This is a genomic window from Azovibrio restrictus DSM 23866 (assembly GCF_000429665.1).
Lineage (GTDB): Bacteria > Pseudomonadota > Gammaproteobacteria > Burkholderiales > Rhodocyclaceae > Azovibrio > Azovibrio restrictus.
The window spans coordinates 1-113482 of the sequence record NZ_AUCH01000004.1 but is presented as its reverse complement, the minus strand read 5'-3'; the positions used below and the strand labels follow the sequence as shown (position 1 = coordinate 113482).

The 113482-nt window shown below is 66.8% G+C and carries 108 protein-coding genes and 4 tRNA genes (1 of these 112 cut by a window edge); 53 read left to right on the top strand and 59 right to left on the bottom strand.

The window, feature by feature from the left end; genetic code table 11:
* The 26 genes from G474_RS0105580 to G474_RS0105455 all read right to left on the bottom strand — a co-directional run.
* Nucleotides 1–1345, bottom strand: partial view of a SpoIIE family protein phosphatase gene (locus G474_RS0105580; protein ID WP_169729495.1) — the 5' portion only. It extends 1073 nt beyond the left edge of the window; the window shows 1345 of its 2418 coding nt (coding positions 1–1345); it begins with the start codon at nt 1343–1345; its stop codon lies beyond the left edge, outside the window.
* The gene (locus G474_RS0105575) at nt 1338–2240 is read right to left on the bottom strand and encodes a cation diffusion facilitator family transporter (RefSeq protein WP_026686112.1); all 903 of its coding nucleotides are present in this window, start codon (nt 2238–2240) and stop codon (nt 1338–1340) included. Before G474_RS0105575 ends, G474_RS0105580 begins: the two co-directional genes overlap by 8 nt.
* The gene (cuyB, locus tag G474_RS0105570; RefSeq protein ID WP_026686111.1) at nt 2233–2943 is read right to left on the bottom strand and encodes a cysteate racemase; all 711 of its coding nucleotides are present in this window, start codon (nt 2941–2943) and stop codon (nt 2233–2235) included. The genes G474_RS0105575 and cuyB overlap by 8 nt, the downstream gene beginning before the upstream one ends.
* Nucleotides 2937–4250 (bottom strand): dicarboxylate/amino acid:cation symporter, encoded by a 1314-nt coding sequence (locus G474_RS19700; RefSeq protein ID WP_051281922.1) that lies wholly within the window; start codon nt 4248–4250, stop codon nt 2937–2939. The genes cuyB and G474_RS19700 overlap by 7 nt, the downstream gene beginning before the upstream one ends.
* Nucleotides 4247–5080: a substrate-binding periplasmic protein gene (locus tag G474_RS19695; protein ID WP_051281921.1), complete on the bottom strand. Its 834-nt coding sequence runs from the start codon at nt 5078–5080 to the stop codon at nt 4247–4249. Before G474_RS19695 ends, G474_RS19700 begins: the two co-directional genes overlap by 4 nt.
* Nucleotides 5070–6299: an ABC transporter substrate-binding protein gene (locus tag G474_RS19690; RefSeq protein WP_043463346.1), complete on the bottom strand. Its 1230-nt coding sequence runs from the start codon at nt 6297–6299 to the stop codon at nt 5070–5072. The genes G474_RS19695 and G474_RS19690 overlap by 11 nt, the downstream gene beginning before the upstream one ends.
* Nucleotides 6300–6308: 9 nt before the next feature.
* Nucleotides 6309–9209, bottom strand: coding sequence for an NHLP bacteriocin export ABC transporter permease/ATPase subunit (locus G474_RS19685; RefSeq protein WP_051281919.1), 2901 nt, complete (start codon nt 9207–9209; stop codon nt 6309–6311).
* Between the two features lie 10 nt (nt 9210–9219).
* Complete coding sequence (locus tag G474_RS0105545) at nt 9220–11394, bottom strand: NHLP family bacteriocin export ABC transporter peptidase/permease/ATPase subunit (RefSeq protein ID WP_051281917.1); 2175 nt, start codon at nt 11392–11394, stop codon at nt 9220–9222.
* Nucleotides 11395–11397: 3 nt separating this feature from the next.
* A complete protein-coding gene (locus G474_RS0105540; protein WP_026686109.1) occupies nt 11398–12663 on the bottom strand; it encodes an NHLP bacteriocin system secretion protein in 1266 nt (421 codons plus the stop codon).
* 8 nt (nt 12664–12671) lie between these two features.
* The gene (locus G474_RS0105535; protein WP_026686108.1) at nt 12672–14279 is read right to left on the bottom strand and encodes a TolC family protein; all 1608 of its coding nucleotides are present in this window, start codon (nt 14277–14279) and stop codon (nt 12672–12674) included.
* Nucleotides 14280–14627 carry a hypothetical protein gene (locus G474_RS19680; RefSeq protein ID WP_156919157.1) on the bottom strand — a complete coding sequence of 116 codons (348 nt, stop codon included), beginning with the start codon at nt 14625–14627 and terminating at the stop codon, nt 14280–14282.
* Nucleotides 14628–14767: 140 nt separating this feature from the next.
* A complete protein-coding gene (locus G474_RS0105525) occupies nt 14768–15100 on the bottom strand; it encodes a hypothetical protein (RefSeq protein ID WP_026686107.1) in 333 nt (110 codons plus the stop codon).
* Nucleotides 15097–15363 carry a hypothetical protein gene (locus G474_RS0105520; RefSeq protein ID WP_026686106.1) on the bottom strand — a complete coding sequence of 89 codons (267 nt, stop codon included), beginning with the start codon at nt 15361–15363 and terminating at the stop codon, nt 15097–15099. The genes G474_RS0105525 and G474_RS0105520 overlap by 4 nt, the downstream gene beginning before the upstream one ends.
* Nucleotides 15364–15392: 29 nt before the next feature.
* Complete coding sequence (locus G474_RS0105515) at nt 15393–15671, bottom strand: hypothetical protein (protein ID WP_026686105.1); 279 nt, start codon at nt 15669–15671, stop codon at nt 15393–15395.
* A gap of 17 nt (nt 15672–15688) precedes the next feature.
* Complete coding sequence (locus G474_RS19675; protein WP_211228060.1) at nt 15689–15991, bottom strand: NHLP leader peptide family RiPP precursor; 303 nt, start codon at nt 15989–15991, stop codon at nt 15689–15691.
* 95 nt (nt 15992–16086) lie between these two features.
* Nucleotides 16087–16293 (bottom strand): DUF2589 domain-containing protein, encoded by a 207-nt coding sequence (locus G474_RS23875; protein ID WP_026686104.1) that lies wholly within the window; start codon nt 16291–16293, stop codon nt 16087–16089.
* A gap of 9 nt (nt 16294–16302) precedes the next feature.
* Nucleotides 16303–16593, bottom strand: a complete 291-nt coding sequence (locus G474_RS19670; RefSeq protein WP_051281911.1) for a hypothetical protein — start codon at nt 16591–16593, stop codon at nt 16303–16305.
* Nucleotides 16594–16657: 64 nt separating this feature from the next.
* The gene (locus G474_RS0105495) at nt 16658–17614 is read right to left on the bottom strand and encodes a GNAT family N-acetyltransferase (protein ID WP_043463341.1); all 957 of its coding nucleotides are present in this window, start codon (nt 17612–17614) and stop codon (nt 16658–16660) included.
* 42 nt (nt 17615–17656) lie between these two features.
* A complete protein-coding gene (locus G474_RS19665) occupies nt 17657–17947 on the bottom strand; it encodes a hypothetical protein (RefSeq protein WP_043463339.1) in 291 nt (96 codons plus the stop codon).
* Between the two features lie 17 nt (nt 17948–17964).
* A complete protein-coding gene (locus tag G474_RS0105485) occupies nt 17965–18351 on the bottom strand; it encodes a hypothetical protein (protein ID WP_156919156.1) in 387 nt (128 codons plus the stop codon).
* A 33-nt stretch (nt 18352–18384) separates the two neighbouring features.
* Nucleotides 18385–18699, bottom strand: a complete 315-nt coding sequence (locus G474_RS0105480) for a hypothetical protein (RefSeq protein WP_026686101.1) — start codon at nt 18697–18699, stop codon at nt 18385–18387.
* 79 nt (nt 18700–18778) lie between these two features.
* On the bottom strand, nt 18779–22018 hold the full coding sequence (locus tag G474_RS0105475; RefSeq protein ID WP_026686100.1) for a type 2 lanthipeptide synthetase LanM family protein: 3240 nt from the start codon (nt 22016–22018) through the stop codon (nt 18779–18781).
* 8 nt (nt 22019–22026) lie between these two features.
* On the bottom strand, nt 22027–22419 hold the full coding sequence (locus G474_RS24070; RefSeq protein ID WP_043463335.1) for a RebB family R body protein: 393 nt from the start codon (nt 22417–22419) through the stop codon (nt 22027–22029).
* Between the two features lie 84 nt (nt 22420–22503).
* Nucleotides 22504–22851 (bottom strand): hypothetical protein, encoded by a 348-nt coding sequence (locus G474_RS0105465; protein ID WP_026686099.1) that lies wholly within the window; start codon nt 22849–22851, stop codon nt 22504–22506.
* 92 nt (nt 22852–22943) lie between these two features.
* Nucleotides 22944–23153, bottom strand: coding sequence for a hypothetical protein (locus tag G474_RS0105460; protein ID WP_156919155.1), 210 nt, complete (start codon nt 23151–23153; stop codon nt 22944–22946).
* Between the two features lie 73 nt (nt 23154–23226).
* The gene (locus G474_RS0105455) at nt 23227–23793 is read right to left on the bottom strand and encodes an RNA polymerase sigma factor (RefSeq protein WP_026686097.1); all 567 of its coding nucleotides are present in this window, start codon (nt 23791–23793) and stop codon (nt 23227–23229) included.
* Between the two features lie 178 nt (nt 23794–23971).
* Here G474_RS0105455 and G474_RS0105450 point away from each other — a divergent pair, with 178 nt between their 5' ends.
* Nucleotides 23972–27703, top strand: a complete 3732-nt coding sequence (locus G474_RS0105450; protein WP_026686096.1) for an ATP-binding protein — start codon at nt 23972–23974, stop codon at nt 27701–27703.
* Nucleotides 27704–27730: 27 nt separating this feature from the next.
* On the opposite strand, the gene G474_RS0105445 is transcribed toward G474_RS0105450, so the two are convergent.
* The 6 genes from G474_RS0105445 to G474_RS21890 form a co-directional block, all read right to left on the bottom strand.
* Nucleotides 27731–28738 carry an NAD-dependent epimerase gene (locus tag G474_RS0105445; protein ID WP_026686095.1) on the bottom strand — a complete coding sequence of 336 codons (1008 nt, stop codon included), beginning with the start codon at nt 28736–28738 and terminating at the stop codon, nt 27731–27733.
* 10 nt (nt 28739–28748) lie between these two features.
* Nucleotides 28749–30587: a glutamine--fructose-6-phosphate transaminase (isomerizing) gene (glmS, locus tag G474_RS0105440; protein WP_026686094.1), complete on the bottom strand. Its 1839-nt coding sequence runs from the start codon at nt 30585–30587 to the stop codon at nt 28749–28751.
* 262 nt (nt 30588–30849) lie between these two features.
* On the bottom strand, nt 30850–31782 hold the full coding sequence (locus G474_RS0105435; RefSeq protein WP_026686093.1) for a hypothetical protein: 933 nt from the start codon (nt 31780–31782) through the stop codon (nt 30850–30852).
* Nucleotides 31783–31910: 128 nt separating this feature from the next.
* The gene (locus tag G474_RS0105430; protein WP_043463333.1) at nt 31911–33233 is read right to left on the bottom strand and encodes an ATP-binding protein; all 1323 of its coding nucleotides are present in this window, start codon (nt 33231–33233) and stop codon (nt 31911–31913) included.
* Nucleotides 33230–33895: a response regulator gene (locus G474_RS0105425; RefSeq protein ID WP_026686091.1), complete on the bottom strand. Its 666-nt coding sequence runs from the start codon at nt 33893–33895 to the stop codon at nt 33230–33232. Before G474_RS0105425 ends, G474_RS0105430 begins: the two co-directional genes overlap by 4 nt.
* A 14-nt stretch (nt 33896–33909) precedes the next feature.
* The gene (locus G474_RS21890; protein WP_051281908.1) at nt 33910–35532 is read right to left on the bottom strand and encodes a methyl-accepting chemotaxis protein; all 1623 of its coding nucleotides are present in this window, start codon (nt 35530–35532) and stop codon (nt 33910–33912) included.
* 273 nt (nt 35533–35805) lie between these two features.
* On the opposite strand from G474_RS21890, the gene parE reads away from it, so the two are divergent.
* The gene (gene parE / locus G474_RS0105415) at nt 35806–37767 is read left to right on the top strand and encodes a DNA topoisomerase IV subunit B (RefSeq protein ID WP_026686090.1); all 1962 of its coding nucleotides are present in this window, start codon (nt 35806–35808) and stop codon (nt 37765–37767) included.
* Between the two features lie 3 nt (nt 37768–37770).
* Complete coding sequence (gene parC / locus G474_RS0105410) at nt 37771–40239, top strand: DNA topoisomerase IV subunit A (protein ID WP_026686089.1); 2469 nt, start codon at nt 37771–37773, stop codon at nt 40237–40239.
* Between the two features lie 86 nt (nt 40240–40325).
* Here the strand turns inward: parC and G474_RS0105405 are convergent, their stop codons facing one another.
* Nucleotides 40326–41153 carry a HEPN domain-containing protein gene (locus G474_RS0105405; RefSeq protein ID WP_169729494.1) on the bottom strand — a complete coding sequence of 276 codons (828 nt, stop codon included), beginning with the start codon at nt 41151–41153 and terminating at the stop codon, nt 40326–40328.
* Nucleotides 41154–41243: 90 nt separating this feature from the next.
* Between G474_RS0105405 and G474_RS23145 the strand changes: the two genes are divergently transcribed.
* On the top strand, nt 41244–41582 hold the full coding sequence (locus G474_RS23145) for a hypothetical protein (protein WP_026686087.1): 339 nt from the start codon (nt 41244–41246) through the stop codon (nt 41580–41582).
* A gap of 13 nt (nt 41583–41595) precedes the next feature.
* Here the strand turns inward: G474_RS23145 and G474_RS19645 are convergent, their stop codons facing one another.
* Nucleotides 41596–42156 carry a Rieske (2Fe-2S) protein gene (locus G474_RS19645; protein ID WP_156919153.1) on the bottom strand — a complete coding sequence of 187 codons (561 nt, stop codon included), beginning with the start codon at nt 42154–42156 and terminating at the stop codon, nt 41596–41598.
* Nucleotides 42157–42248: 92 nt separating this feature from the next.
* Nucleotides 42249–42470, bottom strand: coding sequence for a hypothetical protein (locus G474_RS0105390; RefSeq protein ID WP_026686086.1), 222 nt, complete (start codon nt 42468–42470; stop codon nt 42249–42251).
* A 314-nt stretch (nt 42471–42784) separates the two neighbouring features.
* Here G474_RS0105390 and dinB point away from each other — a divergent pair, with 314 nt between their 5' ends.
* Entirely contained in the window at nt 42785–43933 is a 1149-nt protein-coding gene (gene dinB / locus G474_RS0105385; RefSeq protein WP_026686085.1) for a DNA polymerase IV, read from the top strand.
* Between the two features lie 92 nt (nt 43934–44025).
* On the opposite strand, the gene G474_RS0105380 is transcribed toward dinB, so the two are convergent.
* Nucleotides 44026–44304, bottom strand: a complete 279-nt coding sequence (locus tag G474_RS0105380; RefSeq protein ID WP_026686084.1) for an HU family DNA-binding protein — start codon at nt 44302–44304, stop codon at nt 44026–44028.
* Nucleotides 44305–44452: 148 nt separating this feature from the next.
* Between G474_RS0105380 and G474_RS0105375 the strand changes: the two genes are divergently transcribed.
* From G474_RS0105375 to G474_RS0105365, 3 genes are read left to right on the top strand one after another with little or no spacing between them, the layout of a single operon-like run.
* The gene (locus tag G474_RS0105375; protein ID WP_026686083.1) at nt 44453–44665 is read left to right on the top strand and encodes a hypothetical protein; all 213 of its coding nucleotides are present in this window, start codon (nt 44453–44455) and stop codon (nt 44663–44665) included.
* A gap of 3 nt (nt 44666–44668) precedes the next feature.
* The gene (locus G474_RS0105370; protein ID WP_043463331.1) at nt 44669–45304 is read left to right on the top strand and encodes an arylesterase; all 636 of its coding nucleotides are present in this window, start codon (nt 44669–44671) and stop codon (nt 45302–45304) included.
* Between the two features lie 15 nt (nt 45305–45319).
* The gene (locus G474_RS0105365; RefSeq protein ID WP_026686081.1) at nt 45320–45790 is read left to right on the top strand and encodes a CreA family protein; all 471 of its coding nucleotides are present in this window, start codon (nt 45320–45322) and stop codon (nt 45788–45790) included.
* Nucleotides 45791–45800: 10 nt separating this feature from the next.
* Here G474_RS0105365 and G474_RS19640 read toward each other — a convergent pair whose 3' ends face one another.
* Both G474_RS19640 and G474_RS0105355 read right to left on the bottom strand, forming a co-directional pair.
* Nucleotides 45801–46286, bottom strand: a complete 486-nt coding sequence (locus G474_RS19640; RefSeq protein ID WP_051281903.1) for a hypothetical protein — start codon at nt 46284–46286, stop codon at nt 45801–45803.
* A gap of 136 nt (nt 46287–46422) precedes the next feature.
* Nucleotides 46423–47172 carry a TSUP family transporter gene (locus G474_RS0105355; protein ID WP_026686080.1) on the bottom strand — a complete coding sequence of 250 codons (750 nt, stop codon included), beginning with the start codon at nt 47170–47172 and terminating at the stop codon, nt 46423–46425.
* A gap of 93 nt (nt 47173–47265) precedes the next feature.
* Between G474_RS0105355 and G474_RS19635 the strand changes: the two genes are divergently transcribed.
* A complete protein-coding gene (locus tag G474_RS19635) occupies nt 47266–48219 on the top strand; it encodes a LysR family transcriptional regulator (RefSeq protein WP_084513574.1) in 954 nt (317 codons plus the stop codon).
* A gap of 154 nt (nt 48220–48373) precedes the next feature.
* On the opposite strand, the gene G474_RS0105345 is transcribed toward G474_RS19635, so the two are convergent.
* The 11 genes from G474_RS0105345 to G474_RS0105295 form a co-directional block, all read right to left on the bottom strand.
* A tRNA-Arg gene (locus G474_RS0105345) sits at nt 48374–48450 on the bottom strand.
* A gap of 83 nt (nt 48451–48533) precedes the next feature.
* Nucleotides 48534–48610: transfer RNA gene (locus tag G474_RS0105340), tRNA-Arg, on the bottom strand.
* An 85-nt stretch (nt 48611–48695) separates the two neighbouring features.
* Nucleotides 48696–49088 (bottom strand): MerR family transcriptional regulator, encoded by a 393-nt coding sequence (locus tag G474_RS0105335; protein WP_026686079.1) that lies wholly within the window; start codon nt 49086–49088, stop codon nt 48696–48698.
* Nucleotides 49072–49374 carry an integration host factor subunit alpha gene (locus G474_RS0105330; RefSeq protein WP_026686078.1) on the bottom strand — a complete coding sequence of 101 codons (303 nt, stop codon included), beginning with the start codon at nt 49372–49374 and terminating at the stop codon, nt 49072–49074. Before G474_RS0105330 ends, G474_RS0105335 begins: the two co-directional genes overlap by 17 nt.
* A 17-nt stretch (nt 49375–49391) precedes the next feature.
* Nucleotides 49392–51767 (bottom strand): phenylalanine--tRNA ligase subunit beta, encoded by a 2376-nt coding sequence (gene pheT / locus G474_RS0105325; RefSeq protein WP_026686077.1) that lies wholly within the window; start codon nt 51765–51767, stop codon nt 49392–49394.
* A gap of 52 nt (nt 51768–51819) precedes the next feature.
* On the bottom strand, nt 51820–52866 hold the full coding sequence (gene pheS / locus G474_RS0105320) for a phenylalanine--tRNA ligase subunit alpha (protein WP_026686076.1): 1047 nt from the start codon (nt 52864–52866) through the stop codon (nt 51820–51822).
* A 60-nt stretch (nt 52867–52926) separates the two neighbouring features.
* The gene (gene rplT / locus G474_RS0105315) at nt 52927–53286 is read right to left on the bottom strand and encodes a 50S ribosomal protein L20 (protein ID WP_026686075.1); all 360 of its coding nucleotides are present in this window, start codon (nt 53284–53286) and stop codon (nt 52927–52929) included.
* A gap of 11 nt (nt 53287–53297) precedes the next feature.
* Nucleotides 53298–53495: a 50S ribosomal protein L35 gene (rpmI, locus tag G474_RS0105310; protein WP_026686074.1), complete on the bottom strand. Its 198-nt coding sequence runs from the start codon at nt 53493–53495 to the stop codon at nt 53298–53300.
* A 105-nt stretch (nt 53496–53600) separates the two neighbouring features.
* Entirely contained in the window at nt 53601–54194 is a 594-nt protein-coding gene (infC, locus tag G474_RS19630; RefSeq protein WP_281171705.1) for a translation initiation factor IF-3, read from the bottom strand.
* Between the two features lie 3 nt (nt 54195–54197).
* Nucleotides 54198–56117, bottom strand: coding sequence for a threonine--tRNA ligase (gene thrS, locus G474_RS0105300; RefSeq protein ID WP_026686073.1), 1920 nt, complete (start codon nt 56115–56117; stop codon nt 54198–54200).
* Between the two features lie 168 nt (nt 56118–56285).
* Nucleotides 56286–56362: transfer RNA gene (locus G474_RS0105295), tRNA-Val, on the bottom strand.
* A gap of 164 nt (nt 56363–56526) precedes the next feature.
* Here G474_RS0105295 and G474_RS0105290 point away from each other — a divergent pair.
* The 3 genes from G474_RS0105290 to G474_RS0105280 all read left to right on the top strand — a co-directional run bounded on the left by G474_RS0105290 (nt 56527) and on the right by G474_RS0105280 (nt 60496).
* Nucleotides 56527–58320 (top strand): N-acetylglutaminylglutamine amidotransferase, encoded by a 1794-nt coding sequence (locus G474_RS0105290; RefSeq protein WP_026686072.1) that lies wholly within the window; start codon nt 56527–56529, stop codon nt 58318–58320.
* A 25-nt stretch (nt 58321–58345) separates the two neighbouring features.
* Nucleotides 58346–59083: a hypothetical protein gene (locus G474_RS19625; RefSeq protein ID WP_051281901.1), complete on the top strand. Its 738-nt coding sequence runs from the start codon at nt 58346–58348 to the stop codon at nt 59081–59083.
* Nucleotides 59084–59155: 72 nt separating this feature from the next.
* The gene (locus tag G474_RS0105280; RefSeq protein WP_026686071.1) at nt 59156–60496 is read left to right on the top strand and encodes an HD-GYP domain-containing protein; all 1341 of its coding nucleotides are present in this window, start codon (nt 59156–59158) and stop codon (nt 60494–60496) included.
* On the opposite strand, the gene G474_RS0105275 is transcribed toward G474_RS0105280, so the two are convergent.
* Nucleotides 60490–60693 carry a SlyX family protein gene (locus G474_RS0105275; protein ID WP_026686070.1) on the bottom strand — a complete coding sequence of 68 codons (204 nt, stop codon included), beginning with the start codon at nt 60691–60693 and terminating at the stop codon, nt 60490–60492. The genes G474_RS0105280 and G474_RS0105275 overlap by 7 nt on opposite strands.
* A gap of 123 nt (nt 60694–60816) precedes the next feature.
* Here G474_RS0105275 and G474_RS23140 point away from each other — a divergent pair, with 123 nt between their 5' ends.
* The 3 genes from G474_RS23140 to G474_RS0105260 all read left to right on the top strand — a co-directional run bounded on the left by G474_RS23140 (nt 60817) and on the right by G474_RS0105260 (nt 63272).
* Entirely contained in the window at nt 60817–60993 is a 177-nt protein-coding gene (locus tag G474_RS23140) for a hypothetical protein (protein ID WP_156919152.1), read from the top strand.
* A 127-nt stretch (nt 60994–61120) separates the two neighbouring features.
* A complete protein-coding gene (locus G474_RS0105265) occupies nt 61121–63031 on the top strand; it encodes a peptidase U32 family protein (protein WP_026686069.1) in 1911 nt (636 codons plus the stop codon).
* Between the two features lie 150 nt (nt 63032–63181).
* A tRNA-Ser gene (locus G474_RS0105260) sits at nt 63182–63272 on the top strand.
* Nucleotides 63273–63441: 169 nt separating this feature from the next.
* On the opposite strand, the gene G474_RS0105255 is transcribed toward G474_RS0105260, so the two are convergent.
* Nucleotides 63442–64368: a helix-turn-helix transcriptional regulator gene (locus tag G474_RS0105255; RefSeq protein WP_051281899.1), complete on the bottom strand. Its 927-nt coding sequence runs from the start codon at nt 64366–64368 to the stop codon at nt 63442–63444.
* Between the two features lie 149 nt (nt 64369–64517).
* On the opposite strand from G474_RS0105255, the gene G474_RS0105250 reads away from it, so the two are divergent.
* The 14 genes from G474_RS0105250 to G474_RS0105185 all read left to right on the top strand — a co-directional run bounded on the left by G474_RS0105250 (nt 64518) and on the right by G474_RS0105185 (nt 84865).
* Nucleotides 64518–65342 carry a class I SAM-dependent methyltransferase gene (locus G474_RS0105250; RefSeq protein WP_211228059.1) on the top strand — a complete coding sequence of 275 codons (825 nt, stop codon included), beginning with the start codon at nt 64518–64520 and terminating at the stop codon, nt 65340–65342.
* Between the two features lie 27 nt (nt 65343–65369).
* Nucleotides 65370–67499, top strand: coding sequence for a TonB-dependent receptor (locus G474_RS0105245; RefSeq protein WP_051281897.1), 2130 nt, complete (start codon nt 65370–65372; stop codon nt 67497–67499).
* 83 nt (nt 67500–67582) lie between these two features.
* Nucleotides 67583–68470 (top strand): ABC transporter ATP-binding protein, encoded by an 888-nt coding sequence (locus G474_RS0105240; protein ID WP_026686065.1) that lies wholly within the window; start codon nt 67583–67585, stop codon nt 68468–68470.
* Complete coding sequence (locus G474_RS0105235; RefSeq protein ID WP_026686064.1) at nt 68471–71827, top strand: ABC transporter permease; 3357 nt, start codon at nt 68471–68473, stop codon at nt 71825–71827.
* Nucleotides 71814–73625 carry an ABC transporter ATP-binding protein gene (locus G474_RS0105230; protein ID WP_026686063.1) on the top strand — a complete coding sequence of 604 codons (1812 nt, stop codon included), beginning with the start codon at nt 71814–71816 and terminating at the stop codon, nt 73623–73625. Before G474_RS0105235 ends, G474_RS0105230 begins: the two co-directional genes overlap by 14 nt.
* Nucleotides 73622–75400: an ABC transporter ATP-binding protein gene (locus G474_RS0105225; protein WP_026686062.1), complete on the top strand. Its 1779-nt coding sequence runs from the start codon at nt 73622–73624 to the stop codon at nt 75398–75400. Before G474_RS0105230 ends, G474_RS0105225 begins: the two co-directional genes overlap by 4 nt.
* 119 nt (nt 75401–75519) lie before the next feature.
* The gene (locus G474_RS0105220; RefSeq protein ID WP_026686061.1) at nt 75520–76047 is read left to right on the top strand and encodes a sigma-70 family RNA polymerase sigma factor; all 528 of its coding nucleotides are present in this window, start codon (nt 75520–75522) and stop codon (nt 76045–76047) included.
* 3 nt (nt 76048–76050) lie between these two features.
* The gene (locus G474_RS0105215; RefSeq protein WP_026686060.1) at nt 76051–77010 is read left to right on the top strand and encodes a FecR domain-containing protein; all 960 of its coding nucleotides are present in this window, start codon (nt 76051–76053) and stop codon (nt 77008–77010) included.
* Between the two features lie 23 nt (nt 77011–77033).
* A complete protein-coding gene (locus G474_RS0105210; RefSeq protein WP_026686059.1) occupies nt 77034–77447 on the top strand; it encodes a DUF423 domain-containing protein in 414 nt (137 codons plus the stop codon).
* An 83-nt stretch (nt 77448–77530) separates the two neighbouring features.
* Nucleotides 77531–79945 carry a TonB-dependent siderophore receptor gene (locus tag G474_RS0105205; protein WP_026686058.1) on the top strand — a complete coding sequence of 805 codons (2415 nt, stop codon included), beginning with the start codon at nt 77531–77533 and terminating at the stop codon, nt 79943–79945.
* Nucleotides 79946–80121: 176 nt separating this feature from the next.
* Nucleotides 80122–80637: a sigma-70 family RNA polymerase sigma factor gene (locus G474_RS0105200; RefSeq protein WP_051281895.1), complete on the top strand. Its 516-nt coding sequence runs from the start codon at nt 80122–80124 to the stop codon at nt 80635–80637.
* Between the two features lies 1 nt (nt 80638).
* On the top strand, nt 80639–81649 hold the full coding sequence (locus G474_RS0105195) for a FecR domain-containing protein (RefSeq protein WP_026686056.1): 1011 nt from the start codon (nt 80639–80641) through the stop codon (nt 81647–81649).
* Between the two features lie 371 nt (nt 81650–82020).
* Nucleotides 82021–84453, top strand: a complete 2433-nt coding sequence (locus G474_RS19620; RefSeq protein WP_211228058.1) for a TonB-dependent siderophore receptor — start codon at nt 82021–82023, stop codon at nt 84451–84453.
* A gap of 76 nt (nt 84454–84529) precedes the next feature.
* On the top strand, nt 84530–84865 hold the full coding sequence (locus tag G474_RS0105185) for a hypothetical protein (RefSeq protein WP_211228057.1): 336 nt from the start codon (nt 84530–84532) through the stop codon (nt 84863–84865).
* A 10-nt stretch (nt 84866–84875) separates the two neighbouring features.
* On the opposite strand, the gene G474_RS0105180 is transcribed toward G474_RS0105185, so the two are convergent.
* Both G474_RS0105180 and G474_RS19615 read right to left on the bottom strand, forming a co-directional pair.
* Nucleotides 84876–85118, bottom strand: coding sequence for a hypothetical protein (locus tag G474_RS0105180; protein ID WP_026686054.1), 243 nt, complete (start codon nt 85116–85118; stop codon nt 84876–84878).
* A gap of 1 nt (nt 85119) precedes the next feature.
* Nucleotides 85120–85563: a putative toxin-antitoxin system toxin component, PIN family gene (locus G474_RS19615; RefSeq protein WP_043463327.1), complete on the bottom strand. Its 444-nt coding sequence runs from the start codon at nt 85561–85563 to the stop codon at nt 85120–85122.
* Nucleotides 85564–85622: 59 nt separating this feature from the next.
* Between G474_RS19615 and G474_RS0105170 the strand changes: the two genes are divergently transcribed.
* Nucleotides 85623–87305 (top strand): PepSY-associated TM helix domain-containing protein, encoded by a 1683-nt coding sequence (locus G474_RS0105170; protein ID WP_026686052.1) that lies wholly within the window; start codon nt 85623–85625, stop codon nt 87303–87305.
* Nucleotides 87298–87618: a DUF3325 domain-containing protein gene (locus tag G474_RS0105165; RefSeq protein WP_026686051.1), complete on the top strand. Its 321-nt coding sequence runs from the start codon at nt 87298–87300 to the stop codon at nt 87616–87618. The genes G474_RS0105170 and G474_RS0105165 overlap by 8 nt, the downstream gene beginning before the upstream one ends.
* Nucleotides 87619–87642: 24 nt before the next feature.
* Here the strand turns inward: G474_RS0105165 and G474_RS0105160 are convergent, their stop codons facing one another.
* Together G474_RS0105160 and G474_RS19610 are read right to left on the bottom strand one after the other, a co-directional pair.
* Nucleotides 87643–87882, bottom strand: coding sequence for a hypothetical protein (locus G474_RS0105160; RefSeq protein WP_026686050.1), 240 nt, complete (start codon nt 87880–87882; stop codon nt 87643–87645).
* Between the two features lie 12 nt (nt 87883–87894).
* Complete coding sequence (locus G474_RS19610; RefSeq protein ID WP_043463325.1) at nt 87895–88632, bottom strand: sulfite exporter TauE/SafE family protein; 738 nt, start codon at nt 88630–88632, stop codon at nt 87895–87897.
* A gap of 102 nt (nt 88633–88734) precedes the next feature.
* Between G474_RS19610 and G474_RS0105150 the strand changes: the two genes are divergently transcribed.
* The 7 genes from G474_RS0105150 to G474_RS0105120 all read left to right on the top strand — a co-directional run bounded on the left by G474_RS0105150 (nt 88735) and on the right by G474_RS0105120 (nt 98116).
* Nucleotides 88735–89628, top strand: coding sequence for a LysR family transcriptional regulator (locus G474_RS0105150; protein WP_026686049.1), 894 nt, complete (start codon nt 88735–88737; stop codon nt 89626–89628).
* Nucleotides 89629–89820: 192 nt separating this feature from the next.
* Entirely contained in the window at nt 89821–90333 is a 513-nt protein-coding gene (locus tag G474_RS0105145; RefSeq protein WP_051281893.1) for a sigma-70 family RNA polymerase sigma factor, read from the top strand.
* On the top strand, nt 90330–91307 hold the full coding sequence (locus G474_RS0105140; protein ID WP_026686047.1) for a FecR domain-containing protein: 978 nt from the start codon (nt 90330–90332) through the stop codon (nt 91305–91307). The genes G474_RS0105145 and G474_RS0105140 overlap by 4 nt, the downstream gene beginning before the upstream one ends.
* An 80-nt stretch (nt 91308–91387) precedes the next feature.
* Nucleotides 91388–93889 (top strand): TonB-dependent siderophore receptor, encoded by a 2502-nt coding sequence (locus tag G474_RS0105135; protein ID WP_084513571.1) that lies wholly within the window; start codon nt 91388–91390, stop codon nt 93887–93889.
* Nucleotides 93890–94087: 198 nt separating this feature from the next.
* Nucleotides 94088–94594 (top strand): sigma-70 family RNA polymerase sigma factor, encoded by a 507-nt coding sequence (locus tag G474_RS0105130; protein ID WP_245589308.1) that lies wholly within the window; start codon nt 94088–94090, stop codon nt 94592–94594.
* A 13-nt stretch (nt 94595–94607) separates the two neighbouring features.
* The gene (locus G474_RS0105125; protein ID WP_245589307.1) at nt 94608–95600 is read left to right on the top strand and encodes a FecR domain-containing protein; all 993 of its coding nucleotides are present in this window, start codon (nt 94608–94610) and stop codon (nt 95598–95600) included.
* Nucleotides 95601–95698: 98 nt separating this feature from the next.
* Nucleotides 95699–98116: a TonB-dependent siderophore receptor gene (locus G474_RS0105120; protein ID WP_026686043.1), complete on the top strand. Its 2418-nt coding sequence runs from the start codon at nt 95699–95701 to the stop codon at nt 98114–98116.
* Between the two features lie 258 nt (nt 98117–98374).
* Here the strand turns inward: G474_RS0105120 and G474_RS0105110 are convergent, their stop codons facing one another.
* The 4 genes from G474_RS0105110 to G474_RS0105095 all read right to left on the bottom strand — a co-directional run bounded on the left by G474_RS0105110 (nt 98375) and on the right by G474_RS0105095 (nt 102563).
* Nucleotides 98375–98629 carry a GlsB/YeaQ/YmgE family stress response membrane protein gene (locus tag G474_RS0105110; RefSeq protein WP_026686042.1) on the bottom strand — a complete coding sequence of 85 codons (255 nt, stop codon included), beginning with the start codon at nt 98627–98629 and terminating at the stop codon, nt 98375–98377.
* Nucleotides 98630–98881: 252 nt separating this feature from the next.
* The gene (locus tag G474_RS0105105) at nt 98882–99547 is read right to left on the bottom strand and encodes an alpha/beta hydrolase (protein ID WP_026686041.1); all 666 of its coding nucleotides are present in this window, start codon (nt 99545–99547) and stop codon (nt 98882–98884) included.
* A gap of 2 nt (nt 99548–99549) precedes the next feature.
* Nucleotides 99550–101184 (bottom strand): methyl-accepting chemotaxis protein, encoded by a 1635-nt coding sequence (locus tag G474_RS0105100; RefSeq protein ID WP_026686040.1) that lies wholly within the window; start codon nt 101182–101184, stop codon nt 99550–99552.
* Nucleotides 101185–101339: 155 nt separating this feature from the next.
* Entirely contained in the window at nt 101340–102563 is a 1224-nt protein-coding gene (locus G474_RS0105095; protein ID WP_026686039.1) for an MFS transporter, read from the bottom strand.
* 71 nt (nt 102564–102634) lie between these two features.
* Between G474_RS0105095 and G474_RS0105090 the strand changes: the two genes are divergently transcribed.
* From G474_RS0105090 to G474_RS23860, 15 genes are all read left to right on the top strand, one after another.
* Nucleotides 102635–103450: an AraC family transcriptional regulator gene (locus tag G474_RS0105090; protein WP_211228056.1), complete on the top strand. Its 816-nt coding sequence runs from the start codon at nt 102635–102637 to the stop codon at nt 103448–103450.
* Nucleotides 103451–103537: 87 nt separating this feature from the next.
* A complete protein-coding gene (locus G474_RS0105085) occupies nt 103538–104401 on the top strand; it encodes an SPFH domain-containing protein (RefSeq protein WP_026686037.1) in 864 nt (287 codons plus the stop codon).
* A 214-nt stretch (nt 104402–104615) separates the two neighbouring features.
* Nucleotides 104616–105008, top strand: coding sequence for a hypothetical protein (locus G474_RS0105080; protein WP_084513569.1), 393 nt, complete (start codon nt 104616–104618; stop codon nt 105006–105008).
* Nucleotides 104995–105705 (top strand): ferritin-like domain-containing protein, encoded by a 711-nt coding sequence (locus G474_RS0105075; RefSeq protein WP_026686035.1) that lies wholly within the window; start codon nt 104995–104997, stop codon nt 105703–105705. Before G474_RS0105080 ends, G474_RS0105075 begins: the two co-directional genes overlap by 14 nt.
* Nucleotides 105706–105707: 2 nt before the next feature.
* Complete coding sequence (locus G474_RS19605; protein ID WP_051281889.1) at nt 105708–106250, top strand: hypothetical protein; 543 nt, start codon at nt 105708–105710, stop codon at nt 106248–106250.
* On the top strand, nt 106247–106579 hold the full coding sequence (locus tag G474_RS19600; RefSeq protein WP_043463319.1) for a hypothetical protein: 333 nt from the start codon (nt 106247–106249) through the stop codon (nt 106577–106579). The genes G474_RS19605 and G474_RS19600 overlap by 4 nt, the downstream gene beginning before the upstream one ends.
* Entirely contained in the window at nt 106560–106967 is a 408-nt protein-coding gene (locus tag G474_RS24065; protein ID WP_043463317.1) for a YtxH domain-containing protein, read from the top strand. The genes G474_RS19600 and G474_RS24065 overlap by 20 nt, the downstream gene beginning before the upstream one ends.
* 2 nt (nt 106968–106969) lie before the next feature.
* Nucleotides 106970–109036, top strand: coding sequence for a heavy metal translocating P-type ATPase (locus G474_RS0105055; RefSeq protein ID WP_342663573.1), 2067 nt, complete (start codon nt 106970–106972; stop codon nt 109034–109036).
* Nucleotides 109037–109040: 4 nt separating this feature from the next.
* Entirely contained in the window at nt 109041–109469 is a 429-nt protein-coding gene (locus tag G474_RS0105050; protein WP_026686032.1) for an HMA2 domain-containing protein, read from the top strand.
* Nucleotides 109469–110104: a DJ-1/PfpI family protein gene (locus G474_RS0105045; RefSeq protein WP_026686031.1), complete on the top strand. Its 636-nt coding sequence runs from the start codon at nt 109469–109471 to the stop codon at nt 110102–110104. The genes G474_RS0105050 and G474_RS0105045 overlap by 1 nt, the downstream gene beginning before the upstream one ends.
* 504 nt (nt 110105–110608) lie before the next feature.
* Nucleotides 110609–111040 (top strand): hypothetical protein, encoded by a 432-nt coding sequence (locus G474_RS22410; protein ID WP_084513568.1) that lies wholly within the window; start codon nt 110609–110611, stop codon nt 111038–111040.
* Nucleotides 111041–111133: 93 nt separating this feature from the next.
* Nucleotides 111134–111517: a DUF4288 domain-containing protein gene (locus G474_RS0105040; protein ID WP_026686030.1), complete on the top strand. Its 384-nt coding sequence runs from the start codon at nt 111134–111136 to the stop codon at nt 111515–111517.
* Between the two features lie 242 nt (nt 111518–111759).
* Nucleotides 111760–112629 (top strand): SIR2 family protein, encoded by an 870-nt coding sequence (locus G474_RS0105035; RefSeq protein WP_026686029.1) that lies wholly within the window; start codon nt 111760–111762, stop codon nt 112627–112629.
* 97 nt (nt 112630–112726) lie between these two features.
* Nucleotides 112727–113128, top strand: coding sequence for a hypothetical protein (locus tag G474_RS23865; RefSeq protein ID WP_026686028.1), 402 nt, complete (start codon nt 112727–112729; stop codon nt 113126–113128).
* A gap of 142 nt (nt 113129–113270) precedes the next feature.
* Nucleotides 113271–113482: hypothetical protein (locus G474_RS23860; protein WP_211228055.1), on the top strand; the 212-nt coding region annotated here is incomplete at its 3' end.

Sequence of the window (113482 nt, the reverse complement as noted above, 5' to 3'; positions counted from 1 at the left end):
GGATCATCGCCCCGTGGCAGGCCCAGCCGGGGCCCCGGGGGAAATCCTGGGGCAGGATGGCCTGCTGCATCTCCCGGGCCAGGCAGAGCTCCCCGGCCACCCGGGCATGGGCCTGCTCCAGCTCCGCGGTTCGGACCCGGACCTGCTGGTCCAGATGGAATTCGCGCCGGTAGACCTCTTCCCCCATGTGGCGCAGCACCCGGGCCAGGGTGCCCAGCTCGTCCCGGCGGCCGTCCAGGGCCAGCAGTGCCGGCGCTTCCAGGGCGGCGGCGTAATCGCCCCGCTGCAGGCGGGCGGCGCTTTCGGTCATGGCCAGCAGGGGGCGGCTCAGGGCCCGGCCCCAGGCCACCGCCAGCAGCAGCAGGCCCAGCCCGGCCAGGGCCAGGAAGCCCAGGCTGCGCTGGAACAGGGAATCCAGGGGAGCCCGGAACAGCCGTTCCGGCTCCGCCAGCAACAGGGTCCAAGTCTGCCGCTGCAAGGGGGTGGCGGCCGCCAGCCAGGCTTCCCCGTCACTGCCCCGATAGGGGAAGAAGCCGCCCTGCCCGGTCCCGCCGCGCAGGTTTTCCAGGCCCGCCAGCCCCAGGGGCGTCAGGGTGCCGTCGGGAAAATAACCGCTGGCGCGGATGGCGGCGGCCCGGGCCGGGTCCAGCTGCCCCAGGCTGCGGTAGCGCCAGGCCGCTTCCGGATGGCTGATGACCAACCCGTCCTGATCCACCAGAAAGGCCTGATGGCCGGAAGTCGCCCGGGCCAGGATGGCCTCGATGGCGGCCCCCTGCAGTTCCACCGCTGCCACCCCCAGCAGCGCTCCGTCGGCCCCCCGCACCGGGGCGGAAAAATACACCCCCGGCTCCGGGGTGCGGATGCCCATGAGCAGGTTGGAGACATACATCTCCCCCGCCGCCGCCCGCTGGAAATATTCCCGGAACTGGCGCCGCTCTCCCAGGAGCTCCGGGTCGGTGACGGCCACGAACACCCCCTGAGGGTCGAGCAGATAGAGGTTGGCGAACTCCGGATTGCCCCGCATCAGGAGCTGCAGATGCCCCTGGACCGCTGCCGCCAGGGACTGGCGCCCCCCGGGCGGGGCTGCCAGGAAATCCTGGACCAGGCGGTGCTCGGCCAGCATCAGCACCGTCTGGCGCTTGTGTTCGAGCAGCTGATCCACCTGCCGGGCCAGGCTCTGGCCCTCCAGGAGCAGACTTTTTTCCTCCGCCGACTGCACCGCTTCCAGGCTGCCCCGCAGCTGCAGCTGACTCACCAGCAGCATGGGCAGCAGCGCCGCCAGGAGCAGCAGGGCCACTACCTTCAGGGTCAGGGAGACCCGGGGCCGCAACCGTTCTTCAGCCATGACCGGCCCCATCCACGCTCACGGGAATCACCGTCACCCGCGCCCCCTCGATGGCGGCCTCCAGTTCGGCCCGCATCCGCTCCGTGGTCGCGCACACCCGGGCCAGGGGCAGGTCCCCGGCAAACCCCAGGGTCAGCTCAATCTGGGGCTGGTTACCGGAACGCCGGGTGCGCACCCCCAGCAGTTCCTCGTAGCTCATGAAATGGCGGCTCAGGCAGCGGTTGATTTCCTGCTGCAGGGGTTCGGCCAGGGCCTTGTCGAGCAGGTCCGGCATGGCCTCCCGGATCATCCCGTAGGCGGTGCCGGCCATCATCGCCGCGACGCAGAGGGAGCCGGCCAGATCGGCCCAGGCCGCCACCCGGGCCCCTGCCAGGACAGCCCCCAGGATCACCGAGCCCAGCACCACCGTGGAGCCCAGGGTCTTGGCCAGACGGGCCCGGTACTGGGTATTGACGATGATGGAGGCGCTGCGTCCCTCGGCCCGCCACAGGGCCAGCAGGGAGACCAGATTCACCAGCCAGTTGATGCCGGCAAAGAGGATGCCCAGCAGGGCCCCGCCCCCCTGGGCCGGCACCACCGGCTGGAAGGCCCGCCACAGGACGAAGCAGCCCCCGGCCATGAGGAGCAGGCTCACCAGGGCGGAAACGCCCCGCTCCAGCTTGCCCACCCCGTAATCGAAATCCGCCAGGCTGCCCCGGTGCACCCGGCGCAGCATGACGAAGGAGACCACGGTGATGACGAACATCAGGTTCACCCGGATCGCCTCGGCCAGCAGCACATTGCTGCCCTGCCACAGGGAAACCGCCGTGTACGGCAAGAGCAGCAGGGCATCCAGGACCAGGCCCACGGCCAGGGCCCGCTCCCGCTGCAGGGCTTCGGGGGCCAGGCTAGCCATGGGCCGCCGCCCCGGCCGGAGACAGCCAGCCCTGCAGCAGGCCATGGGCGACACTGGCCCGGGCCAGCTCCAGATTGCTGTCCACCAGCCGGAATGGCGGGGCCGGCACCCTAGTGGCAGCCAGGGGAATCTCGGTGCAGCCCATGATGACGCTGCCCACCTGGCCCGCCATGCCCTGCCACCACTCGTCCAGGAGCCGAGCCGCCGCCGGGGCGTCGCCGCCTTTCACCAGGGCGATCACCTGGTCCACCCGGGCCTGGCCCTCGGCATCGGGAATCCGCCAGGCCAGGCCCCGGGCCTCCAGATGGCGCTGGTAGAAGCCGGACTGCAGGCAGCCCCGGGTAGCCAGCACCAGCACCGGCCCATCCGTATCAGCGAGTGCCGTCAGCGTGGCTTGCGCGATGTGCAGGATGGGCACCGGACACTCGGCCTGCAGGGCCTCATGCCAGTGATGGCTGGAATTGCAGGGAATGGCCACGGCCTGGGCCCCGCCCCGGAGCAGCAGTTCCAGGTTGTGGCGCAGGGCCGGTAGGGGCGAAGGACCCTGGCCCAGGATGGCGGCGCTGCGGTCCGGCACCTGGGGCAGGAGCCCGGCCAGCACCGGCAGATGCTCCTGGTCCCGCCGGGCCGGGGTCAGGGCCACCAGCTTGGCGAGGAAATCCACCGTGGCCGCCGGCCCCATGCCCCCCAGCACCCCTAACATGGCCGGGCCTCCGGCAGGCCGGGCTGGGCCACCGCCACCGGGCGGCCGCAGATCAGGGCCGCCACGGCGCTGTTGCCCGCCACCAGCACCAGGGTGCGCAACACGTCGCAGACCGGCTCCACGGCCACGAACAGCACCAGCGCCGCCTCGAACGGCAGGGCCAGGAAACCGCATACCAGGCCGATCAGGGACAGCACCAGGAGACTGCTCATGCCCGTGGACGCCAGGCCCGCCAGGATGGAGCCAATGAAGACGATGGTGTATTCGGTGAGGCTCAGGTCCCGCTCATAGAGCTGGGCGATGAACAGGGTGGCCACGGCGTAATAGAGGGCCGGGCCGATGCGCAGGATGGACACCCCCAGGGGCACCAGCAGCTCGATCCGGTAATGGGGAAAGCCCAGGCGCTCCACCAGGGCTTCCATCATGGCCGGCATGCAGGCGTGGCTGCTGCGGGTGGCCACCGCCATGGTCAGGGGCTCCCGCTGGCTGGCCAGCACCTCCCGCCAGCCGCAGCCGCTCACCCGCACCAGAATCCAGAAGGACAGGAGCACCAGCACCAGGGAACTGCCGCTCATGGCCAGGATGAAGCCCAGCATGGCTTTCAGGGGTTCCATGCCGGTCCTGGCGATCTGGCTGGAGACCATGGCGAACAGCACCGGCGGCAGGAAGTAGTTGAACCAGCGGGTCAGGGTCTGGCAGGTATGGAACACGCTCTCCAGGGTGCTGCTCAGGGAATCGGCCACCTCCCGGGAGACCTGGGACAGGGCGCAGCCGAACAGCAGGGCGAAGATGAAGGCCTTCAGGGTTTCTCCCTGGGCCAGGGCGGCGAAGATGTTGCCCGGAATGATCTGGCGCAGCATGTCGGCAAACCCCAGGGCCTGGGGAGTCACCAGCTCGCCGCCCAGTGCCACCTCGTCGCTCACCCCGCCATTCCCGGCCCCCACCAGGCGGCCCAGCTGCAGCATGGTTTCCGGCGCCAGGTCCCGGCCCGGCCCGCCCAGGGCCGCCACCAGGAGCCCGAGCAGGGCGGCCAGCACCATGGCCAGGCAGAAGTAGCCGACGATGCTGGCCAGGATGTGGCTGGCCTGGGGGTCCTGGAACAGGCGGTAGAGGCTGAAGATGATGGCCGACACCATGAAGGGCAGCACCACCATCTTCAGGAGGCCCAGGTACACCTCGCTCAACAGGCCCAGGGCCTGGGCCTCGGCCGGATACCAGAGGCCAAAGCAGACCCCGGCGGCCAGGCTGGCGATCACCACGCTGGGCCGGGAGGCCAGGCGGCGCCAATCCACGTCATGCAGCTTCATGAGCCGAGCTCCCCGTAATGCAGCACCTGCTCGATGCTGAAGCGCAGCCGCTGCTGCTGCAGATAGAGATTCACCAGGGCCAGGAACTGCTCCGCATCGGGAGGCAGCACCAGGGCCTGGGCATCTTCGGTATCCGTGAGGGCCACCAGGCGCAGGCTCAGGGACAGGCTGGGGTCGCGCTGGAACAGGCGGCGCATTTCCAGCTCGTCCCGGTAGGCGGCCACCACCTCGCCCCGCTCCAGGGCCGCCAGCACCGCCTCCCAGCTGTCGTAGTGCACCAGCCTGGCCCGGGGAAAGTTCTGGGCGGCCAGATCGGCAAAGGCCGAGTCCCGGATCACCCCCAGGCTGCCGTCGAACTGGCGCACCACCTGGGCCAGCTCCCGGCCCCGGGCCTGGCGGGCGAACACCACCCGGTTCAGCAGCAGGGCATGACGGCTGATGAAATAGGGATCGGAAAAACGCACCTGGCGGGCCCGGGCCAGGGTGCGCGACATCTTGCAGGCCGCCAGATCCACCTCCCGGCGCGCCACCTGCTCCACCACCCCGTTGAAGCTGGCAGCCTGGCGCACGAAACGGACCGGCACCTGGAGCACCCGGGCCAGCCCCGCGGCGATATCCACATCCAGGCCCTTGAGACTGCCCTGGTCCTGGTAGAAGAAAGGCGGCGAATCGAAGCTGGGCATGGCCACCCGCAGCTCGCCCCGGGCCACGATCTGGCGCAGCTCCGGCGCCAGCAGCGGGGTGGCCGCCCAAAGACCGCGGCCCGGCAGCAGCGCCAGGCCGGAGATGAGGCCCAGCTGCCCCAGGACCCTGCGTCGTTCATTTTTCATGGGTTTCCTCCCCGGCTGCCGGGAACGGCAGGCTGACAAAACGCCCCTGGCGCACCACCTTCTGCCCCAGCCCCTTGTCCGGCACGTCCCCGAATGCGTCGAAACTCAGCTCCCCGGTCACCCCGGGCCAGTCCCGGGTGGCCCGGAGGGCCTCGGCTACCTGAGCCGGCACCGTGCTGCCGGCCCGCTCCATGGCCTGGACCACCACCTGCAGGGCGTCGTAGCCCTGGGCCGCGAAGGAATCCGGCGGATGGCCGTATTTCTTCTCGAACAGGGCTTCGAAATGCCGGGCCTGGGGCCGCTCGCTGCCCGGAGCGTAGATTTCCGGCGCCACCACGCCTTCGGCCACGGGCCCCAGTTCCAGCAGCTTGGGGGTGTCCATGCCGTCGCCGCCCATGACCGGGGTCGTCATGCCCAGGCGGCGCAGGGTGCTGATGAAGCGCCCCCCTTCGGGCATGTTGCCGGCCAGGTAGATGGCATCGAACTGGTACAGGTCCTGCCAGGTGTGGGCCAGCTGGGAGAAATCCTCGGCCCCCACGGTGTAAGAGCGGCGGTCCACGATGGTCAGGCCCAGTTCCCGGGCCCGCTGCTCGAAATAATTGGCCATGCCCTGGCTGGTCTGGTCCTTCACGTAGGCGATGGCCACCCGGCGGTAGCCCAGGGCCGCCATGTATTCGGCCATGTGGGTGCCCAGGCTGCGGTTGCTGGGGGAGGAGCGGAACACCAGGTTCTGGCCCTGGAGGTTGATCTGGTAGTTGGAAGCCCCGGGGGTCAGATAGAGCATGCCCCCCGCCTGGTACATGGCCGAGGCCGGCAGGGCGATGTAGGAATTCAGGTGGCCGATGACCGCCACCATGTCCAGGTTTTCCACGAACTGCTGGGCGATGCGCCGCCCCTTGGCCAGGGAGGCCTCGTCGTTTTCCTTGACGATGCGGAGCGGCCGGCCCAGGACCCCGCCCTTGGCGTTGATTTCCTCCGCCGCCAGCTCGATGCCCTGCCACAGGGTGCCCTTGTGGCCGTCCCAGGGCCAGACGGCGCCGATCACCACCTCCCCTTCCCCGGCGGCGGCCCGCTTGGCCCGGGCCACGGCCGGATCGTCCCAGCGCGCGCAGCCCCCCAGACTGGCCATGCCCAGCAGCAGCAAGAAGCAGGAGAACAGCCCCAGGCCCCAGACGGGGCCACGGGGCCGCAGACGATGGAAGAAAACCGGTAGGTCCATGGGGGTTCCTCAGATGATCTGCCGCCGGGCCAGGTCGGCAAACAGGCCGTCCGCCTCGATCAGCTCGCTATAGGTGCCGGACTCGACGATTTCCCCGGCCGCCATGACCAGGATCCGGTCGGCGTGGATGACCGTGCTCAGCCGGTGGGCGATCACCATCCGGGTGGCGCGCAACTGCTCCAGGCTGGCGCTGACCATGGCCTGGGCCTGGTTGTCCAGGGCGCTGGTGGCCTCGTCGAAAAACAGGATGCGCGGCCGATGCACGATGGCCCGGGCGATCATCAGCCGCTGGCGCTGGCCCCCGGACAGGGTGCCGCCGCCATCGCTGACCACCGTATGCATGCCCATGGGCATGGCGCGGATGTCAGCGGCGATGCCCGCCTGGGTGGCGGCCGCCCAGGCGTCTTCCTGGGTCAGGGGCGAGGAACCGACGATGTTGGTGAAGATGTCCCCAGACATCAGCTGGCCGTTCTGCAGCACCACCCCCAGCTGTCGGCGCAGGGCCCCCAGGTCCAGGCCGGCCAGGTCCTGGTGGTCGTAGTGGATGGCGCCCTGGGTGGGCTGCTCGAAGCCCAGCAGGAGGCGCAGCAGGGTGGACTTGCCGGAGCCGGAAGCCCCGACCACGGCCACGAACTCCCCGGGCCGGATGTGCAGGTTCACATCCTTGAGGATCATGGGCCCCTCGGGGCTGTAGCTGAAGGACAGGTGGCTGATCTCGATGTCGCCGCTCAGGGTGCCCGGGTGGGCGCCCCCGGCGCTGATTTCCGGCGGCGTCTGCAGGATGGGCCGGGCCCGCTCGTAGACCGGCACCACGTTGAGAATGGCCATCACGGTGCCGGTGGCGGCCAGCATGGCGCCGAGGAAGCCGCCGAAAGCAGCGTTGAAAGCCAGGAACTGGCCGGTGCTGAAATCCCGCTCCCCGGCCAGCCAGAAGGCGATGACGGCGAAGATGAGCATGTTGGCGAGCACCGGGAACAGACTGTTGAACACCTCCAGGGCGTTACCCACCATGCGGGCCCGGAACATGTGTTCCTGCTGACGGCCGTAATTGGCGGCCCAGTTGAAGAAGGCCCGGGTCTCGGCACCGGTGGTGCGCAGCTTGGCGATGCCGCCCAGGAACTGGAACACCTGGCCGGAAATCGTCCCCGCCACCTGGGCCAGGTGCCGCTCGTGGCGCAGGCGCAGCCAGCCCGCGACGGCGGTGACCAGCATCGCCAGGGCCACCAGCCCCAGGGCCACCAGGGCCAAGCGGCCGCTGTAATGGAACAGCAGCACCAGGTTGAAGGAGGAAAACACCGCCGCCAGCAGGGTCTGCAGCACGTGGCCCGAGAGGGCCTGGCGGATCTGGTTGATGCCGTTGGCCCGCACCGCCAGGTCCCCGGCCGAATAATCCCGGAAGAAGGGCGTGGGCAGACGCAGCAGCCGGTCCCAGACGGCGGACTGGATGGCGCCGTCCATGCGCCCCTCGGCCCGCAGCATGGCAAAGCCCCGGGTCATCTCGAACATGCTGGCCGCCAGGGTACCGGCCAGGAGGGCCAGGGTGAGCTGCAGCAGCTGGTTCTTGTCGGCCCCGGGGATCACCGTGTCGAACAGCATGCCGGTGGCCAGGGGCGTGACCATTCCCAAAAGGCCGATGGCCACCCCCATCAGCAGCACCATCAGGTAATCCCGCAGGCAGCCCCGGCTGCCGAAACGCAGCATCTCCACCACCCCCAGCAGGCGGTCGCCGAAGCTGCGGTAGAAAGCCCAGGCGAAATCTTCCAGCTGCGCCGCCATCTCCCCGTCCAGGGGCCGGGGGGGGCTGCCATCCGGGTCCGCCAGGCGGTAACCCCGGGGCCCGGGCAGCAGGGCCTGGGGCCGGCCGTCTTCGCGCCGGAAGGCCAGCAGGGGCAGGCCGTCCCCCTGCCACCAGGCGCCCCGCAGGGCCACCCGGCGGCGGCGCACCCGGCTGGCCTCGACGATTTCCGCCAGCGGGTCCCGGGGCCCCGCCGGTCCGCCGGCCGCCGGCGCCAGGAACTGGATCTCGGCCGCCTCCCCCAGGCGCCGGCAGGCGGCCAGCAGGGGCGAAGCGCTGCCGGCGCTGCGGCTGGTCTGGCCGGGCCCGGCACCGCCGTCGAGAATGGCGGCCAGCCGCCCCAGGGCCTCGCCCAGATGGCCGGCCTCCCGTACCTCTTTCTGCTGCAGGCGGGCGTCCTCCGCCGCCAGCCCCTGTTCCAGCTGACGCACCAGGGCAGACCACAACCCGGCCGCCAGAACCTGGCAGCCGCTTTCCAGCCGGGCGGCCTGCGGCAGCCCGGAACAAACCTGCAGGCGTGCGGGAACGCTGCCCTCCCCGGCCCGGAGCCAGGCCTGGCGCGGCAGGGGCACGGGTCCCGGCGGCAGGGACAAGTCCGGGTCCCCCAGGTAGTGCCAGGCCCCCTGTTCCAGGTCCACCCAGAGCTGTTCCCGGCCCAGCAGGATGGCGCCGGCCTCCACCGCATCGGGCGCCGCTTCCCCCAGGGGCACTCCGGCTTCGGGGGGCAGGCCGGCCAGGGGCTGCAGCAGGAATGCCAGCCAGTCCTCCAGCTCCCGGGCCCGGGCTGCCGCCGGCCAGGCTTCGGCCTGAAGGGCGGGGTCCAGGGCCAGGAGCCGGCAACCGCTATTGCCCAGGGCCACCAGGCCCCAGTCCCGGGCGGGCCGCTGGCCGGGCAGGCCCCACAGGGAGCACCCCGCTTCCCGACGCCCCAGGGGATGCAGGGCGCCCACGGGCTCGCCCGCTTCCAGGCGGCTGAGAAACAGATCCACGGCCCCGGCGGCAACCCACCAGGCCTGGCCGGCACCTTCCAGCAGCAGGGGCTGGCCGGCCCGGGCCGTGACGGCCTGGCCCCGCTCGGCGAACAGGGTAGGCAGGGAGGACGATGAGTCGTGCATGGGATAGTCCTCAGGCCGCCTGCATCAGGGCTGCATAGGGCCCCGGCGCCAGGCGCATTTCTTCATGGGTGCCGCGCTGGACTACCCGGCCCTGGTCCAGGACGATGATCTCGTCACAGTCCCGGATGGTGCTCAGGCGGTGGGCGACGATCAGGCAGGTGCAGCCCCGGCGGCGCAGGTTGTCGTCCAGCAGGCGTTCGGTAAGGGGGTCCAGGGCGCTGGTGGCCTCGTCCAGCACCAGGACCCGGGGATTGACGGCCAGGGCCCGGGCGATTTCCAGGCGCTGGCGCTGGCCGCCGCTGAAGTTGGCGCCGCCTTCCTGGACCGGGGCGTCGTAGCCCCCGGGCCGGGTCACCAGGGCATCGTGGATGCAGGCATCCTGGGCCGCCCGCACCAGCTGCTCCTCGGGAATGGAATCGTCCCAGAGGCAGAGGTTGTCCCGGATGCTGCCCTCGAACAGGGCGATTTCCTGGCTCACCATGGCCAGGGAATTGACCAGGGTGGCCCGGGGCCATTCCTTGCGGGGCTTGCCATCAAACAGGATTGCCCCGCTCCAGGGCTCGTACAGCCCCATCACCAGCCGGGACAGGGTGGACTTGCCGCAGCCCGAAGCCCCCACCAGGGCCACCCGGGTGCCGGGCCGCAGCACCAGGTTGAAGTCCTGCACCAGGGGCGCCTCCAGGGGGCTATAGCCGAAGCTCACCTGGCGCAGCTCCACCAGTCCCTCGAGCCGGGCCGGGGCCTCGGCCACCGGGGCCTGGCTCGGGTCGGCCTGGGGATCGGGGGCGTATTCGAGCACGTCGTCCAGGCGCTTCATGTCCCCTTCCATCTCCTGGATGCCGGCGCCCAGGGCCACCAGCTGGTTTACCGGCTGGAGGAAGCTGGCCATGAGGCTCTGGAAGGCCACCAGGGTCCCCATGGTGAGGGCCCCGTCCATGACCCGGAGGCCCCCCAGGGAGAGGATCAGCACCCCGTTCAGGGCGGTCAGCAGGGGCGGCACCGCCATCAACAGCACGCCCTGGCTGCCCATCTGCTGCAGGCCATTGACCACCTTGGCATGGTGCCCGGCCCACTTGGCGAAGAAATCCGACTCCATCCCCGAGGCCTTCAGGGTCTCGATCATCTGCAGGCCGTTCATGGAGGTGCCCAGGAGCTTGCCCCCGTCGGCCGCCAGCTTCATGTTCACGTCCTTGCGCTGGCGCGCCACCTGGCGCAAGAACACCACGTTCAACACGGCCACGGCCATGCCCACCAGGGTCAGCACCAGGTCGTAGGAGAACATCAGGGCGGCATAGAAGAGCAACACCAGCACGTTCAGGAGCGTGGTCGCCAGTTCCCCGGTGAGGAGTTCCGCCACCCGGTTGTTGATGGCTACCCGGGAACTGATGTCGCCGGCGGAACGCTGGGCGTAGAACATCACTGGCAGACGCAGCACGTGCCAGAAGAACTGGCTCGAAGTGGCCATGGCCAGTTTGGCGTGGAAGCGGGTCAGGTAGTAGCGCTGCAGCCAGATCAGCAACCCCTGGAGGATGGCCGTCACCCCCATGCCCAGGAGCAGGGGCTTGATCCAGCTGTCCAGGTGGCCGATCAGGTAGTCGTCGATGAAGATCTTCGAGAACACCGGCAGCACCAGGCCCGGCAGCACCAGGAACAGGCCGGCCAGAACCAGGAACAGCAGCGCCGGCTCGCCCAGGGGCAGGCGCCGGCGCAGGCCGGTGAAGATGCTGCTGGCCTCGCCGCCGGGCTGAAAATCCGGCCCCGGGGCGATCACCAGGGTGACCCCGGTGAAGCCTTCGTCGAATTCTTCCTGACTCACGGTGCGGGGGCCGCTGGCCGGGTCGTTGAGATGTACCCCGGCCTTGCTCACCCCCTCCAGCACCAGAAAGTGATTGAAGTTCCAGAACACGATCACCGGCTGCTGCAGGGCCAGCACTTCCGCCGGCTCGTAGCGGAAGCCCCGGGCCTCGAAGCCATAGCTGCGCGCCGCCTTGACCACGTTGCTGGCCTTGCTGCCGTCCCGGGAAACGCCGCAGGCCTGGCGCAGCACTTCTAGGGGCACGAACTTGCCGTAATGGCCCATCAGGATGCCCAGGGCCGCGGCGCCGCACTCCACCGCCTCCATCTGCAGCACGGTGGGGGTGCGTTTGCGCCAGTAGGCGGCGGGAGTCTTGTTCGGCTGCTCCATGGCTTACAGCCCCAGGCTCTCGCGCAGAATGGGAATCACCAGGCTGATGGGCCGGCGATTGCTGACGGTGATGGTGGCGGTGCACAGGGTGCCGCTCTCGATGCGGGTCGCCGGCCCCTGGGGCGAGGTCCACTTGTAGCCGCTCACCGTGTCGCTGCTCGGGGTCAGGTCCGCCTGCACGGCAATGGGGGCGGCCCCGGCCGCCAGCTGCTGCACCAGCTGGCTGTTCTTCAGGACCCGCTGCATGCCCTCGGCCGAAGAGGGGAAATCCGCCACGTTCTTCACCTTGCCCAGCATCAGGCCGAACTCCTCCTGCTTCACGGTGGAGGGAGCGATCTGCACGTCCATGTTGGTCTTCACCTTCTTGCCGTCCAGGGGGGCGATGTACACCACCGCCTCCAGGTCGCTCACGGCGGGCCCGGTCTGCTCCATGGTCAGGATCGGCGTGCCGGCGCTCACCGGGCTGCCCTCGGACAGCTTGATTTCCAGCACCCGGCCGCTGAAGGGGCTGAACACCAGGGAGGCCTGGTCGGTGCTGCGCATCAGGGTGGCCAGGTTGCGCTCGGCCTCGTTGATCTGGATGGCCAGGTTGCTCAGCTCGCTGTCGCTCTGCTTGCGGCTCTCCAGGCGGCGCACCCCCAGCTGGCGGATTTCGTTCTTGCTGGCGTCCACGGCCTGGCGCACGTTGGCCAGCTCCATGCGGGTGGCCAGCAGGGCCTGACGGGTGATCAGCCCCTGTTCCAGGAGCTGCTCCTGGTTCTGGATCTTGTGCTCCAGGGTGCGGGCCTGTTCCTCGGCGGCGCTGATCTTGGTGCGCAGGCTGCGCTCCATGTCGCTCAGGTAGGCCCCCTGCTCCGCTTCGCTCCGGGCATTGATGGCCTGGAGCTTGTCCTGCTGGGCCCGGAGTTCGTGCAGCTTGGCCTCGGCGCTCTTGATCTGTTCCATGCTGTCGCCCCGCTCCACCCGGGCGATCATCTGGCCGTGCCGGACCTGCTCCCCGGCCACCACGGAAATGTCGCTGACCCAGCCGTTGCCCGGGGCCACGATTTCATCCACCCCTCCGGGACGGATCAGGATGCAGGAGCCCATGACCTTGCTGGGAATGCTGCCGAAAATGCCCCACAGCAGGGCGGCCAGAAGCAGGGCGCCGATGGCGGCCAGGGCCACCCAGGCCCGGGGCGAAGTGACCTGGACCAGCTGGTCCAGCTGTTCCGGGGAAGCCAGGCGGTCCAGGGAAGCCTGGCGGAAGATGCCCTTGGGTTTCTGCATGATCGTTCCTACTCGGGAGCCCCGTTGAGGGGCGGCATGCTGACGAAGCGCCCCAGGTCCACCTGCTGGGCCGACGACTCGTCCCGCACCAGGGCGCCGGTCTCGTAACCCAGGTTGGCCAGGGCCATCAGGTAGTTCAGCTGGTAATTGACGTGGGCCAAGCGGGCGTTGCGCAGGCTCTCGTCCACCGACAGCACGTCCAGGATGGTGGAGGAGCCCAGGCGGTTCTTGATGCGCTCGTTCTCCAGGCTGACCCGGTAGATGGCCACGGATTCCTCCGAAGCCAGCAGTTGCCGGGCGCTGCGCACCAGGCCGGCCAGGGTGGCCTCCACCGCCAGGCTGATGCTGCGCGCCAGGTTGTAATGATTGAGGCTGGCCTGGTCATGGAGGGCGTTGCGCTGGGCCAGCCCCCCTTCGGCGCTGTTGTTGCCCAGGGCCCAGCGGTAACTGAGGGTGACGCCGCCGCTGGCGCCCGTGGTGTGTTCCCCGAAGGCATCGTAGTAATGCCGGCCGCTGCCGCCTTCGGCAAGGCCCGCGTAACCCACGCCCAGGTTCAGGTCGAGCTGGGGCCGCAGATTGCTGCGCGCCGCGTCGGCCAGCACCAGGGCCGCTTCCTGCCGCAGCCGCGCCGCCTCCAGGTCGGGGCGGCGGGCCAGGGCCCCTTCCACCAGGGGCCGGGCATCGGGAAGCTGCTCCGGCAGTTGCCGGGGCGGCGGCGGGAAATCCCCCTGCACGTCCAGGCCGGCGATGGCCTCCCCGTAGGGCAGGCCCATGGCCAGCCCCAGGGTCTGGCGGGCCTGCAGCAGGCTCTGCTCGGCGGCAATGCGGGCCGAACGCCGGTCGGCCAGGCGGGCCTGGATCAGGTTGATTTCCGCCGCCGGCAGCTCATCGGCAGCAATCAGCTTGCGCGTATCGTCCAGCAGCCGCTCCATGCCGAGCTCCCCTTCCCGGGCGATCTCCAGGCTCTTGCCGGCCGCCAGCAGCTTCCAGTAGGCCCCCACCCCGCTGACCAGGCTCTGGGCCAGGGTCTGGCGCAGCTCCTGGCGGCTGGCCTGCCACTCCAGCTCACTGGCCCGCTCCCCGGCGACAGCGGCCTGGCCGCTGCCCTTCAGGAGGGGAATGTTGATGCTGAAGCCCACCTTGCCCAGGTTCTGGGGTTCCCAACCCTGGAAATCGTTGCGGGTCCCCTCGCTGCGGGTGACCGAAAGGCTGGTGGACAGCACCATGCCGTTACGCAGAGGCTTGTCCAGCCCCAGGCTGAGGCCCGAAGTGTCGGACTGGATCGCATCCACCCCGCCCTGCTCCCCGTAACTGGCCCGGTACAGCTTGCGGTAATAGGCATTCAGGGGTTCCTGTTCGCGGCTGCGCCGGGCCGTCAGCTGCAGCACCGGGTCGAACTGGCCGGCGCTCTGCTGCATGCCGCCCCGGGCCGCCTCCACCTGGCGTTCCTGAAGCAGGATGGCCGGATTCCTGGCCAGGGTCTGGCGCACCACTGTTTCCAGATCCAGGGCCGCCCCCGGACCGGGCCCGGCCGCCAGGGCAGGCAGCCCCGGAGCGCAGCCCAGGAGCGCCAGCCCCAGAAGGCGCCCCCAGACGGGGAGCTGGCCGCCTCGCACTTATTCCTCCTCCACCACCCGGATCTTGCCGCCGCAGGCTTTGAAGCACTCCCGGTAGTTGTCCTCGCAATCGTCCCGGTCCTGGTAGCAGTAGGTGGGCGGGATGCAGGACTTGTCCTTCTTGTCCCGCTTCTTGCACTGGTTGTAGAGCTGCTGGGAGATGTTGTAGTTCTGCCGGCACTGGTTGTAGGCCATGCTGGACATGGTCTCGCACTGCTGCTTGCTGTTCAGGCACTGGGCCGTACAGATGCGCCCCTCGGAACTGCGGGGCTGGTGGTACTCGTAGCGGGTGGTGACGCAGGCGGCAAGCTGGGTCAGGAACAGCAGGGCAAGCAACAGTCTTTTCATGGGGCAGGAACCAGAGTCGGTGGCACACACCGGCACCCCAGGGGCGCCGCTACCGCCCCGAAAACAGGAACGGTCAGCTCTGGGTAACAGCCCCCCGAAAAAGGTTCACGGCCCGGGGGATCTTTTGCTCCCCCCCTGCCTCACCCGGCCCCCAGGGTGTCCAACTCCGCCCGCAGGCGCTGCTGCAGCTCTGCCAGCCCCTCTGCCTTGGCCAGGAGCCCCCCCTCCAGACGGGAATACTGGACTGTCCGGCTGGCCAGAACCAGATTGGCCAGCCTATCGAAATATCCGGCCCCCGATGGGGAGACACCCCCAACCACCGCCTGCAACACTCCATCGGGCAACCCCGCGCCGGCCGGCACCAGGGCTGAACACAGGCTTTGCGGGTCATGGCTCAGACGCTGCAGCAGGGAGTCATCGGCCAGCAGCTGCTCCAGCAACTGCCGGTAAGCAGCCAATTCAGGATCCCTCATTTCCCAGTTGTCCCGAGCAGCGTCGAATAAACGCTGTAATCCACCGTCCAGTCGAATTGGGTGGATGGGGTCCATGTCGGCTTGGATAACCAGGCCACACTGGCAGGGGCAAGGGTTTGGCCTTTATAGGTCTGGAACACTGCCACCGACGGGAGCTGGGCGGAGCTGTTGGTGAATGTCAGGGTGTACGAGGCTCCGCCTGCGGCCTGGTCCAGGGCCTCGTCATCCAGGGGCTGGCCTTGCTGGGGATCATGGGTTTGCATGGTGCTTCCTTTCCTGTAACGAGATGAGCCTAGATCCCCAGATGGGCATCTTTCCAGGCTTGGGACTTGCCGCCTGCCACCAGTTCCAGATCCTGGTCCGCCAGTTCCCCGGACAGGGCCAGCCCTTTCAGGACGAACAGGGGCTGGCCGCCTTCCAGGCGCTGCAACTGCAGCCAGGGGGGAAAAGCCACGCCCTCCCGGGCCAGGGTGGCGGCGGTGTCTTGCAGCAGCGCCGCCAGAAAGGCGGGCTCCGCCGCGGCCCGGCGCAACAGCGCGGCCACTTGTTCGGTGATTTGCATCGCTTCCATGGGATGACTCCTTAGACTCAAAAAAATGGAGACAGGGCGCCGGGACGAGGGGCGGCCAGATGGCAGGCTATGCTGCCAAAGCTGTCGGGCAGGCCGCCGGCCACCTGCTCCAGGACCCCATCGGCGAGCGCCCCGGGGCGGGCGGGCAGGAGGAAATGGACCAGCTCCCGGGTGTCCTCCACGACGCGCACCTGAACGCCGTCGGGCACAGTGATTCCGGCGGCGCGCAGCACGGCCACGGGATCATCCAGCAACTGCTGTTTGAAGGCCGGGTCCGCCCAGGCCCGCTCAAGGACCTGGCGTTCTTTTTCCTGCTGCATGTCCTGCTCCATGAATCTTCCTTTCGCCTGGAAAAACACCGGGGGCGGCGCCCCTTACCTGAACTGGGTAACGCCCCGGCGACAAAGGTTCCGTCTCAGGAACGGGGCTTGATGGCGCCCTGGATGATGTCCAGCACCCGGGCCAGGCCCTCGGGCATGCTGGCGTCGCTGTGCACCTCCACGTGGTACTTGCTCTGCTGCCCCTGGCCGGCACCGTCCACCCGGGCCAGGTCGGCTTCGTTCAGGGGTTCCGCCCCGGCTGTTTCCGGGTTTTCCCGGGTGAGCTTTTGCTGTTTGTCCATGGGACCTCCTCAAACCGGTTTGCGGTAGGTTTCCACCCACTCGCCGTTCTGGTCGAAATAGCCCCCGGCCGCCCATTCCAGGTCCCCGTCCGACAGTTCCCCGGCCAGGGGCGGCAGGACCACGTGCAGCTCCCCGGGAGCATTTTCGTGCAGATGCAGGGTCAGGCCCGGGGGCAGCACCACCCCTTCGGCCGCCAGGGTTTCCCGGGTGGAGGCCAGCAGCCGCTGGCGGAACGCCCTGTCCCGGGCGACCCGTTCCCCCAACTGTGTCCATGCGGCCTGCAGCGCTTCCTGTTGCATATCCAGTCTCCTGGGCCTGATGAAATCCCCACCGTCCAGGCCCACGGCCCGGCAGGGTTGCCGGTCAGACCGGCGTCAGTTCCTTGCGGGCCAGGCGGCTTTCGTGCTGTTCAAAGCAGTAGGGCAGCAGGCGCCGTTCGAAGAAGTTGAGCATTTTCCGGCCCTCGGAGCGGGAGATGCCGAACACTCCCAGGGGCCGCTCCCGGGCCAGAGGGCCGCCCAGATGGCGGCGGATGGCTTCTGCCAGGGCCAGGGGCCCCAGGCGTCGGCCCATGCGCAGGCCGGGCCGGACGAACAGGCTGCGGTAGCAGAGGGCATCGGGCATCAGGGGCGAACGGAGCACCGTCATCCAGGCCACCACCCTGCCCTGGGCGCGGATGCCGACGCTGACCTCCGGCTCCAGGTCCCGGGCTTCGGCAAAGGGAGACAGGCCCCGGGGAATGTCCCCCCGTTCCAGCTCCGCTTCCAGACTGCTGGCTTCCGCCCCGGTCAGCCCGGACCAGGGGAAGAACTCGAATCCCTCCGGCAGGGGCAGGCCCGGCGTCACCCAGGGCGCCGCCAGCACGCCCCCATGGGCCCGGGCCAGCAGCAGGCCGGGCTGGGTCTGAGGCCAGCCGGCCCGCTCCAGACAGGCTTCGAAGCCGCGCCAGCCCGGCATCCGGGTGGTGTAGCTGGCCTCCAGGCAGTAGCGCCCGGGCCGGGGCAAGGCGGCTTCCAGGGCCGCCAGCAGGGCCAGCCCCTGGCCCTGGCGGCGCCAGGCGGGCTGTACGGCCAGGGAATGCAGCAGCACCCGGCGGCAGCCATCGGTTTCCGGGACCAGGGAGTACAGCAGCAGGCCGGTCAGGCTTCCCTGGCAGCGAGCCCCCAGGACGCCGGTCTGCCAGCCGGGAGCCGGCGCCCGCTGTTCCAGGGCGGCCTCCAGGCGGGGCCGGTAGGCGGGAAAGGTCAGGGCCCGGGCGGCCTCCAGTTCTGCCGCCACCAGGGGCGCGACCTCCAGCACGGCCGGGGATGGCCCGTTCATGCCGGACACCTCAAGCTGCCCGCCGGACACGGCAGACCTGGCTCACTTCTTTTCCTTGCCGTACTGGTCCCACTCCAAGCTGATGCCACCGCCCCCCGCCACGGCTTCCAGGTCCGCGTCATCCAGTTCCCCGCCCAAGGCCGGGGGCAGGACCAGGGCAAACACCGGTTCCCCATGCTCCAGGCCCATCAGGCGCAACCAGGGCGGAAAGGCCAGGCCTTCCGCCTTCAGGGTGCCCACGGTGTCCCGCTGCAGGGCCGCCAGGAACTGCTGGTCCTCCCGGGCCCGCTGCAGCAAGCGGCTCACCATTTCCATTGCTTCGCCTTCTTTCATGTCTCGCTCCCCGGCGCTCAGTTGGCGCAGAAACCAAAAGAGAAATCGATGTGGTCATCGCCGCCCATGGCGGCCTCTTCCTTGGCCTTGTTGGCGCTCATGACGAAACAGGCCACTCCCAGGGAAAACACCGACATGGCGTTCCACTCGTGGATATTCATGCCCCCGGCCACCCGGTCCAGCATGTCGTCGCTCAGGGCACCACCGGGCTGCATGGGCTGCACCTGGGCCAGGGCGGCACGCACCTCCCCGACTTCCAGCGGCAGGCCCCGGGCGGCAGCGCCCTGGACCAGACAGTCCACCACCAGCTCCGGATCTCCCAGGGTCTGGGCCTTGCGGCGCAGGGCCTCGTCCTCGAGGAGCAGCTGGCTCAGGGTTTTCAATGTCTGTTGCGATGCTTCCATGATCTTTCCTTTCTCTAGGGGTGAGGTTCCGGCTCAGGGCCGGCCCGGTATCTGCCAGGCACTGCCGAAGGTGTTGAGTACAGTGAGCAGCGAAGTCAGGTTGTCGGACACGCCGGTCCCAGCCGCCACCTGCTCCAGGGCCCCGTCTTCCAGGGCGCTGCCCGCCTTCCCCTGCACGGCTTCGGCCAGCTCCGTCCAGCCCAGGGCGATGCCCAGGCGGGCTCCGGTGGCCTGCATCAGTTTCAGGGCCTCTTCCAGGTTGCCGGCCGCCTGGCACTGCTGCGCCAGGGCGGGTTCCTGCTCCAGCAGGCGGGTCAGCCGCTTCCATACGCTTGATTCCTGGGCCATGACTACGCTCCTTGTGATGGGGTTCATGCAGCGTGAGTAACGGCCGGACGGCCCAGGTTCCCGATCTGCCTGGATTTTTTCAGTCACCCTGCCAGGGCAGGAGGATGCAGGGCACCCGCTCCGGCGCCGCCAGCCGGGCCTGGAGGTACACCTGGCCGGCGCTGCCCTTGAACAGGGAGAGATCGGTACCCGCCAGCTCCTTGCCGGTGAACCAGTAACGCCAGCGCCCGGGATCGGCGCGCCGGCCGGCTTCCCGGTGCCCCAGCGTCATGAGTTCCGGGCGCTCCAGCAGGCGGCCGCATTCGAGCAGGATGTCGGCGCCCCCGGCCCGGCCGCAGCACAGGTCGTCCAGGGGCGGCCCCGCGTCCTTGGCCAGCACCCGGCAGGTGGTGGCCAGGGCCACCTCCAGCTCCTGCTCCAGGGCGCCCCGCTCCCCCGGCGCTAGGTCCCCGTCCAGGAGCCGCAGCAGGGCGGCCCGGGCCAGGGCGATGCCGGGGGCCCCGTGGCACCAGGAGCAGCCCTGCTGCCGGCACTGACCCGGATCGTCTCCCTGAAAGTGGCGCAGATCGCGCCAGTTGCCCCACTCGGGCACGAACAGCGCTGCCTCGTGGGCCAGGGCCGCGAAGGCCGCAGCGCGCCAATGCCCTGCCCCGCTGGCCCGGTACAGGGCCGCCAGGGCCAGGGCGTAGCCGCTGCCGCCGTGGGAAAGACCGCTCAGGCCATGCCTCCCCTGGGGCCAGGCCAGCCCCAGGGGCGTGCGCCGGGCCCGGGCCAGCAGCTGTTCGCCCGCCTGGGTGGCCGCCGCCAGGAAGGCGGCTTCCCCGGGCCAGCGCCGCTGGCAGTGCAGCCAGGCCAGCAGCAGCCCCGCCTGACCATTGAGCAGATCGGTAGGCTGATTCCCGGGCTGCCGCCCTCCCTGAAGCAGAATTTCCGCCCAGCGCCGCGCCAGGGCCCCCAGGCGGGCGGCCAGGACTTCATCCCCGCCCAGTTCCGCGACATGGAGCCCGGCCACCAGCAGGCCGGCCATGCCCCGGTCGTAGCCGGGCCCCGGAGGGCCCGCCAGCTCGAACAGGGTGAGCAGGTCCGCCAGCAGCCCGCCCGCCGCCGCCCGCGTGGCAGCGCAGTCCTGGACCCGCCCGGCGGCGGCCAGGGCCAGGGCCAGGCCGGCGCTGCCGTCGTAGAGCCCCGGGCCCAGGGGGCGGACGCATATCCCGTCCCCGTGGTTGCCCAGGCCCAGCCAGAGCTGACGCCCGCTGGGCAGGATCAGACGCTGCGCCAGCAGCTGGGCGCTCAGGGTGGCCAGCTCCCCGTCGGCGGGAGGCTGGTAAGGGGTCAGCACCCGCTCCAGGCAGGCGGCTTCCACGGCCACCTGTTCGGGGATCAGGGCCTGGAGCCGGGCCGCCATGGACTGGAAGGGTGTCCGGGCATGCACCTCCCCCAGGGCCTGGCCCTGGGCATCCAGCAGTTGCCGGCTGCCGGCCCGGAAGCCGAAGCGGGGCACGTCCAGGTGGCGCAGGTCCTGCCGCTCGGCGGGAGCCATGGCCCGGTAGCCCGGCGCCAGCAGGGGCATGTTGCGGTACAGGGCCTCGAAGCTCAGGTCGAACATGATCCCGTCTTCCAGGGCCTCGGGGGCCAGGGCCGCTTCCATCAAGGTGCCATAGCTCCAGGTGCTGCGGGCCAGGTGCCGGCCCCGGGCGGCCGAGAGCCCCTGCCAGGGGCTGGCGGCATCACTGAGCAGCCAGTCGCGCCGGGACAGCAGCCAGGCCAGGGTTGCTCCGTAGGCGGCGGCGAGCACGGGAGCCTGGGCCAGGGCATCGACCCAGCCCTCCTGACGCCGGGGCTGATGGTGGGTGCTGCGCACCTGGGGCGCCCGGTCCGGAACCATCCAGTCGCTGTTGCTCTGGCGGAACACCGGCACCTCCACCCCCCGGGGGTCCGCCTGCCGGGCGATGCCGCCGAAATCCACCAGCCGCCCGTCCCGGGCCCCGGCGCTGTGGAAGGGCAGGATGCCCAGGCTGAAGAGCTCCCGGGGCAGCTCCGCATCCAGGCTGGCTGCCGGGTTGTCCATTTCCAGAAACGGCAGGGTCGAAGGATGGAGCAGGCACTCCACGTCCACGAACACCGGGTAGCTGCCGGCCGCCACCAGGTTCTCCAGGTGCATGTCCACGCCCTGCATGGCCCGAAACAGGGCCAGCAGCCCGCCCAGGCGGCGATGGAACAGGGTTTCCTCCCCCGGCGCCAGGGGACTGGCTTCCACCCACTCCATCCAGCCGTAATCTTCCCGGGGCAGCAGCCGGGTCAGGCGTTGCCGGGGCAGCACCGCTCCGGCTTCCTGGTTCATCCAGGCCAGGCTGCGGTTGAACACGACCTCCATGTCCAGGGGCCGGGGCTTGTAGATCAGGCGCGCCCCGGAGGCGAACACCAGGCCCAGCACCCGGCGCCCGCCCGCGTGGGGGTCCGAGGCGGTGGCCTCCAGGGCAGCCAGGGGTCCGGGGGCTGGCGTCCCGTCAAAGAAGCTTGCCCGGATCGCCCCATAATCCCGCTCCAGCCGGGTCAGGAATTCGTCGCACACCGCCGCCCAGGCCTGCACCTCCCCGGCCAGCAGGCGCAGGCAGACGGGCCAGCGTTCCCCCAGCTCCCGGTAGCCCCCTGCCAGCTGGGCCCGGACAAAGGCGGCATAGCTTTCCCGGGGTGCCCCGGGCAGCTCCCGATACAGGGCCAGCAGTTGGGGGGAGATGCCCCGTTGGGCATCGAACAGGGTGTACAGGCAGGAAGCGGCGATTTCCCCGAGCCGCTCCAGCAGGGCCAGCTCCAGCCCCTGTAGGGCATCGGGCCCCAGGCATTCCGGGTCGGGACAGGTGCGCAGCTCCCGGGCCAGAAGCAGGCCGGGCAGCAGCACCAGGGCAAAGGGCAAGGCCGCCGCACCGGGCGGCAGCAGTGCTTCCCCCAAGTCGGGCCGGGCTGCCAGGACCCGGGCATGGTGCAGCAGCCGGGGCAGGAGCCGGGCCCAGGCGGGCCATTGCGCCGGAGCGGCACTCAGGCGGTCCGCCTGATACAGAGCCCCGGGACGCAGGCCCTCGGCCTTCATGCGGCGCTTCAGCAGGCCCCAGTCGCGGCCGCCGCCGAAGCGCAGCCAGCGCTGCCAGCGTCGGCGCACCGCCGCTTCTTCGCGCCGCTCGCCCCGCCCGGGCGGGCTGGCGCTCAGGCCCTGGTTGCGCCGCACCAGCTCCCGAATGAAGGCCTGTTCGTCCGTTTCATGGTCCGCCGACGCGGCCCTACCACTGCCCCGCATGAACGGCCCCGGAACGCTGCTGTTCAACGCAGGCCTTACCTGCCCGAGATTAAATTGGAAACCGTGGGTGCCGTGCTCTTCATGAGATCGAACAATTGCTGATAGAGAGGCCCCATGGCCATGGCCGGCGCCCCGCCGATCACTTTCACGTTGGCCTGGGTTACGGAATCGGTGATCTGGGCATTGACCCCCACACCGGCCGCCACGCTGGCGAGCCGCTCATCGTCCAGGGCTTCGGCCTGGAAACGCTGGGCAAACCAGCTCTGGAGCTCGGCCGGACTGACCGGAAAACCCCGCGCTTCGAGGGTGCCCGCCAGGGCAGATAACAGTTCCTCGCTGCTCCTGGCTGCACCCAGAAGGCCCAGCAGCCCGCTTTCATCCTCCAGGCCGGCGATGGCCTGTCTCAATTCCTCATCCCGTTGCGACATGCTTGCGCTCCTCGATGCAGTGACGTCCCCGGAGGAAACGCCGGTTGTTGAAGGCTGCGGGTGAAAGGGCTGATCAAGGCCGGTTCAGCCCAGGGTGATGGTGGCCCAGGGGTCGATCTCCCCGGGGCTGTCCCCGTCGCGAATCACCGGCTGGGCCCCGGCGAAGGGGTCGGGGCGCTGGGTGTATTGCCCCGCTGCCGCCACCTTGCCCAGCACCTCGTCATCCAGGGCCCAGGCCCCGTCCCGAGCCCGGGGCTCCAGGGCGGCCGCCAGGCCCTCCCGGTCTAGGCCGATGCCATGCCGCTCCGCCGCGGCGCTCAAGGTGTGCAGACAGGTGGGCAGGTGACGCTCCGAGGCCAGCACGGCCAGCAACTGGGGCTCCAGCTGCACCAGCCGCTGCAGGGGTTGCAGGAATTGTTCAGGCAACTGCATGGGGTGTTCTCCTTCTGCAAAAGGTCCGGGTAGTCCGGATCGGGTTGGTCACTGCCCCGAACCCACCCCTCCCGCAGGAGGCGCCCCCGGGTTCAGGGCTTGTCGTCCGGCTCCACCGGCGGGAAAGGGGTGCCCGCCGCCGCCAGCCAGTCCAGTTCGTTATCCGCCAATTCCCGGCGCCCTTCCTGCTGCAGCCGCGCCAGAAGGCGCGGCAGGGCATCGGCAGAAGGCTGGCGGGCACTGTAGTAACGGGCCAGCAGATCCAGGCAGGTGTCCAGCTCCGTCGTTTCCATACTGCTCATCTAGCCCCCCAGAGGATTGGAGATATCGTCATCGTCACAACTGAGTAACAGGATTTCAACAAAGGTTCTCGCCTCAGGAAAAATGGGCGTGCATGTCCTCGACGAGGCGGCTGCGGGCCCGGGACAGACGGCTCTTGACGGTTCCCAGGGGAATCTCGAGCAGGCCGGCGGCCTCTTCCAGGGAGAGCCCTTCCAGGCGCACCAGGGTGATCACCTCGCGCAGTTCCTGAGGCAGCTGGGCCATGGCCTCCTGCAGGGCTTCGAGCTTGTGTTTCTGGCGCACCAGCTCGTAGGGGTCCAGCCCTTCGGCCAGCAGGGATTCCAGCTGTTCGGCTTCAGGCAGTTCCACTTCCCGCCGGGAGGGGGAACGGTTGCAGTGGTTGCGCGCCAGATTCAGGGCAATGCCCAGGAGCCAGGTGGAAAACCTGGAATCCCCCCGGTAGCTGCCCAGGCTGCGCCAGGCGGCCAGAAAGGTTTCCTGGGCCAGCTCCTCCGCATCCTGGGGGTTGTGTACCGATTTGAGAATGAATCGCCAGACGCGCAGGTGGTGCATGCTCACCAGTTCGGCGAAGGCCGTCTGCCGCCCGGCCCGGGCCTGCTCGACCAGAAGCTTGACTCGGTGCAGTTCGATGTCATTCATGGTGTTATCGCTATGTCTGTCCAATACCCGCCTTGCCTGAACCCCTAGACAGGACGCCGGACCCGTGCGGAGGGCGGCAGGAGCCGCCTGGGTATTCCGCGCAGGCATCGCCCCATGCTATAAACCGAGCGTTCGTAGAACGTTCGCTACGCCAAAGCGCCGATAACAAAAGACATAGATGCCCACCCCAACTCCCTGCCTTGCGCTCCATTTCCTGGGCGGCTTCAAGGTTTTTCTGGACGGAACCCAGCTGCGCGACTTCGGCTATGACAAGGTCAGGGCCCTGCTCGCCTATGTGGCCTGTGAAGCGGAACAGGTTCATCCCCGGGAACGCCTGGCCGACCTGCTCTGGCCCGGCAACCGGCCGGAGACGGCACGCAGCAACCTGCGCCGCACCCTGCACGACCTGCGGGCCGCCCTGGGTCACGAGGAACTGGCGCAAACCTGCCTGCTGGCGGGCCGGAACAGCCTGGAGTTCAACCGCAAGGGACCGCACTGGCTGGACGTGGACGCCTTCCTCCAGGACCCGCCCGCGGCCCGGGCCGGCGACACGGCCGCCCTGGAACAGCAGCTGGCCCTGTACCGGGGGCCCTTCCTGGATGGACTCAGCCTGCCGGACGCCCCGGATTTCGAGACCTGGCTGGAACAGCGGCGGGAACAGCTCCAGGGCCGGGCCCTGACCCTGCTGCGCCAGCTGGCCCAGAGCCATGAGCGGGAAGGCAACCTGGAGCAGGCCATCGTCACCCGCCGCCGGGAGCTGGCCCTGGACCCCTGGTCCGAGGAAAGCCACCGGCAGCTGATGCGGCTGCTGGCCCTCTCCGGCCAGACCAGCGCCGCCCTGGCCCAGTTCGAAACCTGCCGGGCCGTCCTGGATCAGGAGCTGGGTGTGGCGCCGGAGGCGGAAACCCAGGAGCTGCTGCGCCGCATCCGCCAGGGGGAGCTGGCGGCCCAGCCCCCGGGCCAGGGGGAACGGGTGGCCCAGGAACGCCGCCTGGTGTGCCTGCTGGCCTGCGAGATCGCCCCGCCCCCGGAAGAAGACCCGGAGCTGCAGAGCGGCGCCCTGGGGGCCGCCCACGGCATGGCCATGGAGATCCTCAACCAGCACGGGGGCTATTGCGTCCCGGTGCACATGGGCCGGATCCTCGCCTACTTCGGCTACCCCAACGCCCATGAGGACTGCCCCCGGCGCACGGTCAGCGCCGCCCTGAACCTGGCCCGGCGGCGTCAGGAATTTGCCGGCCTGCACTTTCGCGCCGCCGCCCACAGCGGCTGGGTGGTGAATGACCGCCGCTACAACCTGCCCGACACCACCGGCCACCTCTCCCGCCAAGTGGCGCGGCTGGCCGAGCACACCGGCTGGGAGGAAATTTCCGTCACCCCGGAAATGGCCCGCCTGGTGGAAGGCTATTTCCTGCTCACCCCGGTGCTGCAGTTGGGCGAGCTAAGCCTGCAGCGCATCGTCGGCCCCAGCGGCGCCACCCATCGGCTCGAAGCCCGAGCCCGGCAGCTCACCCCCCTGGTGGGCCGGCGCCGGGAACTGCGGCTGCTCCAGGTGCTCTGGGAACGCACCCGGCGGGGCCAGCGCCAGACCCTGCTGCTCCAGGGGGAAGCCGGCATCGGCAAATCCCGGCTGGTCAACAGCCTGATCGACGCCCTCCAGGACGACGGCGCCTGGCGCAAGCTGCGCTGCAACCCGGAATCCCAGCACACCCCCTATCACCCGATCACCGACCTGCTGCAGCAGTCCCTGGACCAGCAGCTGGCCGGCCAGGAGGACAGCCCCGCCAGCCGCCGCCAGCAGCTAGAACGCTGGCTGGCCCCCCCGGGCAGCCCCCTGCGGCCGCACCTGCCGGCCCTGCTGGAACTCCTGGGCCTGGGCGACCCCGCCAGGCTGGAGCAGCAGACCCCGGCCCAGCGCAAACAGGCCAGCGAAGCCGCCATCATCGCCCTGCTCGAAAGCCTGGCCAGCCGCCACCCGGTACTGCTGGTGATAGAGGACATCCACTGGGCCGACCCCTCCACCCTGGAACTGCTGCGCCAGTACCTGGCGGACGGCCAGCTGCCCACCTTCATCCTGCTCACCTCCCGCCCGGAATTCCCGCCCCTGCCCGGGGTCCGCAGCCTGCAGCTGGGCGCCCTGGCCAGCCGCCAGGCGGAACGTCTGGCCCGCCTGAGCATGGGTGGCCGGCAGCTCGATGAGCAGACCCTGGCGGGCCTGCTGCAGAAAACCGACGGGGTGCCCCTGTACATCGAGGAAATGGCCCGGGCCTGCAGCGAACACCCGGGAGAACAGGTGCCGGGCACCCTCTGGAGCCTGCTCGCCAGCCGCCTGGAAAGCGCCGGCAGCGAAGCCCGGCGCCTGGCCCAGCAGGCCGCCGCCATCGGCCGCGATTTCCAGCTCGACCTGCTCCGGGCCCTGTGGCAGGACAGCCCGCAGAAATTCGCCCTGGGCCTGGAACGGCTGCAGGCCGCCGACCTGATCCACCCCGGCGATGAAACCCGGAGCCGCTTCAAGCACGCCCTGATCCGGGACGCTGCCTACCAGACCCTGCCCCTGGCCGAGCGCAAGACCCTGCACGGCCGGCTGGCCGAACTGCTGCAGGGCCCCTTCGCCGCCCTGGTAGCCGAGGTCCCCGAGCGCCTGGCCCAGCATCTGGCCGCCGCCGGCCAGCCCCTGGCCGCCGCTGCTGCCTGGCTGCGGGCCGGGCAGCTGGCCGCCAGCCGCTCCGCCAACCAGGAAGCCCTGTTCCACTTCGAAAGCGGCCTGCAACAGCTGGCCGGCCAGGAGCAGGACAAAACCGCCGCCCTGGAACTCCCGCTCCAGGCCGCCCTGGGCAACCTGCTCATCGCCATGCGCGGCTACGGCGCCGAAGCCGCCAAGGCCTGCTTCTCCCGAGCCCTGGAACTGAGCCGTGTGGTCCAGGAAGACGCGGAACTGTTCCCGGTGACCTGGGGCCTGTGGCTGGGCGGGCGCTCCTGCACCCCGGAAGCCTACCCCCTGGAATTCGCCCAGCAGCTGGAACGGATCGCCCGCATCTCGGGCCAGCCGGACCAGACCATGCAGGTGCACTACGCCTACGGCAACAACCTGTTCTGGCTCGCCCGTTACGAAGAAGCCCGGCGTCACCTGGAAAGCGCCATCGCCCTGGGCGAAACCCTCTCCTCCACCCAGCTGATCAACACCTACGGGGAAGACACGGGGATCTCCTCCATGGCCTTCCTGTCCTGGATTCAGCTCATCAGCGGCCAAGCCGAAGCGGCCCAGGCCACCAGTGAACGCTCGATCCAGGCCGCCCGCCAGCTGGGACACGCCCACACCCTGGGCTTTGCCCTCACCTTCGCCACCATGCTGCAGCGGCTGATGCACCGGCCGGTCCAGGCCGGCGCCCTGGCCGACGAACTGCTGGCCCTGGCCAGCCGCCACGACCTGGGCCTGTGGCTGGCCTCAGGCAGCGCCCTCAAGGGCTGGAGCATGGCCGTGCAGGGCGACGCCCGGGGCCTGGAAGCCATCCGCCCCGCCGTGGCGGCGGCCCGGGTGGCCATGGTGGTGGTGGAAGGCACTTTCGTGGCCATGGAAACCGATGCCTGCCTGCACCTGGGCCGCTACGAAGAATGCGCCGCCGGCATTGAGGAAATCATCGCCGTGTGCCGCAAGCGGGAAGACCTCTACTACCTCCCCGAATTCTTCCGCATGCGCGGCGAAGCCCTGCTCCACTGCGGCCCGGAGCGGCACCAGGAAGCCCTGGACTGCCTGCGCGAAGCCCACGCCCTGGCCTGCAGTCAGCAGGCCCCCCTGTTCCAGTGGCGCGCCCTGGAAGCCCTGGAACGCCACCTGGATGACCCCCAGGAAAAAACCGCAGCCGCCCAGGCCCTGATCCGCCTGAGCGCCAGCTGCGGCCATCTGGGCTGAGGGGGCGACCAGGAACCCGAAGCCTTCTTACTTGCCGTAGTACTCCCGATACCAGGCCACGAAGCGGCGCACGCCCTCTTCCACCGGCGTGGCGGGGGCGAAGCCTACCCAGGCGTTGAGGGCGTCCACGTCGGCGTAGGTGGCGGGCACGTCCCCGTCCTGCAGGGGCAGGAAGTTCTTCTGGGCCTCCATGCCCAGGGCCTTTTCGATGGCGGCGATGAAATCCATCAGGGGCACCGGGTCGTGGTTGCCGATGTTGAACACCCGGTAGGGGGCGTGGCTGGTGCCCGGGTCCGGCTGCAGGGGATCGAAGGCCGGGTTGGGGGTGGCGGTCTTGTCCAGCACCCGGATCACCCCTTCGACGATGTCGTCGATGTAGGTGAAGTCCCGCTGCATGTTGCCGTGGTTGAATACGTCGATGGGCCGCCCTTCCAGGATGGCCTTGGTAAACAGGAACAGGGCCATGTCGGGCCGGCCCCAGGGGCCATAGACGGTGAAGAAGCGCAGCCCCGTGGTGGGCAGGCCGTAGAGGTGGCTGTAGGTGTGGGCCATCAGCTCGTTGGCCTTCTTGGTGGCAGCGTAGAGGCTGACCGGATGGTCCACGGCGTCGTGTTCCGAGAAGGGCATCTTGGTGTTGCCCCCATAGACGCTGGAACTGCTGGCGTAGGCCAGGTGCGCCACCTGGTTGTGGCGGCAGCCTTCGAGGATGTTGGTGAAACCCACCAGGTTGCTGTCGATGTAGGCGTGGGGATTCTTCAGGGAGTAGCGCACCCCGGCCTGGGCCGCCAGGTGCACCACCTTGTCGAACTTTTCTGCGGCAAAGAGCTGTTCCATGCCCGGCCGGTCGGCCACGTCCAGCTTCACGAAGCTAAAGCCGGCCTGGGGTTCCAGGCGCTGCAGGCGGTCCCGCTTCAGCTGGGGGTCGTAGTAGTCGTTCAGGTTGTCGAGGCCGACCACCTGGTCGCCCCGTTCCAGGAGGCGGCGGGAAACGTTGCTGCCGATGAAGCCGGCGGCGCCGGTGACGAGTACTTTCATGGGATTCCTTTTATTCCACCGTGACCGACTTGGCCAGGTTGCGGGGCTTGTCCACGTCGGTGCCCTTGATCAGGGCCGCGTGGTAGGAGAGGAGCTGCAGGGGCACCACGTGCAGGATGGGGGAAAGGGGGCCGTAGTGTTCGGGCAGGGCCAGCACATGGACCCCGTCCGCGTCGTCGGCGGGGAGCTGGCAGCCCTGGTCGGCGAACACGAACAGCTCGCCGCCCCGGGCCCGCACTTCCTGCAGGTTGGACTTGAGCTTTTCCAGCAGGTGGTCGTTGGGCGCCACGGCGATGACCGGCATCTCCCGGTCCACCAGGGCCAGGGGGCCGTGCTTCAACTCCCCGGCCGGGTAGGCTTCGGCGTGGATGTAGGAGATTTCCTTCAGTTTCAGGGCCCCTTCCAGGGCGATCGGATAATGCCGCCCCCGGCCCAGGAACAGGGCGTGCTGCTTGTTGGCGAAACGCCGGGCCCAGGCGGCGATTTCCGGCTCCAGGGCCAGCACCTTCTGCACGGCGACCGGCAGGTGGCGCATGGCCTGCAGATGGGCGGCCTCGTCGGCCTCGGAGAGCCGTCCCCGGAGCTTGGCGAGCACCAGGGTGAGCAGGAACAGGGCCGCCAGCTGGGTGGTGAAGGCCTTGGTGGAGGCCACGCCGATCTCGGGACCGGCCCGGGTGATGAAGCGCAGGGCCGATTCCCGCACGATGGCCGATTCCGCCACATTGCAGATGGCCAGGGTCAGGGGCTGGCCCTGGTCCCGGGCGTGGCGCAGGGCCGCCTGGGTGTCGGCGGTTTCCCCGGACTGGGAGATGGCCACCACCAGCTGCCGGGGATTGGGCACCGATTCCCGGTAGCGGTATTCGCTGGCGATTTCCACGGTCACCGGCAGGCCGGCGATGCTCTCGATCCAGTAGCGGGCCACCATGCCCGCATGGCTGCTGGTACCGCAGGCCAGGATCAGCACCGAGTCGGCCTGGTCCAGGAGGCGGGCGGCCTCGGCCCCGAACAGGCCGGGCTGCACGCTCTTGGCGCCGCCCACCATTTCCAGGGTGTTGGCCAGGGCTTCGGGTTGCTCGAAGATTTCCTTCTGCATGTAGTGCCGGTACTGGCCCAGCTCCACCGCGTCGGCGGAAAGCTGGGAGAGCACCACCGGGCGGCTCACGGCCTCCCCGGCTTCGCCCTGGATGCGGCGGATCACCAGGCTGTCGGGCCGCAGGTCGGCCAGGTCGCCGTTTTCCAGGTAGATCACCTGGCGGGTCACCTGGAGCAGGGCCGAGGTGTCGGAGGCGGCGTAATAGCCCCGCTCGCCCACCCCCAGGAGCAGGGGCGAACCTTCCCGGGCCACCACCACCCGGCCCGGCTGGGCCTCGGCCACCACGGCGATGGCGTAGGCGCCCTTGAGACGCTGGCAGGTGAGGCGCACCGCCTCGGCCAGATCGGGCTGGATCTTGAGGCTGGCGGCGATCAGGTGGGCGATGGTTTCGGTATCGGTCTCGGAGCTGAACTGGTAGCCCTGGGCCAGCAGCTCCGCCTTCAGGGCCTCGTAGTTCTCGATGATGCCGTTATGGACCACCGCCAGGCCGGCGGAAATGTGCGGGTGGGCGTTATGCTCGGCCGGCGCCCCGTGGGTGGCCCAGCGGGTGTGGGCGATGCCGGTGCTGGCCGCCAGGCCTTCGCAACGGGCGCACAGCTCGGCCACCCGGCCCAGGGCCCGGCGCCGCTCCAGGCCCTCGGCCCCCAGCACGGCCAGGCCGGCGGAGTCATAACCCCGGTATTCCAGCTTTTTCAGGCCCTCGATCAGGACCGGGACCACGTTGTCTGTCGCTGCCGCCGCCACAATGCCGCACATTGGGTTTGCTCCGGGTTAAAGGAGCGGCATTTTACCGGTTACCAGGGAAAACCGTCATTCCGTCCAGTCTCAAGTCCGGGTGAAGCCGCTCAATGCTGCGCGCCTGTCATGCCATACCGCCCCAGGAACCATAGCGCTGCACGGGTCTGCCATCCCGGGCCCTCTTGTGCAAAAGGCCACCCGATGTATCGCATCAGGTGGCCCATGGGACTTCCGGGGGAGTGACAGGCAGCCATCACCGCCCCGGGGGTATCACGTTTACTCAGGCGATCAGCGCATCGGCCAGCTGCAGAAGACCCGCATCCGCCATACCCACCAGATTCACCTGGCCGTCCTGGGTCATGAAAGTGCCCCGCGTCTCACCTTCGACAATCTTGGTCCATAGGCCATCGTTGTCGTCGTCCCGGAACACGCTGAAGTCGATTTCGCCGCTCTTCTGGGTCGAGGTCTTGAGGAGCAGGTTGTCGGAGCCGATTTCCACCACCTGGAAAGTTTCGTTGGCGTCGATATGGTCCGCCTTCCAACCGCGCTTTCCCAACTCCATCGCACCGCTAATGGCATCCCCTGCAACGACGACATCCCCCGTCGCTTTCGTACCATCGGCCAAGGTGAACTTGTAGGTCTCCAGTGAGAGCGGGTTCGTGCCGGTCAATACCTCCAGCCCGAAACTTTTCTGGAAGACGCCATCCTGGTTGGCATCGGAGTAGAGACAGGCTTCCACTTGGCCGAGCTTGGTTTCGATCTTGATCACATCCTGGCCGCTGGATAGCCAGGTTTCGTTCGGCCCCATGGTATCGGCCTCGAGGTAGCCGTATTTGACCTCGGAGACGGCCGTCACCACGCCGTTGGCATCGAGGGCGAATTGCAGGCCCTCTTCGCTGTAAGCCGACGTGTTGGGGATGAGGGAGCTGCCCCCCGAATGGCTCAGATCATCATCGCCATCCGATTTCAAACCCGTACCGGAGTAAGTCTTGCCGGTCTTGAAAAACAGACCATCGCCGTCGACATCCGCGTACGTCGTCGTTTCCAGACGGCCGTCGCTCATCTCGGTTTTCACGACGTTGCTACCGTCGAACGTCCAGGTCTCGTCGCTGTCCATGTGCTCCAGCTTCACGCGACCGCCCTCCACCTTGTAGACAGCTGTTACGGCATTGCCGCTGATGGTGAATTGATAAGCTTTGGATGAGCTGCTCATTGGTGTGTCTCCTGTGTAAGGGGTTCAAACCAGAACCCATGAGTTGCACTATACGGACCCACCCTTAATAGAACCTGAAACGGCAGGCCCTAGCGCTTTTCCTGTACCCGGCAAAAATTCGACACGTTTCAAGCCCCATCCAGACGTAACGCCAGACTGGCCGAAACCCCTCGGGCATGGCCATGGCAGGGTGACTGCAACTGCAGGCTGCCTTCACTCTGCCTGGCAATGGCCTCAACGATGGAAAGCCCCAGCCCTGACCCCTGTTTTTCCTGGGTGCCCCGGAAAAACCGCTGACGCAGCTTTTGCATTTTCTCGGGGGGGATCGGCTCGCAATCATTGCTGACCACCACCCTCCCCTCCGGCTCCAGCCGGATTTCAATGGGCGTACCCGCAGCACCATAACGGTCGGCATTCTCCAGCAGATTCTGCAGGGCGATTCCCACGGCATCGATATCCCCCAGTACCCAGACCGGATGCCCCGGGGGCTGGTACAAAAGCTCACGCTTCGTCGTCAGGGCAAAATCCCGGCACAGCATCCCCAGCAACATGCCCAGATCGAAACGCTCGTTGCAGAGGGCCACACCGGACTCGGCACGGGCCAGTTGCAGGAGCTTGACGCCCATGCGCTGCAGCCGATCCAGCATCTCCGAAGCCTTCGTCACCCGCTCCCGGGCAAGCGGGTCCGACAACTCATGTTGCAGCACCTGCAACTGGGCCATGGCCGTGGCCACGGGGGTACGCAGTTCGTGGGCGCTGTTGGCGGTAAAGCTCCGTTCCGCTTCAAGTGCCAGGCGCAAGCGTTCCAGCAGCAGATTCACGGATTTACCGACGCCGCACAGCTCCACCGGCAGGTCATCGAGCGGCAGCGGCCGCAGATCATTGACATTGCGGCTGGCTATATCCAGGTCGAATTTACGGATCGGGCGCTGGGCGCTCCGTACCGACCAGTAAATGGCCAATCCCGCCAGGGGCAACAGGCCCAATAGCGGCAACAGCAGATAGGTCAGGATGTTGTAGAAGGTGTCCTGCCGGTGCCCCAGGGACTCGGCCACCTGGATGATGAATTCTCCGTCCCGGGTGACGTCCACATAAACCCGTTGCTGCTCCACGTTGTAAAAGCCGTTGGCCAGCGCAGGGTGCAGGGGACGCGCCGGAGCCTTGTGGGAATGCAACAGGACTTCGCCACTCCGGTTCAGTAGCTGATACACAAGGTGTTCATCATGGGCGATGTGATCCAGGGTCTGCAGCGGCGCCCCCTGAGCCACCAGCGTAATGTCATGTACCGCCAGGGGCAGCAGCCGCTGGGCGGTTTCCTGGAGGGCGCTGTCGAACACCTCGCTGGTCTCGTGCTCCACCACCCAGGCCACCGAAGCCACCACCGTCAGCCACAACACGGCCAAGGTGCTGCCCAGGCTGAAATACAGGCGCTTGCCAATACCGGGCTTCATCCACACACCCCGGTGAAACGATAGCCCAGCCCCCGTACCGTCTCGATGCAGGCCTTGCCCAGCTTGCTGCGGATACGGCTTACATAGACTTCGACGATATTGCTGCCAATTTCATCGTCGAAACAGTACAGGGATTGCTCCAGCTGCTCCTTCGACACGATGGCCGAAGGCTTGGAAACCAGTTTTTCCACCAGCGCCCACTCCTTGGCGGTCAGCCGCACCTCGCCCCCCTGCAGCAAGACCCGGTGCCCGGTTTTGTCGATCTGGCAATCGCCCACTTGCAGCAGGGGATTGGGATTGCCCTCATAACGCCGGGTTACGGCATAAACCCTGGCCACCATTTCATCCAGGTCAAAGGGCTTGACCAGATAATCATCGGCTCCCGCCTCCAGGCCCTTGATCCGGTCCCGGATCTGGTCCCGGGCCGTCATGATGATCACCGGCACCGGCCTTTCCTCACGCCGCAAGCGCATCAGAAAGTCCAGGCCATCCCCATCCGGCAGGGACAAATCCAGCAGGATGGCGCCGAACTCCTCGGCCATCACGGCAGCCTGGGCCCCCTTCAGATCCAGCACGGCATCCACGGCAATCCCCTGCGCCTTCAGGTGACTCCCTATCGCTTCCGATAAAACCGGCTGATCTTCCACCAATAACAAACGCATGATTCCCCTTCCAATCACAGTTGAAAGCTGCTGACCGATGCCCTCAGTTGCTCGCTGAGCCGTTCCACATCCCCTGCGGATTCCAGGGTTCGCTGCGCCAGGGCCCTGCTGCTACCGGACAATACGCCCAACTCCCCCATGCGCTGGCTGGCTTTTGCACAGGCGTCTTCCTGGGTGCAGGCAGCACGGTCAATCTCCGCCACCCCCAGACAGATGGTGGAGAGGCGCTCGCGCAAGGCAACGACAGCCTGGGCGGCCCGGGACGCCATCTCCACCCCCACCCGGGCCTGGGAACTGCCTTTTTCCATATTGCTCACAGCCGCCACGGTTTCCTGGCGAATGCTTTCGATGGTTTTTTGAATCTGCAGGGTGGCGTTGTTGGTGCGCTCCGCCAGCTTGCGCACCTCGTCGGCCACCACCGCAAAACCCCGCCCGGACTCCCCTGCCCGGGCTGCCTCAATGGCCGCATTCAGGGCCAGCAAATTGGTCTGCTCGGCAATCTCCCGAATCACGGAAACCATCTGGTTGATCTCGCTGGATTGCAGTTCCAGCTTGGCGATCTCACCGGCAGAAAGCTGAATGTAGTCAGCGATGCGGGTCATCTCCTGGGCCGCCTCGCTCACCATCCGGGCGCCCTGCTCGCCGCTGGCCTCCCCCTCCCGGGCCAGTCGGGCCGCATCCCCCGTCTGCCGGGTAATATCATGGACCTGGGCCACGATTTCAGCCAGCGCACACTCGGTACTCGCAATGGCTTCATGTTGATGACTGGCAGCCAGCTCGGCCTCCCGGGCGTGGATGCCCAGTTCCTGCCCCGTGATCCGGGCTTGTTCCGCTTGCCGGCTTGATTCCGCCATCAGCCCCTGCAAACCGGCAAGCACCCGATTCAGGCCTTGGCCGATGGCGGCCAGTTCGTTGCTTCCGGAAACTTCCACGCGAACCCGCAGATCCTTGTTTGCTTCCACCTGCTGCAAGACCTGCAACAGCCCGCCCACCTGCCGGCCGATGGTCCTGATCAATGCCGCACTTCCCCCCAGGGAGAGCAGAAGGCCGCTGACCAACAGGGCAATCGCCCCGTACAGGGTGAATTGATAGGTTTGAGTTGCCGCTTGCAAGTGGCCTTCCTTGCGCTCCGCCAGGGCCCGGGCGACATTTTCCCGGGACTGCTTGATGGGCTGGTAATACCGATCGGCTTTTTCCGTGACCAGTCTTTCCAGCGCCGCCTCATCCGCTGCCAGCAGGGCGCTGGCCGCCTGCGCCAGATAGGCATCCGTAAATTCCTTACTGACCTGGCCCATAGAAACCAGGGCGGCGGCGCTCCCCTCATCCACCTCGAAAGCTTCCAGGGCCGCCAGCGAAGCACGGATCAAGGTGATGTTCTCGGCGATCACCCTGCCCTCCTGCACCAGCTTTTCCGGAGAAGCGCGAATCATGGATTGGGCAATGTGCAGACGGGAATCAAAGATCCGGCTGTTCAGCCGCGCCAGCTCATCGGTAATCCGGCCATCCTGCATGGAAAGCTGGAACATGCGGTGATTGACCCAGGTGCCATAGATGCCCCCACCGCCAACCACCAGCAAAATGAAGCAAAGACCGGCCACCAGCGTGGCCAGTTGGGCGCGTACCTGGAGATGTTTCATAAAAGCAACCTGTTCATGGAAACGCAGGGCACATGGGAGCGGCAGCCGCCGCCCTGCTCATCCATGATTTTAGGAGCCATGAACTTAACGCTCCCTGAACACCCTTCAGCCAGCGCCCAGGCCCGGAAAGCAGGACGGTAGCAAAAGCCATCCGTTCTGATATTTAATGGCTCCGTTTTGCTGAACCCCCCATTGGGCCTAAACTCGCGCCTTTGCAAAATCCAGCAACCCCATCCGGGCCTCCGTCCAGGGGGCCTGCTGCCGGAGAACACCTTGAGCTACACCGCAGAATCCATTGCCGTCCTGAAAGGCCTGGAACCCGTGCGCCATCGCCCGGGCATGTACACCCGCACGGACTGTCCCCTGCACATCATCCAGGAAGTCATCGACAACGCCGCCGACGAAGCCCTGGCGGGCCACTGCAAGCGCATCCAGGTCACCCTGCACCGGGACCAGTCGGTCTCGGTCCAGGACGACGGCCGGGGCATTCCGGTGGAAGTCCACCCGGTGGAAGGAGTGCCCACCGTGGAGGTGGTGTTCACCCGCCTGCACGCCGGGGGCAAGTTCAACAAGAACGACGGGGATTCGGCCTACCGCTTCTCCGGCGGCCTGCACGGGGTGGGCGTTTCGGTCACCAACGCCCTGTCCACCCGCCTGGAGGTGGAAGTCACCCGGGGCGGCGGCCGGCACCTGATGGCCTTCTCCGGCGGCGACGTGATCGAGCCCCTGCGCCAGGTGGGCGAAGCCCCCAAGAAGGCCAGCGGCACCCGGGTGCGGGCCTGGCCCGACGGCAGCTTCTTCGACAGCCCCCACATTCCCCTGGGCGAGCTGGAACGGCTGCTGCGCAGCAAGGCCGTGCTGCTGCCCGGCCTGGAAGTGAGCCTCACCATCGAACAGGCGGACGGCAGCGCCAGCACCCAGAACTGGTGTTTCCAGCAGGGCATGCAGCAGTACCTGGCCGAACAGATCCAGGACGAGCTGGCAGCCCCCATCTTTGCCGCCGAGAAATACGCCCCCAAGGATGACGAGAATTTCCCCCCCGGCTCCGGCGCCGCCTGGGCCATCTGCTGGACCCTGGAAGGGGGGCTGGCGCGGGAATCCTATGTAAACCTGATCCCCACCCCCGCCGGCGGCACCCACGAATCCGGCCTGCGCCAGGCCGCTTTCGACGCCCTGAAGAGCTTCGCCGAGCACCACGCCCTGCTGCCCAAGGGGGTGAAGCTGGCCGCCGAGGACGTGTTCACCCGGGCCAGCTTCGTCCTCGCCGCCCGGCTGCTGGACCCCTCCTTCCAGGGCCAGACCAAGGAGCGGCTCAACTCCCGGGACGCGGTGGCCCTGGTGGCGCGCATGGTGCGCGACCCCCTGGAGCTGTGGCTGAACGAGCACCCGGAAGCCGCCAAGAAGATCGCCGAGCTGGCCATCAAGGCGGCCCAGGCCCGCACCCGGGCCGGCCAGAAGGTGGAAAAGAGGAAGCAGTCCGGCGTCGCCATCCTGCCCGGCAAGCTTTCCGACTGCCAGTCCGAGGACATCTCCCGCAACGAGATCTTCCTGGTGGAAGGGGATTCCGCCGGCGGCTCCGCCAAGTCCGGCCGGGACAAGGAAACCCAGGCCATCCTGCCCCTGCGCGGCAAGGTGCTGAACACCTGGGAAGTGGAAGCCGGCAGCCTGTTCGCCAACCGGGAAGTGCACGACATCGCCGTGGCCCTGGGCATCGACCCCCACGGCCCCGAGGCGGGCGACGCCGTGCTGGCCAACCTGCGCTACGGCAAGGTGGTGATCATGACCGACGCGGACGTGGACGGCTCCCACATCCGGGTGCTGCTGTGCACCCTGTTCTACCGCCACTTCCCCAAGCTCATCGAACACGGTCACCTGTACTTCGCCCAGCCGCCCCTGTACCGGCTGGACGTGCCCGGCCAGGGCAAGAACCGCCCGCCCCGGAAGATTTACGCCCTGGACAATGCCGAGCGGGAAGCCGCCCTGGACAAGCTCAAGCTGGAAAAGATCAAGCCCGAGAGTGTTTCCATTTCCCGCTTCAAAGGCCTGGGCGAAATGAACTCAGAACAACTGTGGGAAACCACCATGTGCCCCGACACCCGCCGCCTGATGCGGGTGCGCCTGCCGCGCCGGGACGAAGCCGGCCCGGTGCTGAACATGCTCATGGGCAAGAACGAAGCCTCCGGCCGCCGGGCCTGGATGGAAGCCAACGGCGCCCTGGTGGGCGCGGAGATGTAAGTGATGGACGACCAGACCCCCGATCTTTTCGCGGATCAACCGCAAGCCCCCGAAACCGCCGCCGCGCCCCCGGCCGCCCCGGACCTGCCCGCCGCCGCCCCGACAGCCCCTGAATCTCCGGCTGCAGCAGCCGCCCAGCCGCCCCGGGACGATGGCGGCGCCCCGCCCGAACCCCCGGGCCTGAGCGTGCACATCCAGGACGAGGACGACGGGGAAAGCATCCTGCTGCATGAATCCGCCTCCCGGGACTACCTGGAATACGCGGTGGCCGTGGTCAAGGGCCGCGCCCTGCCGGACGTGAAGGACGGCATGAAGCCGGTGCAGCGCCGGGTCCTGTTCGCCATGCGCGAGCTGGGCCTCAACGCCACCGCCAAGCCGGTGAAATCCGCCCGGGTGGTGGGCGACGTGATCGGTAAATACCACCCCCACGGGGACTCCTCCGCCTACGACGCCATGGTGCGCGTCGCCCAGCCCTTCTCCCTGCGCTATCCCCTGGTGGATGGTCAGGGCAATTTCGGCTCCCGGGACGGGGACGGGGCCGCCGCCATGCGCTACACGGAAGCCCGGCTCACCCCCATCTCCGAACTGCTGCTGGCCGAACTGGGCGAAGGCACCGTGGATTTCCAGCCCAACTACGACGGCTCCTTCGACGAACCCGCCTTCCTCCCGGCCCGGCTGCCCTTCTCGCTCCTGAACGGCGCCTCCGGCATCGCCGTGGGCATGGCCACGGAAATTCCCTCCCACAACCTGAAGGAAGTGGCCAGCGCCGCCGTGCATCTGCTGCAGCACCCGGAAGCCGGGGTCGATGAACTGATGACCCTGCTGCCCGGCCCCGACTACCCGGGCGGCGGCCAGATCATCTCCAGTAGCGCCGACATCGCCAGCGCCTACAAGACCGGCCGGGGCAGCCTGCGGGTGCGGGCCCGCTACGAAATCGAGGAAATGGCCCGGGGCGCCTGGCAGGTGGTGTTCAAGGAACTGCCGCCCGGCGTCTCCAGCGCCAAAGTGCTCTCGGAAATCGGCAACCTGCTCAACCCCCAGCCCAAGGCCGGCAAGAAGGCCATCGAGCAATCCGCCGCCCAATTGAAAGCCCTGTTTGCCTCCCAGCTGGACAAGGCCCGGGACGAATCCGGCAAGGACGACGACGTGCGCCTGGTGTTCGAGCCCGCCAGCTCCCGCCAGGACCGGGACGAATTCGTGGCCCTGCTGCTGGCCCACACCAGCCTGGAAACCACCGCCCCCATCAACCTGGTGGCCGTGGGCCTGGACGGCCGCCCCTGCCAGAAATCCCTCACCGACCTGATCGGCGAATGGTGCCGCTTCCGGGTCCAGACCGTGGAACGCCGCACCCGCTACCGGCTGGAAAAGACCGATGACCGCATCCACATCCTGGAAGGCCGGCACATCGTCTTTTTGAACATCGACGAGGTGATCCGCATCATCCGCGAATCCGACGAGCCCAAGCCCGCCCTGATCGAACGCTTCAAGCTCTCCGACCGGCAGGCCGAGGACATCCTGGAAATCCGCCTCAGGCAGCTGGCCCGCCTGGAAGGCATCAAGATCGAACAGGAACTGGCCAAGCTGCGCGAAGAAAAGGCCGGCCTGGAACGGCTGCTCGGCAGCGACACCCTGCTCAGAAAGCAGGTGATCAAGGAAATCCAGGCCGACGCGGAAAAATACGGGGATGCCCGCCGCACGGTGATCCAGCCCGCCGCCATGGCCTCCCGTTCCGAAGTGGCCGCCGTGGCCGACGAACCCGTCACCGTCATCGTCTCCGAAAAAGGCTGGGCCCGGGTGCGCCAGGGCCACGGCCTGGACCTCTCCGGCGTCGCCTTCAAGGACGGGGACCGGCTCGGCTCCGCCCACGAATGCCGCAGCGTCGATTCGCTGGCCATTCTCGCCAGCGACGGCCGGGCCTACACGGTGGCCGTGGCGGCCCTCCCCGACGGCCGGGGCATGGGCGCCCCCCTCTCCTCCTTCGTGGAACTGGGCGCCAGCCGCATCGCCCACGTCATCGCCGGCAAACCCGAAGAAGAACTGCTGGTGGCCAAGACCTCCGGCTACGGCTTCCTCTGCACCCTGGCCGACCTGTTCTCACGCCAGAAAGCGGGCAAATCCTTCCTTACCCTGGAAGACGGAGCCGCCATCCTCAGCCCGGTGAAGGTCCCCGCCCAACCGCCCCAGACCCACCTGGCCGCCCTCTCCAGCGACGGCCGCCTGCTGGTCCTCGAGCGGGAACAGATGAAGCGCCTCTCCGGCGGCAAGGGGGTGCAGATCATCAACCTGAAGGACAAGGAAACCCTAACCCAGGTCATCACCAGCCCCGGCCCGGTGGTAAAGATCGTCGGCGTCTTCCGGGGCAAGGAAAAGGAACTGCTCTCGGAAATCCAGCACCTGGGCCAACGCGCCCGCAGAGGCGCCGGCGTCGGGCTGATCAAGGACCCGGTACTGGCCAAGTTGGAAGAGGAATAGCACCGACAAACACACCAAGAGCCGCTGATGCGGCTCTTGGTTTATGGGGCGGGACTGGACACGTAAGGAATTGCTTGGCCTACCTTTTAGCCTATCTTGTCCGACTGATTGGTTACGCGTTTCGCACTATTCTCTGCGTCCTGCTCAACCTTCGCTTTCTCCGCAGCTCGTTGCTTTGCGAACTGACGTACACCTTCTGCAATGTCCTTAGGGATATACACATATTTGATCACCTCATCGATGATCTCTGGGTATATGAAGAAAGGCGAATTGCCTGCTTCCCAATCTGCTCGCATCTTCACGCCCTTGCGTCGTGATGGGCCAAAGAACAAGTTTTTCCAGATCAGAGGTTCACGCGCTGGGTGGTTCTTGTTGCTGATGATTTTCTCTAGGATGCCGCCACGGATGCACGTCCCCTTTTCGTGCTTAGCTTTCGCCTGGTGGATACGATCAAGCTCGTTAGTCAGCAAGTTCACCGTCTTGCCATTCACGTCCACGATGTCATAGTCCAACGGCTGACAATACCTTCTAATCTCCCAAACAGCACGATCGAATCGGATGATCTCGAATGGCTGGATATCGTATGAAACCTCGTAGTACCGATACTCTGCCCCATAGTCTTCAAGGTTCTTGATGAACTCCACAGTACCGGCGCTGAGGTCGAGTTCAAACTTGCCATGCAGCTTCATTCCCTCTATGCCAGGAAGCACACTGTGGCCCTTATGGGCCTTCACTCGATTAAGTACGAGAATACCTTTGACGTACTTCTCCAAGCAGTGCAGGGCAGACCACAGGAACGGCTGGATAAGTTGTGCCCGGTAAGCCATCCTTGCAGCAATGTAGTCCTTGTCTGCGGTCTCACGAAAGCTTCTGATTGCGAAATCGTTAACCAGGATATGCATTGGGTAAGACATGTTTGTCCTCAGAAGCAATCGACAGCTGGTAGTGCTGCACGCAGGTGGGCTGCGGACGATTGTATGGGGTGCGCGCCCGAAGTCAATCGAATGGCATGGGGCGGGCCGGCCTCCCTGGCTGGCAGACAGTTGCAGGTGGGCGGCCCCCTCCCGCATGCAAGCACAGCCACGGGAAAGCTGCCGGCTGCCCGGGCAGCCCCGGATGCGGCCCCCTTTTCAGCACTTCGTCAGGCGTTCAGCAGCTACCTGGATGATTACTGCCGTATCTTCAACCAGCATGCGGAAGCGAACGGTTTCGAGTACCCCAGCACCTACCACGTGGAGGACAGCTGGAAGAACTATGAACGGGTCAGGCCGGTGCTGGAGCAACGCTTTGCCGAATGGCAGGAGTGGCGACAGCTGGAGGCCAATCGACGCCTGGAACCGTAGCAAAAAGGGACGGTTACGGACGCCCAAACGGATAGATGGCCAAGGAGTTCACCGTCAGGAACTCATACTCGGGAACATACAGATTCTCTTGGAGCGGATGGCCTGATGAAAACACCCGTCCGGCCTTATCAAACATGGCGCCGTCGTAGGGGTCATAGAATCCTCCAGACCACCCCTCAGGGCCAGGAAACGGCAGCAACTCATAACGCACAGGAAGCCCCCTTAGGTTCCCCCCGTTGGCAACAAACCATTCAGGTTTGATGGAGCGGTGGATATTTCTAGCATATGGGGGCTGGTGACTCGCCCGGGACAAGGGATCGCGTACTTGGCTGGATAACCGTTCCAACTCCAGCAAATCTGCTGGCGCCCGATGAACGATGAAAACAGGTCCTTTGGCACTATCCACCCTTTTTGCCGTTCCCACTGGTATCTGGTCCAGATCAACCAGCAGGACATGCCTCCTGATGTTTACATCCGTGGGTTCCATAGACCTGAAAAGCACCAGAAAAGTCCCCAGGAACAACAGCATCAGCATTGCCAAAACACCAGCTTTCAGCAGATTACGTAGCGACATGTTGCCTCAGGATGAAATAGCGAACGGATAAGGCAGCATGCCATATGAGAGCACAGAATGTCTGCTGCCAGCTCCCATCAAAACGCACAGGCTCAGGTATCAAAAATCCCGCTGGCCACAACCCGCCCCTGTTCATCCACCAGCACGAACAGCACCGTGTCGATGCCAAGCTGCCAGATATGGACGCGCCGCCCTTCCCGGGGCGGGCAGGCTTCCGGAAGCGGGTATGCAGAATAGCGGGAGCAGAAGGCTTCGGCCCCATGACTTGCGCTCGGCGCCTTCCCCACGATCTGGATGACCTGCTCCATGTCCATGGCGGGCTGTATCCTTGCGGCAACCCAGGCGGGCCGCAGGGCCAGGAACAGGAGACGGCCAACAGGGCCAGCAGCACCAGCCCCCCCAGATGATCCAGCCCCCACGCCAGATGCCGTGCCCCCTTCATGGCTCCGAACCTGCAAGCCCATGGGCCGTCGGCAGCCGACCCTCCAAGGGAGCGGAGGTTTCTCCGAGGGATAGGGGGAGCTGGCCGGATCGGTGCTGCGGTTTCCACATGGCGGCGGGCGTTTGTCCTGGGTAGGGCCCATTGTAGCGGCTCGATTCACCCCGCCAAGCCCGATATACTGTACGAATGAACAGTAATCGCCGCATCGCCCACCTGGACATGGACGCCTTCTTCGCTTCGGTGGAGCTGCGTTTCTACCCCGAGCTGCAGGGTCAGGCGGTGGTGGTGGGCGGGGCCCGGGTGCATGCGCCGGAGACCCTGGCCGACGGCAGCCGGCGTTTTGCCCGCCTCAGGGATTACGCCGGGCGGGGGGTGGTGACCACGTCCACCTACGAGGCCCGGGCCCTGGGGGTGTTTTCCGGCATGGGGCTGATGAAGTCGGCCCAGCTGGCCCCGGAGGCCATCCTGCTGCCGGCCCAGTTCGAGGCCTATCGGGATTATTCGCGCCGCTTCAAGGCGGCTGTGGCAGCCATTGCCCCCACCATCGAGGACCGGGGCATAGATGAAATCTACCTGGACCTCACGGATCACCCGGAACCCACCCTGCCCCTGGTGCAACGCCTCAAGGGCGCGGTGCTGGAAGCCACGGGGCTCAGCTGTTCCGTGGGGGTGGCGCCCAACAAGCTGCTGGCCAAGATATGTTCCGACCTGGACAAGCCGGACGGCATCACCCTGCTGGAGGCGGCGGATATTCCCACCCGCATCTGGCCCCTGGCGCCCCGGAAGATCAACGGCATCGGCCCCAAGGCAGCGGCCAGGCTGGAGCGGCTGGGCATAGACAGCATCGGTGCCCTGGCGGCCACGCCGGAGGATTTCCTGGTGCGCCACTTCGGCGCTGGCACCGGGGCCTGGCTGCATCGGGCGGCCCACGGGGTGGATCACAGCCCGGTGGTGACCAGCCGGGAGCCCAAGTCCATCAGCCGGGAAACCACCTTCGAGCGGGACCTGCATGTGCGCCAGGACCGGCCCGAGCTGTCGCGCCAGTTCACCGCCCTGTGCGAGCGGGTGGCGGCGGATCTGGCCAGAAAGGGTTACCTGAGCCGCACCATAGGAATCAAGCTGCGTTACGAGGATTTCCAGGCGGTGACCCGGGATGTGACCCTGCCGGTGGCGGTGGGGGACGCGGCGGCCATACGGCGGGCGGCAGGGGAGTGTCTGAAGCGGGTGCCCCTGGAAAGGAAGATCCGCCTGCTGGGGGTGCGCTGCGGCGCCCTGGTGCCCCAGGGGCAGGAGTCTGAGGAAACGGAGGAAAGGCAGGGAAAGCTGCCTTTTTAAGAGGCTCCGGCAAGTAAAAACCCGGTCCAGAGACCGGGTTTTCACAGGGACCACTGAGGTCGCAGGCCGGCCCCTGGGGGCCGGTCGGCCGATTACTTGCCGTTGACGGCAGCCTTCAGCTTGGCACCGGCGGAGAACTTGGCTGCCTTGGAGGCGGCGATCTTCAGTTCGGCACCGGTCTGGGGATTGCGGCCGGTACGGGCAGCACGCTCACCCACGGAGAAGGTACCAAAACCGATCAGGCTGACGCTGTCACCCTTGGCCAGGGCTTCGGTGATGATGTCCACCAGGCCGTCGATGGCGTTGCCGGCAGAGGCCTTGGACAGGTTGCACTTGGAGGCCAGAGCTTCGATCAGTTCGGTTTTGTTCATGGTGTGTAGTTCCTGTGTAAAAGAATTCGGAGACGCGATTATCCACCTATGGAGGAAATTGCCTAGTCACTGTGATTTTATACAGCTATATATTTTGGCCTTGTGCAGGTAGCCTTGGGGCTCCCGAATTGCGTGTATCCCGCTTCCCATGTCCCGTTCCCGCACTCCCTGGTTCCCCGACGCCGGTACCCTGGTGGCATTTTCAGGCCGTTCCCAGAAGGGCCAGGTGCGCAATGTCCGCGTCATTGCCGAGGCTTCTGCCGGACGCATGGTGGTGGAAGCCATAGGCCGCAAGGGGGTGCCCGTACGCCTGACGGTGAAACGGGAAAACCTGGCCCCCATGCAACCTTCCCTGTTTTAGCCCATGCGGCGCCGCGCCTGCCTGTTCGGCCTTGCCGCCCTGCCCTTGCTGGCGGCCTGCTCCCCCAAGCCCGGGGGCAAGGCCATGCCGCCGGGGAGCAAGGTGCTGGCTCTGGGGGACAGCATCACCCACGGCACCGGCGCCAGCCCCGGAGAGGACTGGCCCAGCCTGCTGGCCGCCCGGACGGGCTGGCAGATCGAGAACGCCGGCGTTCCCGGCGACACGACGGCCGGGGCCCTGCAGCGCTTGCCGGACCTGCTGGAACAGCACCGGCCGGCCCTGGTGATCGTGGAGCTGGGGGGCAACGATTTCCTGCGCCGCCGTCCCCAGGCCCAGGTGAAGGAAGACCTGCGCCGCATTCTGCAGCTGATCCGGGCCCAGGGCGCCCAGGCGGTGCTGGTGGCCGTCCCCGAGCTTTCCCTGATGGCCCTGGTGGCGAGCCGCCCCGGGGATGCCCCCATTTATGCCGAGCTGGCCGGCGAGGAACAGGTGCCCCTGGTGGCGGAGGTGCTTTCCGAAGTCCTGGGCCGGCCCGAGTGGCGTGCCGACCAGATCCACCCCAATGCCGCCGGTTACGCGGCCCTGGCCGACGGCCTGGCCCAGGGTCTTCAAAGCCTGGGGCTGCTGGCCGCCCCCTGAACGAGGAAGATGCCCATGAACACGCCCCTGCCCCGACTCGCCGCCGCCCTCCTGGGCCTGCTGCTCCTGCCCCCGGCCCAGGCCGATGAGGTGGGCTGCGTCACCACCGCCTGGAAGCTGGTGGGGGCCAATCACAAGGTGTGCGTGGAAGCGTTCAAGGACCCCCAGGTGCCGGGCGTCACCTGCCATGTGAGCCAGGCCCGCACCGGCGGCGTGGCCGGTTCCCTGGGGCTGGCCCAGGACCCTTCCCAGTTTTCCCTGGCCTGCCGCCAGACCGGCCCCATCACCCTGCCCCCCAAGCTGGCCCGGCAGGAGACGGTGTTCTCCGAGGACACCTCCATTCTGTTCAAGGAGACCCGGGTGGTGCGCCTCTGGGATGCCCCGAACCAGACCCTGGTGTATCTGGCCATCAGCCGCAAGCTGATCGAGGGAGCCCCGGCCAACAGCATCTCCACGGTGCCGGTGATGCCCTGGGGCAGCCGCTGAGCGCCCCGCCTCAAGCCACGGCGGGCAGCACCACTTCCCTGAGGGCCAGGGCCTCACGATTGTTCTTCAGGTAGGCCAGCAGATCCCGGGCCGCAAGCCCCGGCGGCACCTGCCCGGCTTCCAGGGGCAGGGAAAACAGCACGATGTCCCGCTCGATGATCTGCAAGCCTCCTTGGGAGGCCGCCTCCACGATGTAGGCAATCTTGTCTGCCAGGGATTCGTCAGCCGGGGTATAGGGCACCAGAATCCAGACATCGCTACCGTCCCTGGCCACCAGGTCGCTCTTGCGGAACAGGCGGCGCAGGGAATGGGAGACCTCATCCAGCTTCATGGCCGCCCGCCGGGCCCCGAAGGCCTCCCCCAGCACCCGGGGACTCTCATAATCCACATAGGCCAGCCCGAACTGCAGATGCCCCGGGTAACGGGACTCCACGGCCAGCAGCCAGTCCAGCAGGAACAGGAAATTGTCCCAGGCCTCGATATTCGTTTCCGACATGCTCTCTCTCCAGATGGGCAGCCTGCACCAGGCAACGGGCCGCCGATAGCTGCACGATAGCATAGGCCCGCGTCATTTTCCCCTGTCGAAACAGGCAGGAGAACCGCCAGAACCACTGGAACGGAAAGCACCCGGCTCAGGCGAACTGCCTCCAGATCAAAGCCGAGCCACTCACCACCAGCAAGCCGTGCAGCAGGCGGAACAACTGCTCCCGCCCCAGGCGCAGATCCACCTGGTGCCCCAGGAACACCCCCAGGGCCATGGCCGGCAGGCACAGTAGGGCAGTCTGCAGCAAAGCCAGGTCCAGGAGCCCCCAGACCAGGCAGAGCAGCAGGCGCCAGGCGGTGGATAAGCCGATCAGCACGGCCTGGGTGGCCCGGAAGGCCTCCCGGGATTCCAGGTGACGCTGCAAATAGGCCGCATAGACGAACCCGCCGCTGCCGAACAAGCCCCCCAGCACGCCCCCCAGCAGCCCATGCCAGAAGGCCGGACGGCCGCTCCAGGGGCTGGCGGCGGCCCGGCGCAGTCCCTGGATGCCCTGCCAGATCACGAAGCCCCCCAGGGCCAGCGCCATCAGCCGGCCCGGCAGACGGGAGAGCAGCAGTACCCCCAGGAGCTGGCCCAGCAACATGCCCGGGAACAAGCGGGCGAAAGGCCCCCAGGCCACCGCCCGACGGGCCCGGAAGCCCCGCAGGGCAGAGCCGGAAAAATCCAGCAAGGCCAGCAAGGGAATCACCCGGGCCACCGGCATCACCTGGGCCAGGGGGCCGCTGGCCACCAGGGCAGAACCGAAACCCACCAGGGTGAAAACCCCGTAGGCCAGCACCAGGGCCAGCCAGGTGGGCAACCAGTCGAGAAAGACGAGGGGAGGAAAGGAGGAAAACATGGCAGACCGCTCCGGCAGAAAGAGCTGGGATTCTCCGAAGGGCCAAGGTATAAAACAAATATCGAATTAGTCAGGCATCCATACCTTTTCAGCATGCCAACCCTGAAACAGATCCGTTACTTCCTCAGCGTCGCCGAGCTGGGAGGCTTCACCCAGGCTGCGGCGGCCCTGTTCATCGCCCAGCCGGCCCTGAGCCGGCAGATCGCCCTGATGGAAACGGAACTGGGCTTCCCCCTGTTCCAGCGCGAAGCCCGGGGCGTCAGCCTGACTGCCGCCGGCCAGCTCTACCGGGAGCGGGTCGGCCAGATCCAGGAACAGCTGATGGCCGCCGCCGAAGCCGGGGCCCAGCTGGCCCAGGGCAAGGCCGGGGTGCTGCGCCTGCTGCATTCCAGCTCCACCCCGGTGGGCAGCCTGATGCCGGCGATCCAGGCGTTTCTCGAACAGAGCCCCGGCGCCCGCATCCACCTGGACCGGGTTGCCTCGGAACTGCAATTGCAGGAAGTGGCGGAAGGCCGGGCTGACCTGGGCGTGATCCGCCTGCCGGTGCTGGGCCGGGAACCCCGGGTGCAACTTCGGGAACTGGAAGCAGAGCGGCTGTGGGTCCTGCTCCCGGACGGACACCCCCTGGCCGGACGCTCCCAGCTCGGCATCGCCGAACTACGGGAACAGGCCTTCGTGGCCGCCGTGCACCGGGAGCGGGGCGGCCTGGCCCGGCGGGTCACCGACCTCTGCCTGCAACGGGGCTTCGTCCCGGCCACAGCCCGGGTCATCAGCCGCAAGACCTCCATGCTCGACCTGGTGGCCGCCGGTTTCGGCATCGCCGTGGTCCCAGCCTCCATGCTCAACCTGCGCCAGACCGGCATTACCCCGATCCCCCTGGCAGACCCGGACGCCCTGGCTCAACGCGCCCTGGTGCTCCCCCAACAAGCCCATCCCCTGGCCCAGGCCTTTGCGGAACTGCTGATGGAACATGGCCGCCATGGGCAAAACAGGGAAACCCAGGGGAAAGACCTAGCAACTGCCGAGGATTTGCGGGCCGGAGGCTGAAAACCTAGCGACAGAAAGCCCGAGCACCTTCCGGCCATGCCCAAACAGGTGGAAAACCGGGCCATATCGCGCCGTTGGACCCCGGCGACTTGCCGGAAACGGAAATGAAAAAAGGGCACATCCCGTAAAAGGAGTGCCCTTCTTCATGTTTTGATGGCGCGCCCGGAGCGATTCGAACGCCCGACCCCTTGGTTCGTAGCCAAGTACTCTATCCAACTGAGCTACGGGCGCGCTGCAAAACTTGGTGAAACACCGGAAAAAACCAGTTTTCCCGATTATTGCCAGATTTCTCAACCTGGACTTTCTCTTTCAAATGGCGCGCCCGGAGCGATTCGAACGCCCGACCCCTTGGTTCGTAGCCAAGTACTCTATCCAACTGAGCTACGGGCGCGCTGCAAAAGAGCGCGTATTCTATTGAAAAAGGCCTGGATTGCCAAGCCTTTTCTGGATGTTTTTTTACTTTCCCGAAACCCGGGTCAGCCGTTGCTGCCCACGCTCGGTCCACCCAGCAGGGCCAGGATGGACTGCAGCTCGGCACGGATCTGGCCCATGCTCAGGGCCCGGCTTTCCGCCGGCTCGGCCGCCGCCATGGCGCCCTCATCCAGGCGGTTGCGGGCCCCGCTGATGGTGAAGCCCTGGCTGTAAAGGAGTTCCCGGATGCGCCGCACCAGCAGCACTTCGTGATGCTGGTAGTAGCGCCGGTTGCCGCGCCGCTTGACCGGCTTCAGCTGGGTGAACTCCTGCTCCCAGTAACGCAGCACGTGGGGCTTGACGCCGCACAGCTCGCTGACTTCACCGATGGTGAAATAGCGCTTGGCCGGGATGGGAGGCAGTTCCTCCCCACCCGGGTTTTTAGGCTTGGCTTCCATCGAAGGATTGCTCCACCTCGGCCTTCAACTTCTGGCTGGCATGAAAGGTGACGACACGACGGGCGGTGATGGGAATTTCCTCGCCCGTCTTGGGATTGCGCCCGGGGCGCTGGGGCTTGTCGCGCAACTGGAAGTTGCCGAAGCCGGAAAGCTTGACGCCTTCGCCCCGTTCCAGGGCATTACGGATTTCTTCGAAGAACGCTTCCACCATGTCCTTGGCTTCGCGTTTGTTCAGGCCGACCTGTTCAAACAGAAGATCGGCCAGTTCGGCTTTGGTGAGGGTCATCATGGTCGGACTGGGGATCATGCCCGCAACTGGGCCGCAAAGTTTTGTTCTAGATAAGCGGTGATCTGGGCCAGTGCGGCGTCGATCTCCGCATCTAGCAAAGTCCGTTGAGTATCTTGCATAACTATACGAAAAGCAAGACTTTTTTTCCCTTCGGGGACTCCCTTGCCCTGGTAAACATCGAACAACTGGATGTCCTGGACCAGGGATTGGGCGCCCTTTTTCATGCCCGCCAACAGGTCCTGCAGAGGCAGTTGCTGATCCACCACAATGGCCAGGTCGCGGATGACGGGCTGGAACTTGGAGACCTCCACATAGGCTGGCAGACGGGCCCGGCTTGCTGCTTCCAGTTCGATCTCGAAGAGCACCGGGGCGCTGGGCAGATCGTATTTCTGCACCCACTCCGGATGCAGTTCGCCGATATAGCCGATCACCTGGCCGTCCAGGCTGACACTGGCGGACCGGCCCGGATGCAGGGCGGGATGGTGGAGGCGGGCGAAGCTGAGCTGAGCCGGAGCCAGCAGGGCTTCCAGGTCGCCCTTCAGGTCGAAGTAATCCACCTTGCGGCCATCAGTGCCCCAGCCCTCGGGCTGGGCAGTGCCGTAGGCCAGGGCGGCCAGGCGCCAGGGCTGGTAGTAGCCGGGCACGGGGGCGGCGCCGGCATCGCGCAGGAAGCAGCGGCCCTGCTCGAACAGGCGTACCCGGGACTGCTTGCGCTTCAGGTTAGTGGCCAGGTTTTCCACCAGGCCACCGATCAGGCTGGAGCGCATCACCGCCAGTTGGCTGGCAATGGGGTTGGCGAGCCGGATCGGGTTGGTATTGGCGGCGAAATCCTGTTCCCAGGCTTCCTGGACGAAGGCGAAATTGACCACCTCCTGGAAACCCCGGTCGGCCATCTGCTGGCGCACCCGGAACAGGGGACGCTGGTCCTCGCCCTGGGGCAGCATGGCCAGCTTGCCCACGGGGGCCGGGGCGGGAATGTTGTCGTAGCCGTGCAGGCGGGCCACTTCCTCGATCAGGTCCTCTTCGATCTCGATGTCGAAGCGATAGCTGGGCGGGGTGATGATGAAGTCCTCCCCTTCCCGGCTGAACGGCAGGGCCAGGCGGTCCAGCAGGGCGGCGATCTCATCGGCGCTGAAAGCCACACCCAGCACCTTCTTCACCCGGGCGGTACGCAGGCGCACGGGCTGGTGTTCGGGCAGCTGAGCCAGGGCTTCGGTGACTGGGCCGGCCTGGCCGCCGCAGATTTCCAGGACCAGGGCGGTGGCCCGCTCCAGGGCGTTCAGGGTGTTACCGAAGTCCACGCCCCGCTCGAAGCGGTGGGAGGAATCGCTGGAGAAGTTGTAGCGACGGGCCCGGCCGGCGATGGCCTTGGGCGCGAAGAAGGCGGATTCCAGGAAGATTTCCGTGGTCTCCAGGGTGACGCTGCTGGCTTCGCCGCCCATGATCCCGGCCATGGCCAGGGCCTGGCTGTCATCGGCGATCACCAGCACGTCTTCGGCCAGGATGACGCTCTGTTCGTTGAGGAGCTTCAACTGCTCACCAGCCCCGGCCATGCGGGCCCGCACGGTGCCGTTCAGCTTGGCGTTGTCGAAGGCATGCAGGGGCTGCCCCAGTTCCAGGAGCACGTAGTTGGTCACGTCCACCAGGGCGGAGATGCTGCGCAGGCCGCTGCGCTCCAGGCGGCGGCGCATCCAATCGGGCGTGGCGGCCTTGGCATTCACGCCGCTGATCACCCGGCCGCAATAGCGGGGGCAGGCCAGGCTGGCTTCCAGGAGCACCGCACGGCTGGCGCCGGCGCTCACGGGAGCGCTCTGGATAGCCGGATAGGTGGCAGGGGTGCCGGTCAGGGCGGCCACTTCCCGGGCGATGCCGGTAAGGGAGAGACAGTCGGCCCGGTTGGGGGTGAGCTTCAGGGTGTAGAGCTGGTCGTCCAGGTCCAGATAGCTGCGGATGCTGTTGCCCACGGGGGCGTCGGCGGGCAGCACCAGGAGACCGGAGGCGTCCTCGGCAATGCCCAGCTCCTTGGCCGAGCAGAGCATGCCGCTCGATTCGATGCCGCGCACCTTGGCTACCTTGATCTTGAAATCCCCGGGCAGCTTCGCCCCGGGCAGGGCGCAGGGCACCTTGAGGCCGGGGGCCACGTTGGGGGCGCCGCAGACGATCTGCTGGGGGGTGCCGCTACCAATGTCTACCTGGCAGACATTGAGGCGGTCCGCATCCGGGTGCTTGACCACTTCCAGCACCTGGGCCACCACCACCTGGTCAAAGGCGGGGGCCACCGGGTCCAGCTCTTCCACTTCCAGACCGGCCATGGTCAGGAGATGGGAAAGCTCGGCGCTGGACAGGGCGGGATTGACGAAGGTTCTCAGCCAGGATTCGGAGAATTTCATGGGACGCTCGTGGTATTGGGTCTAAGGTTGCGCAGCAGAACTCGGGGGCAGATCAGACGAACTGGCGCAGGAAGCGCAGGTCGCCTTCGAAGAACAGACGCAGGTCGTTCACGCCGTAGCGCAGCATGGTCAGGCGGTCGGGACCGAAGCCGAAGGCGAAGCCGGTGTAGCGCTCCGCGTCGATGCCCGCATGGGCCAGCACGTTGGGATGCACCATGCCGCAGCCGGCGATTTCCAGCCAGCGGCCCTTCAGGGCGCCGCTCATGAAGGCCACGTCGATCTCGGCGGAGGGCTCGGTGAACGGGAAGAAGGAGGGGCGGAAACGCACCTGCAGATCGTCCGTCTCGAAGAAACTCTTGAGGAAATCGGCAATCACCCCCTTCAGGTCGGCAAACGACACGTCCTCACCCACCCAGAGGCCTTCCACCTGGTGGAACATGGGCGAGTGGGTGGCGTCGGAATCAACCCGGTACACGCGCCCCGGGGCGATGATGCGGATTTCCGGCATGCTCGCCTGGCCGGCGTATTTGGCCACATGGGCCTGCATGTAGCGGGCCTGGATGGGGCTGGTGTGGGTGCGCAGCAGCACGTTCTCGGCCACCTTGCCCTGCTCGTCGAGCAGATAGAAGGTGTCGTGCATGGAGCGGGCCGGATGCTCCTCGGGGGTGTTGAGGGCGGTGAAATTGAAGAAGTCTTCCTCGATCTCCGGGCCGTCGGCCACGGAAAAACCGATGGAGCGGAACAGGGTCTCGATGCGTTCCAGGGTGCGGGTGACCGGATGCAGGCCTCCCCTGCCCTCGCCGCGCCCGGGCAGGGTCACGTCCAGGGCCTCTTCGGCCAGACGGGCTTCCAGGGCAGCGCGCCGGATGTCTTCCCGGCGAGTGTTCAGGGCAGCCTCGACGGCGACCTTGGCCTGGTTGATGGCGGCGCCGGCAGTCTTCTTTTCTTCCGGCGGCAGCTTGCCCAGGCCCTTGAGCAATTCGGTAATCTGACCGCTCTTGCCCAGGTAGCGGGCTTTCACCTGCTCCAGGGCATCCGGGTCATTGATAGCGGCGAAGGCAGCTTCTGCTTCGCGGACGATGAGATCGAGATCTTGCATGGGTCACACCCTGAAATGAAAAAAGGAGGCTTGCGCCTCCTTCCTTTAAGCAGCTTTCGCTCAGGCGCTGAGCTGGGCCTTGGCCTGGGCGGCCAGGGCAGCAAAGGCGGCCTTGTCGAACACGGCCAGATCGGCCAGAACCTTGCGGTCCACTTCGATGTTGGCCTTCTTCAGACCATTCATGAAGGTGCTGTACTTCATGCCCAGTTCCCGGGAAGCCGCGTTGATACGGGCGATCCACAGGGCGCGGAACTGGCGCTTCCTTTGACGGCGGTCACGGTAGGCATATTGACCGGCCTTCATCACCGCCTGCTTGGCGATGCGGTATACGTTCTTGCGACGACCGCGGTAACCCTTGGCCTGGTCCAGAACCTTCTTGTGACGCGCGCGCGCCGTTACACCACGTTTGACTCTCGGCATGTTCTATCTCCTTACGCGTAGGGCATCATGGCGCGGACAGAAGCCACGTCACGCTCGTGAATACCGGTAACACCGCGCAGTTGACGCTTGCACTTGGTGGTCTTCTTGGTGAGGATGTGGCGCTTGAACGCCTGACCGCGCTTGATGGTACCGCCAGCACGGACCGTGAAGCGCTTTTTGGCGCTGCTCTTGGTCTTCATTTTGGGCATGGTTAGCTCCTAATGTCGTGGCGCCAGGTGGCCTCCTGCGGAGACGCTTGCACTACCCGACGTCACTTTTTATGGAGGACCGCCGAAGCGGTCCATCCGAATTTCTTACTCGGCCTGCTCGGCAGGCTTGCCTGCCGGCTTTTCAGCCTTTTCCAGCTTCTTCTTGGCCGGCGCGATGATCATGATCATCTGCCGCCCTTCCATCTTGGGCATCTGCTCCACCTGGCCATAGGGCTCCAGGTCGGCCTTGATCCGCTCCAGCTGGCGCATGCCGAACTCCTGGTGGGCCATTTCACGGCCCCGGAAGCGCAGGGTCACCTTGACCTTGTCCTCCTCGTCCAGGAAACGGATCATGTTCCTGAGTTTGATCTGGTAGTCGTTTTCATCAGTCCCGGGGCGGAGCTTGATCTCCTTCACCTGGACCTGCTTCTGCTTGAGCTTCGCCTCGTGGGCCTTCTTGGCCTCCTGGTACTTGAACTTGCCGTAATCCATGATCCGGCAGACCGGCGGCTGAGCCAGCGGTGCAATTTCCACTAGGTCCAGACCGGCTTCTTCAGCCAGATGCATGGCCTGCCTGGAACTCACGACCCCCAATTGTTCGCCTTCTTCTCCAATCAGCCGGACTTCCGGCACATTGATTTCTTCGTTGAGGCGATGCGACTTGTTCAGAGCGATGGTTAGACTCCTGAAAACAGACAAAAACTATGCCGTGCTCCCCCGCACTGCAGCTTCTTTCTGAAGCTGTGCAATCAGGTCATCCAGGCTGATCTGCCCCAGGTCCTGACCACTGCGAGTACGCACGGCAACCAGATTTCCTGCCTTTTCCTTGTCACCCACGATGAGCAGATAGGGCAGTCGGTTCATACTATGTTCGCGGATTTTATAGGTAATTTTCTCGTTACGCAAATCCGCCTCGGCCCTGAGACCCGCCTGGCGCAGCTTTTTCACCACATCGGCGGCGTATTCGGCCTGGTGTTCGGAAATACTCATGACGACAGCCTGGACCGGTGCCAGCCACAGGGGGAAGGCACCCACGTAGTGCTCGATGAGGATGCCGACAAAACGCTCCAGGGAACCGAACAGGGCCCGGTGCAGCATGACCGGCCGCTTGTGGGTGTTGTCGGAAGCCACGTAATTGATGTCGAAACGCTCGGGCAGATTCATGTCCACCTGCAGGGTGCCGCACTGCCAGTCCCGGCCGATGGCGTCGCGCAGCACGAACTCCAGCTTGGGCCCGTAGAAAGCCCCTTCACCCGGGAACAGGGTGTACTCCACCCCCATGTGCTCCAGGGCCTGGGCCAGGGCGCCTTCGAGCTTGTCCCAGGTCTCGTCGGAACCGATGCGGTTCTCGGGCCGGGTGGAGAGCTTGACCCGCACGTTCTCGAAACCGAAATCCTTGTAGATTTCGAAGATCAGCTTCACCACATCCCGGCACTCGGCTTCCATCTGCTCTTCGGTACAGAAGATATGGGCGTCGTCCTGGGTGAAGTGGCGCACCCGCAGCAGGCCGTGCAGGGCCCCCGAGGGTTCGTAGCGGTGCACCTTGCCGAATTCAGCCATGCGCAGGGGCAGGTCCCGGTAGCTCTTGATGCCCTGGGCGTACATGGAGACGGCACCAGGGCAGTTCATGGGCTTCAGGGCAAACACCCGCTCATCTTCGGTCTGGGTGGTGAACATGTTTTCCCGGTAATTGAACCAGTGCCCGGAAATTTCCCAGAGGCTGCGGTCCATCACGTCGGGGGTATTCACTTCCACGTAGCCGGCCTTCTCCTGACAGTCGCGCATGTAGGCGATCAGCTTCTGGAACAGGAACCAGCCCTTGGGGTGCCAGAACACGGAACCCGGGGCCTCTTCCTGGAAGTGGAACAGGTCCAGGCGCTGCCCCAGCTTGCGGTGGTCGCGCTTTTCCGCCTCTTCGAGCATGTGCAGGTAGGCTTCCAGCTCGTCCTTCTTGGCCCAGGCGGTACCGTAAATGCGCTGCAGCATCTCGTTCCTGGAGTCGCCGCGCCAGTAGGCGCCGGCCACCTTCATCAGCTTGAAGACCTTGAGCTTGCCCGTGGAAGGCACGTGGGGGCCGCGGCAAAGGTCGATGAAATTGCCCTCCCGGTACAGGGAGACCTCCTGGTCGGCGGGAATGGCCTCGATCAGCTCGGCCTTGTACTTTTCCCCCTGCTCCAGGAAGAACTTGACGGCCTCATCCCGGGACCAGACTTCACGACTCACGGGAATGTCTTGCTTGACCAGCTCGGCCATCTTCTTTTCGATGGCGGCCAGGTCCTCCGGGGTGAAGGGGCGCTTGTAGGCAAAGTCGTAGTAGAAGCCGTTTTCGATGACGGGCCCGATGGTCACCTGGGCGTCGGGGAACAGCTCCTTGACCGCATAGGCCAGCAGGTGGGCCGTGGAGTGGCGAATGACCTCCAGCCCCTCCACATCCTTGTCGGTGATGATGGCCAGGGCGGCGTCCTGGGCGATGGAGAAGGAGGTATCGACCAGTTTGCCATCCACCCGGCCGGCCAGGGCGGCCTTGGCCAGACCTGTGCCGATGCTGGCCGCCACTTCGGCCACGGTCACGGGGCCGGGAAAGGATCGAATGGAACCATCGGGCAACTTGATATCAGGCATGATCTGGCGCTCCAGGAATTGTCGGGGCTAATTTGTCGGGCAAAAAAAAAGTGCGGCTGAGCCGCACTTTTTTTGGGTACTACCAGGACGAATGCGAACTCGCTTAGCGTTTCTGAACTGTGGTAGTGGTAGTTCGGAAAAACATCACAAGCTGCTCCGTCTTTAAATTGGTAGGCGCGATTGGACTCGAACCAACGACCCCCACCATGTCAAGGTGGTGCTCTAACCAGCTGAGCTACGCGCCTAAAGCGAAGGCCGCATTATACGGAGCAAAAAACCGAAGTCAACACCTGATCGCCATTCTCTGCCGCAACGGCCTTCCACCCTCCCGGAAAGGCCGCCTCACCTTTAGAATTCCGGCATTGCCCCCCCAACACCGGCAGCGCCGGACAACAACAGGAACAAGAACATGTGCGGCATTTGTGGAGAACTGCGCTTCGACGGCCAGACGGCGGACCTGCCGGCCCTGGGGCGGATGATGGATGCCATGCAGCGGCGCGGCCCCGACCATGGCGGCAGCTTCTCCGACGGCCCCCTGGCCCTGGGACACCGGCGCCTGGCCATCATCGATCTTTCGGAAAACTCCGACCAGCCCATGCACGACGCGGAGCTGGGACTAGCCCTGGTCTTCAACGGCACCATCTACAACTACAGGGAATTGCGCCGGGAACTGCTGGGACTCGGCTACCACTTCTTCTCCGACGGCGACACCGAGGTGATCCTCAAGGCCTACCATGCCTGGGGCGAGGCCTGCCTGGAACGGCTGGACGGCATGTTCGCCTTCGCCCTCTGGGATCTGCACCAACACACCCTGTTCCTGGCCCGGGACCGGTTCGGCATCAAACCCCTGTACCTGAGCCGCAACGGCCGCCGCCTGCGTTTTGCCTCCAGTCTGCCGGCCCTGCTGGCCGGTGGTGACATCTCCCGGGAGCTGGACCCCGCTGGCCTGCAGCTGCAATTCACCCTGCACGGCTCGGTGCCCGCCCCCCACACCGTGCTGCGTGACGTGAGGAAGCTCCCCCCCGCCACCCGCCTGAGCATCGATGTCCGGAACCAGTCCCGGGAACAGGCCTACTGGCACCTGGAAGCCCGGCGCCCGGACCCAGAACCTGATACCGCCTCCTACCTGCTTCAGGTTCGGGAGCGGCTGAAGGCGGCCGTGGCACGCCAGCACCTGGCCGCCGACGTCCCCGTGGGGGTGCTGCTATCCGGCGGCGTGGATTCCAGCCTGCTGGTGGGGCTGCTGGCCGAACTGGGCCAGCAGGACATCTTCACCTTCTCCATCGGCTTTCACGACCAGCCGGAAGAAAAGGGGGACGAGTTCCACTACTCCGACCTGGTGGCCCGGCATTTCGGCACCCGCCACCAGCGCTACCTGATGCCTGACCGGGAAGTGCTGGAGAAGCTGCCGGAAGCCATTGCCGCCATGGCCGAACCCATGTTCAGCCAGGACAACGTGGCCTTCTACCTGCTCGCCCGGGAGGTGAAGAAGGAAGTGAAGGCCGTGCTCTCCGGCCAGGGAGCCGACGAGGTGTTCGGCGGCTATTACTGGTATCCGGTGATGGACGCGGAATCTCCGCAACTTTCCCCGCTGGAGCGCTTCTCCCGCCATTACTTCGACCGCAGCCAGGCGGAATACCAGTCCATGATGGCGCCCGCCTGGGCCACCGCCGATCATGCCTCGGCCCTGGTGGCCGCCCGCCTCGGGGAACCCGGCGCCGACACTTTCCTGGACCAGGTTCTGCGCCTGGACGCCACCACCTTGATCGTGGACGACCCGGTGAAGCGGGTGGACAACATGACCATGGCCTGGGGCCTGGAAGCCCGGGTCCCCTTCCTGGACCGGGAGCTGGTGGAAACCGCCATGAGCCTGCCCCCTGCCCTGCGCCTCCGGGAAGGCGGCAAGTACCCCCTCAAGCACCTGGCCCGGGGCCTGCTGCCGGACGAAGTGATCGACCGGCCCAAGGGCTATTTCCCCACCCCGGCCCTCAAATACCTGCGCGGGGGATTCTTCGAGTTCATCCGGGAGGTGCTGGAATCCCCCAGCTGCCGCCAGCGGGGCCTGTACGACCGGAGTTACGTGGATCGCCTGCTGGCCGACCCCATGGGCCACTTCACCCCCCTGCAGGGCAACAAGCTGTGGCACCTGGCCGCCCTGGAATACTGGCTCCAGGCCGTGGTAGACCCAGCCGGAAATTCCTGAAACCACTCTTCTCAAGACACGCCCCATGCACCGCTTAGCCAAACTGCTGTTCGTCGCCGGCCTCTGCCTCCTGCTGGCCGCCCTGTGGAAGAAGCACGAACTGCCGGCCCCGGGGCTGCTGCAACCGGCCCTGCAGGAAGAGCCCCTGCAGAAGGCCGTCACCATGCCGGCCTTCGAGCGCAGCGTCGGCCAGATCAACTACCGGATCCAGCCCCTGTACCGCTACGAGCTGTGGGGCCTGGTGGTCAGCCGCCACGACAGCGATACCTGGTGGGACTACCTGCACAAGGAATGGAATGACCGCCTCAACGTGGCCGACCTGTGCGTGCTCTGGGGCGACAACCTGAACAACGCCAGCTACGGCCAGGTTTCCTTCTCCAGCGGCCAGTTCACCTGCTACTTCCAAACCGACTCCAACGAGGTTTACCAGGCCTTCGACCAGACCGCCATCTCCAACAACCACCTGCTCAGCGACGATCCGGAACTGATCCGGCGCATCAAGAACACCCGGGTGGGCGACCAGATCCATTTCCGTGGCTACCTGGCCGAGTATTCCCATGAACACGGCACCCCGTTCCGGCGCGGCACCAGCACCACCCGCAGCGACACGGGCAACGGGGCCTGTGAAACCGTGTTCCTGGAGGAATTCACCATCCTGAAACAGGGCGGCGGCCCCTGGCACAAACTGCAGTGGCTGGGCATTGCCCTGATGGTACTGGGCAGCATCGCCTGGATCGCCGCACCGGTGCGGCTACGGAACTGAGACCAACGGCAATCCGGGAACGCGGCGGCAAGCGGATTGTCCGAGGAGCGCGCCCTCCAGGAGAACCCGCCCATGCCCAAGCTCAAACTCGCCGAACTGATGGGGGCCCTGAGTTACGCCCTGGACATCACCGAGGGACAACCCGAAGGCCACTGCGTCCGCTGCTGCTGGATCGGCATGCACCTGGGGCGCCGCGTGGGCCTGGAGGAAAAGCAGCTCTGGGAGCTCTACTACACCCTGCTACTCAAGGACCTGGGCTGCAGCAGCAACGCGGCGCGAATCTGCCAGCTCTACCTCACCGACGACCTCAGCTTCAAGCGGGATTACAAACAGTTGGGCGACAGCCTGCCCCAGGCCCTGGATTTCATCCTGCGCCACACGGGATTGCAGGCCGGGCTGGCACAGCGCTTCAGCGCCCTGTTCTCGGCCATGAGCCATAGCCAGGAACTGGCCACCGAACTGATCCAGACCCGCTGCCAGAGAGGCGCGGACATTGCCCGCACCCTGCGCTTTCCGGAAGCCGTGGCCCGGGGCATCCACAGCCTGGACGAGCACTGGGACGGCCGGGGCCTCCCCGAAGGGCTGGCCGGAAGCGCCATTCCCATTTACGCCCGGATCGCTCTACTGGCCCAGGTGATGGATGTCTTTCACCATTCCGGCGGCCCCCAGGCGGCCCTGCAGGAAATCCGCCAGCGCAGCGCCAGCTGGTTCGATCCCCGGCTGGTGGAAGCCTGTGAGACCCTGGCCGGGGATAGTGAGTTCTGGTCCATGCTGACCGATCCCAGCCTGCCCCAGGCCCTGTTTGCCCTGGAGCCCGGCCTGTTCGAGGTTCCCCTGGATGATGATTACCTGGACGAAATTGCCGCAGCCTTCGGCCAGGTGGTGGACTCGAAAAGCCCCTACACCGCCGGACACAGCGCCCGGGTAGCCGAGTACACGGACCGGATTGCTATCCAGTTGGGCCTCTCCCCCGAGCGGCGGCGCTGGCTGCGCCGGGCGGCCCTGCTGCACGACATCGGCAAGCTGGGGGTAAGCAACGCGGTGCTGGACAAGCCGGGCAAGCTCGATGCCGCCGAATGGCGCGCGGTCCAACAGCACGCGGCCTATACGGAAGCCATCCTGGCGCGCATCGGCGCCTTCGGGGAGCTGGCCCGGGTGGCAGGGGCCCATCATGAACGCCTGGATGGCAAAGGCTACCCCCGGGGGCTGGCGGCCGAGGCCATCTGTTTGGAAACCCGCATCATCACCACGGCCGACATCTTCGATGCAATCACCGCCGCCCGGCCTTACCGGGGCGCCATCCCCGTAGATCAGACCCTGGAGATCATGGCGGAAAACCTGGGAAGCGCCATCGATCCCCGCTGCTTTTCCGCCCTCAAGGCAACGCTGGAACCCGACCACCCGCCTCAGTAGTGGGGCGGGATTTCGTCCGCCAGGTTACGCCCACCCTGGGCCGGCGCCATGCTCTGCATCTGCAGGCGCAGAGCCTTGAGTTCCTGCACCAGCAAGTCGATCTGCTGTTGCTGGCGATAGACCGTGGTGTTCAGGGTTTCCAGCAGATCCTGGGCAAAGCTGAACTTGATTTCCAGATCGGTAATGCGTTCTTCCATGGGGCAACATCCTTGCAAGGGGCCGCCATCATACCCAAGCCCATGAAAAAATAAGCAAATGCTGTTTTGTTGAATCAATTAACCATGGTTTAATGAGAAGGCATCCTGTTACGTGGAAAAATCATGAGCCCCAGACCTCTACATCCAGGCAAGACCTACATCACTTCCAGCGAGCTGCGGGAATCCTGCTGTGCCATGCGTGTCGCCACCGAAAAGATGGCCCGCATCCACGGCCTGAGCGCCCCCGTCTGCCCCCGGAAGCAGAAATGCCAGGAACAGGCCCGTCGCACCGCCGCCTGAGCCCTTTCCGCCGGCAACACCGCCTGTGACATAATGGCCCGCCCCTACGGCGGGCTTTTTCATTTCGGGAACCTTTATCCCGCCTCCCGGTCTTTCTCTGCCTTCCCTCATGCCCTCCTGTGATCCCATGGCCGCAAGCCCCCGTCCCCTGGAACTCCTCGCCCCCGCCAAGAACGCCGATTACGGCATCGAAGCCATCCTGCACGGGGCCGATGCCGTCTACATCGGCGGCCCGGCCTTCGGGGCCCGTTCCAACGCGGGCAACACGGTAGCCGACATCGCGCGCCTGGCCCGGGAAGCCCACCGTTACCAGGCCCGGGTATTCGTGACGGTGAACACCATCCTCAAGGACGAAGAGCTGGAACCGGCCCGCAAGATCATCTGGCAGCTCCACGAGGCCGGGGCCGACGCGGTGATCATCCAGGACATGGGCCTCCTGGAACTGGACCTGCCCCCCATCCAGCTCCACGCCAGCACCCAGACCGACATACGTACGCTGGAAAAGGCTCGCTTCCTGGACCAGGTGGGCTTCTCCCAGATCGTCCTGGCCCGGGAGCTGAACCTGATGCAGATTCAGCGCATCGCCGCCGCCACCTCCTGCAATCTGGAATTCTTCATCCACGGGGCCCTCTGCGTCGCCTACTCGGGCCAGTGCTACATCAGCCACGCCCACACGGGCCGCAGCGCCAACCGGGGTGAATGCTCCCAGGCCTGCCGCCTACCCTACGACCTGGCCGACCAGGACGGCAAGCTGGTGGCCCAGGACAAGCACCTGCTCTCCATGAAGGACAACGACCAGAGCGCCAACCTGCTGGCCCTGGCGGATGCGGGCATCACCTCCTTCAAGATCGAGGGGCGGCTGAAGGACCTGTCCTACGTGAAGAACATCACCGCCCACTACCGCAGTCTAGTGGACGGCATCCTGGCAGCCCACCCGGAGCGCTACTGCCAGGCCTCCGCCGGGCGCTGCAGCTACACCTTCACGCCCCAGCCGGAAAAAACCTTCAACCGGGGCGCCACCGACTATTTCGTCCATGACCGCAAGGCCGACATCGGCGCCTTCGACACCCCCGCCTTCTCCGGCGAAGCCCTGGGCCGGGTGAATCAGCTTGGCCCCAACTGGTTCGAGGTGGAAACCGAAGCCGAACTCCACAATGGCGACGGCCTCTCCTACTTCGACCCGGAGCAGGAACTGGTGGGCCTGCGTATCAACACCGCCGAACAGCGCAGCGGCAAGGGCAAGAACTCCATCTGGCGCTGCAGCCCCAACGAAATGCCCGCCGACCTGGCCCAGGGCACTCTCCTGTACCGCAACCGGGACCAAAGTTTCGAGCGCCTGCTGGAAAAGAAATCCGCCGAGCGGCGCATCGGCGTACACCTGCGCCTGGAGGAAACCCCCGAGGGCTTCGCCCTGCTGCTCACCGACGAGACGGGCATCACCGCCGCCGCCAGCATCGCCCAGCCCAAGGAGCCCGCCAAGGATGCAGAACGGGCCCTCACCGGCCTGCGCGACAACCTGGCCAAGCTGGGCAACACCCTGTACCGGGCCGAGGCCATCGACCTTTCCCTGAGCCTGCCCCCGGACCAGGCCTGGTTCCTGCCCGCCAGCGTGGTCAACGGTCTGCGCCGGGACGCCGTGGAAGCCCTGGACGCCGCCCGGGCCGCCGCCTACCGGCGCCCGGAGCGCAAAGCCCCCGCCGCAAACCCGCCCCCCTACCCGGAATCCGCCCTCTCCTACCTGGGCAACGTCTACAACCAGAAGGCCCACGCCTTCTACAGCCGCCACGGGGTCTCCGTGATCGAGGCCGCCTACGAAACCAACCAGGAAGCCGGCGAGGTGTCCCTGATGATCACCAAGCACTGCCTGCGCTACAGCTTCAACCTCTGCCCCAAGGAAGTGAAAGGCATCCGCCCCGACCCCATGACCCTGGTGAACGGCAAGGAAAAACTCACCCTCACCTTCGACTGCAAGAAATGCGAAATGCACGTGGTGGGCAAACTGAAGACCCAGCGCATCATCCCCATCCAGGCCCGCTGAACCCGCCCCAGACCCGGGCAGAAAACACCACCGGGAGCCTGCGGCCCACCGCCCGTTAGCGCACGATCAGGCGCGCAGAGCAGAAAAAAAGAAGACACCCCCGAAAAACGTGGACAAATCCGCAAACCCTGCTACAATGCGCGCCTTCCCGGAGAGGTGGATGAGTGGTTTAAGTCGCACGCCTGGAAAGCGTGTTCAGGGTAATACCCTGACGGGGGTTCGAATCCCCCCCTCTCCGCCAGGATTCGAGAAAAAGCCCTGACCTGTCAGGGCTTTTTCTTTGCCTGTCTCCCAGCCATGCCGGAACGGCAGCCAGTAGCTGGACTCCCCCTTCTGCGCTTCAAGCAGACCATCAGCCTCAGGCAGACGCCTGCAAGCGTCCGCCCGCACTATTCCCACGTTCCCAAACCCTAGCGTTTCAGCGCAGCAGGATTGATCCCGAACTGCCGGCGGAAGGCTGCCGAGAAATGGCTGACGTTGCTGTACCCCAGGTCCATGGCCACCTCGGTCACAGTCGCCCGGCCCGCCTGCAGACGTCGTCTGGCCTCGTGCATGCGCGCCTCCAGAAACAGGCTGTAGACGCTGTTGCCGAACATGGCCTTGAAGCCCCGCTTCAGCTTGAGCAGGCTCAGGCCGCTCTCGGCAGCCAGGTCGTTCAGGCTGGGGGCCTTGCCCAGATCGGCAAGCAGCAGGTCCCGGGCCCGCTGCAACCGGGACCGGTCTTCCTGACTGAAGCCCCGGTCAGCCGCGGGAGCGCGGCTTTCCAGGAACAGGCCCAGCAGGGACAAGCCCTGTCCCTCGATCCACAGGCGGCTCCGCACCGGGCCTTCGGCCCCGGCCGTCATGGCGCGGCAGGACTGACTCAGGGACAAGGCCGTGGCGTGCAGCTCCGGGCCATGGCAGCCATCGATGAAGCAGTTGCCGGTGCCCACCTCCTGGCGCAGGCCGCATCCCTGCTCGTCTTCCCAGGAAGCCAGGACATCGGGTCTGAGCATCACTGTGACGCTGGCAATCCCCCCTTTCTGGTGACGAAACCGGCCCAGGCGGTCCGGACCGAAATGGATATACCCGGCCCCGGCCCCCACCTCATGGGATTCGGCCCTGGTCTGGCTCCTGAATTCGCACTGGGTCCGCCCCTGCAATACGTAACCGAAATGAACTAGGTTGCTGTCGTCACGCATCGTGAATTCCAGGGGCTGGGCGAAGCAGCCATGCCAGATCAACAGATCGACCCCGTCCTGAAGAGGAATGCGGGCCAGATTGCAGCTGTGGCCGGGCCCCAGGCCGAGCACCGAGATATCGGCCAGCACCTCCGAAGCCCGGATTTCCCTGCTCATCTCAAATCTGCGTGCAGCTAGCGACATGCTTTCCCCCTGGACAGTGAACCGATTCGGGCAACAGCTAATCCGATCCGGGTAGCGCGACAAACGGGAATTATTATCATCTACTCCGATTTGATAAATCAACCCATTCGGAGAATTTCATCTTGACCTCCCAGACCTGCAATCTCACCGGCGTCCCGGAAACCATGCTGTGGACCCTGCACAACCGGGCCAGCGAAGCCATGCGCGCCGATGCCTGGCTGCAGGACCCGGACGCCGTGCGCATCTACCAATCCCTCCAGTACGACTACCTGCGCAGCTTCGGCCACCCGGACTCCTCCCATGCCATCCGCTCCCTGGTCTTCGACCAGGCCCTGCAACCCTGGCTTCAGGCCCACCCGGGCGGCACCGTGGTGGAACTGGCCTGCGGCCTGGAAACCCAGTTCCAGCGCTGCGATGACGGGCAGGTGCGCTGGCTGTGCGTCGATGTGCCGGAATCCATCGCCGTCCGTGAACGCTTCCTGGCCCCCAGCGAACGCTGCCGCCACCTGGGCAAGAGCGCCCTGGACCTGTCCTGGATGGATCATGTGGATGGCTCCCGGGGCGTTTTCGTCACCGCCCAGGGGCTGCTGATGTACTTCGAGGAAGCCCAGGTAAAAACCCTGCTGGCAGCGATCATCGCCCGCTTCCCGGGAGTGGAACTGATGTTCGACACCATCCCCCACTGGTTCTCGCGGCTGACCACGCGCCCCGAAGGGTTCTGGAAAACCCGGCACTACCGCACCCCCCCCATGCCCTGGGGCATTGCCCGGCACGAACTGGAAGCGATGCTGCGCAGCTGCTCGCCGCTGATGGGCGCCATCCACATCCAGAACTACCCCCGGATGCGTGGCTTTCCGGCCTGCCTGTTTCCGTGGCTGAGCCGCCTCCCCGGTCTCTCCGGCAAGTCCCCCTGCATCGTGCATGCCAAGACGAAAACCCCTGCCTGAACAGCGCCCAACCCGCCGGATATGATCATGAAAAAAACCCTTCCCTTCCCCTCCCGTCCCCGCCTGCTGGCCGTCGCCATGGCCGTGATCGCAACCAGCAGCGTCCAGGCCGCCGATGACCAGACGCTGACCACGGTCACCGTCTCGGCCAACAAGATCGAACAGGATGCCCAGTCCATCCCCCAGAGCATCACCGTCATCAGCGAATCCGAACTCCAGGAAAAGGGCATCACCAAGGTGGCCGACGTGGTCGGCGAGATTCCCAACATGTTCGTCAACGGCGCCGGGGGCAATGGCATGGGCGTCAGCTTCCGGGGCCTCAACACCTCCATCTTCACCAACAACAACCCGGTAGTCGTCTACATCGACGGCATTCCCTACTCCAACCGTTATGGTTTCGATCCATCCCTGGCCAACGTGGAGCGGGTGGAAGTGCTGCGCGGCCCCCAGGGTTCCATCTACGGGAAGGACGCCATCGGCGCGGTAATCAGCATCGTCACCAAGAAGCCCAGCGACACATGGCACGGCTCGGTGGGCCTGGAGCTATCCAGCAACGACACCCGCTACAGCAGCTTCAATGCAGCCGGCGCCCTGCTCAAGGAGCAGTTGTACGCCGGCATCAACGGCCAGTACGACAGCAGTGAGGGCTGGATCGAGAATACCTGGCCGGGGATGGAAAAGAAGGCGGATGCAGACCGGACCGGCAAACTGGGGGGCTACCTGTTATGGACGCCCCACGCGGATCTGGACGCCAAGCTGACCCTGTCCCGGGACCGGCGCACCGGTCACTGGTACAAGAATACCCAGGCCCTGGCCGGTGGCACTTCCCTGAGTGAATTCAGGCGGAGCGACGCGGAAAAGGCCAGCTATGACACCAGGACCCGGGAAACCGGCGATACCGATGCCCAGAGTCTGGCCCTCACCTGGCGCCTGGACGGCGTCACCCTGGATGCGGTGACAACCCACAAGACCTTCACCATGAAAGGCATCTACGACGCTGACTTCGGCACCAGCCCCCTCTATACCGGCCTGAGCCAGTTCAACAACTCCCGCACCGAAACCTGGTCCCAGGAGCTGCGCCTGTCCAGCAGTGCCAAGACCGGCCTGCGCTGGGTGGCCGGCCTCTACCTGGAGAAGGAAAAGCACGAGCAGGGCCCCTACGGCATGCAGTTCCCCAACTTCGACCCCAGCACCATGGATTACCTGGGCAGTTTCGGCATGGACGCCCACTCCCTCACCGACAGCAAGACCCAGGCCCTGTTCGGGCAGTTGATCTACCCCATCGGCGCCGCCGAACTGACCCTGGGAGGCCGCTGGCAGCAGATCGAGAAGAAGTTCGACATCGACACCTACTACCTGCCGGTGGGCCTGAGCGGCCCGGCCATGTACAGCATGGCGGACACCAACCGGGCCAGCACCTTCCTGCCCAAGGCCGCGCTCAGCTATCCGCTGCACAAGAACTGGACCGCCTACGTCTCCTACGCCAAGGGCTACATGCCCGGCGGCTACAACTACTTTTCCAGTGGTGGCAGCACCGCCGACAACCGCTTCGAGCCCCAGATTTCCGACAACTACGAAATCGGCATCAAGGGCCAGGCCGGCAACGTCACGCTGGCGGCCAACCTGTTCCACATGAACATCGAGGACATCCACATCTACAAGGCCCAGGGCGCCCTGTACACCACCGGCAATGCCAAGAGGGCCCATTCGACCGGGGCCGAGCTGGAAGTGGGCTGGCAACCGGCGCGCCACTGGGAACTCAGCGGCGCCCTCGGCCTGATCAGCGCCAAGTACGACGACTACGACACCGGCAGCCACAACTTCGACGGCGAAACCATCGCCAACACCCCTTCCCACACCCTGCGTCTGAGCGCTGCTTATCTCGCCCCCAGCGGGGCCTATGGCCGGGTCGATGTGCGGAACCAGGGACGGGTGATGTTCTACGACGACGCCCAGAAAAGCTTCGTGCGCGAAAAAGGCCACACCACGGTGGATCTCAAGGCCGGCTACCGCTTCGCCGACTGGGACCTCTACGCCTTCGTGCACAACCTGACCGACACCAAATACATCAACGGCTTCATGTCCTCCTCCAGCATCACCATGGCCAGCTTCGGCGAGCCACGCCGGATCGGCATCGGCGCCCGCTACCACTTCTGATCCCCGGCCGCCCCGGCGGGCGGTCTTTCGGGCGCTCCCGGGCTTAGTCCCGGGCGCCGGCATTTTTTCACCACGAGGTATCCATGAGCGCGACTTCCGGCCTGCAACTGCGCGGCCTGACCAAGACCTACGCCAACGGCGTCAAGGCCCTGAACGGCATCGACCTGAGCGTTCCCCCCGGACTCTACGGACTGCTCGGCCCCAACGGCGCCGGCAAGAGCACGCTGATGCGCACCCTGGCCACGCTGCAGGCCCCCGACGCCGGCCAGATCGAGCTCGACGGGGTGGACGTGCTGGCCGACCCGGACCACCTGCGCCGCCGCCTCGGCTACCTGCCGCAGACCATCGGCGCCTATCCGGGCGTCAGCGGCCGCGACCTGCTCGACCGCTTCGCCTGGCTCAAGGGGCGTACCGAGCGCCGGCAACGCCGCGCCGAAGTCGAGGCGCTGCTGCAGCGGGTGAACCTCGGCGACGCCGCGCACCGGGCCGTGGCCACCTATTCGGGTGGCATGCTGCGCCGCTTCGGCATTGCCATGGCGCTGATCGGCTCGCCGCGCCTGCTCATCGTCGACGAGCCCACCGCCGGCCTCGACCCGGCCGAGCGCAACCGCTTCCACCGGGTTCTCGCCGACGTCGCCGCCGAAGCCGTGGTGCTGCTGTCTACCCACATCGTCGAGGACATCGAGAACCTGTGCGCCCGGCTGGCGATCCTGGCCCGCGGCCGCATCGTTGCCGAGGGCACCCCGGCCGAACTGAGTTCGGCCCTGGCCGGCCGCCTCTGGGCGCGCGTGGTGCCCCGCGGCGAAGCCCTGCCCGCCGCCGTCCAGCTCACCGCCGTGCCTGGCGGCACCCTCGCCGTGGTCCTCGCCGAAGCATCGCCCGGCCCCGGCTTCCAGCCCCATCCGGCGACGCTGGAAGACGCCTACCACGTGGCCCTGGCAGCCGCCGGCCTCAGCGACGAGGAGGCGTAAATGAACTTCCTCCTGCGCGAGGCCTGGCACGAGTTCCGGGCCGGCCTCAAGGGCGGCGTGCTGCCGCTGATCTACCTGGTGCTCAGCGCCTACATCCTGGTCGTCATGACCAGCGCCGACAACCTGCGCTCCATGGGCGCCGTGGACATCCCGCGCAACGCTCCGGCCCTGGTCTACATGATGACTTCGGGCGACGCCTTCTTCCTGTTCTTCGCCTGGGCCTGGGTCTTCGCCCAGCCCATCGTGCGCGACCGGGCCGCGCAACTGCACGAGGTCGTGCTCGCCGCCCCGGTTTCCCTGCGCCAACTGCTCGCCGCCCGCTACCTGGGCGCCCTCGGGGTGGCCCTGCTGCTCGGCACCTCGCAGATTCTCGGCTTCCTGCTGGCGCCCCTGCTCGAAAGCCTGGGCGCGGTGCCCCCCGGTTCGGTGGCCGCCGCGCCCTGGGCCGCCTTCGCCTGGGCCTTCCTGATCTTCACCCTGCCCCTGGCGGCCGGCGCCGGCGCCCTCTATTACATCGCCGCCCTGCGCAGCCGCAGCGTCGGCGGCGCCTTCGCCGTGGCGGCGCTGCTGATGGCGTTCTGGATGGTGGCGATGATCGTCTTCAAGGGCGGCCACGCCGATCCCTTCCTGGTCACCGTGCTCGATCCCTCCGGCTTTGCCGAGGCCGAGCACCAGGTGGTGGACCAATGGACGCCGCAGCAGAAGAGCAGCGCCCTGCTCGCCCTGACCCCGGCGCTGGCCTGGAACCGCCTGCTCTGGGGCGGCCTGCCGCTGCTGCTGCTGGCCCTGGCGATCTGGCGGACGCGGCGGGAAAGCCTGGTGCACGGCCGCGGCGAGGGAAATTCGCGGAAATTGACGGTCGACCATCAGATTTCGGCAAAATCCGCCAGCGCGCCGCTGCCCGGCCCGGTCCAGCGCAGTTCCTGGCTGGCCGCCGTGGTCGCCGAATCCGCCTGGCAGGCGCGCCTGATCCTGGCCCGGCGCAGCCTGTGGATCGCCGTCGCCCTGCTGGTCCTGCTCGCCGTCGCCGCCGCCTTCGTGCACGGCATCCAGCACGCCTGGGGACCGATGCAGGCCCGCGCCGAGTTCGTCTCGCCGGTGCTCACCCAGACCTTCTACCTGATCGTCGTCTTCATGACCGCGGCGATGGTCGGCCTGGCTGCCCGCCGCGACGAGCAGCCCGGCCTGTGCGAGATGTTCGATGCGACGCCGGCCCCCAACTCGGTCCGCCTAGCCGGGCGCGCCGTCGCCGCCCTGGTGGTCGGGCTGGTCTGCGTCGCCATCCCGGCTGCCGGCACCATCCTGGTCGGCCTGCTCACCACCCCCGAGGCCGCCATCCTGCTGCCCCTGCTGCATCAGGGCGGCGTCCTGCTGCCGGCAATCCTGGAGCTGGCGGCGATTACCCTGCTGCTGCACGCCCTGATCCGCCACCCGGGCACCGCCCACGCGGCGGCGATCCTGGCCGCCTTCATCATGGTGGTCAATTTCGAGGTCGGCCTGGTCAATTACCCGCCCCACCAGATCGGGCGCGGCGTCGGCATCGCCCTCTCCGGCCTGAGCGGCTTCGCGCCCTGGGTCGAGAAACTGATCGCCAGCGACGCCTTCAAGCTGGCCCTGGCCGCCACCCTGGTCGCGCTGGCCGCCGTCGTCACCCGGCGCGGTTGCGATGCCGGCTGGCGCAGCCGCCTCGGGCAATGGCGCCGCGGCCTGTTCGGCGGCCCCGGCCTCGCCGTCGTCGCCGGCATCGTCGCCCTGGCGGGCTGCTCGGCCTGGCTGCAACAGCGTTACGTGGTCGAAGGCGGCTACCAGACCCGCGACCAGGAACTGGCCGGCGATGCCGACTGGGAACGGCGCTGGCTGCCCGCGGCGGCCGAGTTCAGCGTTGCCGGCGGCGAGGTGCTGCTGCAGGTCGTACCGGCCAGCCGCGAACTGCGCGGCCACTGGACCCTGGACGGGGTGCGGGTACACGGCAGCAGCCTGCACGCCCGGCTGCCCCACGGCTTTGAACTCCTCGACGCCAGGGTAGACGGTCAGAGCGTCGGCGCCACCGTGGACGACGAACACCTGGCCATCCCCGCCGCCAACTGCCGCTCCCGGGACTGCCGCATCGAACTCGCCTGGCGGCTGCCGGTGGCCGGCTGGACGGTGAGCGACGACGGCGTCCTGGCCCGGCCAGCCTGGCTGGTCGGCGACGATTTCTGGCTGCGCGCCCGGGAGGTGATGCCGCGCCTGGGCCTGGACGGCGAGCGGGTGATCCGCACTCCGGCCGAGCGCAGCCGCCTCGGCCTGGCCGCCGGTTTTGCCCTGCCGGCCTGGCGCGCCAGCCTGGCCGACGGCGCCGCCGCCCCGGCCGGCCAGTGGCGCTGGCGGGTGGAAGTGGCCGGACACCCGGCGGCAGGCGCTGACGGTCAACTGGCCGGCCTGCTCGATTTTGCCGCCCTCGCCGCCCAGCGGGCCCGGACCACCGAAGTCGCCGGGCTCAAGCTGATCCACGACGCCAGCCGCGGCGCGGACGCCCTGGCGGTAGCCGACGACCTGCAGCGGATGCAGCGCTGCGTCGCCCGCCACCTGGGCAGCGCCCCTGCCGTCAGCAGCGTCGCCCAGTGGCCCCGGGGCCTGCCGCCGGGGGATGGCGACGCAGCCCTGGCCGGCGGCCTGCTGCTGCTCGCCGAACAGCCCCACTGGGACGTGGCGGGCCAGGGCACCGGCCGCCTCGCCCGACGCGCCGACATCGCCGCCGCCCTGGCCCGCCGGAGCGTGGCCGACGCCGCCGACCTGCGCGAAGGCGCCGGCAGCGCCTGGCTGGCCAGCGGCCTGCCCGGCGCCATCGGCCTGCTCTGCGTCGCCGAGGAAGACGGGGTCGCGGCCCTGCAGGCGCTGCTGACGCGGGGCGCCCAACGCACCACCGAAGCCCTGGCCGGCACCGAAACCCCGGTCGGCCCCCTGAGCCTGGCGCCGCGCCAGGCCTGGCCGGCCGACTACGCCCCCCTGGCCGCCCTGAACTGGGCGGCCCGGCTCAGCCCGGCGGAAATCCAGGCGCTGCTGGCGCAATTGCGCCGCCAGGGCGATCTGGTCGCCGCCCTGGGCAGCGTCGCCGCCGCCGACCAGGTGGATCGCTGGCTCGGCCCGCCCCTGGCGACCGACGTCCGCGCCGCCGGCACTGCCGGCGAACGCTGGGTCTGGCGCGACGGCGGCTGGCAAGGGGCCGGCAGCCCGGTGGCAGCGCGCCGCCTGCAAAGCATCGACGGCCGCCTGAACTGGGACGCGCCGCCCCAGGCCAGCGTCCCGGCCCTCTACCTGGACGACTGGCCAGCCTACGAACGGGAACCCAAGGACAACCTGCATGCCCCACACTGACCTCCCCACCCCGCCGGCGGCCAGCCCCTGGCGGATCATGGACCCGGTACGCGGCCAGATCCGCCTGGCCATGGCCCTGGCGGTCCTGGCCGCCATGGCCGGACTCGTCGCCATGGGCCTGCTGGCCCTCGCCGTGCAGCAACTGCTCGAGCACCCGGGCGACTGGCCCTGGCAGGCCGGGGCCGGCGTCCTTGCCTGCACCGTGCTCGCCTACCTGCTGCGCCTGACCGCCTTCGACCAGTCCCACTACGCCGCCTTCCGCCTGGAAACCCTGCTCCGCCAGCAACTGAGCCGTCACCTGGCGCAGGTGCCCATGGGCTATGTCGAAAGCGTCGGTGCTGCGGCCCTGGCCAAGGTCATCCACGACGACGTGAAGGCCCTGCACGTTTTCGTCGCCGACAGCACGCCGCTCTACGCCCGCGCCTACGTCACCCCGGTCCTGACCCTGGTCGCCCTGCTCTGGCTCGACTGGCGCCTGGCCCTGGGGGCGCTGGCGGTGCTGCTGGTCGGCTTCGGTGTCCTCAGCCTGGCCATGCGCAATCGCCAGGAGATGGTGCGCCGTTACAACGCGGCCCGGGAACAGGTCAGCGCCGCCGTGGTCGAGTTCGTCCAGGCGATGCCGGTGGTGCGCACCTTCGATAGCGGCCAGGCGACTTTCGGCCGCTATCAGCAGGCCCTGGAAGCCTACCGGGCGATGCTCAGCGAGTGGTACCGGGAGGCCGGCTTCCCGGCCCGCTTTTCCATGGCCCTGCTCAATCCCCTGCCCACCCTGCTGGTCCTGCTCTGGCTAGGCGCCTGGCTGAACTGGCACGCACAGCTCGGCTTCGCCACCTGGCTGGCGGTGCTGCTGGTCGGCACCGGCATGGCCGAGGCGATGATGCCGGCCATGAGCCTGAGCCACATGGTGGACAAGGTGAAGCTTTCGATCGCGCGCATCGGCCAGGTGCTGGCCACTCCGGTGCTGCCGGCCCCGGCCCGGCCCGGGCAGCGGCCGGCCGATACCTCGATCGAGTTCGAGGGGGTCAGCTTCCGCTACACCGCCGACGCCGACGAGGCCCTCAGCGAGGTCAGCTTTCGCGTGCCGCCGGGCAGCATCACCGCCCTGGTCGGCCCTTCCGGCGCCGGCAAGAGCACCGTCGCCCGGCTGATTCCGCGCTTCTGGGACGTTGCGGCCGGGAGCATCCGCATCGGCGGCGTGGACCTGCGCGACCTGGACAACGACGAATTGCTGCGCCACGTGGCCTTCGTCTTCCAGGACACCTTCCTGTTCGCCGACAGCATCGCCGCCAACATCCGCCTCGGCGTACCCGAGGCCGACATGGCGGCGGTGGTCGCGGCGGCCCGGGCGGCCCAGGCCCACGACTTCATCAGCGCCCTGCCCGAGGGCTACGAGACCCTGGCCGGCGAACGCGGCGCCTTCCTCTCCGGCGGCCAGCGCCAGCGCATCACCATCGCCCGGGCGATCCTGCAGAACCGGCCGATCCTGGTGCTCGACGAGGCCACCGCCTTCGCCGACCCGGAAAACGAGGCGGCCCTGATCGCCGCCCTGTCCGAGCTGATGCGCGGCAAGACGGTGATCATGGTCGCCCACCGCCTCAATACCATCCGCGACGCCGACCAGATCCTCGTTTTCGACCGGGGCCGGCTGGCCGAAAGTGGCCGGCACCAGGCCCTGGTCGATGCCGGCGGCGTCTATGGGCGCCTCTGGCGCAGTTACGAAACGGCCCGCCACTGGGCCCTGGACCCGGCCGGGCGGCATGTTGCGGTCGACCACGAAGAAAGCGGGAAAACCCCATGACCCAGCCCTCGATCACCCCCTGGAAGACCACTTATCGCCAGTTGCTCGACAGCGTCGGCCCGCACGCCCCGGCGCTGCGCAACAGCCTGGCCGGCCTGGCCGCCGCCGCCGTGCTCCAGGGCCTGGCCCTGGCCTGCATCGTGCCGCTGTTCGTCGCCCTGCTCAGCCGGCACGATGGCGCCGCGGCCCTTGCCTGGCTTGCCGCCATGAGCCTGCTCGCCCTGCTCGCCACCGGCTGCCGCTGGCTCGGCCAGGGCTTCGACTACACCGGACGGATGGCCGACGCCACCCACCGGCTGCGCACCCGCCTCGGCGAACAGCTGCGGCGGATGCCCCTGGAACGCATCCAGGACAAACGGGCCGGCGAGTTCAACGCGATGCTGCTGGGCAGCGTGGACGAGAACCTCAACTACACCCTGACCATCCTCAACCTGATCCTGGCCGCACTGCTGACGCCGCTTGCCACCGCCCTCGCCCTGGCCTGCTGGGACTGGCGCCTGGGCCTCGGCCTGCTGCTGGTGTTCCCGGCGATCGTCCCCCTCTACCGCTGGCGCCGCCCGGCCTTCGGCCGCGGCATGCGCAAACTGGCTGAAGCCAACGCCCGCACCAGCGCCGACGTGCTCGAATACACCCAGGGCCTGCCAGTGCTGCGCGCCGCCTGCCAGGCCGGCGACAAGGCGCAGCGGCTGCAGCAGAGCTTCGCCGATCTGGAGCGGCTGCAGACCATCGGCCACCGCAAGGGCGCCCGGCCCAACATCGTCATCACCAGCGTCGTCGAACTGGGCCTGCTCCTGCTGCTCGCCGCCGGCGTCAGCTGGGTGGCGGCAGGCAGCCTTGATCCGGCAATCCTCGCCGCCAGCTTCGTCATCGTCGTCCGCTTCGGCGAACCCCTGGCCACCTTCGTGCTGTACACGGCCATCCTCGAACTGATTGAAAGCGCCCTCGAGCGCATCCAGGCACTGCTCGCCGTGGCGCCGCTGCCGGTGCTTGACGCGGCCGCCCCGCCGAACACCCACGACATCGAGTTCGACCGGGTCAGCTTCCGCTACGCCCAGGCCGAACGGTCGGCCCTGGAGGACTTCAGTGCCCGCCTGCCGGCGCGCAGCCTGACCGCCCTGGTCGGCCCCTCCGGTTCCGGCAAGACGACCGTGACCCGGCTGCTGCTGCGCCATGCCGACCCGCAGCAGGGCGGCATCCGCATCGGCGGGGTCGAGCTCCGGGCGATGCCGGCGGAACAGTTGAACCGCCTGATTTCAGTGGTTTTCCAGGACGTCTACCTGTTCGACGATACGGTGCTCGCCAACATCCGCATGGCCCGGCCGGACGCCAGCGACGCCCAGGTCGAGGCCGCCGCCCGGGCCGCCTGCTGCCTGGATTTCATCGAACGCCTGCCGCAGGGCTGGCAGACCCGCCTGGGCGACATCGGCGGCCGCCTCTCCGGCGGCGAACGCCAGCGCATCTCGATTGCCCGGGCCCTGCTCAAGGAAGCGCCAATCGTCATCCTCGACGAGCCCACCGCCGCCCTCGACAGCGAGAGCGAGGTCGCCGTGCAGCGGGCCATCGACGCCCTGGTCCGCGAGCGCACGGTGATCGTCATCGCCCACCGCCTGTCCACCATCGTCGGCGCCGACCAGATCCTGGTCCTCGACGACGGCCGCCTGGTCGAGCACGGTCGACACGCCGAACTGCTGGAAAACGAAGGCCGCTACCGGCGCCTCTGGGAAGCCCAGGCCCGGGTCAAGGATTGGCACGCCGGTCGGTACGGCATGGCCTGAAGACCCGGTCATTGACCCCAAAGGCAGGGACTGCCACAATGAGAAACGTTCGCAACAAATAAGGCAAGCCACGCCTGTCGCATCACGGGCCAGCCAGCTGCTTCTTGCCGGAGGCCCGCTTGAGCACCCCCACCGCCACCCCGTCCATCGCCGCCTTGTATTCGGAACACCATGGCTGGCTGCAGGGCTGGTTACGCCGCAAGCTCAACTGTTCCCACCAAGCGGCCGACCTGGCCCAGGACACTTTCCTGCGCCTGCTGGTTTCCGGCCGCCTGCCGGAGCCGGCCTTTTCCCGGGCTTACCTGACCCAGATCGCCAAGGGCCTGATGGTGGACCAGTTCCGGCGCCGCCAGCTGGAACAGGCCTGGCTGGAGGCCCTGGCGCAATTGCCCGAAGCCCACGCCCCTTCGCCGGAAAGCCGGGCCCTGGTGATCGAGACCCTGGTCGCCATCGACGCCGCCCTGCAGCGCCTGCCATCCCTGGTGCGCGAGACCTTCCTGCTCTCCCAGTTCGATGGCCTGACCTATCGCAGCATCGCCGAACGCCTGGGCATTGCCCAGGCCACCGTGCGCAAGTACATGCTCAAGGCCACCCTGGCCTGTTACGCGGCCCTGGAAGCAGCGCCGCCCGCTGGCGGCCACCAGTAAGCCATGGCAAACCCCGGCTCCGATCTGGACCCCGTCCTGCACCAGGCCCTGGAGTGGCAGGTCACCTTCTGGTCCGGCGCCGTCAGCGCCGCTGAGGAAAGCGACTTCCGCACCTGGCTGAACGCCTCCCCCGCCCACCGGGAGGCCTGGCAGAAAGCCCAGGGCCTGCAGGCCCGCCTAGCCGGCCTGCCCGGCGGCATCGGCGGCCAGGTGCTGCGCCGCGCCCCGGACAAGCAGGGACGCCGGCGTCTCCTCAGCGCCCTGCTCTGGCTGGCCGGGGCCGGCATCGCCGCCGGTGGCGCACGGCAGACCGCCCAGTGGCAGCTGGCCACGGCCGACCAGGCCGCGCCGACCGGGGAGCGCCGGCAGATCATCCTCGCCGACGGCACCCGCGTCGATCTCAACAGCGCCAGCGCCATCGACGTGCACTACGACGCCCGGGAGCGGCGGCTGCAGCTGCGCCGGGGAGAAATCCTGGTCACCACGGCGGTGGACCAGGCCGCCGTGAAACGCCCCTTCCTGGTGGAAACCCGGCTGGGCCGCATCCAGGCCCTGGGCACCCGCTTCCGGGTCCAGGAAACGGACGCGGAAATCCGCGTCGCGGTATTCGAGGGAGCCGTCGCCATCGCCCCCGGGGAAGCTCCCGGCTACCGGCTGGAAGCAGGCCAGCAGGCCCGTTTCGACCGGAGCGGGGTGATTCCCGAGGGCCGGGCCGACAGCAATGCCATTGCCTGGACCCGGGGCCTGCTGATCGCCGAACGCCAGCGGCTGGGCGATTTCGCCGCCCAGCTGGCCCGGCACCGGCAGGGCATCCTGCGCTGCGATCCGGCGGTGGCGGATTTGCTCCTGTCCGGGGTATTTCCCCTGGATGACACCGAGCAGATCCTGGCCGCCCTGAGCGAGGCCCTGCCGGTGCGCATCAGCTACCTGACCCGTTACTGGGCTACCATTGGCCCCCGCTAACCACCTCTGCTCGAGATCTGCCCATGTTCCGCTTCTTGATCACCCTCACCGGCCTGCTCGGCGCCCTGGGTGTCGGCGTCGCCGCCTGGAGTTCCCACGGCCTGCCCGCCTTCGTGCCCGCTGAACAACTGCCCCTGGCCCTGGAACGGGCCCGGGCTGCCAGCCTGCACCACATGCTCCATACCCTGGCCCTGCTCGGGGTCGCCCTCTGGTGCCGCCAACGCCCCGGTCTCTGGCTCAACCTGGCCGGGACCCTGTTCACCCTGGGCATCCTGGGATTTGCCGGCGGCATCTACCTGCTTCGCATCATCGCCGGCATCAACGAAGGTCCCCTCATCTACGTCGTGCCCCTGGGCGGCTTCTGCCTGATGTTCGGCTGGCTGGCCCTGATCGTGGCTGGCTGGCAGGATTCCGGCGCACCACAAAAACACGACTGACCGTAGCACTTTTTCCTTCTCGTCCGGGAAGGTGGATGAAGCCCGTTTTCCCGGGCACATCGACCTGACGAGAAGGAAAACCCATGCCCCACATCCTCCCCCGCCACCACCGGCACACCCCCATCGCTCTGGCCCTCTTCGCCGCCTGCGCCTGCCTGGGCAGCATGCCCGACGATGCCCGGGCCCAATCCAGCCAGGCCGCCCGCTCCCATGACATTCCGGCAGGCCCCCTGGATCAGGCCCTGAACCGCTTCGCCGCCGAGGCCGGCATCCTGCTCACCATCGACGCCAGCCTCACCGCCGGCAAGCAGAGCCCCGGCCTGAAAGGCAGCGCCAGCCCGGCCCAGGGCCTGGAGCAGTTGCTGCAAGGCACCGGGCTGGAAGCCGTCCAGGGCGACAAGGGCTGGCAGTTGCGCCGCATCCCCGCCCCGGTTTCCGGCGAAGCCACCCTGGCCCCGGTCACCGTTTCCGCCCAGGCCGAACGTAACGGCATCACCGAAGGCAGCGGCAGTTACACCGCCACCGGGCCGAGCGGCACCGCCACCGGCCTGGCCCTGCGCCTGCGGGAGACGCCGCAGTCGATCACCGTGATGACTCGCCAGCGCATGGACGACTTCAAGCTGGAGACGCTGACCGACGTCCTCGAACAGGCGCCCGGCGTCACCGTCAGCCGGCAGAACGACATGAACAGCTTCAACGTGCGCGGCGCTTCGGTGAACCTGCAGACCGACGGCGCCCGCCGGATCAGCACCGGCTGGGGCTGGAACACGCACATCGTGCACACCCTCGACGACCTCGCCGACATCGACCGCGTCGAAGTGCTCAAGGGCTCGTCCGGGCTGGTCAACGGCGACGGCGCCTATGGCGCCACCGTCAACCTGATCCGCAAGCGGCCGACCCGCGACTTCCAGGCCAGCACCACGGTCGGCGCCGCCAGCTGGGACACCTACCGGCTAGACGCCGATGTCAGCGGCCCGCTCAACGCCGACGCCAGCCTGCGCGGCCGGCTGGTCGCCGCGCACAAGGAGAGCAAGACCTTCAACGGCAAGGACAGCGACGCCTCGACCCTGTACGGCACGGTGGAATACGACCTCGGCCCGGCGACCACGGTCGGCGCCGGCCTCACCTGGCGCCAGCGCGAAGTGCGCGGCGCCGGCGGCACGACGCCGATCCAGGCTTTCGACGGCAACGGCAATGCGGTGCCGCGGATGGCCCGCGACTACAACATCGGCGCCCCCTGGGCCGGCTACAAGCAGGATTCGCTGAACGCCTTCGCCCGCCTCGAACACCGCTTCGCCAACGGATGGACCGGCAAGCTGCAGGTGACCCACGACGGCATCGAGACGCCGGAGATGCGCATCGGCTCGCTGCGCTACGCGCTGCCGGCGGTGACCGCCCAGTACGGCCTGTACAAGGACATCGAATCCCGCGACCAGAGCATCATCCTCGACCTGCAGGGGCCGTTCTCGCTGTTCGGCCGCGAGCACAAGCTGCTGCTCGGCGCCGGCGCCGCACGCAGCCGGACGACGCTGCTGCGCGGCGACCAGCCCAACCAGGTACTGCCCGGCGTCGACTACGGCCAGGGCGGCAGCGTCATTCCCGAACCGGCCGATCCGCTGGCCTATTCGTCCGACTACTTCAGCAGCAAACGCCGCTACGTGTACGCTGCCAGCCAGCTGTCCCTGGCCGACCCGGTCAAGCTGATCCTCGGCGCCCGGGTCTCGGACTACGAACAGAAGGACGTCACCGACATCAGCTGGTACAACTACCGGATGAAGGAAAAGGGCGTGGTCACCCCCTACGCCGGCCTGGTCGTCGACGTCGCCCGCGAGGTCTCGGTCTATGCCAGCTACGCCAGCATCTACAACGCCCAGAGCGCCAAGGACGCCTCGGAACGCACCCTGCCGCCGGAAGAAGGGCTGACCTACGAGATCGGCGCCAAGGGCGAATTCTTCGACAAGCGCCTGAACGCCAGCATCAGCCATTTCTGGATGCGCACCGACAACGTCGCCGAGGAAATCGGCCTCAACGCCCAGGGCGACAGTATCTACAAGGCGGTCTCCGGAGTCATCCGGCGCGGCTACGAACTCGAACTCTCGGGCGAGCTGGCGCGCGGCTGGCAGGCCCAGGGCAGCTACGTGCAGAACAGCAGCGACCTCGACAGCGCCAGCGCGACGCCCAAGCACCAGTTCAAGCTGGGCACCACCTACCGCCTGCGGAGCGAGGGCTGGCAAGGCCTCACCGTCGGCGCCGCCGCCCGCTGGCAAAGCCAGACCTCGGTCGAGCGCGGCAGCGCCAGGCTCAGCCAGGACGCCTACTGGCTGCTGGACCTGATGGCCCGCTACCAGATCAACAACAAGCTGAGCCTGAGCGCCAACCTCAACAACGTGCTCGACAAGAATTACTTCGCCGGCCTCACCAACTTCGATTCCCAGGGCCTGTTCTACACCTGGGGCGCCCCGCGCAGCCTGAGCGCCAGCCTGCGCTACGAGTTCTGAGCGCCAGCCCGCAACACCCGGACGGTACCCCGCGCGGGTGCTGTTTTTCATGGACCTTCGCTGTTCCGCCCCATTTGACGCCGCCCGGCAAATCCGGAACAATGCGAACAATTCTCAAAAACCAGTGCCAGCCAACCCCGTCGGGCCAGCCAGCTTTCCGTTCTCTGGAGTTGTCGTTGAACACTGCTGCCGCGTCCGATCCCCTGGCCACGCTTTACCGCAACCACCACGGCTGGCTGCAAGGCTGGTTGCGGCGGCGGCTGGGTTGCGCGGCGGATGCGGCGGACCTGGCCCAGGATGCCTTCCTGCGTCTGCTCGCCAGCCCCCGGCAGTTCAACTCGCCCCCCGAGGCCCGGGGTTATCTGCGCAGCATGGCCAACGGCCTGTGCATAGACCTCTGGCGCCGCCGGGAGGTGGAACAGGCCTGGCTGCAGACCCTGGCATGCCGTCCGGAAGCCCTCGAGCCCTCTCCTGAACAGCGGGCCCTCATCGTCGAAACCCTGCTGGAAATCGGCGACATGCTCGGCCGCCTGCCCCAGAAGGCCGCCGCCGCCTTCGTCATGGCCCAGGTGGATGGCCTGCCCTATCGGGAAATCGCCGCCCAGCTGGGAGTCTCCGAGCGCATGGTGAAAAAGTACATGGCCCAGGCCATGCTCCAGTGCGCCCTGATCGAAGCCGGGTTGCCGGGCTGAGATGGGCTCCCGGGTCACCACGGCGCCAGCCGCAACCGGCAGCACCGCAGCGGATTACCAGGCCCTGGAGGCGGCGGCGGCGTGGTATGCCACCCTGCACGGCGAGACGGCTGGCGCAGCGGAGCGCCAGGCCTGGCAAGCCTGGCTGAAGCAATCGGAAGCCCATGCCCGGGCCTGGGCCCATATCGAGGCGGTGAGCCAGCGCTTTGCGCCCCTGCGGGCCGGCGGCCATCAGGCGGCGCTGGCGGGGATCAAGGCCGCCCGGCGCGATGGCCCGGGGCGGCGCCAGGTGCTGGCCGGGCTGGCCGGCGCCGCGGGTCTGGGCCTGGCCGGCTGGCTAGGCTGGCGCCATACGGCGCTGCCGGCAGCCCTGCTGGCCTGGGGCGCCGATTACCGCACCGCCATCGGCGAGCAGCGCCAGATCACCCTGGCCGACGGCAGCCAGGTCTGGCTCAACACCCACACCGCCCTGAGCGTGGACTACCGGGCCGAGGCCCGCCTGCTCCGGCTGGCGGCCGGCGAGATCCTGATCCAGACCGGCCACGATCCCCACGGCCGGCCGTTCTACGTGGACACCCGCCACGGCCGCCTGCAGGCCCTGGGCACCCGCTTTTCCGTCCGCCAGGAGGAGGAGCAGACCCGGCTCAATGTCTTCGAAAGCGCCGTCGAGCTCAGCAACCGTGCAGGCCAGGTGCAGCGCATCGAAGCCGGGCAAGGGGTGGCGTTCAGCGCCGATGGCATCGCCCCCGTCCAGCCGGCCGAGCGGGCCCGGGAGGCCTGGCACCGGGGCCTGGTGGTGGCGGAGAACATCCCCCTGCAGGCCTTGATCGACGAGCTGGCCCGCTACCAGAGCGGCCACATCGGCGTGGCGCCGGAAGTGGCGGCCCTGAGCGTGATGGGGGTGTATCCCGCCCACGACATGGAACGGGCCCTCGCCATGCTGGAAAACACCCTGCCGATCCGCATCCGGCGCCCCCTGCCCTGGTGGGTGACGGTCGAGGCGCAGCCATGACACAAAAAGCCGCATTTCAAGCACAGAGACACAGAGCACACCGAGGCAGCCCGGATGCCACCCGGCTGCCGCAGCTTGCGGGTTGTGCAAGGCCAGGGGATGAAGTCCTGCAATCCCGCCTATCTCCCTGCCCCGGTGGCAGGGTATTCAGGATGAAATTCTTTTTCGGCAGCTGTTCCCCTTTTTGCGGCTCATCCGATTTACCAGGTGAGAAGCAAGCTGATCGAGCATCACCAGCCACCCAAGCGGCAAGGCGGCATCCTCCGGGATCGCCCTGCCTTGCCCCCCGCCCTGGGCGCCCAGGCAGCCAGCGCGATTCCCGTGACGGCAGGCTTCCCAAACATCAAGTTCAATATTTGGGGGAATCGTCCATGTCAACACACCGTATCCAGCAGCAGGGCCAAGCGGATTTCGTCGCGCCTGCCGCGCAACACCGCACCTTCACCCTGCGTCCCCTGGCCTTTGCCGTGCATCTGGCCATCGCCGGCAGCGTCGCCCTGGCCGGCTGGGCACCAGAAGCACAGGCCCAGAACGCCGGCAGCCAGGCGGCCGCCCCGGCCAGGAGCTACCACATCCCCGCCGGCCCCCTGGCCGCCAGCCTGAACCGTTTTGCCGAGGAAGCGGGCGTCCTGCTCACCGCCAGCGGCGAAGTCACCCAGGGCAAGACCAGCCCGGGCCTGCAGGGCAGCCATTCCGTTCAGTCCGGCTTTGCCGCGCTGCTGGCGGGCACCGGCCTGGAAGCCTTCCGCCAGGCCGACGGCAGTTTCGGACTGCGTCCGGCCCCCGTGGCCAGCCCCCGGGGCGAAGTCCAGCTGCCCACGGTCACCGTCCAGCACAAGCGGGAATTCCGCGTTTCCAAGGGCGCCACCAACCTGCCCATGGAGGTCAAGGAAACGCCCCAGACCATCAGCACCATCGACCAGGAAAGCCTGCGCGACTTCGGCATCAGCAACAGCAACGACGCCCTGCGCATGGGTACCGGCATCAACGTGGAAGAGTGGGAGACCAACCGCACCGGTTACAACGCCCGGGGCTTCGACGTCATGCTGACCCAGATCGACGGCCTGGGCATGACCAACGACTGGGGCCTGGTGGAAGGCCAGCTGGACACTTTCCTGTTCGAGAAGATCGAGCTGATCCGGGGCGCCAACGGCCTGCTCACCGGGGTCGGCAATGCCTCGGGCACCATCAATTTCGTGCGCAAGCGGCCCACCAACAAGGACGGGGGCGAAGTCCAGCTCAGCGCAGGTTCCCATGGCACCAAACGCCTGGCCGTCGATTACAACAAGGTGCTGACCGAGGACGGCCGCTGGGCCGGCCGACTGGTGCTCGCCCAGGAGGACAAGGATTCCTACCTGCGCGCCCTGAACGACAAGCGCACCACCCTGTACGGGGTGCTCGAAGGGCAGATCGGCCAGGATGGCGTACTGACCCTGGGCCTGAGCTACCAGGATTCCAGGCAGCGCTCCCCCATGTGGGGCTCCCTGACCCTGCCCTACGCCGACGGCAGGCTGGCCGATTTCGACGTCTCGGCCTCCACCTCCCAGGACTGGACGCGCTGGAACAACAAGTCCCTCAACACCTTCATCGAATACGCCCACACCCTGTCGCCCGACTGGGAAGCCAAGGTCAGCTACAACCACACCAAGGGCAGGGGCGCCACCCGGCTGTTCTACGCCTATACCGCCGACGGCTACCTGAACGACGACAACACCGGCCTGATCGGCTGGCCCTATCGCAGCCACAGCGAAACCAAGAGCGACATCCTGGACCTGAACCTGAACGGCCGCTTCATGGCCTTCGGCCGCCAGCATGAAGCCGTGTTCGGCTTGAGCCATTCCAAGCAGACCAGCCTGACCTATTCCTACGATGGGGCCACCTTCCCGGTCATGCCGGCCTTCCCCTACGACGGGGACGTCTACCCGGAACCCGAGTGGGGTGCCAGGAGCGTGGCGTCGGACGGGGAGCAGAGCATCACCCGCTTCTACGCCGCCACCCGCCTGGCCCTTACCGACCGGCTCAAGGGCATCGTCGGCCTCAACGCCATCAAGCTGAAACGGGACGGCACCGCAATCTACGGCGGCGGCACCAACCTGGACAACGAAACCACCGAGAAGACCAGCCCCTATTTCGGCCTGACCTATGACCTCACCCCGGACACCCTGGCCTATGCCTCCTACTCGGACATCTTCCAGGCCCAGGATCAGCGCGACATCAACGGCGCCTTCCTGGCGCCGATGAAGGGGGTGAACGGCGAAATCGGGGTCAAGAGCGAATGGCTGAACCGCAAGCTGCTGACCACCTTCGCCCTGTTCTCCGCCAGGCAGGAAGGGCTGGCCACCATCGCCGGCTTCGACCCCGTGGCCCAGCAGAACTACTACGAACCCAAGGACGTGACTTCCCGGGGCTTCGAGGTGGAAGCCACGGGCCGCATCAGCGCCAATACCCAGATCACCGCCGGCTACACCGCACTCAGGCTGACCGGCGCCGACGGCAAGGACATCTACGAATGGGTGCCGCGGCGGACCCTGAAACTGCGCGCCGACACCCGGGTTCCCATGCTCCCCGAACTGCGGGTCGGTGCGGCGGTGCGCTGGCAATCCGACGTTTCCAAGAGCGGCGGCGCCCGGCAGGACGCCTATGCCCTGGCCGACGCCTTTGCCGCCTACGCACTGAGCGACAAGGCCACCCTGCGCCTGAACATCAACAACGTGTTCGACAAGAAATACCTGCGCACGGTGCAGTACGGCGCCATCTACGGCGCCCCCAGGAGCGTGCTGCTGTCCCTGGATTACAAACTCTGAACCGGGTAGCCGGGGCGGGCCAGGCGGCCTGCCCCGGCCACCTTCCCATGAACCTCTTACCCATGGCCCAGCACCGATGACTGCCCCCTCCCTGCAAGCCCCCGCCCCGCCCAACGCCCCCGGCAGGCGTAAGGAGCACACCGCCCTGCACCGCCTCGCCGCCGCCCTGTTCGGCGGCTACGCCTTTACCTGGGGTTTCACCACCCTGGGCGTGACGGGACTGGTGGCCCTGGGCATCGATTTCCACGAAGCCGAGACGGCGCTGCTGCTGCTCGCCTTTCTGGTCTTCCTGCCCCTGTTCCTGTGGGCCTTCGCCGCCCCCAGCCTGGCCCGGGTCTGGGCCCTGCTGGGCGGCGGCGCAGTGCTGATGAGCGCCGCCGCCCTGGGGCTGCAGCAGGTGCTGCTGGGTTGAACCGATGCATTCAACGAGGCATTTCGTCCCCGGCTTCGGGCGGGCTGGCCGGACTGGCATCAAGCCAGGCGTCGAAAGCCGCGTCTTCGCCGCGGGCCAGCCGTTCGCGGAAGTAACTTTCGGTCTTGAGTGCCGACACTTTTTCGGCAATGGCGGTCACGAAAAACTGGTTCATGGAAACCTTTTCCTCTTCCGCCACGCCACGAGCGTATTCAAACAGGGACTCAGGAACGCGCAAAGCATAGTTGGCCATTTCAATGCTCCTTTTCGGGAAACAGCAGATGTTGTTGATAGAACGCACCTGGCGTAAGCAAGCTCAGGCGAAAGCGCCTGGCCGCCTTGGAAAAATCGGCCGTATTCAGGCTGACCAGTGCATCGGCACGGCCGTTGAGGGCGGTTTCCAGCACCATTTCATCGGCGGCATCACGGGTCTGCGGTCGCCACAGATAGTGCAGATGCACCGGTTCCACATGCAGGCAGAGGGCATCGAGAAAAGCATCCACCATGGCCAGCGTCCGCCCGCCAACTTGCAACTGCTCGGGACGCTTGAGTACAGCCTCGTATTCCAGCATCAGCGGTACGGAAACCAGTGCCACAAAACGCCGTTGGCGCAGGGCCTGCAATACGGCAAACGAAGCGCCCTCCCGACTGCGAGCGGCGGAAACCAGAATATTGGTATCGAGGACGATGCGTTTCATATTCCCCATGATATGAACCATACCCTAGACCGTCAACGTGCCCCGATAAGGAACAAGCAATGAAACAGAGTTTCACGCATGCCATGGCCTGGCTGCACACCTGGCTGGGTCTGGTGCTCGGCTTTGTGCTCATGGCCGCCTTCTTCTTCGGCGCCCTCTCGGTATTCGACCGGGAGATAGACCGCTGGGCGATTCCCGAAACCCGCTTCGATCCGCAGCCCATGCCCAGTTTCGACACCCTGTTGCAACCGGTGTACGCCCAATTGAAACCCCACCCCGAAGACATGGCGGCGACCCAGGAGCGGGTGATCGGCACGCTGCCGCCCCCTGAGACCCTGCCCATGGCCTCGCTCTGGGCCTACACCACGCACCGGGACCCGGTGCTGCGCATCGGCGCCGAGTTCGACGTACCCAACAAGTTGAAGGACGAGGCCGACGAGCACGCTCATGTGCACGGCTGGGCCACCATCGATCCCCGCACGGGTAAATTCCTGGTGGACGACAAGCTGAAGATCGGCAGTGACTGGTTCTACCCCATGCACTACAGCCTCAACTGGTCCTGGCTCACCCTGGGTTACTGGCTGGTCGGGCTGGCCGGGTTCGCCATGCTGGTGGCCCTGGTCAGCGGCGTGGTCATGCACCGCAAGATCTTCCGGGAGTTCTTCACCTTCCGCCCCTGGAAGCGCACCCAGCGCAGTGCCCTGGACCTGCACAACCTGACCGGGGTGGTGGCCCTGCCCTTCCACTTCTTCTTCGCCTTCACCGGCCTGGTGATCTTTGCCGGCTCGCTCTACTTCCCGGTCGGCCATACCCTGCTCAAGCCGCTGCACAAGCAGCACGAAGTACTGGAAGCCGAGCACACCGGCCTGCCCCACGAACCGGCGGGAATCACCGCGCCGCTGGCCTCGGTGGACGCCATGGTGGCTGAAGCCAAGCGCCGCTGGGCGGCCCGCGACATGCCGGGTGAAGTGGGCTTCCTCAAGATCGAGCACCTGGGCGACGCCAACGGCTACGTCAGCCTGTACCGGGCCGGCAGCGACCAGGTGGCCCTGGTGGGTCAGGCCATCCATTTCAAGGCCAGCAGCGGCGAAGTGCTGCGCGAGGAACCGCCGCCTAGCCCGGTGGGCAGTATCAACGAATTCCTCACCGGCCTGCACCTGCAGCACTTCGAACACTGGACCCTGCGCTGGCTCTATGTGCTGGGTGGCCTGCTCGGCTGCGTCTGCATCGCCACCGGCTTCATCTTCTTCGTGGAAAAACGCAAGAGGAAACATGCGGAAACCGGCAGCCAGGGCAGCCGCATCGTCGATGCGCTGGCCGTGACGACGGTGACCGGCATGCTCATCGCCACGATCGGCATGCTGGTCATGAACCGCCTGCTGCCCGCCGAGATGGCGGGCAAGGGGGAGTGGGAAAAGCTCGGCTTCTGGGCTTTCTGGCTCCTGGCCCTGGTACACGCCCTGGTACGCAGCGGACCGGTGGCCCAGGCGCGCATGAACCCGGCCTGGCGCGAACAGTGCCATGCCACGGCGCTGCTGGCCCTGGCCGCCGTAGGCCTCAACTGGCTGTGCACCGGCGACCACCTGCTCAAGACCATGCTCAGCTCGCCTTATTGGGCGGTGGCCGGCGTCGATCTCAGCCTGCTGGTGACGGCTGGGCTGGCTGTCTGGTCGGCGCGCAAGCTGGCGCAGCGCCAGCAATTAACCGTAGCCCCGATGACTGCCGAGGTGGCCCATGGCTGAAACCCTGACCCAGGCCCTGGCGGCCCTGTTCTCCTTCGCCGGCATGGGCTGGCTGGCCCTCAGCCTGGAAGTCCATTGGCGCCAGCTTTTCGGCCGTCAGGCAAGCCTGGGCCCAGGCACCGTCCGGCGATTGCGTCTGGCGGGCTGGGCCGGCCTGCTGCTCTCGGCGGTGTTCTGCTTCATTGCCGACCGACCGTCGATGGCGGTGCTGGTCTGGGTGATGTTGCTGGCCGGCGCCGCCACCGGGGTTACCCTGCTGCTCGCCTGGCGGGCCCACTGGCTGCGGCTGCTGGTGCTCCGGAGCGGGAGCTGAGCACGGTCCCGCTTCAGCCCGGACTCATGGATCGGACTCGCCGTCCCGGGCAACAATACCGCCTGCCTGCTGGATCAGGAACGCCGACCTGAGGTCATCCAGGATGCTGAGCAGTTCCGCAGCAAACAGCCACTGGGCCAGTTCCGCCAACGGAGGATCGGCATCTCCCATCCTGTTCCGTGCCGCAGTTTCCAGCCCCAGTGCCATGCGATAGGCCCGTTCCAGGCCGTGGGCAAGCAGCAGGGAGTTCCGGTCGGAGGCCATTGAACGAGCGGGTTACAGCGCGCGGCCGACCATGATCAGGCCAAGCACAGCAAACACGCTGTACAGGGCCCGCTGAAACTGGACAGGGTTCATGTGCCCTCGCAGGCGCGCCCCCATCCACAACCCCAGAAAAGCGGCCAAGAAGGCGAGCACGCAGCCAGGAACATGGTCCAGCAGCGCCCCCGCATTGGCAGTTCCAAGCCGGATGGCCAGGGCGACGGTGGCGACCATGAAGCTGATACCTAGCCCTTGTATGAATGCTTCCTTGTCCAGCCTCAGCGACTGGACATAAGGAACCAGGGGAATGACGAAGACGCCCGTTGCCGCTGCAATCAAACCCGACAACATGCCGATGGCCCCACCCACCCAGCGCACGTGATGCCGGCCATTCGGCAAGGCCGGCTTGATCAGCCCCCAGATGCCGTAGGCCACCAGAACCAGCCCCAGCAACAGGGTGGCATGCCCTCCGGCGGCATCGATGCTGGCAAACGGGCTGAAAATCGTGAACAGCGCCAGACAGGACCACATGGGCCACAGGTTTTTGACCAGCCAGCGCCAGTTCGGCCCCAGGCATTGGGCCACATTCGTGGTGAACGACGGCAGGAGCATCAGCATCGCGGCTTTCGCCGGGGGCATGACGAGGCTGAGCAGCGCCATCGAGATGGTGGGCAGCCCCAGGCCGGAGATGCCCTTCACCCCCCCGGCCGCGACAAATACGGCAGCAATGATCAGATAGTGTTTCGTTTCCATGGACCCATGATCATGCGAAGGATGCCCGATGTCGATCGCTAATAGGCAGTGATATCCTTCACATAAAATGAAGGAATGCCTATGCCTGTCCACCGATCTGCCTTGCCCCATCGCCTTTCCACATTCGATCTGCACCTGTTTGCTGCCGTGGCGGAGGCGGGATCCATCACCCATGGAGCCGTCAGCATGCACCTTTCGCTGGCGGCGGCCAGCACACGTCTGCAGAAGATGGAGCATGTCCTGGGCACAGCGCTGCTGCACCGTTCCAAGTCAGGCATCCGGCTGACGGATGCCGGGCGTACCCTGCTCAGGCATGCCGGCCGTCTGGAGCGCGAGCTCGAACTATTGCACGCTGAAATGGCGGCATTCGCCCACGGCATGCGAAGCACCATACGCGTACTCGGCAATACCGCTGCAATGACGGAGTATCTGCCGCCACTGATCGGGCGCTTCCTGGCCGAACATCGGGATGTGGATATCGATTTGCGGGAGCTTGGAAGCCAGGATGCACTGCTGGCCATGCGGCAGGAGCAGGCCGATATCGGCATCGTCGCCGACTACGTCGGAACCGAGGGGCTGACGACACGGCCGTTCCGGGAAGATCGCCTGGTGGCGGTAACCCCTTTGGCATTCCCGCCTTTAGCAAAACCCGCAGCGCGATTCGCCGAGCTGCTTGAGCACCCCTTTGTTGGACTGCCCTCCGAGACGGGCCTGAGCCGGTTCATCCAGAGCAAAGCGGTGCTATATGGACGCGGAATCCACTACCGGGTGCGCGTCCGGAGCTTTGATGCCGTGATCAGCCTGGTCGCCGCCGGCGTCGGAATCGCCATCGTTCCTGAAACAACGGCCCAGCGCCTGGCGAGCCCGAAGATTGATGTGCTGCCACTGGAAGATGCATGGGCGACCAGACAGCTGCTGCTATGTACAACCAGCGAAACCGTCCTTGAAGGCCAGGCCGCCCTGTTCCTGAAGTTTCTTTCTGGGACGGCTCCCTAAGCTCCCTAAGCTGGCCGAGGGCAGGCAGCCCATGGCAGGGAGCGGAGCGAAACCAGCCCATCCCGGGCAGCATCAACCCAGCCTCCCGATTTGACGCCCTCCGCCAAATCCGAAACAATGCGAACCATTCTCAAGAACTGACGCAAGCCAAGCCCGCCGGGCCAGCCAGCATCCTGTTTGCCGGAGGCCCCCTTGAACACTGCCGTTTCGCCCGATTCCCTGAGCACCCTCTACCGGGAACATCACGGCTGGCTGCGGGACTGGCTGCGTCGGCGCCTGCCCTGCAGCGACCTGGCCGCCGACCTGGCCCACGACACCTTCCTGCGTCTGCTCACCCAGGCTGAACCGGCCGTTCCGGAACAACCCCGGGCCTTCCTGACCACCATCGCCCAGCGGGTGCTGGCCAGTCATTTCCGCCGCCACTATCTGGAACAGGCCTGGCTCGAGGCCCTGGCCCGGCAGCCGGAGCTCGCCGCCCCTTCGGAAGAAACCCGGGCCCTGTGGCTGGAAGCCCTGTGCCAGATCGACCGCCTGCTCGGCACCCTGCCCCCGCTGGTCCGCCGCGCCTTCCTGCTCTCCCAGCTCGATGGCCTGAGCCACGCCCAGGTGGCCGCAGAACTGGGCATTTCCATCGCCACCGTCAAACGCCACATCGTCAAGGCCGGCGCCCTCTTCTACTTCGCCGACCTCGCCAGCGCCCCATGAATCCCGCCGCCCCAGGCAGACACCCCATTCCCCCCGCAATCGCCGAAGCCGCGATGGGCTGGTGGGTGGAACTGCAAGCCGACCCTGTCCCCCCCGAAGTCCGGGCCGCCTGCCTGCGCTGGCGGGCCGCCCGCCCCGAACACGAGCAGGCCTGGCAGATCATCGCCAGCGCCCACCAGCGCCTGCACGCCACCGGCCTGCCCGCCGCCCTCGCCCACGCCACCCTGGCCACCCCGCGCAGCCCGGCCCGGCGCCAGGCGATCAAGGCCCTGGCGCTGCTGGTTTTTGCCGGCGGCGGAGCCTGGGCGGTAGCGCGGGAGCACCCGGCCGGTCCCTGGCTTGCCGACTACCGCAGCGGCACCGGGGAACGGCGCCAGCTCACCCTGGCCGACGGCAGCCAGCTTACCCTCGACACCCGCAGCGCCGTGGACATCCATTTCGACGGCCGGCAGCGGCGGCTCCATCTGCACGTCGGCCGTATCCACATCGCCACGGCGGCGGATGAGGCGGGACGCCCGTTCCTGGTCAGCACCGCCGAAGGCAGCGCCCAGGCCCTAGGCACCCGCTTCAGCGTGCACCAGCATCAAGGCCGCAGCCAGGTGGCCGTTTTCGAGGGCGCCGTGGCCCTGCGCCCCCGACTGGGCGCAGCGCCTGCCCTGATCCTCAACGCCGGCCAGCAGGCCGCTTTCACGGCCGACGCCAGCGACGCCCCCGGCACCGTGGCGGACACCGAAGCCGCCTGGCACCAGGGCATGCTGATCGTGCACGCCATGGGGCTTGCCGATTTTGCCGCCGAACTGGGCCGCTACCGCCCGGGCTGGCTGCTCTGCGACCCCCGGGTAGCCGGGCTGGAAGTGTCCGGCTCCTTTCCCCTGGACGACACTGAGCGGGTCCTGGAAGCCCTGAGCAACACCCTGCCCGTGCAGATCGTCCGGCGCACCCGCTACTGGACGGCGATCCGCCCCCGCGCCTGAAAAAACATCCCGCCCCCTGAGCCGTTTTCGTTTCTCGTGCGACAGACGCCATGACAGCCCTCGTCCACAGGAGAAATTCGATGCACAGCCACGGCCACCCCGCCTCCCCATCTACCCACCTGCGCCCCCACCAGCGCGCCCCCCTGAAAACCTGCTGCCGTGCCGTGCAGGTGGCCCTGCTCAGTCTCGGCTGCACCGCCCTGCCGGCCGCCCTGGGCCAAACCGCCCAGGCTGCCGAAAACACCGCCAGCGCCAGGGCTCCGCAGACCTACGCCATTCCTGCCGGCCCCCTGGATACGGCCCTGGCCCGCTTCGGCCAGATTTCCGGCGCCCTGCTCAGCTATTCCCCCAAGCTCACCGCCGGCCGCCAGAGCCCCGGAGTGAACGGCCGCTACAGTGCCGATGCAGCCCTGGAGCGGCTGCTGGCAGGCACCGGCCTGGAAGCCGTTCCCCAGGTCAACGGCGGCTACACCCTGCGGGCCTTGCCGCAACCGGCCTCGGGCGAAATCACCCTGGCGCCGATGACGGTAACCGCCGGCAACCTGGGCGGCACCACGGAAAACACCGGCTCCTACACCACCGGGGCCATGAGCACCGCCACCAAGCTCAGCCTGTCGCCCCGGGAAACACCCCAGTCGATCAGCGTCCTGAGCCGCCAGCAGATCGACGACCTGGGCCTGACCAGCCTCGACGACGCCGTCCAGAACGTCACCGGCCTGGTCATGCAGAAGGGCTACTACAGCGGCGAATCGGGCAGCTTCCTGGCCCGGGGCTTTCCTGTCTCCAACCTGCTGATCGACGGTCTGCCGACCAGCACCGGCGCCAACGGCACCTTCAATGCCGACAATGACGGTCTCGACATCTACGACCGGGTCGAAGTGGTGCGCGGCGCCACCGGCCTGACCACCGGCGCCGGCACCCCCTCGGCGGCGATCAACCTGGTGCGCAAGCGGCCGACCGCAGACCATCAGGCCAGCATCACCCTGAGCGCCGGCAGCTGGCAGAACTTGCGCAGCACCATCGACGTCAGCGGCCCCCTCAACGCCGCCGGCACCCTGCGCGGCCGGGCCGTGGCCACGGCGCAGGACAGCAAGCAGTTCTACGACACCGCCCACGACCGCAACCAGCAGCTGTACGGCATCCTTGAAGCCGACCTGACGCCGGCGACGATGGCGACCCTGGGCTTCCACTACCGCCACGTAGACAACGATGGTTTCGTCCCCGGCCACCCGACCAACCCGGACGGCAGCTTCCTTGCCGGCCTGAGCCGTTCGGCCAACACCGCCAACGATTTCGACTACTGGCAGCAGACCGACAAGAGCCTCTTCGCCGACCTCAGCCACAAGTTCGCCAACGGCTGGCAGCTCAAGGCCGCCGCCCTGTGGAAACGGCCGGAACAGGACATGCTCTTCTCCGGCCTCTACCTGAACGGCGGCGTGCTGCGCCAGAACAGCCAGCGCTACCGGCTCGACAATCGCCAGGACAGCTACGACATCGCCGCCAACGGCCCGTTCACCCTGCTCGGGCGCAGCCACGAGCTGATGTTCGGCGCCAGCTATCGGGAATTCGACAACAAGAACTGGGGCGGCTGGTCGAGCTACGCCTGGACGGCCGCCGGCCCGGCGGTCGATCCCTACCACTGGGACGCCTCGGCGGTCGCCCGGCCGCCGATCGACATGAGCCTCTGGGACTGGGCCTACACGGCCCGCCAGAAGGGCGTTTATGCCGCCACCCGCCTCAACCTCGCCGATCCGCTCAAGCTCATCCTCGGCACCCGGATCAACTGGTACGAAAACGAAAACCACAGCAACGGCACGCGCTTCGAAATCAACCGCGAAGTCACCCCCTACGCCGGCCTGGTTTTCGACCTGAACGACAGCCACTCGCTCTACGCCAGCTGGACCGAGATCTTCGAGCCGCAAAACAGCCGCGACCGCAACGGCCAACTGCTCGACCCGATCACCGGCACCAACTACGAACTCGGGATCAAGGGCGAATACTTCGGCGGCCGCTTGAACGCCAGCCTGGCCACCTTCCTGGTCCAGCAGCAAAACCGCGCCGTAGACGACCTCAGCGGCCCCAACCCCTGCCCGGGCAGCAGTTGGGGATACTGCAAGCGGGCCGCCGGCGAGGTCGAAAGCAAGGGGGTGGAACTGGAAATCTCCGGTGCCCTGACCCCCAACTGGCAGATCACCAGCGGCTACACCTACGTCAATGCCAAATTCACCAAGGACGCGGACGCAAGCAACATCGGCAAGCAGTACGACAGCGACCTGCCCCGGCACCAGCTCAAGCTGTCCACCAGCTACCGCCTGCCCGGCGAACTCTCCCGCTGGCGCATCGGCGGCAAGCTCTACGCCCAGAACCGGACCAAGTCCAGCGACGATCCCAACATCCGGCAATCCGGCTACGCCATCGTCGGCCTGAACGGCAGCTACCAGTTCGACGCCCACACCGAAATCCGCCTGAACATCAACAACCTGTTCGACAAGCGCTACTACCAGGGCCTGGGCTGGAACACCGGCGGCAACATCTTCGGCGCCCCGCGCAACTTCATGGTCACGGCCAAATACACCTTCTGACCCCGCCCAACCCGGCCCCCCAACGGCACCAGCACCAGGTGCCGTTTTTTTGTCCACGGCCTGCCCTGAACCCTGGGGCCGACCCAGCCCCCCCATTTGACGCCCCCCGGCAAATCCGCAACAATGCGAACCATTCTCAAAAACTAACGCGAGCCAAGCCTTCCGGCCCAGCCAGCACTCTGCTTTCTGGAGCTTGCCTTGCACGCCATAGCCACTGCCGATCCCCTCACCAGACTTTACCGGGACCATCACGGCTGGCTGCAGGGCTGGTTGCGGCGCCGGCTGGGGAATGCCCATGAGGCGGCCGACCTGGCCCAGGACACCTTCCTGCGCATCGTGGCGGGGCGCCATGTGCCGGCCATCGAAGAGCCGCGCAAGTATCTGGCCACCATTGCCCGGGGGCTGATGGTGGACCGCTTCCGCCGCCACAGCCTCGAAGCCGCCTGGCTCGAGACCCTGGCGGCCCAGCCTGAGCCCCAGGCTGTCTCGCCGGAGACCCGGGCGCTGATCCTGGAGACCCTGTGCGCCATCGACCGGATGCTTGACGAGCTGGGCCCCCGGCCCCGGGAAATCTTCCTGCTCGCCCAGTTCGAGGGCTTGAGCTATGCCGCCATCGGGGCACGGCTGGGGGTTTCGGTCACCACCGTGAAGAAGCACCTGGCCCGGGCCCTGACCCAGTGCCTGCTGCTCGCCGAGGGTTGCTGAAGTGCCTGATCCCATGCCGGCACCGCAGGAATCCGCCCCGGGCTGGCGGGCTGGCGCCGCCATGGGCGGCCGGGAACTGCCCCGGGCGGCCCTGGAAGCCGCCGCCCGCTGGTATGTGCAGCTCCAGGACGAGGCCGCCGCCCCCGCCGAACGCGCCGCCTGGGCCCGCTGGCTGGAGGCGGATGCCAGCCACCGCCTGGCCTGGGAGCGGATGCAGGCCCTGGAGCAGCGCCTGAACGGCGTCCCCGGCGCCCTGGCCCTGCCCACCCTGAGCAGCGCCCGGAGCAGCCGGCGGCGCCGCAACCTGAAGCTCCTGGGCCTGCTGCTGCCGGCCCTGGCTGCCGCTCCCCTGCTGCCCTCCGTGGAAGCCGGCTGGCGCGGAGCCCGGGCCGACCTGCGCACGGGTACCGGCGAGCGGCGCCGCATCGAACTGGCCGACGGGGGCACCCTGGACATCAACACCGGTTCCGCCGTGGATGTGGATTACGGCCCCGGACTGCGCCGCCTCACCCTGCTCGATGGCGAGATCCTGGTCCAGACCGCCGCCGATCCCCGCCCCTTCGAGGTCCATACGGGACAAGGCGCCATCCGCGCCCTGGGCACCCGCTTCAGCGTCCGTCGGGACGGGGAGGCAACCCGGGTGGCCGTGCTCGAACAGGCGGTGGAAATCCGCCCCCGGGAAGGGCAGCTGCTGCGCCTGGAAACCGGGCAGCAGACCGCTTTCACCGCCCGGGGCTGTGCCCCGGTCACCGCCCTGGAACCCGGCACGGGAGCCTGGCGGGAAGGCCGGCTGATCGCCATCAACCGCCGCCTGGAGGATTTCCTCGCCGAGCTGGAGCGTTACCGTCCCGGCCGCATCGTCTGCGCCCCCCAGGTGGCGGACCTGCGCCTGTCCGGCGCCTTCCGCCTGGCGGACACGGACGCGGTGCTGGACAACCTGGCGGCCTCCCTGCCGATCCGGCTGCGCTTTGCCACCCGCTACTGGGTGCGGGTCGAGGCCGCGTGATTTTTTCTGCCCGGGGGTTGCTGTTTTTGCTCCTCGCACGGCCAGACAGATGGGAGCACCGCTCGCCATCCTTCTTCGACCTTTGCAGGAACCCGCCCATGCCTTCTTCCTTCCCTTCCCGCCCCCGTCCCCTGGCCCGCGCCCTGGCTGCCGCCCTGTTTGGCCTCGCCCTGGGGGTTCCGGCCGCCCTGCTGGTGGCGGGCCCGGCCCAGGCCCAGAGCCACGCCGTGCACAGTTTCCATATCCCCGCCGGTCCCCTGGGCAGCGCCCTGCCCGCCTTTGCCGCCGCGGCGGACATCACCCTTTCCTTTGAGTCGGAACAGACCCGGGGCCTGAACACCCGGGGGCTGGAAGGCCAGTATTCCACCGCCGCCGGCCTCGCCCGGCTGCTGCAAGGCAGCGGCCTGGAAGCCGTGCACCGGGGCCAGGGCAACTACGTGCTGCGCCGCATTGCCGCCGTAGCCAGCGGCGCCGAAACCCAGCTGGCCGGCATCCAGGTCACCGCCAACCAGCTGGGCGAGATCACCGAAGGCACGGGCAGCTACACCCCTGGCAGCATCGCCACCGCCACCCGGCTGGTGCTGACGCCCCGGGAGACGCCCCAGACCATCAGCGTCGTCACCCGCCAGGAGATGGACGATTTCAACCTGACTTCCATCGACGCGGTGATGGCCCATACCCCGGGCATCAGCATCACGACCATGGATAGCGAGCGCACGGCCTATTACGCCCGCGGCTTCCCGATCAACAATTTCCAGTACGACGGCATCCCCATGACCCGGAATGCCTCCTACTCGGCCGGCAACACCCTGAGCGACATGGCCATCTACGACCGGGTCGAAGTGCTCAAGGGGGCCACCGGCCTGCTCACCGGCAGCGGCGACCCGGGGGCGACCATCAACCTGATCAGGAAAAAGCCGACCAAGAACTTCCAGGGCGAGATCAGCCTGGGGGCCGGCAGCGACGACAACTACCGCACCCAGTTCGACTTCAGCGGCGCCCTGAACCCGGCCGGCAGCCTGCGCGGCCGGGCCGTGGCCGCCTGGCAGGACCGCCACTCGCACCTGGACGGCTATGAGCGGGAAACCACCACCTTCTACGGCATCCTTGAAGCCGACCTCAGCCCCAGCACCCTGCTCACCCTGGGCGCCGACTACCAGAACAACGATCCGGAACGCTCCACCTGGGGCGGCATTCCCATCTTCGACGCCAACGGCAAGTTCAACAAGATGCCGCGCTCCTTCAACAACGGCGCCGAGTGGAGCAGCTGGCGGCAATACACCCGCACCGCCTTCGCCACCCTGGAACACACCTTCGCCAATGACTGGCTGGTGAAGGCCCAGTTCAACCACCAGGTCAACGGCTACGACGCCCCCCTGGGCGCGGCGGCCTCCGGCAACCCGGACCCGGCCACCGGCGAGGGGGTGTCGACCTGGGAAGGCAAATACGTGGGCAAGACGGTCGCCAATGCCGCAGATGTGTACGCCACGGGGCCCTTCGAGCTCCTGGGCCGCAAGCATGAGCTGGTGCTCGGCGGCAGCCATTCGAAACGGCGCTGGACCAATCAGGGCTACTGGACCAACGGCACCCAGGTGAGCGGCTACTACGACTGGAACGGCCATCTCCCCGAACCCCAGTGGGGCCGGCTGCCGGCGGCGAACAAGTTCGGCAACAACGAAGTGACCCGGGAAAGCGGCATCTACGCCGCCGCCCGCTTCAACCTGCGCGACGATCTCAAACTGATCGCCGGCAGCCGGGTGCTCGACTACGAGAACGAAACCACCAAGGAATCCGGCGTCGTCGTGCCCTACCTGGGGGCGGTCTACGATCTGAACGAGCAGTACTCGGTGTACGGCAGCTACACCACCATATTCCAGCCCCAGAGCGCCCAGGATCAGCAGGGCCGGACCCTGGACCCCCTCGAAGGCAGCAACTACGAGGCCGGGATCAAGGGCAGCTTCTTCAACGGCCGCCTCAACGCCAGCCTGGCCTACTTCATCCTGGAACAGGACAACTACGCCGAGGAAACGGGGGGCCTGACCCCCAGCGGCGGCACCGCCTACCGGGCCATCGACGGGGTGCGCACCAAGGGCTTCGAGGTGGAAGTCTCCGGCCGGCTGACGCCCGAGTGGCAGATCCACGCCGGCTTCAACCACAAGATCTCCCGCCAGCAGGGGGAAAAGGTGGCCACCCTGTCTCCGGAAAACCAGTTCACCCTGAGCAGCACCTACAAGCCCGCCTTCCTCCCGGGCCTCACCCTGGGGGGCGGCGCCCGCTGGCAGGACAAGACCTGGGACCAGGTTTCCGATCAGAACGGCAACAGCGTCAAGCACACCATGGAAAATTACTGGCTCCTGGACGCCATGGCCAGCTATCAGATCAACCGGAACCTGTCGGCGAACCTGAACGTCACCAACCTGCTCGACAAGAAGTACCACACCATTTTCAGCTGGTACAGCACCTACACCTGGGGCGAACCCCGCAGCGCCATGCTGACGCTGAAATACAAGTTCTGAGATGGGGGAAAAACATGGCGCCCCATCCCCAGGGCGCCATGTTGCTGCCCATAAGGCTGGACCGGGCCTTGGCGCCCGGCCGGAGAAATCAGCGCTTCAGGCCGCCCAGGTCCAGGAAATTGCTGGTCTGGCGCAGCACCTCTGCGGCAGGCAGGCGGTACTGGTCCTCCAGCCACTGGGGCTGTTCCACCGTAATGGCCGGGCTACCGCATTCTTGACAGCTACCGGACTTGCCCCGCCAGCCTTCCGGAGCCCCCGTCAGCCCCGGCGGAACACCCCGAGCTTGCCCAGGATGAAGATCAGCAGGGAGGCGCCGGCCACGGCGATGGCAAAGCGCAGCAGGCCCCCGGTGGCGACGATGCCGAGCATGCCGGCGATCCAGTAACCCAGGGACGAGCCCAGCACGCCGATCAGCACATTGGCGATGATGCCCATCTGGGCATTGGTCTTCATGACGATGCTGGCCAGCCAGCCCACCACACCGCCGATGATCAGGGAAATGATCCAGTCCATCCTTGCGCTCCTTGCCCGACTCGAAATGTCTCAACCGCTGCAGGCTATCACCCGCCGCAGCCTTCCCGTGCTCTCAAGCACGCACAACCCGGCGGGCTATTCGATCGTGTCCCCCGGCTCCGGGCCGCCGCGCCCTCGTGCAAACTGAAGCTGCCCTTGCCTCACCCGCTACCCCGCCTGCTGCGCAGCAGGGCAAGGGAAAAAACCTTGAAATCCAGCCTTTCTCCGTGCCTCCGTGGTGAGGAACCCGGGTCACCCTTCCAGAAGCGGCACTAGCCAGCGCCCCAGGTCGCGGATTTCCTCCAGGCAGACCTCGTGCCCCATGGGGTAGCTGTGCCATTCGGGCTGCAGGCCGCCGGCCAGGAGCAGGTCCCGGGCCGCCAGCCCCAGGGCCGGGGCCACCACTTCGTCCGCATCCCCGTGGGCGGCGAACACCGGCAGCTGGCGGTGCTGTGGCAGCTGCCCCAGGAGTTCCGGAGCCGGGATGTAGGTGGACAGGGCCACCACCCCGGCCAGGGCGCCGCTGCGGGCCAGGGCCGTGCTGTAGGCCACGGCGCCCCCCTGGGAAAAGCCCGCCAGGACGATACGGCTGGCCGGAATGCCGCGGGCCTCTTCCCGGGCGATCAGGGCCTCCACCAGGGCGCAGGAGGCCTGCAGCCCGGCCGTGTCGATGCGCCGCTCCAGGGGGCTGAGGCTGAGGATGTCGTACCAGGCCCGCATCACGTAACCACCGTTGCAGCTCACCGGCTGCAGGGGTGCATGGGGAAAGATGCAGCGCAGGGCGGTGCCGGCGGGCAGGCCCAGCTCGGGAATCACCGGCACGAAATCGCTGCCATCGGCCCCCAGGCCATGCAGCCAGATCAGGGCATGGCGGGGATTGGGGGCCGTGTCGAAGCTGATGCCTTCAGGGGAATTCATCTTCAGTTGTACTCCGCCGGCTTATTGAAATAGGCCACGGCCTGGCGCAGGGCCTGGCGATCGGCCTGGGAGACCTGCTCGAAGCGGATGCCGTAGAGGAAACCCTCCCCTTCCCGGCGGCGCCACATGACCAGACCCCGGACCTGCAGGGGCCGCTGGTTACGGAATTCTTCCAGGCTGTTCCGGGGCAGGAACACCTCCAGGCCCAGTTCCACATCCTCCGGCAGCTCCCCGGCCAGGGCCAAGCGCAGGCCGGACAGGCTGATGTCCAAGGAGACCCCTTCGAGCAGGCTGTCCTGGTACTGGACGTTCACCCGCAAGCTGTTTTCCGCCCGGGGATAGGCGCGCTTGTCCCCGGCCGGCCGGCTGCCCTGGATCTCCCGGTGGAACTTGAAACCGCCCATGGTCTGGTTGAGCCGCTCGCTGACCTGGAAGATGGTGTCGCCGATGGCGGCCGTGGCATCCACCTTGGAGCCGCTCTCGTGCAGGGTCGAGAACAGGGCCTCCAGGGTCTGCTGCAGGCGGTCCAGCTCGGCCACCTGGCCCTGGCTGCCCTCGCAGATGCTGCGGCTGCTTTCGGCAGCGACGCTGATTTCCTGGACCATTTCCTCGATCACGGCCACGGTCCGGTCGGCCACCTGGCGGCTGTCCGCCACCCGCTCCACCACCATCTCCATGGAGCCCGTCACCTCCCGCACCCGGCTGCCCAGCCCGTCGATGATGGCCGTCACCTCCTGGGCCGAGTCACTGGTGCGTTCGGCCAGCTTGCGCACCTCGTCGGCCACCACCGCGAAGCCCCGGCCCGTTTCCCCGGCCCGGGCGGCTTCGATGGCGGCATTCAGGGCGAGCAGGTTGGTCTGGCCGGCGATTTCCCGGATGGTGCCGATGATGGCGTGGATGCGCGCCGATTCGGCCTCCAGCTCGCCGATGCTGGTGGAGGCCGAAGCCACCCCGGCGGCGGTTTCCTCCATCACCTGGATGTTGCGGCGCACGCTTTCTATGCCTTCCCGGCCCCGGCTCTCCAGCCGGGCCGACTGGCCCACGGCGGTCTGGGCCCGCTCCTCCACCTGCCGGGCGATGTCGTTCAGGCTGCGGGTGGCCTGATCCACCTCCTCCGAGCGGTTTTCTTCCTTGCGGCTCACATCGGCGATTTCCCGGGCGATGGTGGTCACCTGGAAAGCCGACTGGTGCATCTGTTTGCCGCTGTCCTCGATCTCCCGCAGGATGTCGGCAAAGCGCTGGCGCATCAGGTTGAAGCTGCTCTGCAGCTGGCCCAGCTCGTCCTTGGCGGTCTCCTGCACCGTATGCACCAGGTCCCCCCGGGACATGGCCTGCATGGCGTCCCGCAGGGCCTGGATGGGGCGCACGAAGTGGGTGGCCACGAAGCCGATGATCAGGAACTGCACGGCGAACTCCAGTCCCGATTCCCAGAAGGAATTGAAGATGTAGGCAGCCCGGTTGTCCATCATCTGGGCCAGCACCGCCTCGGGCACCTCCCCCGCCCGGGCAACGGCGATCATCTTGCTCAGCTCGTGGGTGGCCAGCAGGCGATTGAAGATCGTGGTGATCATGGTGACCACGAAGAATCCCAATTGCAGCTTCCAGCGGATGCTCATGCGCAGGAACCAGGCGGGCATATCAAACTCCATTGCAACAAAGTAAGCCCGCATCTTAACCCGGGCGCCCGGGCTGACCGAGCGCCTCACCGGGCTGCAGAAGAAATTTGCCCCGGGACCGCCGCCCCTGCCCCCCAGCCGTCCCGGGAGCCGCAACGCCCCGGGCGGCGGCGCTCTCATCTCCCCCGGCGGAGGCTGGGCAGGAAGGCGGTGAATAGGCCGATCAGGGGCAAGAAGGCGCAGATCTGGTACACCGTGGCGATGCTGGTGGCGTCGGCCAGTTGGCCGAGCAGGGCGGCGCCGATGCCGCCCATGCCGAAGGCAAAGCCGAAGAACAGCCCGGAGATGGCCCCCACCTTGCCCGGCACCAGCTCCTGGGCATAGACCAGGATGGCCGAGAAGGCCGAGGCCAGGATCATGCCGATGCACACCGAGAGCACCCCGCTCCAGAACAGGTTCACGTGGGGCAGCAGCAGGGTGAACGGCGCCACCCCCAGGATGGACACCCAGATCACCTGCTTGCGCCCGATCCGGTCGCCGATGGGGCCGCCGGCCACGGTCCCCGCCGCCACGGCGAAGAGGAAGGCGAACAGGTAGGTCTGGGCCTGGGGCAGTTCCAGGGCAAAACGGTCCATCAGGTAGAAGGTGTAATAACTGCTCAGGCTGGTCATGTAGAAGAACTTGGAGAACATCAGCAGGCCCAGGATGGCCAGGGACCAGCCGATCTGGCGGCGGCTCAGGCCATTGTCCCCCTGGGCCTTCATGCGCTTCTTGAAACTGGCCCCATGCCGGCTGGACCAGCGCCCCACCAGGCTCAGGACGCACAGCCCCAGGAGTGCGAACAGGGAAAACCAGGCGGCGCTGGCCTGCCCCCGGGGCACGATGATCAGGGCCGCCAGCAGCGGGCCGATGGCGGTACCCAGGTTGCCGCCGATCTGGAACAGGGACTGGGCCAGGCCCGGCTGGCTGCCGGCCGCCATGCGGGCCACCCGGGAAGATTCCGGGTGGAACACCGAGGAGCCCATGCCGATCAGCATCGCCGCCACCAGCACCGCCGCGAAACTGCCGGCCTGGGACAGGGCGAGCAGGCCCACCAGGGTGAAGCCCATGCCCAGGGGCAGGGAATAGGGCTGGGGCCGGCGGTCGGTGTAGAGCCCGATCAGGGGCTGCAGCAGGGAGGCCGTGAGCTGGTAGGCCAGGGTGATCAGGCCGATCTGGGCAAAGCTCAGGTTCAGGCCCAGCTTCAGCATCGGGTAGATGGCCAGCAGCACCGACTGCATCATGTCGTTCAGCAGGTGCGAGAAGCTGATGGCGGCAATCACCGGGTAGGTGGTGCCGTGCAGGGGATCGGCCCCGGTGGGGGCCGCCAGGGGCGGCTCGGCGGCAAGGGTCTTGTCCATGGAAAATGGCTCAGTAACACGGGGAGCCAGTCTAGAATGGCCACTCCTCACACGTCCTGACAACTACTATCGTGAACTGGACAACCCCCGACCCGAGCATGCGCTGCGGCCATGACGACGAACACCAGACCCTGCCCCACCCGGTCACCGCCAAGGCCAGGAACTACCGCAACGGCGAAACCCCCATCCACACCCATCCCCGGGCCCAGCTGATCTACGCCGGCAGCGGCGTGATGCGGGTCGAGACCGAAGCCGGCTGCTGGGTGGTGCCGCCGGTGCGGGGGGTGTGGATACCCGCCAACACGGCGCACCGGGTGATCATGCTCGGCCCGGTGCAGATGCGCACCCTCTACATCCGCCCGGACGCCGCCCCGAACCTGCCCGGCCATTGCTGCCTGCTGGAAGTCAGCCCCCTGCTGCGGGCCCTGATCCTGGCCCTGCTGGAAGAGCCCCTGGCCTACGACCGGGATGGCCGGGCCGGCCAGATCGCCGCCCTGGTGCTAAGCGAGCTGCGTTTCCTGAAACTGCCCGCCCTGCACCTGCCCATGCCCGCCGAACCCCGGCTGCGCCGCCTGTGCGAAACCCTGACCGCCGACCCCGGCCACCCGGCCACCCTGGAAACCCTGGCGGAACAGCAGGCCACCAGCAGCCGCACCCTGGCCCGCCAGTTCCAGCGGGAAACCGGCATGAGCTTCCGCCAGTGGCGCCAGCAGGCCAGGCTGGTGGAGGCCCTGGGCCACCTGGCGGGCGGCATGCCGGTGGCCCTGGTGGCCGCCAGGCTGGGCTACCGGAACGCCAGCGCCTTCACCGCCATGTTCCGCCGCACCCTGGGCGTGGAGCCCCGGCGCTATTTCTCCAGCCCCCCGGAAGCGGAAGCCCGGCCCTGACGGCCAAGGAGAAATCCATGGCCGCCTCTTGCAGCTTGCGCGCTGCCGTGATGGGATAGCGCGACACAAGCCAACCGAGGTGCTCCCATGAAGGAAAAAACCGTCTCCTCCCTGCCCGGCATCCCCACCGTGGCAGCCGCCATCCTGAGCATCCTGCTGGGCCTCTACCTGCTGCTCCTGGAGCCCCTCCGCTTATCCCCGCTGCTGGCCCTGGGAGCCGTGCTGCTGGTCCTGCTCGGCATCTTCCTCGGCGCCGGCCTGTACAAGGTGGAACCGAACCAGTCGGCGGTGCTAAGCCTGTTCGGCCGCTACGTGGGCACGGTGCGGGAAGACGGGCTGCGCTGGAGCAACCCCTTCTGCGCCAAGCGCAAGGTGAGCCTCCGGGTGCGCAACTTCGAGAGCGGCAAGCTCAAGGTGAATGACCTGGAAGGCAGCCCCATCGAAATCGCCGCCGTGATCGTCTGGCAGGTGGCCGACTCCGCCGAGGCCGTCTACAACGTGGACGATTACGAGAGCTTCGTGCACATCCAGTCCGAAGCCGCCCTGCGCGCCATGGCCACCAGCTATCCCTACGACACCACCGAAGAGAGCCACATCGCCCTGCGCAGCCACCCCCAGGAAATCTCCCACCACCTGCAGGAACAGATCGCCGAACGCCTGGGCAAGGCCGGGGTCCAGGTGATCGAGGCCCGCATCAGCCACCTGGCCTACGCCCCGGAAATCGCCCAGGCCATGCTGCAGCGCCAGCAGGCCAACGCGGTGATCGCCGCCCGCACCCGCATCGTGGCCGGCGCCGTGGGCATGGTGGAAATGGCCCTGGCGGAACTGGAAAAGAACGGCAGCATCCACCTGGACGAGGAACGCAAAGCCCAGATGGTGAGCAACCTGCTGGTGGTCCTGTGCGGCGACCGGGGCCCCCAGCCCGTGGTGAACACCGGCAGCCTGTCCTGAAATCCCGGGCGGGAGCCAAACCCGCCTGGCGTCCCGAGGCCGAAACGGAACTGGAATCTGGCTGGAAAGTGGCTAGAACAGGGCCTCCCCGGCTTTTTCCCGGTTTGACTTAGGTCAAGCCCGGCAGGCAGACCGATGCTAAGGTGATGCCGATTCCCCCACGCAAGCCATCCGCCCAGCGGTAGCCAGCCCATCTCATTCAAACGAGGACATCATGGCCGGAAGCGCGATTGGCACCATTGCGGACACCGCCTTAAACCCGGATTTCAACCTTGCCGCGGCAGTACGCACGCTGGCCCCCTATCTGCGCATCGCGCACCATATTCCCGGCCGCATCCGCTTCAAGATCGATACCGCCGTGCTCCAGGAACCTGCCCTCCAGGGCCTGGGCGACGAGGGCCTGAGCGCGGCCCTGGGCGCCATCCGGGGAGTGCGGGACATCCGCCTCAACAAGCTGGCCCGCTCCTGCACCATCGAATACGACACGGGGACCATTCCCGCCCCGGCCTGGAGCGACCTGCTGGCCGGCCAGGAAAGCCCCGCCGCCGCCGCCCTGTTCCGGATCATCGAGGAAAAATACACGGAGGTACGTCATGGCCAACTATGACGAAGCAATCCTGCGCAGCCGCACGCCCCAGCCCTCAGCCCCCTACCCCCTGCTGCACCAGGCCCTGCGCATCGCCCTCTACGACGAATACGCGGCCCGGGCCTTCTACCAGAAGGTGGTGGAATCCTTCGGCCCCCAGACCCCCTTCGCCAACATCGTCCAGGCCGAGGAACAGCACGTTGCCGCCCTGGGCAAGCTCTGCGAACGCTACGGAGTGCCCCGCCCCCTGGACCCCTATCCGGCGGAAACCACGGTGGCCCCCACCTGGCGCGCCAACCTGGAGCGTGGGGTGGCCGGGGAAATCGCCAACGTGCAGCTCTACCAGCGGCTGCTGCCCCTGGTGGCCGCCGCCGACGTGCAGCGGGTCTTCTTCAACCTGCAGTCGGCCTCCCAGGACAACCACCTGCCCGCCTTCCAGCGCGCCCTGCAGGGGGCCGTGGCCCGGGAAAGCTACCACGCCGCCCAGGGCATTCCGCCCAATCAGGCCTACGTCCGGCACGGACCGCTCACCAGCGTGCTGGAGCAGGGCTTCTCCCTGCTGGCGCGCCAGAACGGCGCCTTCGGCCTGGTGGGTTCCCTGGTGCGCGCCGCCCATCCGGCCATGCTCGCGGGCCTGCTTGCCGGCGGCGCCGCCGTCCATTACCTGCGCCAGCAGGACCGCAACTCCCCGTCCCAACCCTCAACCCAGGAGGACTGACCATGCTGCCTCTGCTCCCCTTTGCCGCCGGTCTCGTCACCGGCGCCTTTGCCATCAAGCTGTGGCGTAACGACAAGGCCCGGGAAACCCTGGGCACCGCCAAGGACAAGCTGCGGCTGGCCACGGCCGGCGGCCTGGCGCGCATCGAAAGCTCCAGCGCCGCCATGCGCGAACGGCTCACCCTGGTGGAAACCCCCGCCGCAACGGAACCTCCGGCAGCCAGCGCACCGGAGACCCCCGCCCCCAAACCCCGGCGCAGCCGCAAGCCCGCCGCCCAGGCAGAAGCCGCCACGCCCGCAAGCGCCGCCCCGCAGCCGGCGGCCAAAGCAGCCCCCAAGCGGGCCCCTAAGGAGACCTCCAAGGCGGCCTCCGCCAAAACGGGCACAGCCAAGGCGGCCGCCCCGAAGAAGACGGCAAGCCCCAAGACTGCAAACCCCAAGGCCGTCACCGCCAAGGCCACCGCCACAGGCGCCACAGCCCCGGCGGCCGCGCCCCAGGCAGCCGCCCCGGAAGCGGCCCCCGGGCCTGATGGAGAAAGCGCATGAAGCGGCGCCAGCCCTTCCTTCCCGGGGTCCATGCGCGCCCCGAGGGGAGCGGAGCCGATTTCCTGCGCGGCTTCGTCGCCGCCGGCACCCTGGGCGCGATCCAGCAGCGGGGCGGCCAGGCCCGCCTGGACCGGCGCACCCTGCGCCTGGCCCTGCAGGGCGGCAGCGCCCTGGCGGCCGGGTCCGCCGCCGCCCGGGCCTGGCAGGAGGGCCGCACCGGCCAGGCCCTGCTAAGCGCCGCCCTCGGCACCGGCGCGGTGCTGGCCCTCGAACATCTGTTACAGGAACCCATTGCCAAGGAGAAAACACATGGGCAAGAAGAAGCATAAGAAACACGCCGCACGCCAGGCCCAGGGAGGCTGGGGCGAAGGCGGTTTCGGTCAGGGCATGTATGGCGCCGGGATGGGTGCCGGGATGGGCGCCAACATGGGCGCTGGCGCCTTCGACCCGGCCGCCCTGAACGGCATGTTCGATGCCGCCGCCGCCAACCCCAGCGGCCTGCTGCACGGCATGCTGGGTTCGCGCCAGACGGAGCAGTTCATCCTGGGCGCCCTGATCGGCGCGGCGGCGGTGTACGTGCTCGGCGACGAGGAGATGCGCGGCAAGCTGGCCAAGGCGGCCATGAAGGTCTATGCCACCGTGGCGGGCGGGGTCGAGGAAATCAAGGAACAGATGGCCGACATCCGCGCCGAGGTGGAGGCGGAACAGCGGAGCTGAACGTGAGCGCCGCCCTCCTCTCCGTCCGGCCCGTGCATCACCTGCCCGGGCGCGTCCGCTTCCGCTACCGGGCCCAGGCCGGGCTGGATGCCGAAGCCCTGGTGCGGGCCGTGCACAACCTGCCCGGGGTGCAGGCCGCCCGGGCCAACCCGCCGGCACGGACCCTGGTGATCCACTTCGAACCCGCAGAAACCGACGCAGAGCAGCTGGCCGGCGCCCTGCTGCAGCTGGACCTGGCCGCCCACGCCCCACGCCGCCCCACGGGCGGACACCGGGACGGCCTCGCCGGCATCGCCGTCAGCGGCGCCCTGCTGGCCGGCAGCCCCCTGCTGCCAACCCCCCTGCAGATGCCGGCCACCCTGGCCGCCGCCCTGCCCCTGTTTGCCGAAGCGGTCCAGGACCTGCGCCAGGAAGGCATCACCTCCCACGTGCTGGAAGCCCTGGCCGTGGCCATTTCCGCCGCCCGGCGGGACTTCACCGCCGCCAACGCCACCATCTTCATGCTGGCCCTGGGGGAATACCTGGAACAGTCCATCGCCCGCCGCTCCGACGACCTGCTGAAGCAATTGCTGCGGCCCGACACGGGCCTGGTCTGGGTGGAGGAAAACGGCCAGGAGCGGCAGCTCGACAGCGCCAGCGTGAGCGTGGGCATGACCATCGTCGTCGCCACCGGCATGACCGTGCCGGTGGACGGCACCGTGCTCGGCGGCGAAGCCATGGTCAACGAAGCCGCCATGACCGGCGAGAGCGAGCCGGTGCGCCGCAAGCGGGGCGATACGATGCTCTCTGGCACCGTGGTGGAGGAAGGCCGGCTGCGCATCTACGCCGAGCACGTGGGACGCAACACGGCGGCGGCGCGGATTGCCGACTACGTGGAGCAGTCCCTCTCGGCCAAGAGCGCATCGCAGCTGAACGCGGCCCGGCTGGCGGACCGGCTGGTGCCGGCGGTGCTCGGCCTGGCCGGCGGCACCTGGCTCCTGACCGGCGACTGGCAGCGGGCCGCCGCAGTGCTCCAGGCCGACTATTCCTGCGCCCTCAAGCTGGCCACTCCGGTGGCCTTCAAGGCCGCCATGTACCGCTCCGGCCAGCAGGGCATCCTGTTCAAGGGGGGCGACGTGGTGGAGCGCCTGGCCGATGCAGACACTTTCGTGTTCGACAAGACCGGCACCCTGACCACCGGCCGGCTGGCCGTCACCGACTCCATCGCCTTCGATCCCGGCTACTCCCCCAAGGACCTGATCAACCTGGCCGCCTCGGTGGAGGAACACTACTTCCACCCCCTGGCCCTGGCCGTGGTGGAAGCGGCCCGCAAGCACCAGGGGCAGCACTTCGACCACAAGGAAGTGGAATTCATCGCCGCCCACGGGGTGGCCAGCGTCATCGACGGCCAGCGCATCGTGGTCGGCTCCCGCCACTTCGTGGTGGAAGACGAAGGCATCCCGGTCCATGCCCACCAGCCGGCCCTGGAGCAGCTCTACCGCCAGGGCAAGACCCTGCTCTACATCGGCTTCGGCGGCCGCCTGTTGGGCGTCATCGCCCTGAAGGACGAACTGCGGCCGGAAAGCGCCGCCACCCTGGCGCGCCTGCGCCAGCTGGGGGTCAGGCGCCTGGTGATGCTCACCGGGGACCACCGGCAGCGGGCGGCGGAAATGGCGGCGCAGCTGGGCCTGGACGAATTCCACGCAGAACTGCTGCCGCACCAGAAGGCGGAACTGGTGGCGCAGATGAAGGCCCGGGGCGACCGGATCGCCTTCGTCGGCGACGGCATCAACGACGCCCCGGCCCTGGCCGGAGCCCAGGTGGGCATCGCCATGCAGCAGGGCGCCGACATCGCCCGGCTCACCTCCGACATCGCCCTGCTCGAAGACGGCATCGAGCGGGTGGCCGACGCCAAGGCCATGGCCCTCGCCACCATGGGCCGCATCGACAGCAACTTCAAGCTCACCGTCGGCGCCAATACCGCCATCCTCGCCGCCGCCGCCTTCGGCAAGCTCTCGCCGGTGGCTTCCAGCGTCGCCCACAACGGCAGTACCATCGCCATCCTGCTCAACGCCCTGCGTACCGGTTGAACCCATGACCCGCATCGTCGCCTCCATCCCCGGCCGCATCCGCCTGCGCGACCCGGCCCTGCGCCAGCCCGCCCACCTGGAGCGGCTGCTCAGCTCCCTGGGCGCACTGCCCGCAGCCCTGGCGGTGGAAGGCAACCTGGGGGCCGGCAGCATCGTGCTCAGATACGATGCCGCCCGGGTCCCAGTGGAGACCATGGAAGCCGCCGTGGACCAGGCGGCAGATGCGGAATTCGCCCGGCCGCGCTCCGCCTACAAACCCTCCACCCGGGTTCGCCTGAACCGCTACGCCAAACGCGGCATGCTGGTCACCCTGGGCGCCTCCCTGGCCCTGGCCGCCGTCGGCCAGAAACGCTGGCACGCCCTGACGGGCGGCGCCTTCGTGGCTTGCCTGGCCATCCACCTGGCCGTCCATAGACGCAATCTGGTGCGCTGATGCTGGCCCGCAGACAACTGGGCATCCTGCTCTTCGACCAGGTGGAAGTCCTGGACTTCTGCGGCCCCTTCGAAGTGTTCTCGGTCACCCGTCTGGTCGAAGGCAGCCACCAGGAAGCCCCCTCCCCCTTCCAGGTCTCCCTGATCTCCGAATCCGGTGCCCCGGTGCTCACCACGGGCGGCATGAAGGTGCTGGCCGATTTCAGCTTCGAGAACTGCCCGGAACTGGACATCCTGCTGGTGCCGGGAGGCTGGGGCACCCGCCAGGAAATGTTCAACGAAACCCTGCTGGACTTCGTCCGCACCCGGGCCCCCCGGGTGGAAATCCTGGCCTCCGTATGCACCGGCGCCCTGATCCTGGCCAGCGCCGGGCTCCTGGACGGCCTGCCCGCCACCACCCACTGGAAATCCCTGGACCTGCTGCAAAGCCGTTTCCCCCGGGTCCAGGTGGAACGCCAGGCCCGGGTGGTCAAGGCCGGCCACATCATCACCTCCGCCGGCATCGCCGCAGGCATGGACATGGCCCTCACCCTAGTGGCCGACCTGCACGGCGAAACCATCGCCCGCCAGACCGCCCGCCACATGGAATACCCGTTTCCGGAAAGAGAAAGCCTGAGCAGGCGAGGAGATTTTTGAGGGTGGAGGGGTGATCTGCTTGGTTGGTACGGATTGAGCAGGTCCCGGCTTATGGGCTGCTGGTCGGCCTTTGCCGACCTTGAGCTTCTCGCCGGGATCGGGCAGAAATGCGCCGGTTTCCAGCCGCTCAGTAACTGATGGTGGTCAATGGCCGCTTTCGGCGGAATCGTAGGACGGCACCCGGCCAGTAGCGGACGTAGCGTAAATTGCTCCAAAGCAGCCGTAGGCAATAAAAGCTCAAAGAATGACAAACAGGAGTTCGGCTGGCACAATCCCAACACAATTGGACTGCGCCGCGTATGACTGCCATATATTCTCGTAAATATTGCCTGGGGTCTTCCTATCGCCTGTATCGGCAAGGCTTTGTAACTGCCGCGCCATCCAGGATATACGGCAGCCGGCCAGTTTATGCGGTAACAATGCCGTCTACTTTACGTTGGGCGTCAATCGTGGAACGTGCCGCTGGTTGAGCGGATTCATCTTTACAACGGGTCGGAACGACAGATGAAATCTGGAATCGCAATTGCTCTGCAATATCAGCATGACCATATCGAAGACGCTGTTCTTATCTACTCAAGCCAGGAATGTTCAGTTTTTCTGCTTGCCGAAGGTGAGCAAACGACGCCTTCATTCGTCAAGCTAAAGTTTGAAGGTGCAAGAAGTGTTCGCAGCGCCAGTACTGATTGCAGTCCTGCGATAGGGATATACCCAAGCAATCCGGGAGATAGCTTTCTCGTCGAACTGACCGATTCAAAATGGCCCATTGAAGCTCACAACGCCTACACATATGCCAACTCACCGCTTAAGCCTAGAGGTCGGCATTTTGTTGTTTCCAACCATGATGTCTTCCACGAGATACTCGCAGAATCATTCGAGGAATCCCTAATCGTTTCAGGCAACGCAGAGTATGAGTGCATCAAGAAGTACTTCGCGTAACACAACCGTGGTTACGCCCAACCTGGCAGTCGAGCGGACCTGCGCGAAAAGCCGCGCAGGCCGCTCACTTCTACGTTGGGCGTCACCACAGCTATGACGACTACTCAAGAGTCCCTTGAACGGTACGCCGCGAAATTGCTGTTTCAATATCGCGTCGTCACCAAAGGCGCATCAAACAAGCGACGGCTGTGCGAAGAACGCATCGTGATTGTTCAGGCTGAGACAGCTAGGCACGCTCTGGCTCTTGCCAAAGACGTTGGACGCAAAGCTCAGCACTCGTACAAGAATGGGCTTGGTGGAAAGGTCAATTTTCAGTTTGTCGGTGTTCTCGATCTTCTTCACCTTGGAGTTGAATGCGAAGAAAACGAAGTCTGGTACGACATCACAGAGCGGCTAATGCCTATGGAGCGTCGACGGAAGATTGTTCCGCCCGAACACAAATTGAACGCCATCGCTCAGGAGATCGTCCGCGCATGACCGATATCAAAGAGTCACTTGAGCGCGCTCGACCGGTGACGCCCAACCCATCCTTCCAGGGGACCGCCGGCAAGCTTTGCTTGCCGGTTCCCTCCGCCCTTCGGGCTCCGGCGGCCCCTGAAGTCAAACGTTAGGTCTCTTACTTCTACCTCTCTACTCCTCATCACATGCGCCAACTTACGATTCTTAGCGGGGCCGGTATCAACCTTGGTATCTCCGCCGCATGTCCGCAAGCGGACGAAATGCTGAACTTTACTTACCAGAAGATCAGCACTAGCGTCTTTTCCAGAATTGACCCTCAGCTAAAGGCAATGTTTACGCCAGAGTCGTTCGACTACATCCTGGGCGGTCTTCTCACGGTGAACCTTGCAATCGAGAGAACGAAGCAAGACCTGAAGCGTTTCAAGATGGACGAAAAGGCGTTTTCTGATCTGTTCAGGCAATCTGATCTACAGGCGTCCATCATCAGCGCCCTCGACGAGATCGAAAACCAACTTACGATTTCGCTAGGGCAAATGCTCGACGTCGTGGACGCCTTCTCACCAGCCATTGAAAGGCTAGTGTCAAGCTACGACACCATCAATTACTTTACGGTCAATTTCGATGGAATCTTTGACCACATCATCTACGGCCGCGGTTACAAGCGCAAAAACATTGTTACTGACTTCTGGAAAGGAAGCGGAGCACTTGATCAAAAGGCAGCAGCAAAGGTCAAAGTGTTCCACCTTCATGGTGACCTAAGATACAAGCCATTCAAAAAGACCAACTACAACACCCCCCCATACCGGTGGCCTGTTCTCGTAGTCGGCGATCAGGAGGTCAAGAAGGGCATCATTGCTTCGAACGAAGCACTACGGTTCTACAACAATAGCCTCCGAGCTGTCTTCGATAACCGCGGCCCCATGACTAAGAATGACCTAGCCATTATCGGCTTTGGGTTCCGCGACGAAGATGAACACATTGTGTCGAGAATCAAACACGGTCTTTCTGCTGGCGTATTTGACAGGGTTTCACTATTCGATCCGGAGGACAAGCTGAGCGCACATCCAGCCAAGCATGAGTGGGTTAGCCCGTCAAAGGAAAATCTAATTTCCTATGTTGGTCGATTGTAGAGCGTGTCATTACAGAGACCTAACCTTTCGTTGCATGGGACGCTTCGCCTATCGGCGGCGCGCCCCTGAACTCAAACGTTAGGGCTCAGATCCGAGAATGTCGGACACCATCTCACTTGAAGAGTCCTTTGAATACTCCCTTCACAACTTTCTGGAGTGGCTCCAGGTTATGACATTGGAGCCCATAGCCCTTTGCGACGCCTGGGGAAACTACAACGTCGCCTGGGAACTCCTGGCGGACCTAAGGAACGATGGAGACTCAATAGTGACAATGCCATGTAGCTACTTGAGCGAAGAACAGAGGCATGATGTTCGTGGGTTCCTCGACAGTCTTGCCAACATCCCGAAGGAGTTGCTTGTCCCGGCGACGTCTGTGTCCGCAAACCGGGAAGCGATGAGTCATCCTTGCTGGGTACCGTATCGGTCTGCTGCTTCAGCGCTGTTGCTTTCCCTAGAGTCTGCGGCCGTGAGAAACCAAGGGTACTTTTCGAGCCTATGAGCCCTAACATTTCGTATATGGACTCCCCCGGAAATCAAGGAAACTGAACGATAGGTTTGGCAGCTGGAAAGCGCATGCAGTCGTATATCCGGCATCTGGTGTGGGTTCTCTATGACCCGTGCCGACATGGAATCTGCTCACGGTGCGCCAATCGGTACAAGCGGCAGGCAAGCTGCCGGAAGAGTTATCGGCGTCAATCCGTGTCGGTGCGATCCGTTTAGCCATGATGGGCGATCAGTCTCAAAGCAAACGCGGGAGGGGAAACAACAGGAACATGGGGTTTCCTTTCAGCCGGCAATGGCAAAGGCGGTACGACTCAGTTTCTTTTCCTGACGTGGCTGCGGATGACCGTAG

Coding starts and splice junctions, on each gene's coding strand:
- G474_RS19635 (WP_084513574.1), top strand. CDS start 47,266: ATGCCAACCCTGAAACAGATCCGTTACTTCCTCAGCGTCGCCGAGCTG.
- G474_RS0105140 (WP_026686047.1), top strand. CDS start 90,330: ATGAATCCCGCCGCCCCAGGCAGACACCCCATTCCCCCCGCAATCGCC.
- G474_RS0105355 (WP_026686080.1), bottom strand. CDS start 47,172: ATGTTTTCCTCCTTTCCTCCCCTCGTCTTTCTCGACTGGTTGCCCACC.
- G474_RS0105135 (WP_084513571.1), top strand. CDS start 91,388: ATGCACAGCCACGGCCACCCCGCCTCCCCATCTACCCACCTGCGCCCC.
- G474_RS0105100 (WP_026686040.1), bottom strand. CDS start 101,184: ATGCCCGCCTGGTTCCTGCGCATGAGCATCCGCTGGAAGCTGCAATTG.
- G474_RS0105195 (WP_026686056.1), top strand. CDS start 80,639: ATGGGCTCCCGGGTCACCACGGCGCCAGCCGCAACCGGCAGCACCGCA.
- G474_RS0105485 (WP_156919156.1), bottom strand. CDS start 18,351: ATGGAAGCATCGCAACAGACATTGAAAACCCTGAGCCAGCTGCTCCTC.
- G474_RS19625 (WP_051281901.1), top strand. CDS start 58,346: ATGCACCGCTTAGCCAAACTGCTGTTCGTCGCCGGCCTCTGCCTCCTG.
- G474_RS0105275 (WP_026686070.1), bottom strand. CDS start 60,693: ATGGAAGAACGCATTACCGATCTGGAAATCAAGTTCAGCTTTGCCCAG.
- G474_RS19675 (WP_211228060.1), bottom strand. CDS start 15,991: ATGCAGCAGGAAAAAGAACGCCAGGTCCTTGAGCGGGCCTGGGCGGAC.
- G474_RS19690 (WP_043463346.1), bottom strand. CDS start 6,299: ATGGACCTACCGGTTTTCTTCCATCGTCTGCGGCCCCGTGGCCCCGTC.
- G474_RS0105255 (WP_051281899.1), bottom strand. CDS start 64,368: ATGAGCAGGGAAATCCGGGCTTCGGAGGTGCTGGCCGATATCTCGGTG.
- G474_RS19685 (WP_051281919.1), bottom strand. CDS start 9,209: ATGCACGACTCATCGTCCTCCCTGCCTACCCTGTTCGCCGAGCGGGGC.
- G474_RS0105050 (WP_026686032.1), top strand. CDS start 109,041: ATGACCCGCATCGTCGCCTCCATCCCCGGCCGCATCCGCCTGCGCGAC.
- G474_RS0105515 (WP_026686105.1), bottom strand. CDS start 15,671: ATGGAAGCGATGCAAATCACCGAACAAGTGGCCGCGCTGTTGCGCCGG.
- rplT (WP_026686075.1), bottom strand. CDS start 53,286: ATGCCGAGAGTCAAACGTGGTGTAACGGCGCGCGCGCGTCACAAGAAG.
- G474_RS0105455 (WP_026686097.1), bottom strand. CDS start 23,793: ATGAATGACATCGAACTGCACCGAGTCAAGCTTCTGGTCGAGCAGGCC.
- G474_RS0105540 (WP_026686109.1), bottom strand. CDS start 12,663: ATGCAGAAACCCAAGGGCATCTTCCGCCAGGCTTCCCTGGACCGCCTG.
- G474_RS23875 (WP_026686104.1), bottom strand. CDS start 16,293: ATGGACAAACAGCAAAAGCTCACCCGGGAAAACCCGGAAACAGCCGGG.
- cuyB (WP_026686111.1), bottom strand. CDS start 2,943: ATGTTAGGGGTGCTGGGGGGCATGGGGCCGGCGGCCACGGTGGATTTC.
- G474_RS0105290 (WP_026686072.1), top strand. CDS start 56,527: ATGTGCGGCATTTGTGGAGAACTGCGCTTCGACGGCCAGACGGCGGAC.
- G474_RS0105125 (WP_245589307.1), top strand. CDS start 94,608: ATGCCGGCACCGCAGGAATCCGCCCCGGGCTGGCGGGCTGGCGCCGCC.
- G474_RS0105110 (WP_026686042.1), bottom strand. CDS start 98,629: ATGGACTGGATCATTTCCCTGATCATCGGCGGTGTGGTGGGCTGGCTG.
- G474_RS0105405 (WP_169729494.1), bottom strand. CDS start 41,153: ATGTCTTACCCAATGCATATCCTGGTTAACGATTTCGCAATCAGAAGC.
- G474_RS0105375 (WP_026686083.1), top strand. CDS start 44,453: ATGTCCCGTTCCCGCACTCCCTGGTTCCCCGACGCCGGTACCCTGGTG.
- G474_RS0105450 (WP_026686096.1), top strand. CDS start 23,972: ATGCCCACCCCAACTCCCTGCCTTGCGCTCCATTTCCTGGGCGGCTTC.
- G474_RS19665 (WP_043463339.1), bottom strand. CDS start 17,947: ATGAAAGAAGGCGAAGCAATGGAAATGGTGAGCCGCTTGCTGCAGCGG.
- G474_RS0105075 (WP_026686035.1), top strand. CDS start 104,995: ATGGCCAACTATGACGAAGCAATCCTGCGCAGCCGCACGCCCCAGCCC.
- G474_RS0105430 (WP_043463333.1), bottom strand. CDS start 33,233: ATGAAGCCCGGTATTGGCAAGCGCCTGTATTTCAGCCTGGGCAGCACC.
- G474_RS0105170 (WP_026686052.1), top strand. CDS start 85,623: ATGAAACAGAGTTTCACGCATGCCATGGCCTGGCTGCACACCTGGCTG.
- G474_RS0105105 (WP_026686041.1), bottom strand. CDS start 99,547: ATGAATTCCCCTGAAGGCATCAGCTTCGACACGGCCCCCAATCCCCGC.
- G474_RS19640 (WP_051281903.1), bottom strand. CDS start 46,286: ATGTCGGAAACGAATATCGAGGCCTGGGACAATTTCCTGTTCCTGCTG.
- G474_RS0105230 (WP_026686063.1), top strand. CDS start 71,814: ATGCCCCACACTGACCTCCCCACCCCGCCGGCGGCCAGCCCCTGGCGG.
- G474_RS0105425 (WP_026686091.1), bottom strand. CDS start 33,895: ATGCGTTTGTTATTGGTGGAAGATCAGCCGGTTTTATCGGAAGCGATA.
- G474_RS0105435 (WP_026686093.1), bottom strand. CDS start 31,782: ATGAGCAGCTCATCCAAAGCTTATCAATTCACCATCAGCGGCAATGCC.
- G474_RS0105520 (WP_026686106.1), bottom strand. CDS start 15,363: ATGCAAACCCATGATCCCCAGCAAGGCCAGCCCCTGGATGACGAGGCC.
- G474_RS0105545 (WP_051281917.1), bottom strand. CDS start 11,394: ATGGAGCAGCCGAACAAGACTCCCGCCGCCTACTGGCGCAAACGCACC.
- G474_RS0105245 (WP_051281897.1), top strand. CDS start 65,370: ATGAAAAAAACCCTTCCCTTCCCCTCCCGTCCCCGCCTGCTGGCCGTC.
- G474_RS0105495 (WP_043463341.1), bottom strand. CDS start 17,614: ATGAACGGGCCATCCCCGGCCGTGCTGGAGGTCGCGCCCCTGGTGGCG.
- G474_RS0105160 (WP_026686050.1), bottom strand. CDS start 87,882: ATGGCCTCCGACCGGAACTCCCTGCTGCTTGCCCACGGCCTGGAACGG.
- G474_RS0105365 (WP_026686081.1), top strand. CDS start 45,320: ATGAACACGCCCCTGCCCCGACTCGCCGCCGCCCTCCTGGGCCTGCTG.
- G474_RS0105045 (WP_026686031.1), top strand. CDS start 109,469: ATGCTGGCCCGCAGACAACTGGGCATCCTGCTCTTCGACCAGGTGGAA.
- G474_RS23145 (WP_026686087.1), top strand. CDS start 41,244: ATGGCATGGGGCGGGCCGGCCTCCCTGGCTGGCAGACAGTTGCAGGTG.
- pheS (WP_026686076.1), bottom strand. CDS start 52,866: ATGCAAGATCTCGATCTCATCGTCCGCGAAGCAGAAGCTGCCTTCGCC.
- G474_RS0105335 (WP_026686079.1), bottom strand. CDS start 49,088: ATGGAAGCCAAGCCTAAAAACCCGGGTGGGGAGGAACTGCCTCCCATC.
- thrS (WP_026686073.1), bottom strand. CDS start 56,117: ATGCCTGATATCAAGTTGCCCGATGGTTCCATTCGATCCTTTCCCGGC.
- G474_RS19695 (WP_051281921.1), bottom strand. CDS start 5,080: ATGAAAAATGAACGACGCAGGGTCCTGGGGCAGCTGGGCCTCATCTCC.
- G474_RS0105390 (WP_026686086.1), bottom strand. CDS start 42,470: ATGGACATGGAGCAGGTCATCCAGATCGTGGGGAAGGCGCCGAGCGCA.
- G474_RS0105165 (WP_026686051.1), top strand. CDS start 87,298: ATGGCTGAAACCCTGACCCAGGCCCTGGCGGCCCTGTTCTCCTTCGCC.
- G474_RS0105525 (WP_026686107.1), bottom strand. CDS start 15,100: ATGAGGGATCCTGAATTGGCTGCTTACCGGCAGTTGCTGGAGCAGCTG.
- G474_RS19605 (WP_051281889.1), top strand. CDS start 105,708: ATGCTGCCTCTGCTCCCCTTTGCCGCCGGTCTCGTCACCGGCGCCTTT.
- G474_RS23865 (WP_026686028.1), top strand. CDS start 112,727: ATGTCGGACACCATCTCACTTGAAGAGTCCTTTGAATACTCCCTTCAC.
- G474_RS0105240 (WP_026686065.1), top strand. CDS start 67,583: ATGAGCGCGACTTCCGGCCTGCAACTGCGCGGCCTGACCAAGACCTAC.
- G474_RS19615 (WP_043463327.1), bottom strand. CDS start 85,563: ATGAAACGCATCGTCCTCGATACCAATATTCTGGTTTCCGCCGCTCGC.
- G474_RS19620 (WP_211228058.1), top strand. CDS start 82,021: ATGTCAACACACCGTATCCAGCAGCAGGGCCAAGCGGATTTCGTCGCG.
- G474_RS19645 (WP_156919153.1), bottom strand. CDS start 42,156: ATGTCGCTACGTAATCTGCTGAAAGCTGGTGTTTTGGCAATGCTGATG.
- dinB (WP_026686085.1), top strand. CDS start 42,785: ATGAACAGTAATCGCCGCATCGCCCACCTGGACATGGACGCCTTCTTC.
- G474_RS24070 (WP_043463335.1), bottom strand. CDS start 22,419: ATGTCGCAACGGGATGAGGAATTGAGACAGGCCATCGCCGGCCTGGAG.
- G474_RS0105380 (WP_026686084.1), bottom strand. CDS start 44,304: ATGAACAAAACCGAACTGATCGAAGCTCTGGCCTCCAAGTGCAACCTG.
- G474_RS19680 (WP_156919157.1), bottom strand. CDS start 14,627: ATGAAAAGACTGTTGCTTGCCCTGCTGTTCCTGACCCAGCTTGCCGCC.
- G474_RS0105120 (WP_026686043.1), top strand. CDS start 95,699: ATGCCTTCTTCCTTCCCTTCCCGCCCCCGTCCCCTGGCCCGCGCCCTG.
- G474_RS23140 (WP_156919152.1), top strand. CDS start 60,817: ATGAGCCCCAGACCTCTACATCCAGGCAAGACCTACATCACTTCCAGC.
- G474_RS0105180 (WP_026686054.1), bottom strand. CDS start 85,118: ATGGCCAACTATGCTTTGCGCGTTCCTGAGTCCCTGTTTGAATACGCT.
- G474_RS0105480 (WP_026686101.1), bottom strand. CDS start 18,699: ATGGCCCAGGAATCAAGCGTATGGAAGCGGCTGACCCGCCTGCTGGAG.
- pheT (WP_026686077.1), bottom strand. CDS start 51,767: ATGAAATTCTCCGAATCCTGGCTGAGAACCTTCGTCAATCCCGCCCTG.
- G474_RS19700 (WP_051281922.1), bottom strand. CDS start 4,250: ATGAAGCTGCATGACGTGGATTGGCGCCGCCTGGCCTCCCGGCCCAGC.
- G474_RS0105185 (WP_211228057.1), top strand. CDS start 84,530: ATGACTGCCCCCTCCCTGCAAGCCCCCGCCCCGCCCAACGCCCCCGGC.
- G474_RS19670 (WP_051281911.1), bottom strand. CDS start 16,593: ATGCAACAGGAAGCGCTGCAGGCCGCATGGACACAGTTGGGGGAACGG.
- G474_RS0105445 (WP_026686095.1), bottom strand. CDS start 28,738: ATGAAAGTACTCGTCACCGGCGCCGCCGGCTTCATCGGCAGCAACGTT.
- G474_RS0105235 (WP_026686064.1), top strand. CDS start 68,471: ATGAACTTCCTCCTGCGCGAGGCCTGGCACGAGTTCCGGGCCGGCCTC.
- G474_RS0105330 (WP_026686078.1), bottom strand. CDS start 49,374: ATGACCCTCACCAAAGCCGAACTGGCCGATCTTCTGTTTGAACAGGTC.
- G474_RS22410 (WP_084513568.1), top strand. CDS start 110,609: ATGAAATCTGGAATCGCAATTGCTCTGCAATATCAGCATGACCATATC.
- G474_RS0105370 (WP_043463331.1), top strand. CDS start 44,669: ATGCGGCGCCGCGCCTGCCTGTTCGGCCTTGCCGCCCTGCCCTTGCTG.
- G474_RS0105215 (WP_026686060.1), top strand. CDS start 76,051: ATGGCAAACCCCGGCTCCGATCTGGACCCCGTCCTGCACCAGGCCCTG.
- G474_RS0105080 (WP_084513569.1), top strand. CDS start 104,616: ATGGCCGGAAGCGCGATTGGCACCATTGCGGACACCGCCTTAAACCCG.
- G474_RS0105210 (WP_026686059.1), top strand. CDS start 77,034: ATGTTCCGCTTCTTGATCACCCTCACCGGCCTGCTCGGCGCCCTGGGT.
- G474_RS0105465 (WP_026686099.1), bottom strand. CDS start 22,851: ATGCAGTTGCCTGAACAATTCCTGCAACCCCTGCAGCGGCTGGTGCAG.
- G474_RS0105280 (WP_026686071.1), top strand. CDS start 59,156: ATGCCCAAGCTCAAACTCGCCGAACTGATGGGGGCCCTGAGTTACGCC.
- rpmI (WP_026686074.1), bottom strand. CDS start 53,495: ATGCCCAAAATGAAGACCAAGAGCAGCGCCAAAAAGCGCTTCACGGTC.
- G474_RS0105575 (WP_026686112.1), bottom strand. CDS start 2,240: ATGGCTAGCCTGGCCCCCGAAGCCCTGCAGCGGGAGCGGGCCCTGGCC.
- G474_RS21890 (WP_051281908.1), bottom strand. CDS start 35,532: ATGAAACATCTCCAGGTACGCGCCCAACTGGCCACGCTGGTGGCCGGT.
- G474_RS0105040 (WP_026686030.1), top strand. CDS start 111,134: ATGACGACTACTCAAGAGTCCCTTGAACGGTACGCCGCGAAATTGCTG.
- G474_RS0105095 (WP_026686039.1), bottom strand. CDS start 102,563: ATGGACAAGACCCTTGCCGCCGAGCCGCCCCTGGCGGCCCCCACCGGG.
- parC (WP_026686089.1), top strand. CDS start 37,771: ATGGACGACCAGACCCCCGATCTTTTCGCGGATCAACCGCAAGCCCCC.
- G474_RS0105460 (WP_156919155.1), bottom strand. CDS start 23,153: ATGAGCAGTATGGAAACGACGGAGCTGGACACCTGCCTGGATCTGCTG.
- G474_RS24065 (WP_043463317.1), top strand. CDS start 106,560: ATGGGCAAGAAGAAGCATAAGAAACACGCCGCACGCCAGGCCCAGGGA.
- G474_RS19600 (WP_043463319.1), top strand. CDS start 106,247: ATGAAGCGGCGCCAGCCCTTCCTTCCCGGGGTCCATGCGCGCCCCGAG.
- G474_RS0105265 (WP_026686069.1), top strand. CDS start 61,121: ATGGCCGCAAGCCCCCGTCCCCTGGAACTCCTCGCCCCCGCCAAGAAC.
- G474_RS0105225 (WP_026686062.1), top strand. CDS start 73,622: ATGACCCAGCCCTCGATCACCCCCTGGAAGACCACTTATCGCCAGTTG.
- G474_RS0105085 (WP_026686037.1), top strand. CDS start 103,538: ATGAAGGAAAAAACCGTCTCCTCCCTGCCCGGCATCCCCACCGTGGCA.
- G474_RS19610 (WP_043463325.1), bottom strand. CDS start 88,632: ATGGAAACGAAACACTATCTGATCATTGCTGCCGTATTTGTCGCGGCC.
- G474_RS0105205 (WP_026686058.1), top strand. CDS start 77,531: ATGCCCCACATCCTCCCCCGCCACCACCGGCACACCCCCATCGCTCTG.
- G474_RS0105035 (WP_026686029.1), top strand. CDS start 111,760: ATGCTGAACTTTACTTACCAGAAGATCAGCACTAGCGTCTTTTCCAGA.
- glmS (WP_026686094.1), bottom strand. CDS start 30,587: ATGTGCGGCATTGTGGCGGCGGCAGCGACAGACAACGTGGTCCCGGTC.